Source organism: Pseudonocardia oroxyli, assembly GCF_900102195.1.
Lineage (GTDB): Bacteria > Actinomycetota > Actinomycetes > Mycobacteriales > Pseudonocardiaceae > Pseudonocardia > Pseudonocardia oroxyli.
The window spans coordinates 128,321-238,433 of the sequence record NZ_FNBE01000007.1 but is presented as its reverse complement, the minus strand read 5'-3'; the positions used below and the strand labels follow the sequence as shown (position 1 = coordinate 238,433).

Genomic DNA, 110,113 nt, shown 5'->3' with positions numbered 1-110,113 from the left:
GGCCGGCATGACGATGCCCATGTTCTGGCCGCCGTTCGCCGACGTCCCCGTCTCCAAGACGCTGGACGACCTCAAGCGGATCAAGAACGACATCATGCCGAAGGTGGAGGCCTCCTGACATGGCAGAGCTCGACGGTAAGAGGGTCTTCGTCACCGGTTCCGGGGCGGGGATCGGCAAGGCCATCGCGACGCTGTTCACCGAGCGCGGTGCGCGCGTCGTGGTCAGCGACATCAACGCGGACACGGCCAAGGCGACGGCGGACGAGATCGGCGCCGTGGGCGTCGCGAACTGCGACGTGACGGACGAGGCGCAGGTCCAGAACGCGGTGGCCGAGGCGGTGGGGCTGCTCGGCGGGCTGGACGTGCTCGTCAACAACGCGGGTATCGAGATCTCCTCGCCGCTGCTGCAGCAGTCCACGGAGAGCTTCGAGCGGATCCACGCCGTCAACGTGCGCGGGCCGTTCGTCGCGATGAAGGCCGCGATCGGTCACCTGATCGAGTCGAAGGGCAACGTCGTCAACATCGCGTCGATCGCGGGTATCGGCGGCAGCCCGCTGCTGGGCTCGTACTGCGCCTCGAAGGCCGCGCTGATCCAGATGACCCGGGTCGCGGCCGTCGAGATGCGGCCGACGGGCGTGCGGTTCAACGCCGTGTGCCCCGGCTTCGCGGACACGGCGATGGTCGAGCGGCTCGTCCCGGACTTCGAGGCGGCCACCCAGGTGCCCTTCGGCGACCTGGTCGCGCAGAAGCAGGGCCGGCTGGGCACGCCGCAGGACATCGCCGAGGTGGCGGCGTTCCTGGCCTCCGACCGCGCCTCCTGGGTCACGGGCAGCGCTTACGTGCTCGACGGCGGCCTCACCGCCTCGCTCGTCTGACCTGCGGCTCCGCCGCCCGTGCGTGGTAAGTGGTGCTCTGGCACCACTTACCACGCACGACCACGAACGGGAGTGGGATGACGCTCTGGCGCCCGACGGCGGCCCGGATCGAGGGGTCCGCACTGCGCGAGTACCTGGACTGGCTCGCGGAGCGCGAAGGGCGGCCGTTCGCGGACCACGACGCGCTGTGGGCCTGGTCGGTCGCCGACCTCGACCGCTTCTGGACGTCCATCGTGGACTACTACGGCGTCGGGTTCTCCGCTCCCTGGTCGGAGGTCCGCACCCCGGACCCGATGCCGCGCACCCGGTGGTTCACCGGGGCGCGGCTGAACTGGGCCGAGCAGGCCCTGCGCCGGGGTGCGGACACCGACGTCGCGCTGCTGTGCGTGCGGGAGGGCGGCGCGCCGCCGCGAGACGTCACCTGGGCCGCGCTGCGGCGGTCGGTCGCGGCCCTCGCGGCCTGGCTGCGCGCGGTGGGGGTGCGGCCGGGGGACCGGGTCTGCGCCTACCTGCCGAACACCGAACACGCGGTGATCGGCCTGCTCGCGACCGCGGCTGTCGGGGCGGTGTGGTCCTGCTGCCCCCCGGACTTCGGCGCCGAGGGCACCATCGGCCGGCTCGCGCAGCTGGAGCCGACCGTGCTCATCGCGGCGGACGGCTACCACTGGAACGGCCGCGTGGTCGACCGGGCGGACGTCGTCGCGACGCTGCGGGACCGGCTGCCGACGGTGCGGGCGTTCGTGCACGTCCCCTACGCGTTCGTACGGCCCGCGCCGCCCGACTCGGTGGAGTGGGCGGACGTCGTCTCCGGGAACGCGGCGCCGGAGTTCGCCCAGGTCGAGTTCTCGCACCCGCTCTGGGTGCTCTTCACCTCCGGCACCACCGGCCTCCCCAAGGGCCTCGTGCACGGCCACGGCGGGATCGCGCTGCAGGGTCACCTGTGGGCGGGTCTCTACGCCGGGCTCCGCGAGGGTGAGCGGATGTTCGCGTTCACCTCGACCGGCTGGGCGCTGTGGAACATGCAGCTCGGCGCGCTGCTGCACGGCGCGAGCATCGTGCTGTACGAGGGCAGCCCGCGCGGCAGCGCGGTCTGGGAGACGGCCGCCCGCACCGGCACGGACGTGATGCTGCTGGGCGCGGCGGTGGTGACGGCCTCCACCACCGAGCCCGGCCTGGACTTCGGCCGGTTGCGCCACGTGATGGTCAGCGGCTCGGCCCTGCCCGCGGCGGGCTACCACTGGATCAGGGACGACATCGGCGCGGACGTGCGGATCGACTCCACCAGCGGCGGCACGGACGTCTCCGGCTCGTTCGTCGGAGCGAACGAGTACGCGCCGGTGCAGGTGGGCCGGATCGGCGGACGACTGGCCGGTGTGGACTGCGCGGCCTGGTCCGAGGAGGGCGAGCCCGTCGTGGACGAGGTGGGGGACCTCGTCGTCACCCAGCCGATGCCGTCGATGCCGGTCTCGCTGTGGAACGACCCGGACTTCGCGCGGTACACCGAGACGTACTTCGACACCTGGCCGGGGGTGTGGCGCCACGGTGACTTCGTCACGCTGCACGCGGACGGCAGCCTGACCATCCACGGCCGGTCGGACTCCACGCTGAACCGGCAGGGCGTGCGGCTGGGCACCGCGGACTTCTACGACGTCCTCGAGACGCTGCCCGAGATCAGCGAGTCGCTGGTGGTCGGTGTCGACCAGCCGGACGACGGCTACTGGCTGGGTCTGTTCGTCGTCCCGGCCCCCGGGGTGGCGCTGGACTCCGCGCTGAAGGACACGATCGTCTCGACGCTGCGCGCCCGGCTCACCGCGCGCCACGTCCCGGACGAGATCGTCGAGGCCCCGGCCGTGCCGCACACGTTGAGCGGCAAGAAGATGGAGGTCCCGGTCAAGAAGCTGCTCGCCGGGCGGGCCCTGGAGAAGGCCGCCAACATCGCCTCGGTCGACGATCCGGACGCGTTGCGCTGGTACGCGGACTTCGCCGCGTCCCGCCGATGAGGGTCGGCGCCTACCTGGCCCACCTGGGCCCCGGCGCGCCCTTCCCCGTGGTCGACCGCGCACGTCTGCTGGTCGACGCCGGCTTCGAGAGCCTGTGGATCCCGCAGATCATCGGGCGGGCCGGCTTCGTGCCCGACCCCTTCGTCGCCCTGGCCGCCGCGGCGGTCGCGGTGCCGGGGGTCGAGGTCGGCACGGCGACCCTCCAGGTCCCCTTGCACCATCCCGCCGAGCTCGCCCACAAGATCCGCTCGTTGCAGGCGGTGGCGGGGGAGCGGCTGACCCTGGGGGTCAGCCCGGGTTCGACGGAGGCCGACCACGCCTTGCTGGGCAAGGACTTCGCCGCGCGGTTCCGCACCCTCGACGCGCAGGTGGACGACCTGCGGCCGCTCGGCGTGCCGCTGCTGCTCGGCTCGTGGGGCAGGAACGTGGAGAAGGCCGCGCGGCGGTACGACGGCTGGATCGCCTCCGCCCACCGCACCTCCCCGGCCCAGATCGTCGAAGCCCTGGCCCGCTTCCGCGCCGCGGGCGGCGGGCGCGCCGTCGTGACCGCCGTGTCCGATGCCGCCGATCTCGAGGTCTACGCCGACGCGGGCTTCGACGACGCGATCATGGTTTTCGAGCCGGGGCAGGCTCCCGCGACGGGGTACTAAGCCGTGTCGCCTGCGATGTAGGCGAGGACGGCGGCGACCCGGCGGTGGGTGGTGGGGGCGCCGTCGGGACTGAGCTTGCCGAAGATCGCGGACACGTGCTTCTCCACCGCGGACTCCGAGAGGTGCAGGGCCCGGGCGATGCCGATGTTCGTCAGGCCGCGGGCCATCTCGTGGAGGACGGAGCGTTCCCGCTCCGAGAGGGCGTCGACCGCGTGGGTGCGGCGGCGGGCGATCAGGGTGTCGACGATCCGGGTGTCCAGCGCGGTTCGGCCCGCGCAGACCTCGCCGAGGGCGCGCATGAGCTCGGCGACGTCTCCCACGCGCTCCTTCAGCAGGTAGGCGAGCCCGTCGGTGCCGTGGGCGAGCAGCGCGTCGGCGTAGGACCCGTCGGCGTGCTGGGACAGGACGACCACCCCGACGGACGGGTGCCGGGCCCTGATCTCGTGGGCCGCCGCGATGCCCTCGGTGCCCGCGGGCATGCGGATGTCCGTGATCACCGCGTCCGGCCCGAGCTCGTCGACCGCGGCGACCAGCTCCGGAGCGGAGGCCACGGCAGCGCAGACCTCCACCCCGCCGTCCGTCAGGAGGGCGCGCAGGCCCTCGCGCAGCAGGTAGTGGTCGTCCGCCACGATCACCCGCACGGTGTCACGCTCCCGCTGGGACGACGGCGGTCAGGCGGGTGCCGGTACCGGGTGCGGAGTCGACCTCGAGGGTCCCGCCCACGGCGGCGATGCGATCGCGCAGGCCGACCAGGCCCGTCGCGCCCCGCACGGCGGCCGGGTCGAAGCCGCGGCCGTCGTCGACCACCTCGATCCGGAGCCTGTCGCCCGCGAGCACCATGCGGATCGTCGCGCGTTGGGCACCACCGTGCTTGAGCGTGTTGGCCAGCGCCTCGCAGACGGTGAAGAACGCGGTGCTCTCGATCGCCGCCGCCAGCCTCCCGTCGCGGACACCGGGCCCACAGCTCACCTCGACCGGGATCGGCAGCTTCCCCGCCCGACTCTCGACGGCGGCCACCAACCCCTGGTCGGCCAGTGTGGTCTCGTGGATGCCGGAGACGAGGTCGCGCAGGTTGCGCATCGCCTCCGCGGCGTCGGACTGCAGGGTCTCCAGGGTGGCGTCCAGCCGCTCGACGTCCGTGCGTGCGAGCTGCCTGCGGGCCAGCGCGATCCGGGTGAGGAGGGCGGCGAGGTCCTGCTGGGCACCGTCGTGCAGGTCACGTTCGAGGCGACGGCGGGCGGTCTCCTCGGCCGCGACGATCCGCTGGCGGGAGGCCTCGATCTCGGCCAGTCGGGCGGCGAGCTCGTCGGCGAGCCGAGCGTTGGTGAGGGCCATCGTGGCCTGGCGGGCCAGCGTGTCGAGCCGGGCCCGCGTGCGGGGGCGCCCGCCGAGTGCGGGACCGCACGACATCTCGCCGACCTCCGCGATCCGGGCCGTGGCGGTGGGACGCTCGCCGGGCCGCAGTGGGCGGCCGACATGGACCTCGCCGACCCGGACCCAGTGCGCGCCGAGGCCCTCGCGGGCGGTCTCCGCGATCGACTCGGTGAGCGCGCGGCGGTCGAGGGTGTGTTCGAGGGTGTCGCCGAGCCGGAGGAGCAGCTCGTCCCGTGGGACGTCCTCGCCGAGGGTGAGCCGGCGGGCGCGGCTGAGCAGGGTGCGCCGCAGCGGCTCGAGCGCGAGCGCCGCCACGACCGCGACCACCACCGCCACCTGCAGGTTCCGGCCGCCGACCGTCATCCCCAGCGCTCCGGCCGCGGCGACGTAGGTGCCGAGGATCAGCAGCGACAGGATGGCGTACGGGAGGGTGCGGCGGACGGCGCCCAGCGCGTCGAGCAGGTTCGGCCGCGCGATCCCGATCCCCAACGCCACCGGGAGCAGGACGTGGCAGGCGATGAGCACACCGTCGCCGACGAGGTGTGGCAACGCGCCCGCCTCGGCCAAGGCGTTGACGACCAGCCCCAGCACCAGGATCAGCGCGGCGACGACCGGCCAGCCCATCCGCAACCGGGCGGCGGCGTCGAGCCGCCGATAGCGCAGCGCCATGATCGCGACGGCGAGCAGCGGCGCGATCGCGAGCGCCGAACGGTCGAGCACCTCGAGGTCCGGCCCCCCGACGTGGAGCGGACTCGGGAGAACCGGCAGCACCAGGCCGTCGGAGTCCCGGCTGAACTGCAGGATCCAGGTCGGGACGACCGTCGGCGAAGTGAGCAGCAGCCCGATCGGGAGCAATAGCGTGAGCCCGCCGAGGACGCCGACCAGCCACCGCTCGGCGGCGAGGTGCGGCACACCGTCGGGGTAGCGGACCAGGGCCGCGGCCTGCGCCGTGACCATGGCGAGCCCCAGGGTCTGGGCGACGAGGTTCCCGACCACGGACATCCCGTCCGCGATGAGCCCCACCGACACGGCGAGCCACGTCAGGGCCACGCAGCCGAACAGCAGCAGCCGCACCGCCGCACGGTTGTGCGGCTCGACGTGGCAGGCCCAGATGCCGAGCCCGACCGTGACGACGAACGACAGGGACCAGGACGGGCCGAGGGTGGCCAGCACGTCCGCCCGGACCAGCTGGATCCCGAGCGCGACCGCGGCGAGGACACCCCAGCTCGTCAGGAGCAGACGGGTCATGGCAGGAGCATCGCAGCCGGACGATCGGTTGGGGAGGGGGAGGACCTCCGGACCGTCTGCGGTTTTCCCCACGAGGGTCGGCGGCCCACCTCGTTCTGCGCCGCCTCCGAGGTTCCTAGCGTCGACGGGCATGGACACCCAGCCCGTGGACCGCACGCTGACCGCCTCGGTCGTCGCCTCCCTCGCCCTGACCCTGGTCTCCTCGATCCTCTACACGCTGCACGGGTGGAACGATCCCCTCGCCGCCCTGTTCCACATCGTGGGCGGGGCGGTGGGTGGGCTGCTCGTCGTGCGGCTCGCCTCCTGGCTCGCCGGGTCGAGGCTCGCCGCTCCGGTGCTGGTGGTCGGGATGCTCGGCTGCGCGGGTGTGGTGGGTTACGGGTTCAACACGGTCGAGGTGGGTCTCGGTGGGGTGGACCTGATCGACGCTGCGGGGGTCGCCGTCGTGCTCAAGCCGTTGGGGCTGTGCTGGCCGCTCACCCTGTTGCTCGCGGGGATCGGGCTGTTCCGCCGGGTGCCCGCCCCGCTGGCGGGCGGAGTCGTGGTGGGGGCACTGGCCTTCCCGGTGTCCCGGATCGCGAACGTCGGCTGGCTGGCGATCCTGGTCGACCTCGTGCTGCTCGGGTGCCTGGCCGCCGTGCCCGCCCTGCTCCGGCAGCCCGGTCGGGCCATGGCGAACGGGGTCACCGTCTGACCGCGAACCAGCCGATCCCGACCAGAAGTGCGGTCTGGGCGAGCTCGCCGGGCAGGCCGAGGTCCACGGGCAGGGCGAAGAAGACCACGAGGTAGAGGAGGCCGACGATCGGGAACCAGCGCGGAACGCTGCGGGCCACGAGCATCCCGACCAGGCCGATCGCGACGCCGAGGCCGATCGCGACCTGGGTGCCCACGATCGTGGGGACGAGGGCGGCGGTGGCCTGGTTGACGCGCTCGACCTCGGCGGGGTCGCCGACCGCGTAGGCGTAGGGGAGGGCTTCGGCGACGATCACCAGGCTGAACAGGATTCCCCCCGCGGCGACGAGAACGCCGGCGGCCCAGGCGAGGACTCCACGGGCGAGGACGACCAGGAACACCGCGGTGCCGAGGAAGGTGAGCAGGAAGGCCGGGCCGCCGACGTAGAGGTTGGCGGGCCAGTACGCGGCGGTCAGGTCCTCGGGGCGGAGCGGGAACCGCGGCTCCCAGGCGAGGAACCCGACACGGGCGACGAGGGCGGTGAGGACGGTCGCGAACAGCGCGGGGAGTGCGCGAGCCCGGCTGGCGGTCAGGGTCGAGGTCACGGCCGAACGATGGCTCGACAGCACCGCCGAGGCATCGGTGCCAGCACCTAACCCGACATCAGTGCTGGTCGAGCCAGGTGCGAGCGGCCTGGACGCGGCGGTTGGTCTCGGGGGTCTGGGCCAGATCGAGCTTGCCGAACACGGAGCGGATGTGCGCGTCGACGGTCCGCTCGGACACCACGAGCTGGGCGGCGATGCCCGCGTTGCTCGCCCCGGCGGCCAACAACTCGAGGACCGCGTTCTCCCGCGGGGTGAGGCCGGGAATCGCGCGGGGCGAGGCCGGGCCTGCGGGGGGTCCGAGATCGCCGACGGGGTCGGGGGCAGGGTCGTGTGCGGAGCGGGGGTCGGAGCCGGAGCCGGAGCTGGAGTCGTGGGCGGGGACCGGGGCGGGGTCGTCGGGGCTGTCGGCGGCGAGGGCGTCGGCGAAGCGGGCTGCGCCGAGCCACGCCCCGCCGACCACGACCACGGCGAGCGCCGCGACCGCCAGCGCCGCCACCGTCGGGGCCAGGCCGGCGCCGGGGGCGGTGAGCAGCGTGCCGACGCCCGTCACGACGAGCAGCGCGACGGCGAGCGCCAGCGCGCGGACCACGAGCCGGAGCGAGCCGGGGGCGACCGACCGCGCGGCCAGGCGGGCGCAGGTCGACGCGACCGCCGCACCGCCCGCGAGCGCCACGAGGAAGGCGACCGAGCCGGTCGACGGATCGACGGCGCCCGGGTTCCGCGCCACCGCGAGGAGCAGGCAGAACACCACGGTCAGCGGCGCGCACGCCGTGCCCGCGGCCGCCAGGCCGAGCTGGGCGCGGGCCGGCCCGGTCGACGTCAGGGCGGCGCGGCCGAGGCGGATCGGCAGCACCAGGAGGGTGAGTAGCCCGAGGACCGACACGGCGTCCCCGATCGGCGTCAGGGTGACGAGCCAGGCCTCCGGCGCGATCTGGGGGACACCGGCGAAGGGGTCGTCCGGAGCGACGAGGAACAGCGTCGCCAGGGCGGCCGCCCCGGTGGTGGCGAGGACCAGTCCGTGCTCCCAGGCCCGTCCGCGCCGGACCGCCGCCGACGCCGTGAGCTGCGACACCGCGAGCGGGACCAGCCACATCGCGTTCCACACCGCCACCGCCGCCGGATGCTCGGTCGCCACCGCGAGCACCGCGGAGGCCAGGTAGGCGAGCAGGGACACCGACAACGCGGGCGGGCTGAGGGCCGCTGCGGCCACGAGGGCGAGGACGCCGACGGGATGGGTCGCGAAGCCGCCGCGCCCCGTCGACCCGAGCACGACCAACGCCGCGGCCGGCACGATCCCGACGGCCAGGGCGGGCAGGGCGGCTCGACGGGCGCGGGGCCCCGCAGCGGTCACCCCGGTGAGCCTGCGGCACACGGGCCGGAGGGGCAAGACCCTGCAGGCCAGGCGTCGAAGCCATGGCGATCATGCCGTTCGTCCGAGTATCTTCCGCCGCCATGTCGGATGAGCGCGACCGCCGCTGGGTGGACACCATGCCCGCGGCCTACGCCGCCGGTCTGGAGGCGGCGGTCTTCGCCCCGTTCGCCGCGGAGCTCGCCGGCCGGACGGGTGGAGCGCGGCGCGTGCTGGAGGTGGCGGCGGGCACCGGGGTGGTCACCCGCGCGCTGCTCGACGCCGGGTGCGAGGTGGTCGCGACCGACCTCAACCCCGCCATGGTCGCGCTCGGGGCGCAGCGCGAGCCGCGGGCGCGCTGGGCGCAGGCGGACGCCACGGCGCTGCCCGACGAGGAGTTCGACCTGGTCGTCTGCAGTTTCGGGGTGATGTTCCTCCCTCGGCGTCCGGCGGCCTACGCCGCGGCGCGCCGGGCGGGCGGCCGGTTCCTGTTCACCACCTGGGACGCCGTCGACACCCACGCCTTCGCCGCCGCGCTGGTCCACGGTCTGGACGCAGCCTTCCCGGGCGACCCGCCGCGGTTCGTGAGCGCCGTCCCGCACGGCTACACCGACCCCGACCGGGTCCGCAAGGACCTGGCCGAGGCGGGCTTCGCGGACGTCTCGGTGGAACGGGTGGTGCTCACCGGCACCGCCCCGTCCGCCGCCACCGTCGCCCGCGGCTTCTGCCTCGGGACCCCGCTGCGCCAACAGATCCTCGAGCGCGGGGAGCTGGAGGAGGCGGTGGACGTCGTCGCAGGGGTGATGACCGCCGAGCTCGGCGAGGGCGAGGTCAGCGGCGCGATGGCCGCCTATGTCGTGGACGCCCGTTAGCGGACGACGTCGAACACCTGCTTCTGGATGCCGTTGCCGTAGGCCTGGCTCTCCACCAGCCGCAGCGGCTGCTTGTCCTTGTCGGTCTGGCTGAACAGGCGCTTGCCCGCGCCGAGCAGGACCGGGAAGACGAGCAGGTGGTAGCGGTCGATCAGGCCCGCGTCGGAGAGGGCGCGGTTGAGGGTGGCGCTGCCGTGCATGCTGATCGGGCCGCCGTCGGTCTCCTTCAGCGCGGCCACCTCGTCGAGGGAGCGCAGGATCGTGATCTCGCCCCAGTTGTCGACGAGGTCCTCCTCCTTGAGCGTGGTCGACACGACGTACTTCGGCATGGCGTTGTACTGCGGGAACACCTCGGTCATCCCCGGCCAGACCGGGGCGAAGGCCTCGTAGCTGAGGCGGCCGATCAGCATCGCGGACGCCTCGGCCTGCTCGGTGCCCTTGAGCTCGTAGGCGGCCGGGTCGAACTCGATGCCGTCGGCGGTCCAGCCGGAGTTGCGGTAGCCGGGCTCACCGCCCGGGGCCTCGACGACACCGTCGAGCGAGACGAACGCGGTGGAGATCAGCATGCGGGTCATCGAAGATCCTCTCGGGTCAGTGTTGCCCATACTGACCGAGGGGAGCGCGAGAACTCATCGCCCATCGCCACAACAGGAACGCGGCGGCCGCCCCGAACCACAGCCACGTCGCGAAGGCCGCGACCGGACCGGTGACGAAGAAGCCGAGCAGCAGCGCGCCCGCCCAGCTCACGGCGGCCAGGACCAGCCCGAACGCCGTCCACAGGAGCGCGATCGGGCGCCGGTACACCGACGGACGCGCGACGAGCAGCGGCGCACCCAGCACCAGCACGATGGGCACGAGGACCGGGCTCAGCAGGCTCGCGGCCACCGCCAGCACGCCGAGCACGATCACCCGCAGCAGGACGACCGGACGCCAGGGCCGGACCGCGCCGGGCTCCGGCTCCACCACCACGGGCGCGCCGCCGGGACGCTCGGGGGCGAGCACGATCCGGCCGGGCGCGGCGCCGTTGCGGTGCGGCACCGGCCCGCTCACGAGCACCGCGACGAGCCACACCGCCGCGACCAGCACCGCCCCCGACACCACGGCGGCGAGCAGGAAGTCCGTCGTCTGGCCGGGCGTGGGGTCGTCCAGGACCAACAGCGCCTGCACCGCGGCGTGCACCACGATCACCAACAGCACCCTCACGACGGCCGCCCCGCCTCGTCGATCACCGTCTGCACCGGCCCGTCGTAGAGGACGCGGTCGCCGACGCGCACCGTCATCGGCCCGTCCGGTGGAGCGGACACGGTGATCGCGGTGCCGTCCGTGGTCGTCCCGGCGCAGGTCACGGCGCCGGCGTCGGACGTGCAGACCGGCGCTGCCAGGATGCTCACGCCCTGCACGACCAGCACGTCGTTGCCCGCGAACCGGACCAGCGCCTCCCGCGTCCCGCCGACGGGCGCGACCGCGGCCACCTGCGAGCACCCGGCCGTGACCAGCGCGACCAGGACCACCAGGGGTCGTGCGTGGAAAGTGGTGCTCTGGCACCACTTTCCACGCACGGGCGGCCGCAGGCCGCTGCTCGTCGGGCTCACCGGGCCACCATCCGGGCGAGGTCGGTGTTGGCCTGGGCCTCCAGCGCCGCGTCGGTGATGGTGGCGAGGTCGAAGGGGGCGGGCAGGAGGAGCTCGGTGTTGCGGTCGAGTGGGGAGCCGCGGCGCATGAACGGGTCCTCGATCCAGTCGTTGGCGGCGAGCTCGCGGCTGGTGCCCGCGAGGTCGGCGAGGCTGCCACCGGGGCTCGCGGTGAGCGGGGAGGCGTGGTCGACGACCGTCGTGAAGATCGACATCGTGCCGTCCCGGTTGTCCACCAGCTCCACGACCTGCTGTTGCTGCGGGAAGTCGATGCAGGACGCCGTGGTGATCTCCCAGAAGCCCCGGTCGCCGCGGGTGTGGGCGAGGATCTGGTTGAGGTGGGTGTGCCCGTTCAGCCAGGCGACGACGTTCGGGAAGTCGAGCAGCAGGTCCACGAACTCCTCGGCGCCGTGCAGCACCTCGGTCGCGCCCGGCCGCAGCGCCCGGTTCTCCAGGGTCAGCGAGTTGTGGTGGCTGAGGACGAGCACCAGTCGGTCCGTCGTCTGCTCCAGCTGTGCGCGCAGCCAGCGGAACTGGGTGTCCGGGACCGCGCCGTCCGGCCCGGCGACCTGGTTGCAGGTGTCCAGCCCGAACACCCGGACCTGCGGGGTGATGTCCGCGCTCCACCACGTCTCGCCCGAGTCCAGGTTGGCGCGGGTGAACCCGTGCCCGACCGGGCCGGGGTTCGGTGCCGTGTCGAAATGGGCCGCCATGAACTCCTGCTGCTCGAAGATCCGCCGTCGGGAATCGGCCGTGACCGTGCGGAAGCCCGGGGTGAGACCGAACCGCTGGTCGAGGGCGCCGACCAGGCGTTGGAGCGGGCTCGCGGTGGCCGCGTACCCGCCCAGGACGTCCGCCGCGAGCGCCTCCCACGCCAGCGCCTTGCGGTCCCCGGTCGCCATGGTCCGGAACTGCGGACTGATCCCGAACGTGCCCAGCAGCAGGGTGTCGTGGTTGCCGTAGACCGCGTACCAGGGCGCGGGCAGCCCGACGGGCTGGACCGGGCCCGCGATCGCGCGGTCGAGCAGGCCGGGCATCCGCGGGAAGCCGTAGTCGCCGAACCCGCCGCCGGCCGGGTCCTCCGGGCGGTACGCCCACACCGCGTCCGACCAGGCCTGCAGGCCCTCGTACACCCCGGGCCTGCCGCTGTCCGGTGTGACCGGGCGACCGTCGAGCACGTCGATGTACCAGCGCAGCTCGTGGTGGGAGTGCATGTCCGCGCTGTCCCCGGTGACCATCGCGGCCCCCATCGGCGCGCCGGTCAGCGGGCTGAACCGCAGGTCGGTCAGGGCCTGGGTCATCGCGGCGAGCACGTGCACCGTCAGCGGGTCCTGGGGATGGAAGGCCGACGCCCAGGCCGAGTGGTCCTGCACGATCATCGGTTCGATCCGGCCGGGCGACTGGGCGTCGATGACGTGCATGTCGGAGAGGTGGCCGAGGTAGAGCAGCGACCGGCGGGCCCGGGCCCGGTCCGCGTCCGGCGCCCGGCGCAGGACGTCGAGCCGGGGGAGGTAGGGCTCGCCGGGGCCCGCGACGAGGGTGCGGTACCGCCCCTGCGCCACCGGGCCCTGCAGGATCGTCTGGTGCAGTGTGGACAGTGCGGTGGACGGGGTGGCCTGCTGGGCGAGGGCCTGCCCGAGCTCGAGGGGGTCGAGCTGCCAGGCCGCGGAGAGCGCGGCGACGGAGGCGAGGAAGCCCCGGCGTGAGAGTCCTGCCACCGGCGCGCTCCCTTGTGGACGTGATCGTTCGGGGAAGGACTCGCGGTCGGGCCCGTCTCGTTACCTCGGCGAGCGCCGCCCTCGCTGGTGTGACGGGCAGCACATCGCGTCACGGTCCCGGGGGCGCCGGTGTCTCGGGGGTATGAGCGCACAGCAGCAGGTCATCGTCCTCGGCGGGGGCTACGCGGGCACCCTCGCCGCCAACCGCCTGGCCCCCCACGCCGCCGTCACGGTCGTGAACCCGCGGCCCGAGTTCGTGCAGCGGATCCGACTGCACCAGCTGGTCGCCGGCACCCACGACGCGACGGTCGACCTGGGGCGGATGCTGGCCGACGGCGTCCGGCTCGTGGTCGACGAGGCGGTGCGGATCGACGCCGCCGCCCGCCGGGTCGAGCTCGTCGGGCAGACGCTCGACTACGACCACCTCGTCTACGCGGTGGGCAGCGGGGTCACGGTGCCCGAGCACGCCTACTCGGTCGCCGAGCTGGAGGACGCGCAGAAGCTGCGCGTCGCGCTCGGGGCCGGGCCGGTGACGATCGTCGGGGGTGGGCTGACCGGCGTCGAGACGGCCGCCGAGCTGGCCGAACAGGGGCACCCGGTCACCCTGGTCGGCGCGCTCGCCCCCAGCCTGTCGGAGAACGGCAGGGGGCGGGTCGCGGCCAGGCTGCGGGGCCTCGGCGTGACGCTGCTCGTGGGACACGTGGACGACGTGCGGCCCGGGGAGGTCGTCGTGGACGGGGTGCCGCGGCCGAGCGCGGTCACGATCTGGACGGCCGGGTTCGGGGTACCCCAGCTCGCCGCGCGCAGCGGCCTGCGGACCGACGAACCGGGTCGGCTGCTCACCGACGAGACCCTGACCAGCCTCGACGACGACCGGATCGTCGCCGCCGGGGACTCGGCCGCGCCGTCGGGACGGCCGCTGCGGATGAGCTGCCAGGCCGCGCTGCCCCTGGCCCAGCACGCCGCCGACACCGTGCTGGCCCGGATCGCCGGCACCGAACCCGGCGTGATCGACCCGGCGTTCGTGGGGCAGTGTGTCAGCCTCGGCAGGCACGCGGGCGCGATCCAGGTGGCACGCCGGGACGACACCCCGACCGACACCGTGATCGGCGGGCGGCCCGCCGCGTGGATCAAGGAGGCGGTGTGTCGCAGCACGGTGTGGGCGGTGCGCAGAGGGGCGAGCCCGACGCTGAAGGGCGGGTACCGGAAGACGCTCGTCCCGTGACCCACGCGGAGCGCTTCACCGCACTGCGGCCCCTGCTGTTCACCATCGCCTACGAGATCCTCGGCTCGGCCGCCGAGGCGGACGACGTCCTGCAGGAGAGCTACCTGCGCTGGGCGGACGTCGACCTGGAGGTGGTCCGGGACGACAAGTCCTACCTCGCGCGGGTCGTCACCCGGCAGGCGTTGAACGCGCTGCGGACCTCGGCGCGGCGGCGCGAGGAGTACGTGGGGCCGTGGCTGCCGGAGCCCGTCCAGACGGTCGGGGTCGACGGCGCGGACACCGACGTCGTGCTGGCCGAGTCGGTCTCCATGGCCATGCTCGTGGTCTTGGAGACCCTCGGCCCGGACGAACGCGCGGTGTTCGTGCTGCGCGAGGTGTTCGGGTTCGACCATGCCGAGATCGCGGAGGCCGTGGGCAGGCCGGTGGCGACCGTCCGCCAGATCGCCCACCGTGCCCGGGAGCACGTGCACGCGCGGCGCAAGCGGTACGAGCCGGTGGAGGCCGCGCGGGTCACCGAGCGCTTCCTGGCGGCGGCGGCCGGCGGGGACGTCGAGTCGCTGATGGCGTTGCTGGCGCCCGACGTCGTCTGGACGGCGGACGGCGGCGGCAAGCTCAGCGCCGCGCGCCGCCCGGTCGTCGGCGCGCAGCGGGTGCTGGCGCTGCTGGGCGGCATGCTCCGGATGAGCGAGACCGTGGCGGGCCTGCGGTTCGAGTCGGTGCTGAGCAACGGTGCGCCCGCGGTCGTGGTGCACTCCGCCGCGCGGCTGGAGGGGGTCTTCCTCTTCGAGGTCGCCGACGGCCTGATCACGCACGTCTACGCCGTCCGCAACCCGGACAAGCTCGCCGACTTCGGGTCGCCGCGCCGGGTGAGCCGCTGACCCGATCGGCGACGCGTTCCCGCGGGTGGGCCGAGCGGCTACGGTGCGCTCCATGCAGCTGGTCGGCCGCGCGTCCGAGCTGGCCGCGCTGCGCCGGATGGCCGCGGCGCCCGGGCCGCGGCTGGTCCTGGTCGAGGGCGAGGCGGGGATCGGCAAGACCAGCCTGGTCCGCGAGCTCGGCGCCGCTCGGTGGGCCTACGGCGTGGACGAGGGCGCGCCCCCGCTGTGGCTGTGGCGCCAGCTCGTGCCCGATGTCCGGCCGGACGCGGCGGGTGACCGGTTCGCCCTGGTCGGCGAGCTGCGGGCGGCGTTGGCCGGTGGGGGCCTCCTGGTCGTGGACGACGTCCAGTGGGCCGACGAGCCCTCGCTCCTCGTGCTGCACCGGCTGCTGCGGGCTGGCGCCCCGGTCGTCGTGTGCGCCACCCGGCGGACCGGCGAGTCGGGGGCCGGGTGGGATCGGGTGGGCCCCGACCTGCTCAGCGGTCCCGACGTCGCACGGCTCGCGGTGGGTGGGCTCCCGGACGAGGCCGCGGCCGACCTGGTCCGCGCGGTCGCGGCGACGGGCGACGCGGGCGCGGGGCCGGTGGCGGAACCGGCCGCGGAACCGGCCGCGGACACGACCGACGTGGCGTGGGCCGTGCGGGTCGGCGGGGGCAACCCGTTGTTCCTGCGTGAGCTGGCGCGGTCGTCCCCCGCGGCGGTCGGGCGCAGCATGGGCGGGGTCGGGGACGTGATCACCGCGCGGGTCCGCAGGCTCGACGCGCCGGTGCAGCGGCTGCTGCGGGCGGCGTCGTTGCTGGCCGAGGACGTCGAGCTCACGGTGGTGGCGCGGCTGCTCGACGAGCCCACCGTGGCCTGCCTGCCCGCGGTGAGCGCGGCGTTGGCGGCCGGGCTGCTGGTCGACTCCGGCGGCGGCCGGTTCCGCTTCGCCCACGGACTGGTCCGCACGGTGCTCGCCGCGCAGACCCCGCTGCAGGAGGCCGTGGTCCTGCACCTGCGCGCGGCCGAGGCCCTCGAGGACCTGCACCGGCACGGGCTGTCCGCGGTGTCCGCGGACATCGCGCGGCACCGGGCCGCCGTCGCCGTCGTGGGGGACCGGGCGCCTGCCGTCGCGTGGGCCCGCCGCGCCGCCGAGGACGCCACCCGGGCGCTGGCCCACGAGGAGGCGGCGCGCCTCTACCGCTCCGCCCTGGACTGCGGTGGAGCCGCACTCCCCCCGGCCGAGCGGGCGGAGTCGCTCCTCGGGCTGGCCGCCGCCGAGGCCGCGGCCGGGCGGCATCCGGAGACGCTCGCGGCCTGCCGGGAGGCCGTCGACCTCGCGCCGGAGCTCGTCGCCCGCGCCGCCCTGCTCCTCGAGGCCATCGGCGAGCGGGACCGCGACCGCACGGTGGAGACGTGGTGCGTGCGGGCGCTCGCGACCGCCACGGGCGCGGTGCGGGTCCGCCTCCTCGCCCGCCTCGCGGAGGCGCGGTACTACGGCGGCGACGTCGAGGGCGCCCGTGCCCCCGCCGCCGAGGCAGTGGCCGCGGCCGCGGAGGACTCGCGGCAGTCGGTGGAGGCGCGCGTCGCGGCCCTGCGGGCTCGGCAGCTCACCTGCAGCGGGCCCGAGTTCTCGGGCGAACGGGCCGGGCTCGCCGCACAGATGACCGCGTTGGGCGAGGACTGCGGGCGCCCGGACGTCGAGCTGTGGGGCAGGCTGTGGACGGTCGACGTGCTGTTCGAGCGCGGCGACCTCGGCGGCATCGAGGTCGAGCTGACTCGGCTGCGCTCCTGTGTGGAGCGGCGCCCCGGTCCGCTCCCGCGCTGGCACCTGCTCGTCGCGACCGCGGCCCTCGCCCAGGCCCGGGGTGACCTCGCGACCGCGCGCGAGCTCGGCGAGGAGGCGTTCGCCCTGCTCGATGCGTTGGGGCACCCGGCCGCGACCGGTGCGTTCCTCAGCCTGCTGGGCGGGCTGGGCCGCCACGCCGGGCACTCCCCGGACGTCGCTGCGCCGGTGATCGACGACGTCGGCGAGGTGCGGGCCCAGCTGTTCGCGCGGCTGGGGCCCGCGGTCGCACTCGTCGAGAGTGGACGGACCGCGGAGGCGGCGCGGCTGTACCGGCTGACCGGCCCGCCGCGGGAGTGGGAGATCCCGCCGTACTTCCGCGTGCAGGCCCTCGCCGTGGGGGCACAGATCGCGGTGGGCCTGGGCCTCCCGGCGGACGTCGCCTGGTTCGTCGAGGCGCTGGCGCCGTATGCGGACGGGCACGTGGTCGGCGGGGCGGGGGCCGCGAACTACCTCGGTCCGGTCGCCTTGATCCTGGGCAGCTGCGCCGCCGCCCTGGGCGATCTCGACGGCGCGGTCCAGCACCTGACGGCCGCGCTGGCCACGAGCGAGCGCATCGGCGCGCCCGGGTTCGCCGTCGAGGCGGCCTGCGAGCTCGGCGCCGTCCACCTGCGGCGTGGGGACCCGGCGGGTCGCCTGCTGCTCACCCGGGCGCGCCCCACCGCCGTCGAGCTGGGGATGGCGCCGTGGACGGCGCGGATCGACGAGCTGCTCAGCCGGGACGGCGGCCCGCTCACCGCGCGCGAGCGCGAGGTCGCCGAGCTGGTCGCGCAGGGCTGGTCGAACCGGGAGATCGCCGCTGCGCTGGTGCTCTCCGAGCGGACCGTCGGCAACCACGTCCAGCACATCCTGACCAAGCTCGGGGTGTCGAACCGGGGTCGGATCGCGGCCTGGATGAGTAGTGGGATGAGTAGTTCGCCCGACGCCCGGCGGCCCGCCCCTCCCTAGCGTCCTCCCTGGTCGAACGAGGGGGACACCATGACCTACATCCACATCGCGCGGACGCCCGGGATGGGCCTGGACGGCTACGAACGGGTCCGGCGCGAACTCGGTCCCGAGAACGGGGCGGGGAACCTGAGCCACCGGGTCGGCGTCGTCGACGGCGTCCTGGTGATCGTCGACGAGTGGGAGTCGCGCGCCCACGCGGACCGGTTCGCGGCCGAGCGACTCTTCCCCGCCTTCGAACGGGCCGGGGTCCTGCCGCAGGCGGCCACGGACGTCACCGCGTTCGAGGCGGTGGCGCGGTGACCGCGCGGATCGGCGTCGCGGTCACCGGGCTGGCGACGCTCTACACGGTCGCGTTGCTGGTGGGCATGCCCGACCCGGACTGGGCCTACCTGGCCCGTGTGCTGGTCCACCTCGGGGAGCTGGCCGTGCTGCTCGCGGTCGTCGGCTCCGGCGCGGCCGGGCGGAGGGGGCTCGGTCGCGCCGGGGCCGCGCTCGCGGGCCTCGGGCTGGTGGGGCTGGCGGTCGGCGAGGCGACCACCCTGGCCGCGCCCGCGACCGCGGACCTGTTGTTCATGATCTCCCCGAACCTCGTCGGGCTGGGGATGATCCTGCTCGGCATCGCGGTCGTGCTCGAACGGCGGTGGACGGGGTGGGCCCGTGTCGTGCCGCTGGCGCTGGGGATCGCGGTGTTCGTGGTGCTGACCCCGCTGATCATCGTGTCCGGTGGGCCGCCTGCGCCCGCCGCCGTCGTCGGGCTGCTCGTGTGGGAGGTGTTGTGGGTGGCCTGCGGGGTCGCGGCGCTCACCCGCGCGCCTACCCCAGCTGCGGCCTGATCTCGGTCTGGAACCGGCCGAACAGCTCCCGGGCCTCCGCCGCGCTACCGCGGATGCCCGGGACGAGCAGCTCGTCCATCCCGGCCTCCTGCCACCGTCCGATGGTGTCGACGATCTCCGCGACGGACCCGGCCACCACGACGGGTCCCTGGACGTCCTCGGCCTTGCCGTCGATCATGAAGACGGCCTGGGTGGAGCGGCGGATCTCCTTCGGGTCCCGGCCGATCCGGGCGCAGTGCTCGTCGAGCACGGCGGACTTGTGGGCGAAGACCTCGGGGGTGGACCAGCAGTTCCACTCGTCCGCCCAACGGGCCACCACGCCGAGCATGCGCTGCTCGCCGGAGGCGCCGATCATCACGGGGACCCGGTGCTCCACGGGCACGCGCGGGGCGTCGGAGATCGTGTAGTGGGTGCCGTCCAGTGTGGTGCGGTCGGTGCGGAGGAGGCCGTCGAGCACGGCGAGGCTCTCCTCGAAGCGGTCGATCCGGGTGCGGATCGGGCCGAGCTCGATGCCGTAGGCGGCGTGTTCGTTGAGCTGCCAGCCCGCACCGACGCCGAGGACGAGGCGCCCGCCGGACAGGTCCGACGTCGTCGCCGCGATGCCGGCGAGCACGGCCGGGTGCCGGTAGGTGATCCCGGCGACCATGCTGCCCAGCCGCACCCGGGGGACGGCCGTGGCCAGCCCGGCGAGCAGCGAGAAGCACTCCCGCATCGCACGGTCCGACCGCTCCTCGGTCCCCGTGTTCGCCATGAAGTGGTCGGCCACCCACAGCCCGTCGTAACCGAGGGCCTCGGCCTCGCGGCCGACAGCCACGACGTCCGACGCCGACCAGGTGGTCCCCAACCAGGCACTGACAGCGAGAGTCATGCCCTCAGCAGATCACGCCAGGAGCGTCGACGCGTGGTCGGGAACCTCACGGGCGAGCTCGCGCGGCGGCCGGACGTAGCCGCGGCCCTTCGGCCGCTCGGGGATGGTGAGCACCTGCTGGGGCACCGGCTGCCACGGGATGGTGTCCAGCAGGTGGGCGATCATGTTCAGCCGGGAGCGGCGCTTGTCCTCGGACTCCACGATCGTCCAGGGGGCGACCTCGGTGTCCGTGTGCACCAGCATGTCGTCCTTCGCCTGGGAGTAGTCGTCCCAGCGGGAGATCGACTCCAGGTCCATCGGGGAGAGCTTCCACTGCTTGAGCGGGTTGGTCAGCCGCTCGCGGAAGCGCTTCTCCTGCTCCTGCGGGCTCACCGAGAACCAGTACTTGCGCAGCAGGATCCCGTCCTCGACCAGCATCTCCTCGAACGCCGGGCACTGGCGCAGGAACCGCTTGTACTCCTCGGGGGTGCAGAACCCCATGACCCGCTCGACACCCGCGCGGTTGTACCAGGACCGGTCCATCAGCACGATCTCCCCGGCAGCCGGCAGGTGCTCCACGTAGCGCTGGAAGTACCACTGGGTCTTCTGTCGCTCCGTCGGCGCGGGCAGCGCCACGACGCGCGCGACGCGGGGGTTGAGGTTCTCCGTGACCCGCTTGATCGCCCCGCCCTTGCCCGCGGCGTCCCGGCCCTCGAAGATCACGACGACCCGGGTCCCGGTGGCCTTCACCCATTCCTGCAGCTGCACCAGCTCGCCCTGCAGGCGCAGCAGCTCCGCCTCGTAGATCTCCTTGGGGAACCGCTTGGGCGTCTTCTTGGCCATGGCGCACTCTCCCACCCACCCCGTGAGCGGCAATAGTCGCCATAGCGACGATCGCCGCTCACGGGTCCTAGGGTGGGTGGGTGTTCGAGGATCTGCGGGCGCGGCTGCGGGCCACGCGCTGGCCGGAGGGCGACGGGCCCGGCGTGGACGTCGGGCTGCTGCGCGAGCTGTGCGACTACTGGGCGGACGGGTTCGTGTGGCCGGTGCCCGCGCTCGAGGAGCTGCCGCGCACCCGCGTCGAGGTCGGGGGCCTGGGCATCCACCTCGTGCACGCGCGCAGCGGCCGCTTCCCGCTGCTGCTCGCGCACGGCTGGCCGGACTCGTTCTGGCGGTACGCGAAGGTCGTGCCGCTGCTCGCCGAGGAGTTCGACGTCGTCGTGCCCGACATGCCCGGGTTCGGCTACTCGGACATCCCCGCGACCCCGCTGAGCTCGGTCGACGTCGCCGCGCTGTGGGCGGAGCTGATGACCACGCTCGGCTACGAGCGCTTCGCCGTGGCGGGCGGTGACGTCGGCAGCGCCGTGGCCCGCTTCCTCGCGCTCGACTTCCCGGACCGGGTGGTCGCGGTGCACCGGATGGACGCGGGGCTCTCGCCCGCGACCGCCGACCCGGCCCCCCTGACGGAGGCGGAGCAGGCGTGGCAGCGGGAGGTCGCGGCCTGGAGCGCCGTCGAGGGCGGGTACGGGCTGATGCACCGGACCAAGCCCCAGACGGCCGCCGTCGGGCTCACCGACTCACCCGCCGGGCTGGCGGCGTGGATCGTCGAGAAGCTGGTGTCCTGGGGCGACGGGGCCATGAGCCGGGACGACATGCTCGCCGATCTCACGATCTACTGGGAGACGGGCACGATCGGCTCCTCGATGCGGATGTACGCGGCCAACGGCGCGATCCCGCCCGCGCAGCTCGCCCGGCGCGTCGAGGTGCCGTCCGGGTTCTCGCTGTTCGGCGGGGACGTCCTGCCGCCGCCCCGCTCCTGGCTGGAACGCACCACGAACCTGGTCCGCCTGACCCATCCGCCGCGCGGGGGCCACTTCGCCCCCGTCGAGCAGCCCGAGCGCTACGCCCAGGAGCTGCGCGAGTTCTTCGGGAGCATCGGTGCGTAGCGCGCGCGGTGACGCGCTGACGGCCCGGCAGCTGGAGGCGATCCTGGCGTTGCGGGTGGCGGTGTTCGTCGTCGAGCAGGACTGTCCGTACCAGGAGGTCGACGGGCGGGACACCCTGCCGACGACCTGGCACGTGTGGACCGGGGACGTCGACGCCTGCCTGCGCGTGCTCACCGAACCGGACGGCACCCGGCGGATCGGCCGGGTGTGCACGGCCGAGAAGGCCCGCGGGAGCGGCCTGGCCGCCGCGCTCATGCGCGCCGCGCTGGTCGAGATCGGAGACGCCCCCTCCGTCCTCGACGCCCAGACCTACGCCCGCGGCTTCTACGAGCGGTTCGGCTTCGCGGCGATCGGCGCGGAGTTCGACGAGGACGGCATCCCGCACATCAGGATGGTGCGCGCCGCGCGTACGAGCGGATGACCAGCCCGGTCGACAGGCCGTGCAGGACGATGCTCGCCACGACCGTCACCACGGTCACGGCGAGGACCAGCTCGGTCTCGGGGCCCTGCAAGTCCACGACGGCGAGCAGTCCGAAGACCAGCGTCGCGATGCCGCGCGGGCCCAGCCAGCCCAGGACCAGCCGGTCCCGGGGCGCGATCGTGGTGCCCGCCAGCGAGAGCGCCACCGGGGCGATCCGGGCGACCGTGAGCGCCACCAGCGCGAACACCACGACCTGCCAGGTGATCGAGCCGATCGCGAGGGTCCGGTTCACGATGGCGCCGAACACGAACCACAGGGCCAGCGACAGCAGCTCCCCGACGTCCTCGGTCAGGTGCAGGGTCCCCGCGGGCAGGGTGCGTGCCGCGGGCTCGAACAGCACCCCGGCGACGAACGCGGCCACGAAGCCGTTGCCGCCCAGCACCACCGCGGTGCCGTAGGCGAGCAGCGGCAGGGCGAGCACCCCGATCCGCAGCGCGGACGGCGACGTCCAGCCCGCGTCCAGCACCCGGCGCAACAGGCGCGCCGCCACCCACCCGATCACCACGCCGACGGCGACGGCGATGACCAGGGACGGGACCGCGTCCAGCACCGCGTGGGTCACGTCCTCCGCCTCGGCGGACGTGGCCACGGCGAGGGCGATGAGGAAGACGGGGGCGACCAGGCCGTCGTTGAGCCCGCTCTCGGTGTTGACCAGCGCGCGCAGCCGTTCCGGCACCCGCCGGTCCCGGACGAACGCCGCCGCGGGGGCGAGGTCGACGGGCATCACGACCGTCGCGAGGACGAGCAGGAGCCAGAGCCCGGTGCCGTCGAACAGCAGCACCCCCGCGACCCAGGCGAGCGCGAGGGACAGCGGCAGCGCGATCAGCAGCAGCCGCAGGGTGAGCCGCGGCTCGCGGCCCAACACCCCGCCCGGGACCTCGGTGGCGTCGAGGAAGAGCAGGATCGCCAGGACGACCTCGACGATGTGCTCGGCCTGGCCGACCACGCCGTCCGGCGCGCCGAACCCGAGATCGAAGACGAACACCGGGGCCGGGCCCGCGGTGAGCAGGACCCCCGCCACCAGCATGGCCAGCGGCATGGTGACGCTGAACCGGGCGAGCCTGCCCGCCACGAGCGCCCAGGCCAGCAGGATCACCATGATGACGACGAGGGCGAGCACGCTGAACCGCTCGGGCGCCCCGTCCGTGTCGTTACCAGGCGGCGCGTCATCGGGAGGGTGGAGCCATGATCCACACACGGCGGTCCACGATGGTCTGGCAGGTGCTGAGCGCGGTGGCGCTGCTCGCGATGGGCGGACTGCACCTGTGGCTGGTGTTCCACGGCACCGGCGGCATCCTCGGGATCCTGTTCGTGCTCAACGCGATCGGCGGGCTGGTCCTCGCCCTCGCGGTGCTCCTGACCCGGGGCAGGCTGCTGCAGGTCGCCAGCGTGCTCGGCCTGCTGTTCCTCGCCGGCACCCTGTTGGCGCTGGTCCTGGCGCTCACCGTGGGCCTGTTCGGGATCCGGTCGTCGCTGGGGTACGACCTCGCCCTGGAGACCCTGGTCGTGGAGTCCGTCGGCGTGGTGATCCTGCTGGTCACCACCGCGACGGTGCTGCGGCCTGGAAGGGCTTAGCGCCGCACTAGGGTTCGGTGGGTGGCGCAGTCGTGGGCCAGCTCGCCGGGGGTGCGGCGGAGCATGCGGTCGAACAAGGGGCGCGATACCGGGCCCGAGCTCGCCCTGCGCTCCGCGGTGCACGCGCTCGGCCTGCGGTACCGGGTCAACGCACGGCCGTTGAAGGGGGTCCGCCGCACCGCCGACCTGGTGTTCTCCCGCGCTCGGGTCGCGGTGTTCCTGGACGGGTGCTTCTGGCACGGCTGCCCCGAGCACCACACCGTCGCGAAGACGAACGGTGAGTTCTGGGCGCGGAAGGTCTCCGAGAACCGGCGCCGGGACCGCGACACCGACGCGAAGCTGGCCGAGGCGGGCTGGCGCAGCGTGCGGGTCTGGGAGCACGAGGACCCCGTGGTGGCCGCCGAGCGGGTCCGGGCCGCGGTGCGCTAACGGACCTGGCCGTTCGACCGTGGCCGAAGCGCGATCCCGCACGCAGAATGGTGGGAGGAGCCGAGTCGGGAGGTCACCGTGGGCGAGGTCCATCCGTTGCGTGTCGTGGCACAGCGTCCGGTCGTGGACGGCACCGTGCTCTCCTCCGACGAGCTCCGAGCCCAGGTCAAAGCCCTGCAGGACGGGCGGGAGGAGCAGGTCGACGAGGCCCGCTCCGAGCTGGCCGAGAGCCTGGCGAACCTGGACCGGGGCCTGCAGGCCCTGCGGGCCAGGCTGGTCGCGAAGGCCGCGCACGCCGCGAAGGTCGCGGGCGGGGTGGCGGCGGTGGGCGTCGGTGTGGTCGCCGCGGTCTGGCTCGTCGCTAGGTCAGAATCCTGAGCAGCTCGCGGTGGTCGGAGATCATGTGGTCCGGCACCGTGTCGTGGTAGGTCTGCTCGCCCTGGCCGGACACGAACATCACCGTCGGCATGCCCGCCCGACGGGCGCCGAAGACGTCTCGGTGCATGTCGTTGCCCACGTAGAGGACGTGCTCGGGGGCCAGCCCCAGCTCGGCGCACACCAGCGTGAACAGCCGCGGATCGGGCTTGCGGTACCCGTGGTCCCCCGAGACGACGACGGGTGAGAACCGCTCCAGCAGACCCACCTGGTGCAGCTCGGCGCGGGCCCACGCGTGCTGTCCGTCCGTGACGATGGCGAGCGGGAACCGGGCCGAGAGCGCCTCGAGCACCTCGTCGACGCACGGGTAGAGCTGCAGGCGGCGCCGCGAGATCCCGCGGTACTGCTCGGCGAGGAAGAGCGGCAGCTCCGCCCGCCGGGTCGCGGGCAGGGCGGCGGTGAAGGCGGTGCCGTGCTCGACGAGCATGCGCTCGAAGATCGCGACGACGTCGAACTCCGGGTACTCCTCGGCGCTGGCCGAGCGCTGCTCGTCCAGGTAGCGGAAGTACAGGTCGCGGACCTCGCCGCGGCGCAGGTCCACCCCGGCGTAGGTCAGGGTGTGGCCGAGCGCGCGGTAGATCTGCTCGTCGTGCTCGTCGGTGAGGATGTCGACGAGGGTGCCGTTGACGTCGAAGGCGACCGCCTGGACGTTCACGGAGACGGAGCCTACGGGGTCGCCCCTCAGCACGACACCGCCTGGAGGAGTTCGCGGGCCCGCCCCACCAGTCTCCCCGCGTAGGAGTGCGGGAGGTAGTCGTTGCGCGCGATCCGAAGCATGTTCTGCGCCATGTAGAAGGGCAGCCGTCGGGTGATCGACGCGAACGCCGCGTGGCGGTCCGGGAAGTGGCAGCTGTACTCCCAGAGGAAGTGCCCGATGAACGGCTCGGCGCGGTACGGGTCGCCGGTGCCGCGCAGGAAGGCGTGCTGCAGCTCGCCCGCCAACCGGCCGACGTCGAACATCCGGTCCCCGCGCTTCATCCGCTCCAGGTCGATCACGCCGACGTTCTGCCCGCCGCCGAACAGGAAGTTGGCCGGGGTCGCGTCGCCGTGCAGCCAGACCGCCTGGTCCGCCCACATGTGCCCGCGCTCGGCCCACAGCCCGCCGAGCCAGCGCAGCTCGTCGGTCTCCCAGCCGCCGATCCGGCCGCGCTCGGTGAGCACCCGCAGCTGGTCGTCCAGATAGGACACGTCCGCGGCGAAGTCCACGGGCCCGCCCGCCGTGCGGTTGTGCTGGGTGGCGAGGTACCAGGCCAGCGCGGTCAGCCGCCGTCGCAGCAGCCTGCCGTCTCCGCCCACCGCCCGGTCGATCGCCCGGATCAGCAGGTCGCCCCGGTAGTACTCCAACGCCAGGACGCAGTTGATGTCCCGCTCCCAGGCGAGCGGCCGGACGACGTGGTGCGGCGAGCCGACCAGCGAGTACCCGCGCAGCGTGCGGTAGCCCTCGTACTCGCACCCGGCCGTCCACGCCGCCTTGTCCCGGTCCCAGCCGAAGCGCGGACCGAAGAACTTGCAGACCAGCCGGGTGCCGGTGCCGGTCTCCTCGTACGCGTAGACCTCGTTGGAGCCGCTGAGCCGGTGCACGCGGAAGACCGGGTACGGCGTGCGCACACCCAGCCGCTCTCGCAGGACCCGGTCCAGGAACCCGTGCAGCGGGTCCTGCGCGGACACGAAGCCGACGAACCGTCCGTCCACCGAAGATCCTCCGAGGGGAGAGATCCCAGTGAATCACCGGTGTCGTGGGGTGGTCCATCAGCGGAACGGAGATTTAACGAGCAAGGGTGACGCGGTCGGCGGGCGAGGTGGCGCAGGCCCCCGCGCCGGGACCACTACGCTCCGCCCGGTGAGTGACGACGAACGCATCGCCCTGTTCCTCGACTACGAGAACCTGGCGATCGGGGCGCGGGACGGACTCGGGGTCTCGCCCTTCGACCTCGGCCCGGTGGCGGACGCGCTGGCCGAGCGCGGGCGGGTCGTCACCCGGCGCGCCTACGCGGACTGGTCGTTCTTCGACGAGGACCGCAGGCTGCTCGTCCGCCAGCAGGTGGAGCTCATCGAGCTGCCGCAGCGGATGGGCGTGGGCCGCAAGAACGCCGCGGACATCAAGATGGCCGTCGACGCGATCGAGCTGGCCTACGAGCGGGGCTTCATCACCACGTTCGCGATCGGCACCGGGGACTCGGACTTCACCCCGCTGGTGCACAAGCTGCGCGAGATGGACAAGCGGGTGATCGGGATCGGGGTGCAGTCCTCGACGTCCGCGCTGCTCCCGCCCGCCTGCGACGAGTTCCTGTTCTACGACCGCCTGCCGGGGGTCGACGCCGAGCCCAGACCGCGCCGGAGCCGCGCGAAGCCGCAGACCAAGCCCGCCCCGCAGCCCGAACCGGAGCCCGAGCCCGCGCAGGAGCCCGAGGAGGCGGAGGAGACCCGGGAGGTCGACGTCGCCAAGCTCGTGGCCAGCACGCTCGCCGGGCTGCAGCGCCACGCCGACGGGCCGATCCTGGGCTCCCGGCTCAAGCGGGCGATCCTGCGCAAGGACCCGACGTTCGACGAGGGCGACTACGGCTCACGCGGGTTCGGCGAGCTGCTGCGCACCCTCGAACAGCAGGGCGTGGTGGTGCTGACCCAGGGTTCGGCGGCCGGCGATCCCGCCGTCGACTTCCCCGAGCACGGGCCGGACGCCGAGGCGTTCGCGCTGCTCACCGACGTCGTGCGGGAGATGGGGCGGCCCCAGCTGTCCGGGCTGAAGGACCGGTTGCGCAAGCGGAGCCCGGACTTCAGCGAGAAGCGCTACGGGTTCGGCAGCTTCTCCGCCTTCGTCCGCGCCGCGAGCGCCCGCGGCCTGGTGCAGATGGAGTTCTCCGAGGACCTGGGCGACTGGGTCCTCTCCCTGCCCTGACCACGCATCATGGAGCCACGACCGTCGTCTGGAGCCCTGATCTCGACAGTCGTGGCTCCCTGATGCAGGGGTCGGGTGGAGTTCAGGCCGCGCTCTGGGCGAACTCCTTGCCGGTGGCCGCGGCCTGCTGGTGGGCCTTCTCGCGCACCTCGGCGGCGAGCGGGCGCAGCGCCGCCATGGCCTCGACGGTGTCGGCCAGGGTCAGCTCCGCCTCGACGACCGTGACGGCGCCGCCCCAGACGTCCGCGAAGATGCGGGAGAGCCACCCGATGCCGTGGTCCCAGCCCTCGCGCGGGGTGCCCGCGCCGTAGCCGCCGCCACGTGCGACGACGATCGCGACCGGGCGACCGGCCAGCGGGTTCTCCACGCCCGCGGCGAAGCGCGGGTCGGTGATCACGACGTCGATCCAGGTCTTGAGGTGCTGGGAGACGCCGAAGTTGTAGAGCGGGGCGCCGACCACGATCGAGTCGGCGCGGAGCAGCTCGTCGACGAGCTCCTTCGCCGTGGCGACGGCGGTCTTCTGCGCCTCCGAACGCTGGTCCTCCGGGGTGTAGCCGGCGAAGGCGGCGGTCGCCCACAGGTCGGCGGGCAGCGGCTGGGTGCCCAGGTCGCGGCGGATGACGGTGCCGCCCGGATGCTGCTCGAGGTAGGCCTTCTCGAGGGTGTCGGTGACCTCGCGGCTCACCGAGCCCTCGGTGCGGATGCTGGTGTCGAGGCGGAACAGGCTCATGAGGGGCTCCTTGTGCTGCGGAGAATATGTTCTGTGAGACAGACTATCTCCACTACAGACGGTTGTCACAACCGCGTACGCTGAGACGGTGACCACTCCGGAGCGCGTCGAGTCCGACCTGGGCTGGGCGCTGGGCCAGGTCACCCGCACGCACATCAAGCACTCCGAGCACGTCCTCGCCGGGCTCCCGGGCGGCCCGCGCGGCTATCTGGTGCTGACGGCCGCGCGCGAGGGCACACCGACCCAGCTCGCGCTCGCGCGCAAGCTCGGGGTCGACCGGACCGTGATGACCTACCTGCTCGACGAGCTGGTCGCGGCCGGGCTGGTCGAGCGCAGGCCGGACCCGGCCGACCGCCGGGCCCGCCAGATCCACCTCACCCCGGCGGGCTGGGGGCAGCTCTGCGAGTACGCGCGGCGGCTGGCCGAGGTCGAGGAGCACCTGCTCGCCCCACTGGCGCCCGCGGAGCAGGACCAGCTGCGCGAGCTGCTGGCCCGGCTCGCCACCGCCGTCCCGGCGGAGGGCAACGCGTGTCAGGTGGCGGAGGACATCAAGGCGGGCCTGGAGATCACGGAGATCACGCGGGGGTGACGGCCTTCGAGCCGTCCGGGGCCACGGCGAACCACTTGCCGTCGGTGCCCTGGCCGGCCGTGGTCGTCAGGCTGCCGTCGTCCTGGGCGTACATGTAGAGCGGCCAGCCCGCCAGGGTGATCTGGCGGGTGCCGTCCGGGCGCTGCAGCACGCCGACCTTGTCCGCGTCGACGCCGAGGAGCTCGGGCTGCTCACCCGCCTCGACCAGCAGCGGCGGCCACTGCGTGGCGCACGCGTCGGTGCAGGCGGTGGCGGACGGGGTGGCCGAGTCGCCGTCGAAACGGTGCAGGACGTGCCCGTCCGCGTTGGTGACGACGACACCGAGCGGGCCGCTCTGCACCGCCCACAGCTGTACGCCGTCCGAGCCGTGGTGCATGCCGCCCATCGACGAGTGGCCCATCCCCTGCATGCCCTGGTCGGCGGCCGGGGCGGCCTGCGGCTGCGCCGGCACGCCGGACCCGCAGGCGGACAGGGCGAGGGCGGCCAGGCCGGCGAGGACCAGCATCTTCAGTCGGCTCACGGGGCACGACGCTAGAACCCCCGCGAGATCGAGACGTCCGAGTCTGAGGGGAGGTTGCCCGGGTGCCGCCGATCCGCGCCGGACGGGAGGCGAGTGGCCCCCGGTTGCTCCGGTCGGAGCAGCCCGGGCCGCCGCTCGCTCTCAGATCGGTTCTCAGGTTCCGCGGTGGGCGGGCGAGCGGTTCACCAGCTCGTCCGCGACCCACCGGGCCACGCCGCCGGGCCACGGCGCGGGCAGCCCGAGGACGATGTGGGAGAAGCCGGCCGCCACGGCCGCGTCGATCGCCTCCCGCGTGGCCTCCGGGGCGTCGTAGGAGACGCCCAGGTGGAGGGAACGGGTGATCGCGGCGGGGTCGCGGCCGATCTCGGCGCAGTAGTCGTCGAGCATCCGGCTGCGCGCGACGCAGTCCGCGAGGTCCCCGCCGGGGATGTTCCACAGGTCCGCGTGCTTCGCGACCACCCGCAGGGTCGCCCGGGCCCGGCCACCGATCATGATCGGCGGCCTGCGCGCGGGCTTGGGGTTGCCGTAGGCCCCGTCGAGGTGCACGTACTCGCCGTGGAAGTCGAACGGTGCGTCCTCGGTCCAGAGCCGCTCGATGACGGTCAGCGCCTCGTCGAGGCTGTCGGTGGCGCGACCGGTGTCGTGGAACGGCAGGCCGTGGGCGGCGTACTCGCGCCGGGCGAGCGGGTGGCTCGGCCGCGACCCGACGCCGATCCCGAAGTCCAGCCGTCCGCCGGACACGGCGTCCACGGTGGTGGCGATCTTGGCGAGCATCGCGGGCGGGCGGAACCGGTTGCTGGTCACGAGGAGACCGAGCCGCAGCCGCCGGGTCCGTGCGGCGAGGGCGGAGAGCAGCGTCCAGCCCTCGAAGATCGGCCCGTCCGGGTCGCCGGCGATCGGCAGCAGGTGGTCGAAGAGCCAGGCGTGCTCGATCTCCGGCACCTCGTCCGCCTCGCGCCAGACCCGCAGGACGTCCGCGTACTCGACCTGCTGGGGTGCGGTCGCGATCCCGAAGCTCGTCATACCGGCGCCTCCGCGGTGTCGGGTCGGTCGGGGTCGGGTGGGCGGTCGTGCACGGTGTCTCCCGTAAGATGATGGAACGTTGTTCCGCTTACGATACGGAACATGGTTCCATTTGTCGAGGGAGGGGCATGGCCAAGCGAGCCGACGCGCGTCGGAACTCCGACGCGGTGCTCGAGGCGGCCGCGGCCGCGTTCGTCGCCGCCGGGGTCGAGGCCCCGGTCCGCGACATCGCGGCACGGGCGGGCGTCGGGGTGGGGACGGTCTACCGGCACTTCCCGACCCGGGCCGACCTCGTCGTCGCCGTGTACCTGCACCAGATCGAGGCGTGCGCGGAGGCGGGGGAGCGGCTGCTCACCGAGGGGCCGACGCCGTTCGCGGCGCTCGCCCGCTGGATCGACCTGTTCGTCGACTTCCTCGTCACCAAGCACGGGCTGGCGGCCGCCCTGCGGGGGGACGACCCGCAGTTCGAGAGCCTGCACAGCCTGTTCCTCGAACGCCTGCTCCCGGTGTGCACGCGGCTCCTGGCGGCCGCGCGGGAGTCCGGCGAGATCCGCACCGAGATCGGCCCCTTCGCCCTGATGTTCGGGGTGGGCAACCTGTGCGCCGGTGCGGGCGTACCGGACTACGACGCCCGGACGCTGGTCTCGACGCTGGTCGCCGGCCTGCGGGCGTGACACCGGCCGGGCCCGGGACGACTCCATGGGAGACCGGGCGGGGAGGCGGGCCCACCCGGCGGCCGTGCGGCCCGTGATCCGTCCGAGTGGGTGCTGACGCGATGACGCTGGTCCTCGACCTGTCGTTCTGGGACACGCTGCTGCTGGCGGGTCTTCGTGATCGTGGTCAGTCTCGGGGCGGGGCGGATCCTCGGGGTGCGCCGCGGGTTCCTGCGGGCGGCCGTCACCGGTCTGCTCGGCACCCTGGTGGGGCTCGCCGTGGCCGCGGCGCTGCTCCCGCCTGCGCCGACGGCGTCGGAGGTGCTGCCCACCGCGTTCGGGTTCGCCCTGCTGGCCGCCATGATCCTCAGCGTCTCGCTGGAGGCGGTCCTGCGCCCGCGCGGCCCGCGGCGGGGCTCGCTGCGGACCCGGGTGCGGACCTTCCTGACGGTCGGCGGGCGGCTGTGGGAGGTCGCCCGGACCGCCCGTCGACACGGGCTCGCCGGGCCGCGGCTGGCCTCCCGGGCCGCGCTGTCCAGTCCGGAGGGGGCGCAGCGGATCCGCCGCTTCCTCGAGGACTGCGGCGGCATGTTCGTGAAGTTCGGCCAGATCGCGTCCACCCGCTCCGACCTGGTGCCCGCGCCGGTCATCGCCGCGCTCGGGGACCTGCAGGCGGACGTCCGCCGGGTGCCGCCCGCGCAGATCCGGGAGCGGCTCGTCGAGGAGCTCGGGCCGGACGAGGTGTTCGCCGAGTTCTCCGCGGAGCCCCTCGCCGCCGCGTCCATCGGCCAGACCCACCTGGCCGTGCTGCCCTCCGGCGAGCCCGTCGTGGTCAAGATCCGGCGCCCGGGCATCGAGGTGTCGGTCGCCCGCGACTCCGCGGTCCTGCGCTGGGCCGCCCGCGCCGCGGCCCGGCGGTCCGCCGCGGCACGCCGGCTCGGGCTCGTCCCGCTCGCCGACGAGCTCATCCGCTCCATCGACGGCGAGCTCAGCTACCTCGCCGAGGCGGCGAGCGCCCGCGCGCTGGCGGAGGCGACCACCGAGCCGGGCATCCGGATCCCGGCCGTGCACACCGAGCTCAGCACCGACGGCGTGCTGGTCCTGGAACGGGTCGACGGGTGTCCGGTCTCCGACGCCGACGCCGTCGAGGCCACCGGCGTCCCCCGCGCCGCGCTGGCGGAGCGGCTGCTCGGCGCCTTCCTCGCCCAGGTCATGACGGCCGGGGTGTTCCACGCCGACCCGCACCCCGGCAACGTCCTGATCGACCCCGAGGGCGTCCTCTGGCTGATCGACTTCGGTGCCGTCGGGATCATCGACCCGGTCAGCATGGACGCGCTGCAGCTGATGGCCGCAGGCCTCGCGACCCGGCAGCCCGCGCTGATCAGCCGGGCGATGCGGGCGTTCGCGCCGGACGCCCCGCCCACCCAGGCGCTCGAGGCCGAGATCAGCCGGGTGCTGAGCGCGCAGCTGCACGCAGGCGGGTTCGACCCGCGCAGCATGCAGGACGTCATCGCGATCATGCAGCACCACCGGATCCCGGTCCCGCCCACGCTCACCCTACTCGGCCGCGCACTGGTCACCCTGGAGGGCACGTTGCGGGCGATCGACCCGCACGTCGACCTGGCCGCGGCCGCCGCCGGGCGGCTCGGCTCGACCGTCGACCTGTCCCCGGAGGGCACCCAGGACGTGGTGCAGCGGGAGTTGGTGCGCAACCTGCCGACCTTGCGGGCGCTGCCGGGCCTGGTCGAGGACGTCGTGCTGCAGCTGCGGGCCGGCAGCGCGCGGCTGCAGGTGGACGCCTTCTCCAACCCCGGCAGCCGGGTCGTGAGCCGCTGGCTCGACCGCGCCACGTTCGCCCTCGTCGGCGCGGTCGGCCTCGTCGCCTCGGCGGTGATGCTGGTGGGCGCGGCCCTGGCCCCGGCGGGCGCCCCCGCGAACACCCTGACCGCGGTCGGCTACATCGGCCTGGTCGTCTCGGCGGTGATGCTCCTGCGCGTGGTCGCGCAGATCTTGCGCCGCGAGGCCGACCCCGACTGACCGGACCGACCGGGTCAGGCGTTGCGGATGGTGAGACCGCCGTCGACCGGGATCACGGCGCCGGTGATGTAGGAGGCCGCGGGCAGCAGGAGCGAGACGGTGATCTGGGCGACCTCCTCCGGCTCGGCGTAGCGGCGCAGGGCGGTGCGGCGGCGGGCGAAGACCTCCGCGGCGGCTGAGCTTCGTGAGACGGGTCATACCCGTCTACTGACCAAACGATCGCTCGGTTTCCGAGGGGCGAGCCCTCAGCGGCCGAACCACAGGCTCGCAGCCAGGCCCAGCCCGGCCAGCCCGATCGCGAGGCGCAGCGGCGTCGCGGGGACCCGGCGGACGAGGGCGGGGCCGACCCGGGAGCCGATCAGCAGGCCTGCGGCCAGCGCGCCCACGGCCGCCCAGTGCACCGGCGCCACGATCGCGAACACGACGGCGGCGACGATGTTCGCCGCGCCGGACGCCACGTTCTTCGCCGCGTTCGACCGGGCCAGGCTCTGCGACCAGGACACCGACAGCAGCGCCAGCATCATCACCCCCGCCGCCGCGCCGAAGTAGCCGCCGTAGAGGGCGACGCCGAACGCCGCCACCAGGGTGAGCGGGCCGAGCCTCGTCGCTGGTGCGGTCTCGGCCGCGTGCCGGGTGGCCCACGCCCGCAGCCGCGGCGCGACCACGAGCAGCACCGAGGCCAGCGCGATGAGCCACGGGACGATCGCCTCGAACGCGTCCGACGGGGTGACCAGCAGCAACGCCCCGCCCGCCGCCCCGCCGACGGCCGTCAGGGCGCACAGCCGCAGCAGCACCGGGCCCTGACCGCGCAGCTCGGGGCGCGAGCCGGCCACCGACCCGGCCGTGGTCCCGATCATCGCGACGGTGTTCGTCACGTTCGCCACGACGGGCGGCAGCCCGACGGCGAGCAGCGCCGGATAGGACACGAGGGACGCGAGCCCCGCGATCGAGCCCGTCAGGCCGCCGCCGATCCCGGCGACGAACAGGAACGCCAGCTGCCAGCCGGTCACGGGAGCGGGGGATCGGACGGCCGGCCCGGGCCCGGGAGGAGTGCACGAGGCATGCCTCCAGCCTCGCGCACGCCGGCCGCGAGGCAGGCGTGAGATCCGTCGCGGCGGGTGCCCCGAGTGGTCGCCGGTCTCCGCGGTGGGGACCCTGTGCGCATGAGGCTCGACCTGAACTCCGATCTCGGGGAGTCCTTCGGCCGCTGGACCCTCGGCGACGACGACGCGATGCTCGGCCTGGTGACCAGCGCGAACGTCGCGTGCGGGTTCCACGCCGGGGACCCGTCGACCCTGCGCCGCACCGTGGCGGCGGCCGCCGGGAACGGCGTCGTCGTCGGGGCGCAGGTCGCCTACCGCGACCTCGCCGGGTTCGGGCGCCGGTTCATCGACGTGCCGCGCGCGGACCTCACCGCGGACGTGCTGTTCCAGCTCGGCGGGCTCGAGGCGATGTGTCGGGTGTCCGGCACCGCGGTGCGGTACGTCAAGCCGCACGGCGCGCTCTACAACGCGACCGTGCACCACGAGGAGCAGGCCGCGGCCGTGGTCGACGCGGTCGCCGAGTACGACGCCGCGCTCCCCGTCCTCGGGCTCCCGGGCTCCGCGCTGCTGCGCGTCGCCGAGGCGCGGGGGCTGCGGGCGGTGCCGGAGTTCTTCGTCGACCGCGGGTACACCCCCGAGGGCGCGCTCGTCCCGCGCGCCGAGGCCGGGGCCCTGCTCCACGACCCCGACGAGGCGACCGAGCGGCTCCTGCGGATGCTCGCCGACGGGGTGGTCCGGGCGGTCGACGGCTCCGACGTGGCCGTGCAGGCCGAGTCGGCCTGCGTGCACGGGGACTCCCCGGGCGCGGTGGCGATGGCGACCGCCGTGCGCGCCGGGCTGGAGCGGGCGGGCGTCGACCTGCGGGGGTTCGTGTGAGGGCGACGCCGTACGGCGACGCGGCGCTCCTGGTCGAGGTCGACGCGGACGAGGACGGGGACCGGGTGATCGCCCTGGCGCAGGCGTGCCGGGCGGCCGACCTGCCCGGCGTGCGGGACGTCGTGCCCGCCGCCCGGACGGTCCTGCTCGTCGCCGAACCCGGAACCGACCTCGGCGGCCTGCGGGCGGCCGTCTCCGCGCTGGACCCGCAGCCGGTCGACGCGCTCGACGTCGACGCCGTGGAGATCCCCGTCGTCTACGACGGGCCGGACCTCGCCGACGTCGCCGAGGCCACCGGGCTGACCGCCGACGAGGTGGTCGCGGCGCACACCGGCACGCCGTGGCGGGTCGCGTTCGGCGGGTTCGCCCCCGGCTTCGCGTACCTGACCGGCGGGGACGCGCGGCTGACCGTGCCGCGCCGCGAGAAGTCCCGGACCACGGTGCCCGCCGGGTCGGTGGGGCTGGCGGGGGGGTACAGCGGGGTGTACCCGCGGTCCTCCCCCGGCGGCTGGCAGCTGATCGGCCGCACGGACGCCGTGCTGTGGGACCTCGACCGGGACCCGCCCGCCCTGCTGCGGCCCGGAGCGGAGGTGCGGTTCGTGGCCGGCCGGGCCGACCGCGTCGGCGAGCCGCGCCCCCGGGCGCGCCCGGACACCCGGGACCCGGCCCTGGACATCCGCGAGACCGGCCCCCTGGCGCTGGCCCAGGACCTCGGTCGCCCCGGGTACGCCGCCCTGGGCGTCGGGCGGTCGGGGGCCGCGGACCGCGCCGCGCTGCGGCTCGGCAACCGCCTCGTGGCCAACGACGACGAGGGCGCCGCGGCGATCGAGGTGCTGCTCGGCGGGCTCGCGGTCCTCGCCCGCCGGGACCTGACGGTCGCGCTCACCGGCGCCCCGGCCCCCGCGACCGTCGACGGACGTCCGGTGGGCCACCACGCGCTGGTCGGCGTCCGAGCGGGGCAGGAGCTCCGGCTGGGTCCGCCGCCGTCGGGCCTGCGGACCTACGTGTGCGTCCGCGGCGGGATCGAAGCCGAGCCGGTGCTGGGCTCGCGGTCGACCGACACCCTGTCGGGCATCGGCCCGGCGCCGCTGGAGCCGGGCGCATCGCTGTCCGTCGGACCCGAGCCGCGGGCCTTCCCGCTGGTCGACGTCGCCCCGGTCCCGGTCCCGCCCGCCGGTCCGGTCACCCTGCGGATCCGGCCCGGTCCGCACGCCGACCTGGCCCGCGGCGACCTGGCGGACACGTGGTGGGAGGCGTCGGGGGAGACCGACCGGGTGGGGATGCGGCTGGCCGGCGGCACGCTGGAGATGGCGGACGGCGTCGGCTCGCTGCCGAGCCAGGGCCTGACCCGCGGCGCGGTGCAGCTGCCGCCGGGCGGCGAGCCGGTGATCTTCCTGGCCGACCATCCCGTGACCGGCGGCTACCCGGTGGTCGCCGTCGTGGCCGACGCCGACGTCGATCGCGCCGCCCAGATCCGGCCCGGGCAGAGCGTGCGCTTGATCCCCTGATGTATGGGTTTGACCCACAAACAAGGGCGGGTAGGTTGGGCACCAGCCGTGCTGGTGAGGCGCCGTACCGGTGGGCGTATCCGCCGGGGGGTCGGTACGACGCCATCGCACGGTCGTGCGGCCCCGGCACCCGTGCCGGGGCCGCTCCCGGAACCGAGTCGGTGGGCGTCGGTAGGCTCGGGCCGTGCCCACGTTGCGCGCGCGCATCGCGTCCTGGTTCGTCCGCCGCCAACTGGCCCGCATGAACGCCAAGGGCCTGGACCTCGGCTCCCTGCTCCCCGACTCCGCCCTCATGCCGCTGCGCCGTGAGGGCCTCGACCCGGTGCCGGAGCTCGCCGCGGCCGCCCCGGTCTCGAAGCTCGACCTCCCCCTGAAGCTGGACGTCTGGCTGGTCACCGGCCGCGACGAGGTCCGGTCGGTCCTGTCCTCGGTGGAGGACTACTCGTCGGACTTCAACCACCTCGCCCGCACCCTCGGCATGGCGGAGACCGAAAACCCCGGTGGCCTGGGCTTCTCCGATCCGCCCGTCCACAGCCGGCTGCGCAAGGTGCTCACCCCCGAGTTCACGATGCGCCGCCTCGCGCGCCTCACCCCGCGGATCGAGGAGATCGTCGCGGAGTGCCTCGACACGATGGACGCCGCGGACGGACCCGTCGACCTCGTCGAGCACTTCGCGCTGCCGATCCCCTCGCTGGTCATCTGCGAGCTGCTGGGGGTGCCGTACTCGGAGCGCGAGGCCTTCCAGGAGGTCGCGACCGCGCGGTTCGACCTGCTCGGCGGCGCCAGCGCCTCACTCGGGGCGATCTCGGACTCGCTGGTCTTCCTGCGCGAGCAGGTCCGCAGGCAGCGCGACCACCCCACCGACGGCCTGCTCGGCATGATCATCCGTGACCACGGCGACCGGGTGGACGACGAGGAGCTCGCCGGCCTCGCCGACGGCGTCCTGACCGGCGGGTTCGAGACCACCGCGTCGATGCTGGCGCTCGGGGCGATCGCGCTGATGGAGGACCCCGAGGCGGCCCGGATCGTCCGGGAGGAGGACGCGGGCCCGGTCGTCGAGGAGCTGCTGCGCTACCTGACGGTGGTGCAGGTGGCCTTCCCCCGGTTCGCGACACGGGACGTGGCTGTCGGCGACACCCTGATCAAGGCGGGCGACGGCGTGATCTGCTCGCTGCTCGCCGCGGACCGCGAAGGCGGGGAGACGTTCGACCCGCACCGCGTCCCCGGCCCGCACTACGCCTTCGGCCACGGCATCCACCGGTGCATCGGCGCCGAGCTGGCCCGCATGGAGCTGCGCGCGGCCTACCCCGCCCTGCTCAACCGCTTCCCGCGGATGCACCTCGCGGTCCCGGCGGACGAGCTGGAGTACCGGGACGCCAGCATCGTCTACGGCGTCGACCGGCTCCCGGTGCACGTCAGGTAGCAGGCTTCGCCGCGTCCAGGAAGCGGCCGAGCAGGGCCCGGCACTGGGCCGCGAGCTCGTCCTGGCGTCCGGCGATCTCCTTGCGGACGGCCTCGAGGTCCACCTCCGCCTCCACCGACGCCAGGAACTCCGGGGACCAGGACTCGGCCCAGGTCTCGAAGACGTCCGGCGTGATCTCCGGGTGGAACTGCAGACCCATGCTGCGGCCGCTGCGGAAGGCCTGCACGCCGGTCTCGTTGCGGGACACCAGCTCCGCGCCGGGCGGCAGGGTGAACGCGTCGTAGTGGAACTCCATCCACCGACGCGCCGGGAGGTCGCCGTCGAGGTCGACGAACCCCCGCTCCGGCTGCGGCGCCAGGGTCACGGTCCCGCCGAGCGCCCGGGACAGCGCCTGCCCGCCGAAGCACACCCCGAAGACCGGGGAGTCGGTGTGGTGCAGGAACTCCAGCTCCGGCGCGAGCCACGGCAGGGTGTCGTCGTAGGCGGCGTGCCGCGACCCCATCACGACGACGACGTCGGCCCCGGGAGCCACGTCGCCCCCGTCGAGGAAGGTCCCGATCCCCACGGAGAACCCGAGCTCCTCCAGCGCGGGCAGGAGCGTGCCGGGCACCCGCCGCTGCCGGACGGGGTCGGTCTCGTGGACGATGATCTGCGCGCGGGCCATGACCCAGTATGCGCGGGCCCGCGATCTCCGTTCACGCGGTCAGGCCGCGCATCAGGGTGTCGATCAGCGTGTCGTACTGGGCGGAGCGGTCCTCGTGCGGGCCGTTGTCGGTGAGCTCCAGCATCACCATGCCGTGGCCCGCGGACCACAGCGTGTAGGCCGCGGACTCGGGGTCGACGCGCAGGGGGGCGCGGGCGTTCCACCGGCGCATCACCTCGATGAACCCGCCGTAGTTGTCCCGGCCGGTGGCCCGCACGTCGGTGGTGAAGCGGTCCAGGCCGTGGCCGAACATCACCAGGAAGTAGTCCGGGTAGGCCAGGGCGATCTCGCGGTAGGCGAGGCAGGCGGCGCGGACGTCGCGCTCCGGGTCGTCGGAGAACCGCTGGGCCTCCTGCGCGGACCGCAGGCGCCGGTGGCCCTCGACGTACACGGCGTCGATCAGGCCCTGTTTGTCGCTGAAGTAGTGGTAGACGGCGATCGTGGAGCCGCCCGCCGCCGCGGCGACCCCGCGGACGGTGAATCCGCGGGGTCCCTCGGTGGCGAGGAGGTGGGCGGCGGCGTCCAAGGTGGCGGTCCGGACGTCCCCCGGGGCGCTCACGCCGAGAGCGCCAGGCGGTCGCGGGCGGCGGCGTACTCGTCCGACAGCCGCGCGACGAGATCCCGCACGGGCACGACGGCGTCGACCGCGCCGATGCCCTGGCCGCTGCCCCAGATGTCCTTCCAGGCCTTGGCGTCGCTCGTGCCGCCGGACCCGAAGTCCATCGTGGTGACGTCCCCGGCCGGGAGGTTCGCCGGGTCGAGGCCCGCCGCGCGGATGGAGGGGGCGAGGTAGTTGCCGTGCACGCCGGTGAACAGGTCGCTGTAGACGATGTCGGCCGAGGAGCCGTCCACGATGGCCTGCTTGTACTCGTCCTTGGCGGCGGCCTCGTCGGTGGCGATGAACGCCGAGCCGAGGTAGGCGAAGTCCGCGCCCATGGCCCGGGCCGCGAGCACTCCGGCGCCGGTCGCGATGGATCCGGACAGTGCGAGCGGTCCGTCGAACCACTGGCGGATCTCCTGGACCAGCGCGAAGGGGCTGCGCACGCCGGCGTGCCCGCCCGCGCCCGCGGCCACGGCGATCAGCCCGTCGGCGCCCTTGGAGACGGCCTTGCGCGCGAACCGGTCGTCGATCACGTCGTGCAGGACGACGGAACCCACGCTGTGGGCCGCCTCGTTGACGTCCTGGCGGGCGCCGAGCGAGGTGATCATGATCGGCACCCGGAACTCGACGCAGGTGGCGAGGTCCTCCTCCAGCCGGGTGTTGGACCGGTGGACGATCTGGTTGACCGCGAAGGGCGCGGACGGGCGCTCGGGGTGCTTCGCGTCGTACGCCGCGAGCTCCTCGGTGATCTCCGCGAGCCAGTCCCGCAGCAGGCTCGCCGGCCGCGCGTTCAGCGCCGGGAACGACCCGACGACGCCGGCCTTGCACTGCTCGATGACCAGGCGCGGGTTGCTGATGATGAACAGGGGCGCACCGATCACCGGCAGCCGGAGCCGGTCGAACACGGGCGGGAGGGTGTCGCTCAACGGGCTTCCCTTCGTCGGGCCTATAACAAGCGTTATAGCACGGCGCCGACGAGGCGCAGCGCGAACTCGACCTGCTGGGCGACCACCTCGTCCTCGGAGAGGGCGCCCTCCTCGCGGTACCAGGTGGCGAGGCCCATGCCCAGGTCGAGGACGGCGTAGGAGGCGAGCCGGACCGAGGCGACGTCGAAGGGGCCCTGCTCGATCAGGGTGCGGAAGCCGCGCTCGTACTCCGCGCGCTTCGCCAGCACGGTGCCGCGGTGCGGCTCCTCGAGGCTCCGCATCTCGCTCGCGCCGACGAACGCCTCCAGGCGGTGTCGGGCGTGGAAGCGGACGTGGGCGTCGACCGCGCGCCGCAGCCGTTCGACGGGGTCGCTCGTGCCGGCCAACGCCGCCGTGTGCGCCTCGATCAGGGCATCCATCGTGGACGTCAGCAGCGCCACGAGCAGCTCTTGCTTGGAGGAGACGTGCTTGTAGAGGCTGGGACCCCGGATGCCGACCGCGGTCCCGATGTCCGCCATCGTCGTGCCCTGGTACCCGTGTTCGGCGAACAGGCGCAGCGCGGCCTCCCCGATCGCCTCGCGCGTTGCCATGGGGTGAGGCTAACAACAATTAGCCACCACGGGCACCGGTGATGTGGTCGGATGGCTAGCGAGCATTAGCCGAACGAGGAGGCGCCGTGGCCGTCCAGGGACTCGACCTGCCCAAGCTCCAGGCGTACGTCGACGAGCACGTGCCGGGCACCGGCACACTCACCGCGGAGCTGCTGCACGGCGGCCGCTCCAACCTCACCTACCGGCTCACCGACGGCACCTCGACGTGGGTGCTGCGGCGCCCGCCGCTGGGCGGGCTCACGCCGTCGGCCCACGACATGAAGCGCGAGTACACCGTGGTCGCGGCGCTGCACGGGCACGGGGTGCCGGTCGCGAAGCCCGTCCTGCAGAGCGAGGACCCCGAGATCATCGGGGCGCCGTTCGCGGTCGTCGAGTTCGTGCCCGGGCGCACCATCGCCACCCGCGACCAGCTCGCCGCCCTGTCCGACACCGAGGTGCACGACTGCGCGTACGCCCTGGTCGACGCGCTGGCCGCGCTGCACGGCGTCGACCCCGCGGCCGTCGGACTGGGGGCGTTCGGCAAGCCTGCCGGGTACCTGGGCCGCCAGGTCCGCCGCTGGTACGACCAGTGGACCCGGGTCTCGACCCGCCCGCTGCCGGACGTCGAGGCGCTGCACGGGTGGCTGGCCGAGCACACGCCGGAGGAGTCCGGGGCGTCGATCGTGCACGGGGACTTCCGGATCGACAACGCGATCGTCGGCGAGACGGACGCCTCGGACGTCCGGGCGCTGGTGGACTGGGAGATGTCCACCCTGGGCGACCCGCTGTCCGACCTGGCGCTGCACGTCGTCTACTCGGACCCGGCGTTCGACCCGGTGCTGGCGGGCGGCGCGGCCGCCACCTCGCCGCGGCTGCCGGGGGCGGACGACCTCGTGGCCCGGTACACGAAGGCCGCGGGCCGCGAGATCGTGAACTGGGAGTTCTACCTCGCGCTGGCCTACTTCAAGATCGCGGTGATCGCGGAGGGCATCCACGCGCGGTTCGTCGCGGGCCAGACGGTCGGCGAGGGCTTCGAGACCGTGGGTTCAGCGGTCCCCGCCCTGGCCGCCGCAGGCGTGCGCACCGTCACCTGACCCGCATTGTGGAGCCACGACTGTCGTTTCGAGGCCTGTCAACGGCAGTGGTGGCTCCACAGTGCGATACAGGGTGAGGACGCTGCGGGCGAACGACCAGACCAGCGCGGTCAGGGCCGCGGCGACCAGGAGCGTGGTGAGCAGCAGGGACAGGAGGCCGCTGACGGCGGTCACCAGCACGACGCCCTGCGCGGCGGCGATCGCCTTCGCCGAGAACGACGGCGGGAGCGTCCCGGTCAGCCACGGCAGCAGCCAGCCCACCGCCACGAAGGCGTAGCGCAGGCCGCCGATCACCAGCACCCACGGCCCGAGCACCGCCGCCGCGGCGACGCTCAGCACCAGGATCAGGAACGCGTCCGTCTCCATGTCGAAGCGGGCGCCCAGCTCGCTGACCGTGCCGGTGTGCCGCGCGACCTTGCCGTCGACGAAGTCCAGCGCCAGGGCCACGGCGGCGAGCGGCACGAGCACCTCGACGCGCGGATCACCCGACCACCACCCGTCGGCGACCACCGCGGTCACGCCGCCGACGAGCAGCGCCCGGCCGAGGGTGACGAGGTCCGCGGGCCCCAACGTCGTCGCGTCCGCCCGGCGGACGGCGCCCGCCAGCAGGACCTGCAGCCCGAACGCGTAGACCAGACCGGCGAGCCAGCCCGCGGGGCCGGGGTCGATCGCGACCAGCACGGTGAGCTGCAGCAGCGCGGCGCCCGCCTGCTGGCGGTCGGCGAGCGTGCCGATTCGGGTCGGGGCCGGGGACGAGAGGTACACACTCCCCACACGGATCCCGACGGCTCCCGGTTCAGTCCGCTTCGCGGTCGCAGGCCTACGGTCGACGACATGGAGACCGACGCTCGCCTCAGCACCCCCGGCGACCCGGTGTGCGTGCCGGACTGGCTCGCGCTCCGGGAGCCCGCGGACGCCGCCGCCCGCTCGACCGAGCTGGTGGGGCTGCTCCCCGAGCCCGCGGTGGTGCGCGACCTCGGGTGCGGGTCGGGCTCGATGGGCCGCTGGCTGCGGCCGCTGCTGCGCACCGGCACCTGGTACCTCCACGACCGGGACCCGGTGCTGCTGGAGATCGCGGCGCGAGACGGCGGCATCCCCGTCGTCGGCGACCTGACGTCCGCGACCGCGCTCGACGCCGATCTCGTCACCTGCTCCGCGCTGCTGGACCTGCTGACCGCGCCCGAGGTGGACCGGCTGGTGGACCTGTGCGTCGAGGCGGGTGCCGCGGTCCTGTTCACCCTGTCGGTGACCGGCGGCGCGACCCTGTACCCCGCCGAGCCGCTCGACGCGCGGTTCGCCGCCGCCTTCGACGCCCACCAGCGCCGATCGGGCCTCCTCGGCCCGGACGCGGGCGCGTACGCGGCCGCCGCCCTCCGCGCCCGGGGCGCCCGGGTGCAGACCCGCGAGTCCCCGTGGCGGCTCACCCAGGGGCCGCTGCTGGAGGAGTGGTTGCGGGGGTGGATCTCCGCGGCCGTCGCGCAGGACCCGGCGCTGGCCGCCGAGGCCGGTCCCTACCTGCGCCGGCGCCTCGCCGATCCCGACCTGCGTGCGACCGTCCCGCACCTGGACCTCTGCGCCCCCGGCGCTCGTGCGTGGTAAGTGGTGCTCTGGCACCACTCACCACGCACGGGCGGCGGAGCCGCTCACCGGAAGGTGGACAGGAAACGGTCGCGGAAGGCGTCCATGCGCCACACCGGGGCGTCGGGGCCGGGACGCAGGCCCGGCTGCCACTGCCAGGCCTGCGAGACGGTGTCGAGGACCTGCTGGTCCCTCGTGACCACCGAGATCGGGACGTCCCGGCTCGGGCTGTCGTGGGTGATCATCGGCACCGGCTGGTGGTCGCCCAGCACGATCAGCACCAGATCGTCGTCCCCGCTGTGCTGCACCCAGCTGACCAGCGAGTTCAGTGAGTACTCGATGGACTCGCGGTAGTTGGTGCGGACCCGGTCCTCGTCCTGCCAGATGACGTCCGGCGGGTCGAGCCCCGCGACGTCCGTCGCGTAGGTCGAGCCGTCCCCGATCTCGTCCCACGGCCGCAGAGCCGGCACCGCGATCCACGGGGTGTGGCTGGAGGTCAGGGTGATCTCCGCCCCCAGCGGGCCGGGGAGGTCCTTCGTCTTCGCGTCGTACTGGGCGAGCGCGTACTGGTCCGGCATCGGTGACCAGCCGAAACCGGGCCCCCGGTAGCCGAGGCCGTGGGCGTCGTAGTAGCTGTCGACGCCGTAGAAGCGGCTCTCCGGCCACGGCTCGGTGGTGCCGGGCATGATCCCGACGGTCTGGCGGCCGGTCCGCTGCAGCGCCTTGCTGAGCGTCAGCCGGTCGCTGGTGGTGAGGCTGCGGTAGCGCTGCTGGTTGTCGATCCACAGCCCGGACGACAGCGTCGCGTGCGCGAGCCAGCTGCCGCCGCCCGCGATCGGCGAGGTCAGCCACCCGCTGCGGGCGCCGAACCCGTCGGCGGCCAGCGTGCTGGTCCCGGCGTCGAGCGTGGCGTCGACCCGGGTGGCGTACTGCGGGTCCTCGACGGCGCTGCGCCCGTAGCTCTCCACGTACGCGATCACCACGTCCTTGCCGCGCAGCGCGGTGAGGAGCCGGTCGGGCGGGGTGTCGCGGAAGGCGTCGTTCGCGGCGACCTTCGCGAACTCCTGCTCGTCGTGCAGGCTGACCGGGATCTGGCTGCCCACGCTCCACGCCAGTGAGGCGGCGCTCCGGCTCGCCAGGGGCACGGGCGGCGCCAGGGTGGCGCCGGTGACCGCGCAGACCAGCCAGACCACGGCCACCCCGCCGAGCACCCGGGTCCCGGGCAGCCTGCCCGCCAGGCGCCGGACCGCGAGCGCCGTGAGGACCGGGATCGCGAGGGTGAGCAGCCCCGCCCCGACCATCGCGCCCACGGCGGCGACCCGGCCCGCGGACTCGGCGACGTAGTCCGCGGCGTTGCCCAGCAGCGGCAGGTCGAGCACCGGGTCGAACGGCCGGGCGAGCGCGGAGCGGAAACCCAGGTCGGCGATCCGCAGGACGAGCAGGACGCCGATCAGCGCCCCGCCCGCGAGCGCGGCGGCGGTGCGGGCCCGGCCGCGCAGGACCAGCAGCACCGCCGCGCCCGCGAGGGCCTCGACCGGGATCCGGACGAACGCCTCGGGCGTGAGCTGGGAGACCTCCCCGGGCACGACGAGCGCCCCGAGCACCAGCAGCGCCGCGAGGGCGGTGAGCAGGCCCGACCAGACCGTCCGACTCGCGTGGCCGAACCGGGGGGCTCGCGGGGTGTTCTCCGCGAGTCCTCCACCCCGGCCGCGCGACTCTCCGGCATCGGCCACGCGAGTCGGGTCCGCGAGCCGTGCCGTCGTCCGCACGTCCGCTGCGGGCGTCGGGTCGTCCGCGCCGCCTCCGGTGTCCTGCACCCGGCCTCCTCGTGTCGCCGTCGTCGGGGGACACGGCGGGGGGCCGCGCGGGGTTCACCCGGCGCGGCGAACGGCCGCCGCCGTCAGGCGAGCGGCTCGACCGCGTCCCCGACCCGGAGCACGGCGCCCGGTTCGTCCGGGATGAGGTTCGTGCCGAACACGATGGCCTTGCCCATCCGCCGGTGCCGGGCGAGCGTGGCGAGCGGCTCCCGGCCCTTCTCCCCGGTGTCCGGGTCGACGGTCGTGAGCACGCAGCGCCCGCAGGGCTTCACCGCGCGGAACCGGGCGCCGCCGATCCGCAGGACCGACCAGTCGTCCTCCGCCCAGGCGGCCGAGCCGGAGACCACGACGTTCGGCCGGAAGCGGGTCATCGGGACCGGGCCCTCGGCGGCGTCGACGCCCTCGGCGATCCAGTCGTTCAGGGCGTCCAGGCTCGCGTCGGTGGTGAGCAGCAGCGGGTACCCGTCCGCGAACGAGACACGGTCGCCGGGCTCGCCGAACTCGGGATCGACCGGGCGCCGGGTGGGGTCGTCCAGGTGCACCAGCCGCAGCTCGGTGCCCATGACCTCGGTGAGCCAGGCCGCGGCGGCCTCCCCGGCGGACGTGGCCTTGAGGCTGCTCCGCCAGACCACGACGCCCTCGAGCCCCTCCCCCTCGGGGAACGGCACCCGGAGCGGCTCGGCGCCCGGGGCGTGCAGCGTGACCCCGCCCTCGTCGAGCACGGGGTGGATCAGCACCAGCCGGGGCAGCGTGCGCGCGGTGGCGAACACGCCCTCCGGGTCGGTGATCATCCAGCGGCGGTCGCCCGCAGGCCCCCACGGCTCCACGACGGCCTCGCGCAGCTGCTCCCCCCGGCAGGACTTCACCGGGTAGCGGGCCAGTGAGCTCACGACGAGGGACACCGCGCCATCGTAGGAGAGCAGGATGCCCCTCGTGAGTCGGTTCGTCGCCCTGGTCCCCCCGCCGGAGGTCCGCGCGGCGATCCGGGCCCTCCTGCCGTCGGCCCCGCAGGTGCGGTGGACCGCGCCCGCGCAGTGGCACGTGACCCTGCGCTTCCTCGGGCAGGCCGACCCGCCCGACCTCGCCGCGATCGCCCAGGGGACCGCGCCCTTCACCCTGGCGGTGCGCGGGGCGGGCCGGTTCGACGACCGGGTCCTCTGGGCGGCGCTCGCCGGGGAGACCGACCGCCTGCACGCGCTCGCCGCGGCCCTGGGCGCGGCCGACTACCGGCCGCACCTCACGCTGGGCTTCGGCTCCGGCCTGTCGCCGCTGGTCACGGCCCTGCGGGAGCTGCGCACCCCGCCGTGGACGGTCCGCGAGATCGTCCTGTTCCGAAGCGAGCGCGGGGTGTACTCCCCGCTCGGGTCCTGGGCGCTCAGCGGCCCGTGAGGCGCTCCACCACCGGGGCCAGGGCCTCGGCGAATCCTTCGCTCACGGCGAAGTAGCTCACGCCCAGGGTCTCGCGGCGGCGCTCCAGCTCGGCGACCATCTCGTCCGTCGAGCCGCGCAGGACGGCCAGGGTGTCCGCCGACCGCATGGCCTCCGCGGCACCCGGGCCCGCCCAGCGGACCGCCCAGTCCGGGATCTCGTCGCCGACCACGAACACGTTCATCCCCAGCTCGAGGTGCTCGATGCCGCGGGCCATCCGGGCCACCTCCTCGCGGGGTGTGGCCGGCTGGGCCGCGAGCATCACGATGTCGGCCTCCTCGGCGGCCAGCGCCAGCGCCTTCGGGCCCGCCGCCGCCATCAGGACGGGGGTCCGCACCTCGCCGTCGAGCTCGCGGAGCGCGTGGATCGCCGCGCGGACCCCGTCCAGCCGCTCGGCCGCGGTGCCCCACGGCAGACCGAGTGCCTCGGCCTCCCCGCGCGCGTCCGGACGGCCGGTGCCGATGCCCAGCTCGAAGCGGCCGCCGGTCAGCGCCGACAGGGTGTGCGCCTCGCGGGCGGTGACGCCGGCCGGACGCAGGGGCCCGGCCAGCACGAACGGGCAGATCCGCAGCGTCGGCGCGGCGACGGCGGCCGCCGCGAGGCTGAGCATCGGCTCGTGCAGGTGCAGGTTGTCCGGGGTCAACAGGGTCGAGTAGCCGAGGTCGGTGATCCGCCGGGCCCGGTCGAGCCAGGCCGGACCGGGCCCCTGCGGCGCCGCGACCACACCGAAGCGGAAGGCTGCGCTCATCGTTCCCCCTTGAAGTCGTTACAAACCAGAACGATTCCCTTGCGGATACGATTTGTCAAGGGATACGGTTCCGCGGTGACGGCAGCGTTCCTCCTGTCCCAGTTGGGTGTCCACGCGGCCGCGGCGTTCGGCGAGCGGATCGCCGCGCTGGACCTGACGCCGCCGCAGACGGGGCTGATCAGGCTGGTCGCCGCCGAGCCCGGGTTGCCGCAGCAGGCGATCGCGGCCCGGCTGGGCATGCCGGCGAGCAGGCTCGTCGCGCTGGTCGACGGGCTGGACGAGCGTGGGATCGTCGAGCGCAGGCGCAATCCGGAGGACCGCAGGCTGCACGCCCTGCACCTCACGGAGGCGGGAGGGGAGCTGCTCGCCCGGATCGCCGCCGTCGGGAGGGAGCACGACGAGGCGATCACCGCGGCGCTCGACCCGGGCGAACGGAAGGTCCTGCGCGACCTGCTGGAACGCATCGCGGAGCAGCAGGGGCTGACGCCGGGGGTACATCCCGGCTACCGGCGCCTCTGAGGGTCGTGAGCGGCGATGGTCGCCATGGCGACCATCGCCGCTCACGGGGTTCAGGACAGGGCCGAGACGTCCATGTAGGCGACCTCCCAGTGGTGTCCGTCGTTGTCGAGGAACGAGCGGCCGTACATCCAGCCCTCGTCCATCGGGTCCTTCGCCTTCGCCCCGCCGTGGGCCAGCGCGGCGTCCGCGATCCGGTCGACCTCCTCGCGGCTCTCGACGCCGAGCGCGACGATCACCTCGGTCGAGTCCGTGGTCACCGGCCGGACGGCGAAGCCGCCGAAGTGGTCCGGGGTGAGCAGCATCGCGGAGATGCCCGGGCCGAGCTCCAGGGCGACGGACTGGTCGGAGCAGAAGTCCTCGTTGAAGGTGTAGCCCAGCGCCGTCCAGAAGGCGCGGGTCGCGGCGATGTCGGAGATCTGCAGGTTCACGAAGATGTTCGTGGTGGCCATGATGCGGGTCCGTTCTGTCCGATGTGTCGGTGTCGTCCTCGGGTAGACGGCGGTCGTGCTCGGAACTCATCGGTCGGGCTGCCAGGCTGTCCCGCATGACGACCGCCGAGCAGTCCGGGGCCCGCCGGGACCGCAGGTTCTTCGGGCAGCCGCTCCTGCTCTCGACCCTGTTCGGGGTGGAGCTGTGGGAGCGGTTCTCCTTCTACGGGATGCAGGGCATCCTGCTGATCTACCTCTACTACTCCACGGCGCAGGGCGGGCTCGGGATCTCCGAGGCCACCGCGACCGGGATCGTCGGGGCCTACGGCGGGCTCGTCTACCTCTCGACGATCGTCGGCACCTGGCTGGCGGACCGCGTGCTCGGGGCCGAGCGCACGCTCTTCTACGCCGCGTTCGTGGTGATGCTCGGCCACATCGCGCTGTCCGTGCTGCCGGGTCTGCTCGGCGTCGGCGTGGGGCTGGTGCTGATCGCGCTCGGCTCCGGCGGGGTCAAGGGCAACGCGACGGCGCTCGTCGGCACCCTCTACGCCCCCGGCGACGAGCGGCGGGACGCCGGGTTCTCCCTGTTCTACCTGGGCATCAACCTCGGCGGCCTGGTCGGCCCGCTGCTCACGGCCTGGCTGGCGGACGTCGGCGGGTTCCACGTCGGCTTCGGGGTCGCGGCGGTCGGGATGGCCCTCGGGCTGATCCAGTACTCGATCTTCCGGAAGGGCCTGCCGGACGCGTCGCACGAGGTGCCGTCGCCGCTCACCGCGAGCGAGCGCACCCGCATGATCGTGCTGGTCGCCGCGGCCGTGGTGGTGATCGTGGTGCTGGCGCTGACCGGCGTGCTGAGCGCGGGGACGCTCGACCTCGCCGTCATCGTCGTGACGGTCGCGGCGACCATCGGCTACTTCGCCCTCCTGCTGACCAGCCCCAAGGTCAGCCGCGTCGAGCGGCGCCGGGTGCTCGCGTTCATCCCGCTGTGGATCGCCAGCGCGGCCTTCTGGTCGCTCTACCAGCAGCAGTTCACCGTGATCACCCTCTACTCGGACCAGCGGCTGGACCGGAACCTGTTCGGCTGGGAGTTCCCCGTCGGCTGGGTGCAGTCGATCAACCCGGTGTTCATCGTCGTGCTGTCCGGGGTGTTCGCGGCGCTGTGGACGAGGCTCGGCGACCGCCAGCCCGCCACGCCGGTGAAGTTCGGGCTCGGCGCGGCGATCATGGGCGTGGCGTTCCTGCTGTTCCTGCCGCTGTCCGGCGGCGGGCCGAACAGCGTGGCGCTGCTGCCCTTCGTCGGGATCCTGCTGGTGTTCACCGTGGCCGAGCTGATGATCTCCCCGGTGGGCCTGTCGGTGTCCACGAAGCTCGCACCGCAGGCCTACCGGGCCCAGATGGTCGGGCTGTTCTTCCTGTCCGTGGCCCTCGGCAGCGTGCTCTCCGGGACCCTGGCAGGCTTCTAAGCGAGGACTCCGAGAGCGCGTACTTCGGGGTCCTCGGAGCGGTCGCCATCGTGGTCGGGCTGCTGGTCATGGTGTCGACGCCGCTGCTCAGGCGGCTGATGGAGGGGGTCAAGTGACGGTCCGTTGGGGTGTCGTGGGGCCGGGGCGGATCGCCCGGAACGTGGCCGCGGACTTCGTGCACGTCCCGGACGCGGAGTTGACGGCGGTGGCCTCCCGCTCGAAGGAGCGGGCGCAGGCCTTCGCCGCCGAGTTCGGGATCACCTCCGTGCACGACTACCGCACGATCCTGGAGGACCCGGACGTCGACGTCCTCTACCTGGCGACGCCGCACCCCCAGCACCGGGCCATGGCGCTGGCCGCGATCCGCGCGGGCAAGCACCTGCTGGTCGAGAAGGCCTTCACGGTCACGCCCGAGGCCACGCGCGAGATCGCCGCCGCGGCCGCCGAGCACGGCGTGTTCGTGATGGAGGCGATGTGGACGCGCTTCCAGCCCGCGATCGTGCGGCTGCGCGAGCTCGTGGCCGACGGCGCCATCGGCGAGGTCAGCGCGGTGCAGGCCGATCTCGGCGCCAAGCAGAACGCCGCCCCCGAGGACCGGTTCTTCAACCCGGCGCTCGGCGGCGGCGCGTTGTTCGACCTCACCGTGTACCCGATCTCGTTCGCGCAGATGATCCTCGGCACGCCGGCGTCGGTGCACGCCCACGGGCTGGTCGAGGGCGTCGACGTGGAGGAGTCGGTGCTGCTCGGCTACCCCGGCGGCCGATCGGCGACGCTGTTCACGAGCCTGCGCTGCCAGTCCCCGGGCATGGCCCGGGTGGTGGGCACCGACGGCTGGATCGAGGTGCCGCCGCGCTTCCACCACCCGTCCCGCCTGGTCGTGACGCGCCACGGTGCCGGCACCGAGGAGCTGTCGCTGCCGCCGGTCGGCGCGGGCTACTCGCACGAGCTCGCCGAGGTCACCTCGTGCATCCTGGCCGGGCGGGTGGAGTCCCGGGTCATGCCCCTCGCCGACACGGTGGCCGTGCAGGACATCATGGCCGCGGTGGCCGACCAGCTGGGCCTGCAGGTCCAGGAGGGCCCGGCCGATCTCGAACACTAGTTCGATCCACAGCTGTGGATGACCCTGTGGACAACCCCTCGTGAGCGGCGATGGTCGCTCTGGCGACCATCGCCGCTCACGGCTCATCGGCGGCGGGTGCGGCGGGTGGCGGGCATGTCCATGCGGTCGCCGAGCATCGTGCGGCAGACGCGCACGGCGTGGTCCCGCAGGGCGTCGTCCTCCTCGGCGCGGCGGGCCAGGAGATCGAGGATGGACGCGAGGCCGAACGCGTACTCCGGGTTGGGCAGCGCGCCGGCGTAGTGGGCCTGGACGGCGTCGTGGCGCAGCCAGGCCGCCGCGCGGGTGATCAGCTGCTGGTCCGCGCGCAGGGCGGTCTGGCGGCGGCGTTCGTACGGGTGCACTTCTCCCCCGAGGGTCGTGGACGACGGGGATCCGGGGGAAGCGGACCGGCCCACCACGATGCCCGTCCGCCCGCCCCGAACCAAGCCCCTGTCCGGTCACACCACGAGGAGTGCGAACCCGACCACGAGGAGCAGCGTGCGCAGGGTGTGCGCCCGGTTCCACGGCCGCGCGAAGCCGTCCCAGCTCCCACCCCGGTCCAGCGCCGTGTTGAGCGGGATGTTCACGCCGATCGTGATCAGGTGTCCGCCGGTCACGACGAGTGCCGCACCGGCCGCGAGCCGCCAGGACCCGTCCAGGGCCGCCCAGACGGCGAGGACCGCGCCCGCGAGGCCGGTGCCCGTGAACAGCACGCCGAACAGGGGGTTCACGATCGCTCGGTTGATCGCCCGCATGGCGGCGGCCGCCTCGCCGTCGGGCCTGCGGTGCAGGCCCGGCATGACCGCCACGGAGAAGGCGAGGTAGATCCCCGCGAGCAGGCCCGCGCCGATCGCGGTCCCGATGACCAGCGCGTTCACACCGGCGCACCGAGCGCCTGCGCCCACTGCTCCACGGTCGTCGGGGTCCGGGGGTCCGTCCCGCGCCACGCGATCCGGTCCGAGTTGAAGAACGCGTTCATCTCCAGATGCAGTTCGGTGACGTCTGCGGGCAGCCCGGCCTGCAGGAATGCGGCCTGCAGGGCCGCGTCGGGAATCCGCTGGTAGGTGGCGCCGAGGGCCGCCACCGCCTGCGGGATCGTGATCTCCTGGCCGATCACCTCGCGGACGCCGGTGTCCCGTCCACCCCGCAGCGCGGCCGCCGCGACGTCCCCGATGTCCCGGGTGGCGACCATCGGCAGCCGGACCTCGGGATCGATGGTGTCGTGGTGGACGCCGGTCGCCCGGATGCCCTCGAGACCGGGCAGGAAGGACTCGAAGAACAGGCCCGGCCGCAGGAACAGCAGGTCCGCGTCGAGCGTGGCGAGCCGCTGCTCCTGGCGGTGCAGGCTCGTCAGGAACCCGGTGCCGGAGGGCAGCTCGGCGCCCAGCGAGCTCAGCGCGACGACGTACGGCACGCCCGCGGCGCGCAGGCCCTCGGTGATCGCCTCGCCCATCCGGTCCTGGTGGGCGTGGTAGCCGACCTCGAACAAGCTGAGCGGCAGCAGGACGTACGCGGCCTCGGCGCCGTCGAACGCGCGGGCCATGGCCTCGCGGTCGGTGGCGTCGGCCTGCACGGGCCCCCGCCGCGAGACCCCGCGGACCTCGACACCCGCCTCGGCGAGCCGCTGCGCGACCCGTCCGCCGGTGTTCCCCGTGGCTCCCAGAACGGTGATCATGTCGTTCCCCTTCGTCGGCGTGCGTCCAGCATCTCGGCTCGACGCTGGACGGTGAATGACCATCAGTCCGCTCTTGATGCTCGTTCGTCCAGAGCGCTAGCGTCTCGGGCATGCCTCCTCCGTCGCAGCCGCCCTGGACGCCGTCGGACGCGGTCGGTGAAGCCCTGCACGTCCTGCGGATGAGCGGGGCGTTCTACTGCCGCTCCGAGCTCACCGCGCCGTGGGGCGCCACCATGCCCGCGATGCCGGGCTGCCTCTGGTTCCACGTCGTCACCGAGGGGCGCTGCCTGCTCGAGGTGGGTGACGACCTGCTGGAGCTGGGCCCGGGGGACATCGTGCTCATCCCGCCGGGCGGCGGGCACGTGATGCGCAGCGAGCCCGACGTCTCGGCCCCGTCGGTGCTCGCGATCGCGCACGAGCTGTCCGGCGACAACTACGCGCTGCTCCGGTACGGCGGCGGCGGCGCGCAGACGGTGCTGGTCTGCGGCGCCGTCAAGTTCGCACACCCGGCCGCCCGCACGCTCGTCGGGCTGCTGCCGGAGCTGATCCACATCCCGGTCTCCCCGCTGTCCGGTCGGCTGCAGGACACCGTGCGGCTGATCGCGGCGGAGGCGGAGGAGATGCGGCCCGGCGGCGAGGCGGTGCTGACCCGGCTGGCGGACGTGCTGGTCATCCAGGCCATCCGCGCCTGGCTGGAGACGGCGCCGCGCACGGGGTGGATCGGCGCGCTCGCCGATCCGCAGATCGGCCGGGCCCTCGCCCAGCTGCACCGGGACCCGGCGAAGGACTGGACGGTCGCCTCCCTGGCCGCGGAGGCGGCGATGTCCCGCTCGGCCTTCGCGGCCCGCTTCACCGAGATCGTCGGCGAGTCCGCGATGGCGTACGTGACGCGCTGGCGGATGAACCTCGCCCTGGACCGGCTCGGCGAGGGCGCGACGGTCGCCCGGATCGCCGCCGAGCTCGGCTACCGGTCGGAGGCGGCCTTCAGTCGGGCGTTCACCCGGGTGGTGGGGGAGCCACCGTCGGCGGCACGGCGGCGGGCGGCCTGACGAGCGCCCGGGCGGCGGGCGACGCCAACCAGAGCGCGGCCACCGCCGAGACCACGGCGAGCCCGGCGAGCCCGGGTGCGAACTCGCCGCCGCCGACCGTCGCGAGCAGCAGCGGGACGAAGAAGCCCAGGTAGGAGCAGGCGTAGAAGGTCCCGGTCAGGGCGCCGCGGGCGGTCGGGTCGGCCAGCCTGGCGACGAGGGTGAGCCCGGTGGCGAGGCAGATCCCGTAGGCCAGGCCGAGCAGCGCGGACACCGGCAGGACGAGCTGCCAGCGGCCGCTGGTGTCCGCGAGCAGGCCGATCGCCGTGCCCGCCGCGCCCAGGCCGAGGGCGACCGCGCCCGCGTACCCGACCCCCAGCCGTCGGACGAGGGGTTGGACGGCCACGCCCGCGCCCATCGTGATCCCCGCGACCACCCCGGTCACGGCCACCCCGACGCCCGGCATGACCGGCTCCAGCTCCAGCGGCAGGACGTTCACGGCGGTCGCGGCGTAGGCGAACACCCCGATCGCGATCGGCGCCACGACCAGCACGAACGCCCGCCCCGCACCGGGCGGCACACCGAGGTCGACCAGGGGGCCGTGGCGCGGGTGCGCCAGGGTCTCGGGGATGCGCCAGACGAGCACCACCGCGGGCGCGAGCAGGGCGACGTGCACGAGGTACGGCAGGATCGCGGGCGCCGGTCCCCACTGCCCGAGCAGCCCGGCGACCAGCGGGCCGAACGCCCACCCGCCCCCGAGCGCGACGGCGGTGGCCTGCGCGGCGTCCGGGCGGGACTCGGCGAGCCACGCCGTGCCCACGCTGAAGACCACGCCGGACACCGCGCCCTGCAGGAAGCGGGCCGCGAAGAGCACCCACACCGCGGACGGCACGGCGAGGAACAGCAGCGAGGTCACCGCCGCGAGGACCACGAACGGCGCTACCACCCTCGCCCGGCCGACCCGGTCCGAGAGCGGGCCCGCGAGCAGCAGTGCGGGGACGAGCCCGGCGGCGTAGACACCGAAGGCACCGGTCAGCGCGGTGGGGGAGAGGCCCAGCTCGGCGCGGTAGAGCAACAGCAACGGTGTGGGCACGTTGGTGCCGAACGCGACCGCGAAGATCACGAACCAGAGCGCCCGACCACCGTGTCGCACGCCTGCGAGAGTAGACGGGGCACTAACCCCATTCGAGCCAGGAACCGCCCGGATGCGCGCGGCCGAGCAGCTGCGCCGAGGCCACGCCGCCCCGGACCGAGACCCGGCCGATCACCCCGAAGACCCCGCCGTCGCGGTTCTCGGCGAGCCAGTGCGGGGGCACGTCGAGGCCCTGGACCGTGGTGGTCGCCTCCGGGCCGAGCGGGACGAGCGGGTCGACGGAGATCCAGTCCAGGTCGCGGCCCAGCCCGGTGACCAGCTCGCGGAACCGGGCCAGCCGTTCGGGACCCAGGAAGACGTGCACATACGTGTCGACCAGGCAGATCGCGGTGTCCGCGGGGAGCCGCGAGACGACGGCGGGCAGGACCTCCAGCAGGTCCCCGCGCACGATCTCCGCGGGCTCGGCGCGGGCCAGGTCCACCGCGGCGGCGAACCGGGTGACCGCCCCCACCTCGGGCGGCACGCAGGCCGCGAGCCAGGCCGCGGTGGCCGGATCGGTCAGGTCGGAGGGCTCGACGTCCACGCCGACCCGGGCGGTGACCGACAGCCCGTCCGGAAGGGGAGGGACGGCGGTGCCGCGGACGGTGCAGCGGACCGTCAGCGGGCCCGAGCCCACGGCGCGGACGGTGCCGTCCGGCAGCGTGTACTCGTAGCCGTAGCGGTCGGGCCGCAGGCCGAAACCCGCCCCGGTCCCGAGGTCGACGAGCGCGAGCGGGCGGCCGGTCTCCGCGGCGACCGCGCCGAGCACGGGCAGCACGTCGATGCTGCGGGTGACCTCGTTCATCTGGTAGCGGTGCCGGGCGCAGAGCTCCGCGATCCGCTCCCGCCGGTCGCGGACCAGGGCCGCCAGGGCGGGCCGGAACCCGCCGTCGTCGGGCGGCTGGGTGCCGCCGGGGACGGGGAAGTAGCGGCGGACCGGGTCCGCCCCCGCCGTCGACACGGCGGTGAGCGCGGCGGACAGCAGCAGCGCGGGCCTGCGGTCGGGCGGGATCGCGGCGCCGATGTCCTGCAGCACCTCGTCCTCGGCGACCGCGGAGAGCAGTGCCGCCGTGAGCCACCAGCTCGGTGGGGACCCCGGTGCCGACCAGGCGTCCGCGATCGCGCGGGCCTCATCCGCCACGGTGCTCATGCCGACGGACTCGGGGCCGGGCCGGGCGCCGTTAGCGGTCTCGATCTGAGACACCGGCCGTGCATGTGAGCCAGCACACTGTGCCGATGGCTGCGATGCGAATGCTCCGGCTCATCGTCCACGCCCGCAGCAGACAGCCGGTGTTGGTCCTCGGCGAGGTCGACGGCGACCGCTGCCTGCCCGTCTTCCTCCGCCCCCAGCAGGCCGAGGTGATCGCGGTCGGGCCCCGTGCGGCGGCCGACGACCAGGGCCAGGTCCAGGACGTCCTGGTCCCGGTGGTCGGGGCGCTCGGGGCGCGGATCGTGGCGGCCGAGCTGACCGCGCTGGTCGACGGCGTCTACGAGGCCGAGCTGGTCCTGCGCGACGTCGAGGACGCCGAGGTCCGGGTGGGTGTCCGCCCGAGCGACGCGTTGGCCGTCGCGGTGCGCGAGGGCTTGGGCATCAGCGTCGCGGACGCGATCCTCGACGAGGTCGGGCAACCCGTCAGCGACCTGTTCCCCGACGGCGCCGACGCGCCCCCCGCCGAGCAGCTCAAGGACTTCCGCGAGTTCCTCGACGAGGTCAGCCCGGACGACTTCCGCTGACCAGCTCCGGGTACGCCGGGAGGTCGATCGTCTCGGCGCGGCTGAAGAACAGCCGCCGGGAGAGACCGCGCAGGGGGCGCGAGACCATCAGCCGCATCGTCCACATGCGGTTGCGGATCGCGGCGTCCGTGCGCGGCAGGTAGCCGGTGATCCCGCCGGGCGGCAGCGTCTGCCCGAGCGTGACGTACGGCCGCATTCGGCGCTCGTAGGCGGCGAAGGCGTCCGCCACGTCGCCGTGCGCGCCCAGCTCGCCCGCCAGCACGTACGCCCCGACCAGCGCGAGGCTCGTCCCCAGGCCGGTCAGCGGGCTGGGGCCGTAGCCGGCGTCCCCGACCAGGGCGACCCGCCCGGACGTCCAGCCGTCCATCCGGACCTGCCCCACGAGGTCGAGCAGGAAGTCCGGCGCGGTCCGCATCGACTCCACCAGCCGCGGCACGACCCAGCCCATGCCCGCCATCTTCTGTGCGACGAGCTCGCGCGCGGCCTCCTGGGTCATGCGCGGCAACGGGTCGGAGAGGAACGACAGGCCCGCCTTCGCCTGCCCGGGCGTCGAGTCCGGGCGGATCGACGCGACGCGCCCGGGCTCGTTGTACATCGCGTACCAGCCCGCGAGACCCACGGGATCGGGGGCGGTGAACCAGGCCGTGTACCCGCCGAGGGGATGGACGAACCGCTCCTCCGGCCCGAACGCCAGACGCCGGACCCCGGAGTGCGGGCCGTCCGCGCCGACGATCACGTCGACCTCCCGCTGCTGCCCGTCGGAGAGGGTGACCAGGCGGTCGTCGAGCGCGGTGACGGTGCGGCCGTAGAGGTACTCGGCCTCCGGCGTCGCCTCGAGCAGGATCCGCGCGAGGTCGCCGCGCAGGATCTCGAACTCCGAGACGATCCCGTCCCCGCCGAGGTCCTCGACGCGCATCTCGGCGCGGTGCCTGCCTGCGGCGTCGACGTAGGCGATGCCCTCCTGGTCCAGGCACGCCGCGCGGACCGCGGGCAGCAGGCCCATCCGCTCGATCACGGTCCGTCCGGCGCCGCGCAGGTCGACGGTCTGTCCGCCCGGCCGGGGCCCGGGCGCGGCCTCGACGACCGTGACGGCGAACCCCTGTCGGTGCAGCCAGTAGGCGAGCGCGGGGCCCGCGATGCCGGCCCCGGAGACGAGTGCGGTGCGCTTCATGACCGGAGGATGGCACGTCGAGTACGGTGTACGCAGGTGTTCGCCAGTTCATTCAGTCTCACGGTGCAACGCGCTCTAGTGCGGCTCGGAGGTGCGCCGCCGGTGCACTAGTACGGGAGGTGGCATGGGGTACACGGACGTCGTCGCGGTGCTCCGCGGACGGATCGCGGCGGGCGAGCTCGCGCCGGGGGACCGGATCCCGTCGACCCGCCGGATCGTCGCGGAGTTCGGCGTCGCGATGGCCACGGCGTCGAAGGTGATCGCCGAGCTGCGGCGCGAGGGCCTCGTGCGGGTGCAGCCCGGGGTGGGGACGATCGTCGTCGGACGGGAGCCGGAGCCCGAGCTCGGCCGCGGCCGGATCCTGCGCGCGGCGATCCGCGTCGCCGACGCGGAGGGCGTCGACGCGGTGACGATGCGCCGGGTCGCCTCCGAGCTCGGCACCGCGGCGATGTCGCTGTACCGCCACGTCCCCGGCAAGGACGATCTCCTGCTGCTGATGCGGGACGCGGTGTTCGGCGAGTTCCCGCTGCCCGCCGTGCCGCCCGCGGGCTGGCGGCGGCAGCTGGAGGTGTCCATGCGGACCCTCTGGGCGCTGTACCGCCGCCATCCCTGGCTGGCCCGCACGACGTCGCTGACCAGGCCGTACGCCGGGCCGAACCAGCTGGAGTACTCGGAGTGGAACCTCCGCGCGCTGACCGGGCTCGGCCTCGACGAGCCGACGGTCCTCCGCCTGCACCTGGCGTTGTTCGGCTACGTGCACGGATCGGCCGCGAGCCTGGAGAGCGAGTCGCGCGCCGAGGCGGACACCGGCGTCACCTTCTGGCAGTGGGTGGAGGCGCGGGAGTCCCAGACCCGCTCGGTCCTCGAGTCCGGCCGCTTCCCGCACAGCGTCCGGGTGTTCCTGCACGCGGACGTGGCCTTCGACCTCGACGAGATCTTCGAGACCGGCCTGGCGGCCGTGCTCGACGGGGTCCGGGCCCGGATCACCTCCGGCTGAGTCCCGCGGGATCAGGCGGCGGCGAACTGGGTGCGGTGGAGGTCGGCGTAGCGCCCGTCGCGGCCGAGGAGGGCGCCGTGGGTGCCCCGCTCGACGATCCGGCCCTGCTCCAGCACCAGGATCTGGTCGGCGTCCCGGATCGTGGACAGGCGGTGGGCGATGACCAGGGCGGTGCGACCCGCCAGGGCCTCCGCCAGCGCGGCCTGGACCGCGGCCTCCGACGTCGAGTCGAGACTCGCCGTCGCCTCGTCCAGCACGACGACCCGGGGCTTGGCCAGCAGCAGCCGGGCGATGGTCAGGCGCTGGCGCTCGCCGCCGCTGAGCCGGTACCCGCGCTCGCCGACGACCGTGTCCAGCCCGTCCGCCAGGCTCGCGACGAGGCCCGCCAGCCGGGCCCGGCGCAGCGCGTCCCAGAGCTCGGCGTCCGTGGCCGCGGGCGCGGCCAACCGGAGGTTCGCGCGGATCGTGTCGTGGAACAGGTGCCCGTCCTGCGTCACGAAGCCGACGTCACCGTGGAGGTCCGCCGCCCGCAGATCGCGGACGTCGACGCCGCCGAGGCGCACCGACCCGGAGGACACGTCGTAGAGCCGGGCGAGCAGCTGGGCGATCGTCGACTTGCCCGCGCCGGAGCTCCCGACGAGCGCGGTCATCGTCCCGGCGGGCACCGTGAAGCTCACGTCGTGGAGCACGGTGTCGCCGCCGCGGGTGTCCAGGGTGGCGACCTCCTCCAGCGAGGCGAGGGACACCGCGGAGGCGGCGGGGTAGCCGAAGTCGACCGCCTCGAACCGGACGTCCAGCGGGCCTGCGGGAAGCGTGCGCGGCGCGGTCGGCTCGTCGATCATCGGCTCCAGGTCGAGCACCTCGAACACCCGCTCGAAGCTGACGACCGCCGTCATCGCCTCCACCCGCGCCCCGGCCAAGGCGGTCAGAGGTGCGTAGAGCCTGGTCAGCAGCATGGCCAGCGACACGACGGCGCCCGGCGCGAGCGCCCCGCCCAGCGCGAGAGCACCGCCCACGCCGTACACCAGGGCGAGCGCCAGGGCCGAGACCAGCGTCAACGCCGTCACGAAGACCCACTGGACCATCGCCGACCGCACCCCGATGTCCCGCACGCGCGCGGCCCGCGCCGCGAACTCCGCGGACTCCTCGGCGGGCCGCCCGAACAGCTTGACCAGCGTGGCGCCGGGTGCGGAGAACCGCTCGGTCATCTGGCTGCTCATCGCGGCGTTGTGCGCGGCGCCCTCGCGTTGCAGCCGGGCCAGCCTGCTCCCCATCCGGCGCGCGGGGACCACGAACAGCGGCAGCAGGACCAGCGCGAGCAACGTGACCCGCCAGGAGATCGTCAGCATCACGACGAGGGTGAGCGCCAGCGTGACCAGGTTCCCGACCACCCCGGAGAGGGTGTCGGAGAAGGCCCGCTGGGCGCCCAGGACGTCGTTGTTCAGGCGGCTGACCAGCGCACCCGTCCGGGTCCGGGTGAAGAACGCGACCGGCATCCGCTGCACGTGGTCGAACACGGCCGTCCGCAGCCGCAGGATCAGGCCCTCGCCGATCGTGGCCGAGAACCACCGGGTCAGCAGGCCGAGCGCGGCCTCCGCCACCGCGACGACGGCGATCGCCCCGGCGAGCCAGGCGACGACCGACAGACCCGCGCGGGCGTCGATCGCGTCCACCACTCGGCCTGCGAGCAGCGGGGTGAGCACGGTCAGCACCGAACCCACCGTGCTGAGCAGCACGAACACCGCGATCCGCCGGCGGTGGGGCCGGGCGAACCCGATGATGCGCCGCAGCGTCTCCCGCACCGGTGCGTGCGCGGCCGATCGCTCGCGTGACGCCGTCTGCAGGGCCGACCAGGTGCTCACGTCCATGGCGGCGACGCTAGGAGCTGAACCCGACTCGAGGTCAAGCCCGCGCCTCCGGCGCTCGTGCGTGGTAAGTGGTGCTCTGGCACCACTTACCACGCACGGGCGGCGTCAGCCGCGGGCCTTCTCGGCCGCCGTGATCACGTTGCGGAAGAGCATGGCGACGGTGGTGGGGCCGACGCCGCCGACCCGCGGGGTGATCGCGCCCGCGACCTCCTCGCAGGACTCGTCGACGTCCGGGAGCAGGCGCCGACCCTCGTAGCGGACGCCGCCGCCGATCACCGTGGCGCCGGGCTTGACGTGCTCGGGCTGGATGATCCCCGGCACGCCCGCGGCGGCGATCAGGATCTCCGCGCGCCGGGTGTAGCGGTCCCAGTCCGGCACCCCGGTGTGCACCACGGTGACGGCGGCGTTGGCGGTGGGCCGCTTCTGGGCCAGCAGCATCGCCAGCGGGCGGCCGAGCGTGGCGCCGCGGCCGAGGATCACGACCTCGCGCCCCGCGACGGGGATCTCGTAGAAGGCCAGCAGCTCCTCGATGCCCGCGGGGGTGCAGGGCAGCGGCCCCGGCAGCCCGACGGCGAGGCGGCCCATGTTCATCGGGTGCATGCCGTCGACGTCCATGTCCGGGTCCAGCTCGGCCAGCGCGGCGTCGTAGTCCAGGTGGCCGGGGATGGGGTACTGGATCAGCAGGCCGTGCACCGCCGGGTCCGCGTTGTACCCGCGGATCACCTCGACCAGCTGCTCCTGCGTCGTCGTGGCGGGCAGGTGCGAGTGCGGGGACTCGATCCCCAGCTCCGCGGCCTGCTTCTGCTTGATCCGGATGTAGCCCGCCGAGGCGTCGTCGTCCCCGACCAGGACGGTGGCCAGGCTCGGGGTGATCCCCCGGGCGCGCAGCGCGTCCGCCCGTGCGGTGACGTCGGCCAGGACTCGCTCGGCGACGGGCTTGCCGGGCAGCATTCGTGCGGTCACCCGGTCAGTCTGCCACTCTCGCCAAAGTGGCCCTTTCGCAGCGGGCCACCTCGGCGCACAGTGCAGAGGTGGATCTGAGCCCGTTGCCCGTCCGACACGCCCCCCTCCGCCGGTTCCCCCAGCTCGTCGGGGGTCTGTGGCTGTACGGCACGTCGATGGCGATGCAGATCCGCGGCGGCCTCGGCCTCAACCCGTGGGACGTCCTGCACCAGGGCCTGGCGACCCGGCTGCCCCTGAGCTTCGGGCTGATCACCGCGATCACCGGGGCCGTGGTGCTGCTGCTGTGGATCCCCCTGCGCCAGCGTCCGGGGATCGGCACGGTGGCGAACGTCGTCGTGATCGCCGTGTCGGTCGACGTCGCGTTGGCGCTGATCCCCGCCGCGTCCGGCCTGCCCGCGCGGGTGGCCCTGCTGCTGGGCGGCGTCGTGCTGAACGGGCTGGCCGCCGCCCTCTACGTCGGCGCGCGCCTCGGGCCGGGGCCGCGCGACGGGTTGATGACGGGCCTCGCGGCGCGCACCGGGCGGTCGATCCGGCTGGTGCGGACCGCCATCGAGGTCGTCGTGCTGGGGACGGGCTGGCTGCTGGGCGGGACCGTCGGGATCGGCACGGTGCTCTACGCCGTGGCGATCGGCCCGCTCACTCAGCTGTTCCTTCCTGTCGTCGCCTACCCGCCCCGTCGGCTCCGTCTCCTGCCGTCCCCCGGCCGCGTGCCTGGGCCCGCCGCACGTACCACCCGTTCCACACCGCCAGGCCGACGAGCGTGACCACCAGCAGCGCCTCGGACAGGCCGACCGCCACCGAGACCGGCAGCAGGTAGACCACCGGCACCCGGATCAGCGCCTCGGCGACCAGGCCCGCGCCCCAGACGGTCGAGGAGAGTCGGTGCCCCCGTCGCACGTGCGGGTTCGTCGCGTACTCCTGCGCGATCTCCGCCGCCTTGCCGGGCGCGAAGCTCTCCGACGCGGCCAGGGTCAGCGGGCGGCGGCCGATCCACGCGGTGACCAGGAAGACGAGCCCGACCGACGCGGTGACGAAGGAGTCTCGCAGCAGCAGGGTCCGTGCATCCTCGGTGACCAGGGCCAGCACCAGCCCGACGCCGTAGACCAGCAGCATCACGGTGGCGAAGGCGTTCAGCGTGCGCCGGCGCACGGCGGTCCAGGCGACCCGCAGCGCCGCCACGGCGGAGGCGACCAGCAGGGCGGTGAAGTCGGAGGCGCCGAGCAGGTGCAGCCCGTAGTAGGCGAGCACCGGCAGCCCGACGTCCAGGACCAGGCCGCGCAGCATCAGGGACGGGCTGGGCACGCTCGCGGCGGTGCTCTCGGACACGGTGTGCTCCCTGACGGTCACGGTCGGCCTTCCCCGGTGGACTCGTCGCCGGCCGCGTCCGCGTTCCAGGAACCGTGGAATCCGGCGGGCACGCCGCGCGGCAGGGTGACCCGGGCGGTGGTGCTCAGATCGGTGGCGTCGAGTACCAGCAGCTCGGAGGCCCGCCCGTCCCGGGTGGTGGTGATCGAGAGCAGCCACCCCTCGTCCTCCCCGGTGGCGTCCGCGGCCGGGACGAACACGGCCTCGCCCGCGACGACGTCCGGGCCGAGGTCGTGGACCCGCTCGCTCCCGTCGGTGTACTTGAGGATCCCGCGGTCGTCGGACACGGCGTAGAGCACCCGGTTCGGGCGGCCGACCAGCCGGTCGTCGAGGGTGGGGAACTCCAGGTCGAAGTCGGACAGCGGGGTCTCGACGACGGTGCCGGCGCCGGTGACGGTCCAGCGGTGCAGGCGGGCGACCCCGGCGGCGGAGGCCTCGGCGGCCGGGTGCGGGCCGATCGAGTCCCAGATGCTCCGGATGTCCGCCGGGGAGTAGCGGGCGACGTCCAGGGTGACCGTGTCGCCGTCCACCGACCAGGCGTTCCCGACGTGGAAGACGTAGCAGGGGTCCACCTCGACCCACCGCACCTCGCCGGGCCGGTCCAGCGGCATGATCCCGAGCCGGGCCCCGTAGGAGTCGTCCCAGCCGTAGGGCAGCCCGGGCCGCGGGGAGAAGGTCATCGGCAGGTCGAGGAAGATCGCGTGCCGGTCGGTGACGGCGAAGTCGTGCATCATCGTGGGGCCCGGGACGGCGATCTCGGCGCTGGTCACGAGCTCGCCCGCGGCCGAGACCCGGTGGTAGGTCAGGAACGGCGGCAGTGCGCCGTAGCCGAAGCAGTGCAGGTCGCCGGTGACCGGGTCGGTCTTGGGGTGCGCGGTCATCGCGGTGGTGAGCCGCCCGTCGAAGTCCCGCGGCCCGAGCGTGCCGAGCTCGCGGTCGACCTCGTACGGGAACCCGTTCTCGACGAGTGCGAGCAGCCGCCCGGCGTGCTCGACGATGTGGGTGTTGGCGTGGACGGCCGTGCGGTCGAACCGGCCGTCCGGGGTCAGGAAGGGCTTGCCCTCCAGCGCCGCGGTGCGCACCCACCGGTTGCGGTACCACTCGGCGCGGCCCTCGCGGAGGCGCACGCCGTGCAGCATCCCGTGCCCGGCGAACCAGTGCCCCGGGTCCTGGCCGGGCAGCGGGTTCGGGCCGTTGCGCAGGTAGCGACCGGTCAGCTCGGGCGGCAGGAGGCCTTCGACGGGCAGGTCGAACGCCTCGATCTCGTCCGGCACCGGCGCCAGGTGGCCCTGCAGGTAGAGCGGCTTCTCCGTCGTCGTCATGCGGGAGAGCCTGCACCTGTCAATACTGACATGTCAACAGTTACATGTAAGGTGGGCACATGTCGTTGCCCCACGCCCTGCTCGGGCTGCTCGCCGTCCAACCGCGCAGCGGGTACGAGCTGACCAAGGTCTTCGAGCAGGACCTCGGCCGCTACGCCTGGCAGGCGGGCCACACCAGCATCTACCCCGAGCTGAACCGGCTCGCCGAGTCCGGCCTGGTGGAGGTCTCGCACGAGGGTGCCCGCGGCTCCCGGACCTACGCGGTCACCGAGGCGGGCCGCAGCGAGCTGCGGAACTGGCTGCTCTCCCCGCCGCGGCAGACCAGGGTGCGCAACGAGCCGGTCCTGCGGATGTTCCTGCTCTCCGCACTCGAACCCGCCGACGCGCTCGTCGTGCTGCGGACCATCGCCGAGAACACCGACGCCTCCGCGACCGAGCTGCGCAAGGTCAGGGAGGTCGACCCGGAGGGGCCGATGACCGGCGCCGAGGGCTTCGGGCAGCTCGCCGCGGAGTACGGGCTCCGCCAGTACGAGGCGGTGCGGGACTGGGCGCGCTGGGCCATCGAGCGGCTCGAGCGCGAGACCTCCGCACGCCCGAGCTGAACGCGCGAACGGCGCCGTGGGAGTCCCACGGCGCCGTTCGGTGCGGGTGTGTCAGGCGGCCTCGACGACCGCCTCCGCGGCGGCCTTCCCGGGAACGGGCGTCGGCTCCTCGAGATCGGCCAGCGTCCACGGCCGGACGACGACGACCAGGACGGCGAGGGCGAGCACCTGCGCCCCGGCGATCGTCAGGCCCATGGCCAGCGCGTCGTTGCCCAGCAGGCCGACGACCGGCGAGGTCAGCGCGCCGACGCCGAACTGCACCGCACCCAGCAGGGCGGCCGCCGTGCCGGCCCGCTCGCCGTGGCGCGACAGCGCGAGCGCGGGGGCGTTCGGCAGCATGAACCCGACGGCGGCGAGCACCGCCCAGAGCGGCGCGACCACTCCGACCAGCCCACCGACCCCGGTCGCGGCGAGCGCGGCCAGGACGGCGCCCGACACGGTGCCCGCGATGCTCGCGACCAGCAGGATCTGCTTGGGCTCGAAGTAGCGCAGCAGCGCCGCGTTGCCCTGGGTGGCGCCGATCAGGAAGATCGCGCCCGCCCCGAACAGCAGGCCGAACTGCTGGGCGTCCAGGCCGAACTGCTCCTGGAAGACGAAGCTGGAGCCGGAGACGTAGCCGAACATGCCGGCCATGGCGAAGCCCGCCATCAGGATCAGCCCGACGAACGTGCGGTCCTTGAACAGGGTGCCGTAGCTGACCAGGGTGGCGCCGATCCGGGCCGGGCGGCGCCGCTCGGCCGGCAGCGTCTCCGGCAGGGCGAAGGCGAGCAGGGCGAGGATCGCCGCGCCGTAGAGGGCGAGGAAGGCGAAGACGCCGCGCCAGTCGGCGAAGCGCAGCAGCTCGCCGCCCAGCGTGGGCGCGAGCACCGGCGCGGCCCCCATGACCAGCATCAGGCGGGAGAGCAGGGTGGCGGCGGGACGGCCGGTGAACAGGTCGCGGACCACGGCCATCGCGACCACGGCGCCCGCGGCGCCGCCCACGCCCTGCAGCACGCGCAGGGCGCCGAAGACGGCGATGTTCGGCGCGACCATGATCAGCAACGACGACACGATGTGCAGGGTCGTGCCGATCAGCAGGGGCGTGCGACGGCCGACGGCGTCCGCCAGCGGGCCGATGAACAGCTGGCCCGCGGCCAGGCCGACCAGCGTGCCGGTCAGCGTCAGCTGGATCGTGGAGGCCGAGGCGGCGAACTCACCCGCGATCCCCGGGAGCGCGGGCAGATACATGTCGATGGTGAGCGGGCCCAGCGCGATCAGGCCGCCCAGCAGGAGGGCGAGCCGCGTGCGGCTGGGGACTGCGGTGGTGCTCAACGACGGGACCTTCCCCTTGCAGCGTTCGGGTCCGGATCGCCCGGCATCGTCGCCCAGTCGCGGTTCGTCCCCGTCGGTGTGTTCCGGACGGTTCAAGTCGAGACGGACCGGAGGGTGTTCCGGTTCCCGAACGGATGTGGTCTGCATCACTTACTCGTCGGTAGCTACGATCGGCGACATGCGCAGCCCCGACGGCGTGGACCTGGCCCTGTACACCGACGGACCGCAGGACGCCCCCGTCGTCCTCGCGGTGCACGGCTACCCGGACGATCACACGGTGTGGTCGCAGGTCGTCCCGCTGCTCGCGGACGACTACCGGGTCGTCACCTACGACGTCCGCGGCGCAGGCCGCTCGGGCGAGCCCACCGACCCCGGGGGCTACCGGATCGACCGGCTGGTGGCGGACCTCCTCGCGGTCGCGGACGCGGTGACCGCGGACTCGGGCGGCGGCCCGGTGCACCTGCTCGCCCACGACTGGGGGTCGGTGCAGGCCTGGCAGGCCGTCTCCGAGCACCCCGACCGGTTCGCGTCGTTCACCTCGATCTCCGGCCCGCACCTGGCCCACCTCGCCCGGTTCCGCGGCAAGGGCAGGCTGCGGCAGCTCGCGAAGTCCTGGTACATCGGCTTCTTCCAGCTCCCGCGGCTGCCGGAGCTGGCCTGGCGTTCCGGGGTCGCGGGCGGCGCGATCGCCCGCCGGGAGGGCGTCCCCGTGCCCTCGACACGGGACGGCATCAACGGGCTGGAGCTCTACCGCGCCAACATCGGCGGCAGCCACGGGGACGGCCGCACCACGGTCCCGACGCAGGTCCTGGCCCCGACGCGGGACCGCTACCTCACGACGGAACTGCTGGCCAGCGCCCCGGGCGTGCGGTTGCGGGAGGTCGCGGGCGGCCACTGGCTGCCGCGCGAACGCCCCGACGTGGTGGCGCGCTGCGTCCGCGAACTGATCGCCGAGGTGGGGGACCCGCGTGTCCGGAACCAGGGACTCGCGGGGCTCGCGGATCCCACCCCCGCGAGTCCCCCACTCCCGACACGCGAGTCCCCCACCGCGGACACGCGAGTCCCCCGTTCCGGACACGCGAGTCGGACGTCGCGGTGGTCCGGGAAGATCGTCCTGGTCACCGGCGCGGCGAGCGGGATCGGCAAGGCGGTGGCGGAGGGCTTCACGGCGCGCGGGGCCACGGTGGTCGGGGTGGACCGGGCCCCCGGGTGCGACTTCCAGGTCGACGTGTCCGACGCCGCGGCCATGGAGAAGCTCGCCGACGACGTCTGCGCCCGGGTCGGCGTGCCGGACGTGGTCGTCAACAACGCGGGCATCGCCGTCTCCGGCCCGTTCCTGGCGCACTCGGCGCAGGACTGGCAGGACATCGTGGACGTCAACCTGATGGGCGTGGTGCACGGCTGCCGGCTGTTCGCCGCGCGCATGGTCGAACGGGGCGAGGGTGGGCACCTCGTGAACGTCGCCTCGGCGGCCGCGTTCACCCCGACGTCCTTCCTCCCGGCCTACTGCACCACGAAGTCCGCGGTGCTGATGCTGTCGGAGTGCCTGCGCGCCGAGCTGGCGGCACACGACATCGGGGTCACCGCGCTGTGCCCCGGCTTCCTCCCCACGAACATCGGCGCGTCCGCCCGGTTCGTCGGTGTGGACGACGCGGCCGCCGAGCAGCGCCGCGTCGACCGGCTGCTCAAGCGCAGGCCCTACCGGCTGGAGAAGGTCGCCGACGCGGTGATCACCGCCGTCGAGAGGAACCGGCCGGTGCAGCTGCTGACCGTGGAGTCCCGCATCGCCCGCGTGCTGCCGCCCGCGGTGCTCCGCCGCGTGGCCCGGCTGCCGGTGCCGAACCTGTAGCGTCCGGACGTGCACGTCGACGACCTGGTGACGCCCGCGCTGCTCGTCGAGCGCGGGGCGCTGCGCCGCAACCTGGACACCATGAGCGCCGCACTGCCGGGCACCCGGCTGCGCCCCCACGTCAAGGCGCACAAGTGCACCTCGCTCGCCCGCTGGCAGCGCGACAACGGCCATCCCGGCTTCACCTGCGCCACGATCCGCGAGTGCGAGGTCATGGTCGAGCACGGCCTCGGCGGCGATCTGCTGCTGGCCAACGAGGTCGTCGACGCGAGCAGGCTGGGCGCACTGGTCCGCAACGGCGCGCGGATCACCCTCGCCGTCGACTCCCGGGAGACGATCGCGGCGGCCCTGCGCGGCAACGTCCTCGAGGTGGTGATCGACGTCAACGTCGGGCTCCCGCGGTGCGGCTGCCCACCGGAGAAGGCGGGCGAGCTGGCCGAGCTCGCCCGCCGCAACGGGCTCGAGGTCCGCGGCGTGATGGGCTACGAGGGCCACCTCATGATGGTGCGCCCCGAGGAGGACCAGCGCCGGATGGTCCGGGAGTCGATGGAGAAGCTGGTCGCCGCGGCGCGGGAGGTCGGCGGCGAGCTCGTCTCCGCGGGCGGCACCGGCACCTACCGGCTCAACGAGTGGGCAACGGAGATTCAGGCGGGTTCGTACGCGCTGATGGACTCCGCCTACGCCGAGCTCGGGCACCCCTTCGAGCAGGCCCTGTTCGTGCTCGGCACGGTCATCTCGGTCTCGGCGGACCACGCCGTCGTCGACGTCGGGCTGAAGGCGCTGGGCATGGACCACGGCAACCCGACGATCCCCGGTGCCCAGGTCTGGTTCTGCTCCGACGAGCACACGACCTTCGCCCCCGGCGCGCTCAAGCTGCGGGTGGGGGACCGGATCCGGGTCGTGCCCGCACACGTCGACCCGACCGTCGCCTACCACGAGGCGATGTGGCTGGTCGACGGCGAGCAGGTGGCCGAGCGGTGGGCCGTCGACATGCGGGGGTGGTGATGACCCCGCTGGTCCCGCGGCTGCGCCCCTTCACCTCCACGATCTTCGCCGAGATCACCCAGCTCGCGGTCCGCACCGGCGCGATCAACCTCGGCCAGGGCTTCCCGGACGAGGACGGCCCCGCTGCTCTGCTGGCGGATGCGCAGCAGGCGATCGCGACGGGCGCCAACCAGTACCCGCCCGCGCCCGGGCTGCCCGCCCTGCGCGAGGCCGTGGCCGCGCACCAGCGACGCTTCTACGACCTGGACGCGCAGGACGTGCTCGTCACGACCGGGGCCACCGAGGCGATCGCCGCCGCGGTGCTCGCGCTGTGCGGGCCGGGGGACGAGGTCGTCGTCTTCGAGCCGTACTACGACTCCTACCCGGCCGTGATCGCGATGGCGGGCGCGACCCGGCGGACGGTGCCGCTGCGCGCGCCGGACTTCCAGCCCGATCCCGCCGAGCTGCGGGCCGCGTTCGGGCCGCGCACGAAGGCCGTCCTGGTCAACACCCCGCACAACCCGACCGGCGCGGTCTTCGGCCCGGACACCCTGCGGGCCGTCGCCGACCTCGCGATCGCCCACGACGCCGTCGTCCTCACCGACGAGGTCTACGAACACATGACCTTCGACGCCGAGCACGTCCCGATGGCCACGCTGCCCGGCATGGCGGAGCGCACGCTGACGATCTCCAGCGCGGGCAAGACCTTCTCGGTCACCGGCTGGAAGATCGGCTGGGTGCACGGCCCGGCCGGGCTGGTCGCGGCGGTCCGGGCGGTCAAGCAGTTCCTGACGTTCGCCAGCGGCGCCCCGTTCCAGCCCGCCGTCGCCGCGGCGCTGGCCACCGCCGACTACGCCGCGATCTCCGCGGGCCTGCGCCCCAAGCGCGACCTGATGGTGAGCGGGCTGCGCGCGGCGGGGATGCGGGTCTTCGAGCCGCGCGGCACCTACTTCGTCGTCGCCGACCTGGCGCCGCTGGGTGTGACGGACGCGGCCGAGTACGCCCGGGCCATGCCGGAGAAGGTCGGCGTCGCGGCCGTCCCGGTCAGCGTCTTCTGCGACGACCCGGATCTCGCCCCGACCCTGCTCCGCTTCGCCTTCTGCAAACGCACCGAGGTCCTGGAACAGGCACTCTCCCGCCTCTGACCACGCAGTGTGGAGCCACGATGCCGCCTGGTCAGGTGTGGTCTCGGCGGTGTTGGTAGACGGAGAGGGCCGCCACCACGACCGCGCCCGCCAGGGCGACCGGGACCATGGCCCCCCACGCCGCGTCGGGGACCAGCAGCCCGCGGTCCTCGGTCTGCCACGGCCACAGCGCGCGCAGCGCGCCGAGCAGGAACCCCGCCATCGCGGCCATGACCAGCCTGCGGTGGTGCTCCAGCAGGTGCTGGAGCAGCTTCACGAAAGCACCCAGCCCCAGCAGTGCGCCCAGCAGGAACGCGCCGAGGTACGCGGCGTCCCGGTCCGCCACCGCCCGCAGGGTCGGCTCGTAGAGGCCCAGGGCGAGCAGCAGGAACGAGCCGGACAGTCCCGGCAGCACGAGCGCGCACACCGCCGCGGCCGCCGCCGGCACGACGATCCACAGCGGTGGATCGGACAGGTCGGCGGGCGGGAGCCCGGTGAGCACCGCGGTCAGCACGGTGATGCCCCCGAACAGCGCCCACTCGACCGGACGGAGCCGCCCGCCGAGGGCGAGGAACGGCACGGTCAGGGTGGCCGCGACCATGCCGAAGAACAGGGCGCGGGTGCCGACCGGGTGCCCGTCGATGATCGGCGGGAGCAGCTGGGCGGCCACGAGGACCGCCGCCACCATCCCGACGCCGACGGCCAGGACCAGCCTCCAGTCCACCTCCGCCAGGGCGGCGCGGGTGCGGGCGAAACCCTGCCGCCGCAGTCCCTCTGGCAGGCCGCGCAGGGCCGAGACCAGGTGCCCGGCCGCCGCGATCAGCTTCTCGTACACCCCGACGACCAGCGCGATCGTGCCCCCGCTGACGCCGGGGACGACCTCGACCGCGCCGATGGCCATGCCGCGCGCAACGTTTGAAACGGACATATCGCCACCCTAGGCGGCGCCCCGCACCGGGTCACGCGGGGGAGGCGGGGTCGCCCGACCAACGCCTACGCCGCTCGATCACCCGCGCGGCACGAGCCGCACCACGACCCACTTCGACGTCGGCGTGCCCGACTCCAGGGCTTGGGAGTCCAGCGGGATCAGCGGGTTGGTCTCCGGGTAGTAGGCCGCGATGCAGCCCTTGGGGGTGTCGTAGGAGACGAGGCGGAAGTCGTCCGCGCGACGCTCGACCCCGTCCTCCCACTCGGAGACCAGGTCGACGCGGTCGCCGTCGGCGAGGCCGAGCTCGGCGAGGTCGGCCGCGGAGACGAACGCGACCCGGCGGCCGGAGCGGATGCCGCGGTAGCGGTCGTCGAGCCCGTAGATCGTGGTGTTGAACTGGTCGTGGCTGCGCAGGGTCTGCAGCACGAGCCTGCCCTCGGGCACGGTCAGCACCTCGAGCGGGCTCACGGTGAAGACCGCCTTGCCCGCCGCGGTGGGGAAGGTGCGGGTGTCGCGGGGCGGGTGCGGCAGGGTGAAGCCGCCGCGGCGGCTGATCTTCTCGTCGTAGGCCTCGCAGCCGGGCACGACCCGCCCGATGGACTCCCGGATCCGGGAGTAGTCGGCGGCGAAGTCGGTCCACGGGATCTCGTGGCGGTCGCCGAGGGTGGCGTGCGCGATCCCGCAGAGGATGTCCACTTCGGAGCGCAGCAGCGGACCCGCGGGCTCGGAGCGCCCCCGGGAGGCGTGCACGGCGGACATCGAGTCCTCGACGGTGACCCGCTGGACGAGCCCGCCGGTGAGGTCCTTCTCGGTGCGGCCCAGCGTGGGCAGGATCAGCGCGTCCCGGCCCGCGGCGAGGTGGCTGCGGTTGAGCTTGGTGGAGATCTGCACGGTCAGCGCGGCCGAGCGCAGGGCGGCCTCGGTGACGTGGGTGTCGCTCATCGCGGAGGCGAAGTTGCCGCCGAGGCCGACGAAGACCTTCGCCCGCCCGTCGCGCAGGGCCCGGACCGCGGCGGCGGCGTCGTGGCCGTGCTCGCGCGGGGGCTCGAAGCCGAACTCGGCGCCGAGGGCGTCGAGGAAGGAGTCCGGGGACTTCTCCCAGATGCCCATGGTGCGGTCGCCCTGGACGTTGGAGTGGCCGCGGACCGGGCAGAGGCCCGCGCCGGGCTTGCCGATCATGCCCTGCAGCAGTGCGACGTTCACGAACTCCGAGATGGTCGCGACGGCGTTGCGGTGCTGGGTGATCCCCATGGCCCAGCAGTGCACGATCCGCTGCGAGCTCGCGAACATGTCCGCGACCGCCTCGATCTCCGCGCGCGCCAGGCCGGTCGCGGCGAGCACCGCGTCCCAGTCCAGGTCCGCGACGTGCGCGGCCCAGTCCTCGAACCCGACGGTGTGCCGCTCGATGAAGGACGTGTCCGCGACGCCGCGCGCCAGCAGCAGGTGCCCGATCGCCTGCCACAGCGCGAGGTCGCCGTTCGAGCGGATCTGCAGGTAGCGGTCCGCCAGGCTGGTGCCCAGGCCGGCCAGCCCCTTGGGCTTCTGCGGGTTGTCGAAGGCCAGCAGCCCGGCCTCGCGCAGCGGGTTGATCGCGATGATCCGCGCGCCGTTCTGCTTCGCGATCTCCAGTGCGGAGAGCATGCGCGGGTGGTTGGTGCCCGGGTTCTGCCCGGAGATGACGATCAGGTCGGCCTCGTGCAGGTCCTGCAGCGACACCGAGCCCTTGCCGATCCCGATCGTGCGGGCCAGCCCGACGGACGTCGACTCGTGGCACATGTTCGAGCAGTCCGGCAGGTTGTTGGTCCCGAAGGCGCGGGCGAAGAGCTGGTAGACGAACGCGGCCTCGTTCGAGGCGCGGCCGGAGGTGTAGAACAGCGCCTCCTCCGGGCTGTCCAACCGCTGCAGGTGGGAGGCGACCAGCGCGAACGCGTCCTCCCACGAGATCGGCTCGTAGCGGTCGGAGCCGCCCCGGCGCACCATCGGCTCGGTCAGCCTGCCCTGGCGCTCCAGCCAGTACTCGGTCTGCCGCTCCAGGACGGAGATCGGGTGCGTGGCGAAGAACTCCGCCCCGACGGTCTCGCGCTGCCCCTCCCACGAGACGGCCTTGGCGCCGTTCTCGCAGAACTCGGCGGTGTGCCGGTGGTCCTGCGGGTCCGGCCAGGCGCAGGACATGCAGTCGAACCCGTCGACCTGGTTGAGCGTGAGCAGGTTCCGGGCCGACTTGACCACGCCCATCTGCTTGACCGCCCGGGTCAACGACACCTGCACCGCCTTCAGCCCGGCGGCGTGCGTCGCGGGCCTGCCGACGGCGAGCCGGGCCTCCTCGGTGTCCACGGGCGGCGGGGTGCGGTCGGGCGTGGTGGTCACGGATCAAGTCTAGGCGCCGCCCGCGCGCCCGCATCGTGGATCCACAATGCGGCGTCAGAGGATGAGCAGCAGCGCCACGACGAGGACGGCGGCGAGGACCGCGGCGGTGATCCCGGCCACCAGGGCGGGGCTGATCGGCTTCCGGGCGGGCGTCCAGCCCAGCTCGGCGGCGGCGCTCGCCAGCATCCGGTGCGCCTCGACGCCGGGGTCGACCGGGACCTTCCTGTCCAGGCGCAGGAGCGAGCCCGCGGACTCGGCCTCGCCGAGCCGCTCGCGGCGGTCGGTGACCGCGTAGGTCCCGGCGGCCGGATCGAGCACGACGACGTGGGTGAGGCGCTCGCGGTCCCGCCGCCCGCGGGCCTGTGGCGGGCCGGTGACCTCGGCGGTCATCGTGAACCCGCCCTCGGTCCGTTCGACGACGTACGGGCCCGCCTTCGCCGCCCTGCGCACCGAGGCGGCGAAGGCGGCGGGATCGGCGGCGCTCACGCCGCGCCCGCGGGTTCCGTCCCGGCCGTGCGCCCGCACCCGGCCAGGGCCTCCAGCTCGATGCCCAGCTCCGCCGCCAGCGCGGCCACGGTGAAGAACGCGGGGGTCGGGATCCGGCCGGTCTCGATCTTCCGCAGCGTCTCGGGGGAGATCTGGGCGGCCGCCGCGACGGCCCCGATGCTCCGGTCACCGCGGGCCGCACGCAGCAGCGCACCCAGCCGCTCGCCGCGCTCGCGGTCCTCGGGGGTCAAGGGGACGCGCACCATGGTCGTCATACTAATACCGGTATTCTTATCCCCGTGATCGAGTTGAAGACGCCCGGCGAGGTCGACGCGATCGCCGCCGCCGGGTCCGTGGTGGCCCGCATCCTCGCCGCCGTGCGCGAACGGGCCGCCCCCGGTGTCCGGCCGACCGAGCTGGACGCGCTCGCCGCCGAGCTGATCGCCGAGGCGGGCGCGGTCTCGAGCTTCAAGGGCTACCACCCGCGCTGGGCGCCGGGCCCGTACCCGGGCGTGCTCTGCGTCAGCGTGAACGACGCCGTCGTCCACGGCATCCCGGCCCGCACGAAGCTCCGCCCGGGGGACCTCCTCTCGGTGGACTTCGCCGTGCATTTGGACGGCTGGTGCGCCGACGCGGCGTTCAGCACGGTGGTCGGCGAGGGCGGTGTCGCGGACAAGGAGCTGATCGCCACCACGGAGGCGTCCCTGGCCGCGGGCATCGCCGCCGCGCAGCCGGGCGCGCAGATGGGGGACGTCGGGCACGCGATCGCACAGGTCGCCCGCGCCGCGGGCTACGGCATGCTGGCCGACCACGGGGGCCACGGCGTCGGGCGGTCGATGCACGAGGAGCCGCACGTCCCGAACGAGGCCAAGCCCCGCCGCGGCCTGCGCCTGCGGCCCGGCCTGGTCATCGCCATCGAGCCGATGCTGATCGCGGGCGGCACGGACGCCTACCGCCACGACAAGGACGGCTGGACCCTGCGCACCGCGGACGGCAGCCGCGCCGCCCACGCCGAGCACACCATCGCGATCACCGAGCAGGGCCCGCGGATCCTCACCGTTCCCTGAGGTCGAGGACTGTCGAACGGCCGGCCGCTCGGGCAGGATCCAGGCGTGTCCGACGTCGCAGCCTTCACGCCCGAGACCACCGCCGCCATCGCGCGGGCCCGCCGGCACGCGCTCGGTGACCTGCTGCACCGCACGGCGAAGCGGTACCCGACCAAGCTCGCCGTGGTGGCGGGCGAGCGCCGGGCCACCTTCGCCGAGTTCGACGACGCGGTGAACCGCTGCGCGAACTCCCTGGCCGCGCGGGGCCTCGCCAAGGGGGACCGGCTCGCCCTGCTGAGCCACAACTCGTGGGAGTTCGCGGTGCTGGCCTTCGCCACCGCGCGGCTCGGCGTGGTGCTCGTGCCGGTGAACTTCATGCTCAACGCGGACGAGATCGCCTACATCCTGTCCCACTCCGGCGCCTCGGGCCTGGTCGCCGAGGACGCCCTCGCCCCGACCGCGGAGAAGGCGATCGCCACGGCCGGGCTGACCGGCGGGGTGCGCGGCTGGGTCGCCCTCTCCGGCGCGGCACCCACCGGGGACTGGGAGGACGTGGGCTCCTGGATCGCCGAGGGCTCACCCGAACCCGTCGACGTCCCGGTCGGCGACGACGACCCGCTGCGCCTGATGTACACCTCCGGCACCGAGTCCCGCCCCAAGGGCGTGATGCTCTCGTCCAAGTCGTTGATCAGCCAGTACGTGTCCTGCATCGTCGACGGCGGCATGACGAGCGAGGACGTCGAGGTCCACTCGCTGCCGATGTACCACTGCGCGCAGCTGGACTGCTTCTTCTCCGTCGACGTCTACCTCGGCGCGACGAGTGTGATCCTCCCGGGCGCGGACGCGGGCACCATCCTCGCCACGATCGAGCGGGAGCGGGCCACGAAGCTGTTCTGCCCGCCCACGGTGTGGATCTCGCTGCTGCGGCACCCGGACTTCGACAGCCGGGACCTGTCCAGTCTGCGCAAGGGCTACTACGGCGCCGCGGCGATGCCGGTCGAGGTGCTCCGCGAGATCCAGCGCCGGTTGCCGGACGTGCGGCTGTGGAACTTCTACGGCCAGACCGAGATGTCCCCGCTGGCCACGATCCTGAGCCCCGACGAGCAGCTGCCCATGGCGGGCAGCGCGGGCCGCGCCTCGCTCAACGTCGAGACCCGCGTGGTCGACGACGACGACAACCCGGTCCCCACGGGCGAGGTGGGGGAGATCGTGCACCGCTCCCCGCACGCCGCGCTGGGCTACTACAACGACGAGGAGAAGACCGCCGCCTCGTTCCGGAACGGCTGGTTCCACTCCGGGGACCTGGGGGTCATCGACGAGAACGGCTACCTGGCCGTCGTCGACCGCAAGAAGGACATGATCAAGACCGGCGGGGAGAACGTCGCCTCCCGGGAGGTCGAGGAGGCCCTCTACCTGCTCGACGGGGTGGCCGAGGTCGCCGTGTTCGGGATCAGCCACCCGCACTGGATCGAGGCCGTGACCGCGGTCGTCGTGCCCAAGCAGGGCGTGGAGCTGACCCGCGAGCAGATCGACGCCCACGCGCGGGAGCGGCTCGCCGGCTACAAGCGGCCCAAGTACGTGGTGCTGGCCGACTCCCTGCCGAAGAACCCCAGCGGCAAGATCCTGAAGAAGGACCTGCGGGTGCAACACGCGGAGCTAGCGAACGATCGTTCAGCGCGCTAGAACAGAGGCATGCGCAGCGCGGCGGGAATCTGACGTGTATCCGGGAACCTGGGCGAGGACGCGGCCGGACCATCCGGCGACGATCATGAGCGGCGGTCCGTTGGACGGCCGGGTCCAGACCTACGGCGAGCTGGACGAGCGGTCCATCCGGCTCGCCCGGGTCTTCGCGGAGACCGGGTTGGGGCCGGGCGACCACGTGGCCGTCGTGCTGGAGAACCGTCCGGAGGTCTTCGAGGCCTACTGGGCGGCGGTGCGGTCGGGACTGGTCGTCACGGCGGTGAACAGCCACCTCACCCCGGCCGAGGTCGCCTACATCGTCGACGACTGCGCGGCGCGGGTGCTCGTGGTCTCGGCGAACCTGCCCGGGATCGGCGAGGGCATCGTCGCGGACACCCCCGGGGTGCGGCGCAGGCTCGCCGTGGGCGGGGAGATCCCCGGACACGAGGACTACGAGGCGGCGCTGGCCGCGGTGTCGGCCGATCCGCTGCCGGACGAGCCCGCCGGCATGGACATGCTCTACTCGTCCGGCACCACCGGGCGTCCGAAGGGGATCACCCGCGACCTGCCCCAGCGGAAGGTCCACGAGCCCGGCGACGCGATGCTGGAGGTCTTCGCGCCCGTCTACGGCTGGGACTCCGACACGGTCTACTACTCGCCCGCCCCGCAGTACCACTCGGCTCCGCTGCGGTTCGGGGCGATGACCCACGCCACGGGCGGCACGCTGGTCGTCGCGGAGCGGTTCCGACCGGAGCAGGCGCTGGCGGATATCGAGCGCCACCGGGTCACGCACAGCCAGTGGGTGCCGACGATGTTCGTCCGGCTGCTGAAGCTGGATCCGGAGGTGCGGTCGCGGTACGACCTCTCCTCGCTGAAGGTCGCCGTGCACGCCGCCGCGCCGTGCCCCGTCGAGGTCAAGCGTCGGATGATCGACTGGTGGGGTCCGGTGCTGCAGGAGTACTACAGCTCCACCGAGTCCCCGGGGCAGACCCGGATCACCTCCGAGGAGTGGCTCGCCCACCCCGGTTCGGTGGGGCGGGCGACCGTCGGGATCCTGCACGTCTGCGGCGAGGACGGCACGGAGCTCGGCCCGAACGAGGTCGGCACGGTGTACTTCGAGAGCCCGAACCCGTTGTTCATCTACCACAACGACGTGGCCAAGACGGCCGACTCGCGCCATCCGGGCCATCCGGACTGGGCCACCACGGGCGACCTCGGCTACGTCGACGAGGACGGCTGGCTCCATCTCACCGACCGCCAGGCCTTCATGATCATCTCTGGCGGGGTGAACATCTACCCGCAGGAGATCGAGGACGCGTTGGCCCTGCACCCCGCCGTGCAGGACGTCGGGGTGATCGGTGTCCCGGACGAGGAGATGGGGGAACAGGTCAAGGCCGTCGTCGAGACCGCCGAGGGGGCGACGCCCGGGCCGGAGCTCGAGCAGGAGATCCTCGAGTTCGTCCGGGGCCGGATCGCGCACTACAAGTGCCCGCGCACGGTCGACTTCGTCGCCGAGCTGCCGCGCACGCCCACCGGGAAGCTGGTCAAGAGGCGGATCCTCGAGCGGTATCGATGACCTCGCGGATCCCGGTGGCGGGGCGGCCGAGCAGGGTCGCCAGGTCGTCGCCGGGCTCGGCGAAGAAGCCGCTGCTGACGAGGGCGCCGATGAAGTCCTCGTCGGTGAGAGGGATCTCCTCGTGGACGACGGTGGTGCCGGTCGCCTCGGTGATGGCCGCGGCCAGCTCGTCGTAGGTCCACAGCGGACCGCGCAGCTCGTAGACCCGGTTCGCGTGGCCGTCGCCGACCAGGGCCTGCGCCGCGGCGGCGCCGAAGTCCGCGATCGTCGCGGTGTTGAGCGGCTTGCCGCCGGTCGCCGCGGCGATCCGGCCGGTGGAGGTGGCGGCCTCGATCACCGCGGGGTTGACGAAGATGTCGGTGTAGAAGCTGTTGCGCAGCACGGTGAACGGCACGCCGGACTCGCGCAGCAGCCCCTCGGTGGTGGCATGGTCGGCGAGGAAGCCGGGCCCGGTGTCCGCGGAGATCGCGCTGGTGTAGACGATGCGGCCGACGCCCGCGGCCTTCGCGGCGGAGATCGCGTTGCCGTGCTGGCGCGGCCGCACGCCGGGCGTCACGTCCGGGCTCGACACGATCAGCACCGTGTCCGCGCCCGCGAACGCCTTCTCCAGGCTCGCCGGGTCCTCGTAGTCGCCCTGGCGGACGTCGACGTCGACCCCGCTCAGCTTCTCGGGCGTGCGGGCGACCCCGACGACGTCCGCACCGCGGGCGAGCAGGTCGTCGAGGACCACGCGGCCCAACTTCCCGGTCACTCCGGTCACTGCGATCATGGTCGTGCTCCTTCGTTCGGTGGTGCTGCCAACCTACGGTGATGTACTTTCTCTCCGTAAGTACGTACCCCGGGGTAAGGACAGGAGTGACGTGTGAGCACGCAGGTCTCGGAGTTGTCGTGGCCCGGTCCGGGTGACGCGTTCGACAGTGACTGCCCCGCCCGGGTCGTTCTCGACCACATCACCTCGAAGTGGGCGGTACTCGTCCTCGTCGCGCTCCGCGAGGACGGGGAGACCCGGTTCAGCGCGTTGCGGCGCCGGGTGGGCGGGGTCAGCGAGAAGATGCTGGCCCAGACGCTGCGGACCCTGGAGGCGGACGGGTTCGTGGTCCGCACCGTGCTGCCGACCACGCCCCCGCAGGTCTCCTACTCCCTCACCGAGCTGGGGCTCGACCTCACCGTGCACCTGTCCGGGCTGATCGGCTGGATCAACGCCCGGGTGCCGGAGGTGGTGGCGTCCACTCGCTGAGCAGGTCGGCGAGATCGCGCAGGCCGGAGAGGGTCAGGTCGCCGCGCAGGCCCTTGAGCGCCGCGGTCTGCATGCCCGCTCCGTAGCCCGCCGCGAGCCCGGGCGCGCTGTCCTCCACGACCAGGCAGGTGGCCGGGTCGACGCCCAGCGCCGCGGCGGCCTTGAGACAGCCCTCGGGGCTCGGCTTGCCCTCCGTGATGTCCTCGCTGGTCACCAGCGTGTCGGGGGTGGGGAGTCCGGCCGCCGCCAGGCGGACCGTCGTCAGGCGACGGTCGGCGCTGGTCACGATCGCCCAGGGCAGACCCAGGACGTCGAGGAGGCGGAGCAGGTCGCGGGCGCCGGGGACCTCGCGGACGTCGTCGAGGTCGGTGTACTGGAGCTCGAGCTGGCGGGCGGCCGCGACGGCGACCTGGCGCTCGTCGAGATCGGGGCGGGCCTCGCGCACCGTGGGGTCCGACGGGCGCCCGTGGGCGGTCGCGAGCACCGCGGCGGCGTCCACGCCGTACTCCCGCGCCCAGGTGTGCCACGCCCGCTCGACCGCGGCGTCCGAGTCGACGAGCGTGCCGTCCATGTCGAACAGCACGGCGCGGAGGTCGTCGAGGTCCATGGGGTCACCGTAGGACCCGGAATACGGGCGGGGGGTATCAGGTTGGGCGAGGCATGGACGACATGACCTACCGCATGGCCGAGGGTTGGCTCGACGGCGGGCGTCCCTTGGAGGCCCTGTCGATGCTGGAGCACCGCCGCACCGAGCTCCTGGAGAGCGCGGCGGGCGCGATGCTGCTGGGCCGGGCCTACTTCAAGACCGCCCAGCTGGGCAAGGCCGAGGAGGTGCTGCGCCGGGCCGTCGAGCTCGGGCCGACGGACTCCTACGCCCGCTACCTGCTGGGTCGCACGCTGCAGCGGCAGAGCAGGCACGCCGAGGCCCTGCCGCACCTGAAGCTGGCCGCCGCTCAGAACCCGGAGTACGCGGGCGACCGCGACAGCTGCGCGGCCCGCATCGCCTGACCGTTCCCGTCCGACTCGCGAGTCCCCCACCTCGGACACGCGAGTCGGACGTCAGCCGACCATGGCGGGGGCGGGGTTCGCGACCGTGGTCTCCGCGGCCGGGTCCTCGAGCAGCGGGCAGGCGAGCCAGGGCTCCGGGATGCCGAAGGCGTCGACCAGCAGGCGGGCGTGGGGGCGCAGCTCGGCGCAGAGGTCGTTGACCGCCGCGGTGACCGCCCGGCTCTCGCCCGCGTTCAGCCTGCCGTGCTCGAGGTACCAGGCGCGGCTGCGCTCGATCACGGACAACGCGTGCAGGTCGAGGACCTTCTCCAGCAGCGGCCGGACCTCGGGCGCCGAGCGCTTGATCCCGGCGGCGAAGGCGTCGAACACCAGGGTGTCGACGTGGGCGCGGGCCGCCTCGAGCAGGTGGTCCTGCGCCGCGTTGAAGATCCCGAACTGGTCGGCGCCCTTCTTCAACGCAGGCCGCAGCCGCCGCGCGACGCCACCCAGCAGGTGTTCGGAACGCTCGGCGATCAGTGCGCGCTGCGCCGCGCGGGAGCGGGGGTCGAGCCTGCGGACCCGGAGGCGGTTGAGGCCCGTGCGCTCGGTGACGTCTCCCAGCGCCTGCTCCCCGACGAACCGCGCGAGGCCCACCGTCGACAGCCCCGCGACGGACTTGCCGTAGTCGCCCAGCAGGTTCTTGGCCAGCAGCTGCAGCAGGACGGTGTTGTCGCCCTCGAACGTGGTGAAGACGTCCGTGTCCGCCTTCAGGGTCGGCAGATGGTTCTCCGACAGGTACCCGGCCCCGCCGCAGGCCTCGCGGCAGGTCTGGATGGTGTGCGTGGCGTGCCAGGTCCCGATGGCCTTGAGTCCGGCGGCGCGGCTCTCCAGCTCGCGCTGCGCCTTCTCGTCGTGGTCGGCGCCGGGCTTCTGCAGCCGGTGCATCTCGGCGACGAGGTCGTCCTGGGCGTAGGCCAGCGCGTAGGAGGTCGCCAGCAGCGGGAGCAGCTTCCGCTGGTGGGCGCGGTAGTCGAGGATCGCCGTCTCCCGGCCGGTGCCCGGGTCGGCGAACTGGCGGCGGCGCTCGCCGTAGCGGACGGCCAGGGTCAGTGCCTTCTGCGCCGCGCTCCCCGCGCCGCCCGCCACCGAGATCCGGCCCCGCACCAGCGTGCCGAGCATGGTGAAGAAGCGGCGGCCCTCGTTCTCGATCGAGCTGGAGTAGGTGCCGTCCTCGGCCACGTCCGCGAACCGGTTCAGCAGCGCCTCCCGCGGCACGCGCACTCCGGAGAAGACCAGCCTGCCGTTGTCGACGCCGTTGAGCCCGGCCTTGTGCCCGCAGTCGGAGATCTCGACGCCGGGGGCGGGCTGCCCGTCCACCCGGATCGGGACGAGGAAGGCGTGCACGCCGTGCGTCTGCCCGCCCGTCACGAGCTGGGCGAAGACGACGGCCATCTCCCCGTCCCGGGCGGCGTTGCCGATGTAGTCCTTCCGTGCCCCGGGCTCCGGGGTGTCGATCACGAACTCCTGCGTGGCCGGATCGTAGGTCGCGGTCGTCCGCAGGTGCTGGACGTCTGACCCGTGGCCCGTCTCGGTCATCGCGAAGCAGCCGAGCAGCTCCCCGTCCATGATCCTGCGCAGGTACTTGTCATGGTGACGAGAAGTGCCGAGGACCTGCACCGCCCCGCCGAACAGACCCCACTGCACACCCGCCTTGACCAGCAGGGACAGGTCGCCGTACCCGAGCACCTGGAAGGCGGTGACGACCCCGCCGACGTCTCCCTTGCCGCCGTGGTCCGGCGAGAAGCCGGTGTGCGGCTGCCCGGTCCGCGCGAGCTCGTGGGTCAGCTCGAGGACGCGGGCGCGGTAGTCCTCGCGGCTCAGGTCCGGGTCCGCCGGGCTGAACCGGGACATCTGCTCCCGGACGTTCGTCCGGACGTCCGCCCAGCGGCCGTCGAGGCTCTTCTGCAACAGGTCGACATTCATCAGGCGCTCCCTAGTCCGGAGAGTCCGGTCCACGCGAGGTCGGTCAGGCGGGCGGCGAGCTCCGCCCGGGTGGTGCCGTCGGGGCGGGCCAGCCAGTCGTCCGCGGCGCCGCGGACCATCCCGACGACGGCGTGCCCCCAGATCCGCGGGGCCGCGGCGGCGGGCAGGTAGGCGGTGATCACGGACGCGACGTGGTCGCCGATCACGGTGACGAGGTCCGCGACGGGGTCCGCGCCGTCGAGCAGCGGGCGGTGTACCACGAACCGGTACACCTCGACGTCCGACTCGATCAGCCGCAGATATGCGTCTATACCTGCGATGACGGCGGCGCGCGGTCCGGCGCCGTCGGCCAGGGCCCGGTCCGTCGCGCGGCGGATCTGGTCGGTCAGTACCCGTGCGACGGACTCGCAGACGGCGACGTAGAGGCCGGTCCGGTCGCGGAAGTGCCGGTAGACCGCGGTCTTGCTGGTGCCCGCCGCGACCGCGACCTCCTCCATGCCGACGCCCGCGCCGTGCGTGCGGATGGCCTCCACGGTGGTGGCCACCAGCTCCGTGCGGCGTTGCTCGCGATGGGCGTCCCACCGCGAGTCACGACGATCCCGCGTCACACTCACGGCACCGACGGTACCGTGTACCGTGGGTACTGGCTACCTGCAGGTAACCCCATCGAGGAGGACTCCATGCGCAAGGCTGCGGTGATCGGGGGCAACCGGATCCCCTTCGCACGCGCGAACGGCAAGTACGCGCGGGCGTCCAACCTGGACATGCTGACGACCACGCTGGACGGTCTGGTGGCCCGCTTCGGGCTGGCGGACGAGCGGCTGGGCGAGGTGGTCGCCGGGGCGGTGCTCAAGCACTCCCGGGACTTCAACCTCACCCGCGAGGCGGTGCTGGGGTCGCGGCTCGCCCCGTCGACGCCCGCCTATGACATCCAGCAGGCGTGCGGCACCGGCCTCGAGGCGACCATCGCGGTGGCCAACAAGATCGCGCTCGGGCAGATCGAGAGCGGCGTCGCGGGCGGCGTGGACACGGCGTCCGACGCGCCCATCGCCGTCAACGAGGACCTGCGCAAGGTCCTCGTGGCACTCAACGGCGCACGCACGCTCCAGCAGCGGCTGAAGCTGCTGGGCAAGCTGCGCCCCGGCCAGATCGTGCCGGAGATCCCGCAGAACTCCGAGCCCCGCACCGGCCTGTCCATGGGGGAGCACGCGGCGATCACGGCCCGCGAGTGGGGGGTGTCCCGCGAGGCGCAGGACGAGCTCGCCGCCCTGTCCCACCAGCACCTCGCCGCCGCCTACGACCGCGGCTTCTTCGACGATCTCGTCACCCCGTACCTGGGTCTGACCCGGGACGACAACCTGCGGCCCGACTCCACCGTCGAGAAGCTGGCGCGGTTGACGCCGGTGTTCGGCAAGGGCGACGGCGCGACGATGACGGCGGGCAACTCGACGCCGCTGACGGACGGCGCGGCCCTGACGCTGCTGGGCTCCGACGAGTGGGCGGCCGCGCACAACCTCCCGGTGCTCGCGCGGTTCGTCGACGCCGAGACCGCGGCCGTCGACTACGTGCACGGCCGCGACGGGCTGCTCACCGCGCCGGTCTACGCCGTGCCGCGGCTGCTGGAGCGCAACGGGCTCACCTTGCAGGACTTCGACTTCTACGAGATCCACGAGGCCTTCGCCTCCACGGTGCTCGCCACCCTCGCCGCGTGGGAGGACCCGGGCTTCGCCAAGGAGCGGCTGGGCCTCGACGCGCCGCTGGGCTCGATCGACCGCTCCCGGCTCAACGTCGCGGGGTCCTCGCTGGCGGCGGGCCACCCGTTCGCCGCCACCGGCGGTCGGATCGTGTCCACGCTGGCGAAGCTGTTGCACGAGAAGGGTTCCGGGCGCGGCCTGATCTCGATCTGCGCCGCGGGCGGGCAGGGTGTCGTGGCGATCCTGGAGGCGGCCGCATGAGCAACGACAGGTTCCGGGACTTCTCCAACGGCGGGATCGCCAAGCGCCTCGGGGTGCCGCGGATCCCGGTGCTGCGCCGGTACGCGCCGGGGCAGCCGCTGCTCGACGGGCCCGCGCTCGTCGCGGGCTCGGGACGGTTCGCGAAGTCCGTCGCCGCGCTCGTCACCGAGGAGGGGGGCACGGTCGTCGACGAGGTGGGGGAGGGCCGGGTCGCCGCCGTCGTCGTCGACCTGACCGACGCGACCACGCTGGACGACCTCGCCGCCGCCCGTGCGGTCCTGCAGCCCGCGGTCCGGGCGCTCGCCCCGTCGGGGCGGGTGCTGCTGCTCGGCCCGTCGCCGTCCGAGGCGTCGGGCGTCGAGGCGGCGGCGGTCGCGCAGGCCCTCGACGGGCTGGTCCGCACGATCGCCAAGGAGGCCCGGGCCGGGGCGACCGCGAACCTGCTGGTCGTCGACGCCGAGGCCACCCCCGCCGCCGTCGACAGCTCCGTGCGGTTCTTCCTCTCCGCGCGGTCGGCCTATGTGGACGGCCAGGTCGTCCATGTCGGCGTCCCGGTCGGATCGCCGCAGGACCCGCCCGCGCTGGACTCGCCCACCGAGAAGCGGCTCGACGGCCGCGTCGCCGTGGTCACCGGCGCCGCGCGGGGCATCGGCGCGGCCATCGCGGACACCCTCGCCCGCGACGGGGCGCGCGTGGTCGCCGTCGACATCCCGGCGGCCGGGGAGAGCCTGGTGGCGGTCGCGAACCGCACCGGGGGCACGGCGCTGCAGCTGGACATCACCGCCGAGGACGCGCCCGCCCGGCTGGTCGCCTTCCTCACCGAACGGTTCGGCAGGCTGGACCTGCTGGTGCACAACGCCGGCATCACCCGCGACAAGCTGCTGGCCAACATGGACGCCGAGCGCTGGGACTCCGTGCTGAACGTGAACCTGCGCGCCCAGCTGCGGATCACCGAGGCGCTGCTGGACTCCGCCCTGCTCGGCGACGGCGCGCGCATCGTGAGCGTGTCCTCGCAGAGCGGGATCGCGGGCAACCGCGGCCAGGCCAACTACGTCGCGTCCAAGGCCGGGATCATCGGCATGGTGCGCGCGTTGGCGCCGGTCGTGGCCCCGCGGGGGATCACGGTGAACGCCGTGGCGCCCGGGTTCATCGAGACCGCGATGACCGCGACGATGCCCGTCGCCACGCGCGAGGGCGGCCGCCGGATCAACTCGCTGCGCCAGGGCGGCCTGCCGGTCGACGTCGCGGAGACGATCGGCTGGCTCGGCCAGGCCGCGTCCGGCGGGGTGAACGGTCAGGTCGTCCGCGTGTGCGGCCAGTCGATGATCGGGGCCTGATGATCGGCTTGTACGCCAAGGCGGCCGCCGGGGCGGTCCTGCCCCGGCCCTCGTCGCTGCCGGACACCGTGCGCACGCGGACGGTGCGGCCCACGGTGGGGCGGGTCGCGGACTACGCGGCGGTCTGCGGGTTCCCGCTGTCCGACGTCCTGCCCGCCACGTTCCCGCACGTCCTGGCGTTCGGGTTGCAGATGGAGCTGATGGCGGCGCGGTCCTTCCCGCTCGCCCTGCCCGGCCTGGTGCACGTCGCGAACGCGATCACCCTGCACCGCGCGATCGGTCTCGGCGAGGAGCTCGACGTGCGGGTGCACGCCGAGCGGTTCGCCGCCCACGCGCGGGGCGCGCAGGTCGATCTCGTCTCGGCGGTCTCCGCGGGCGACACCGTGGTGTGGGAGGGCCGCTCGACCTACCTCGCCCGCGGCGCCCACGCACCGACCGGTGTGGCCGGCGAGCTGCCGGAGGTGGCGACCCCGGAGGGCCCCGCCGCGGCGTCCTGGGCGCTCGGCGCGGACCTCGGCAGGCGGTACGCGGCGGTCAGCGGGGACGTCAATCCCATCCACCTGAACCCGTTGACCGCCAAGGCTTTCGGGTTCCCGCGCACCATCGCCCACGGCATGTGGACCGCCGCCCACGCCCTGGCCGCGCTGCAGGGCAGGCTGCCGGAGGCCCTCACCTACACGGTCCTGTTCCGCAAGCCGCTGCTCCTGCCCTCGCGCCCGGAGCTGGTGACCGAGCGGGTGGACGGGGGCTGGGACCTCGCCGTCCGCAGCCGCGCCGGCGTGCACCTGGCGGGTTCGGTGCGCTGACCGCCACCCCACCGAACCCGTGAGTGGCGATAGTCGCCATAGCGACTATCGCCACTCACGGGTCGTGGGCGCTGACCGGTCAGCCGAGCAGGGCCGCCACGGCTGCGGGCTGCTCGACGTGGGCGTTGTGGCCCAGGCCGTCCAGGACCGTCGGGTGCGCGGTGGTGACCATCGGGTCGTGCTCGCCCCGGGCGAGGCGGACCGGGCCCCGCGCCGCGGCGAGCAGGGCGGACACCTCCGGGTCGCCGACGCCGAAGGCGCGCGGGTCGAGGGCGGTGCGCCAGCCGCTCTCCCTCTCGCGGACCGCGGCCGCGGCGTAATGGCGTTCGAGATCGGCTCGACGTACGCAGCATGACGATGCAGAACGGCCCGCGGCCGCAGCACGGCTCCCCGCAGTCCTCGGCGCCGTTCGGCTTCCAGGGTGGGCCGCAGGGTCAGCAGACCCCGCAGCAGACCCCGCAGCAGCCGCAGTGGGCTCCGCCGCCCCAGCCCGGGTGGAACCAGGCGCCGCAGGGATACCAGCAGATCCCGCCGCAGTACGCGCCGCCGCAGTTCGCCCAGCCACGGTACGCGCCGCAGGCTCCGGCGCCCGTCGTGCGCAACGGGCTCGCGCTCGCGGCCCTGATCTGCGGGATCGTCGGGATCCTGTTCGGGTTCATCCCGCTCACGTTCTGGGTCGCGGGGGTGCTCGCCGTGGTGGCCGTCCCGCTCGCGCTGGCCTCGCTGGGCCGGGCGAAGCGGGGTGCGGCGTCCAAGGGGCTGACCTGGTCCGGGCTGGCGGCGGGCGTCCTGGCGCTGGCGCTGGCGGTCTGGGGCGCGATCGTGTTCTTCACGGCGGTGAGCGAGCTGTCGGACCACCTCCAGCAGACCTCGGACCAGCTGACCTCCTACAGCGAGTGCCTCCAGCGCGCGGGCTCCGACCTGGACAAGATGAACGCCTGCACCCCCTCCTCCTGATCCACCCGGGCCCGCGCCGACCGTCGGCGCGGGCCTGTCGCCCGTTCGGCCTACACTCCGCGCATGACGGACCCAGCGTTGCGGCCCGGCGGGTACGTGCTGGGGCTGTCGGTGCGGCTGCTGCTCGCCGTGTCCGTCGTCGTGGCGAACTTCGGCGGGGCGGCGATCGTGTTCGCGCTGTCGGCGTGGGTCGTCCCGCAGGGGCAGGTCGCGGACGTCACCGCCGTCCGACTGCTGAACACCGCGCTGGTCATCGGGTACCTGCTGCTCGCCACCCCGGTCGGGATCCTGCTGGGGCGCCGGATCTTCCGGCTCCGGGGGCGGGCCGCACGCCGGGACCCCGGGCGGCGGGCGCGGCGCATCGTCCTCTACGGCCCGCTGCGGCTCGTCGTGATGCTCGCCGTCCTGTGGGGCGGAGCGGTCGTCCTGTTCGGACTGGTCAACCTGCGGTTCTCCTGGCGGCTCGCGCTCTCGGTCGCGGAGACGATCACCGTCGGTGGGATCGCCACGGTCGCGTTGTCCTACTTGCTCAGTGAGCGGATCCTGCGCGGCCCCGCGTCGGTGATCCTCGCCGGGCAGCCGCCGCGCAGCCGCGCGCTGCCCGGCGTGCTGCTGCGGCCGGTCCTGTTCTGGGCGCTCGGCACCGCGGTCCCCGTGATCGGGCTGCTGCTCGGCGGGGTGTCCGCCCTCGTGTTCCAGGACGTCACCGTCGACCGGCTGGCGGTGATGATCCTCGCGATCGGCACCGCCGCGCTCTTCGCCGGCATCCTGACGACGATCGGCGCCGCCCGCGCCGCCGCCGACCCCGTGATCGCGGTGCGGCGGGCGATGCAGCGCGTGGAGCAGGGTGACCTGGAGGTCTCGGTCCCGGTCTACGACCACACGGAGCTGGGGCGGCTGCAGGCCGGGTTCAACACGATGGTCGAGGGGCTGCGCGAGCGGGAGCGGATCCGCGACCTGTTCGGCCGCCACGTCGGGGAGGACGTCGCGCGGGCGGCCGCGGCCGCGGACGGGAGCGAGCTGGGTGGCGAGGTGCGCCGGGTCGCGGTGCTCTTCGTCGACCTCGTCGGGTCCACGGCGATGGCCGCCGAGCGCCCGCCCGCCGAGGTGGTGGACGTCCTCAACCGGTTCTTCGCGATCGTCGTCGAGTCCGTGGAGCGGCACGGCGGCTGGATCAACAAGTTCGAGGGGGACGCCGCGTTGGCGGTGTTCGGCGCGCCCACGCCCGTCCGGGACCCCGCGGGGTGCGCCCTGGCCGCGGCCCGTGAGCTGGCCGACCAGCTCGCGGCCCGGATGCCGGAGACGGCCGCGGGGATCGGCGTGTCCGCGGGGGACGCCGTCGCGGGAAACGTCGGCGACCCGCGGCGCTACGAGTACACGGTGATCGGCGACCCGGTGAACGAGGCGGCGCGGCTCACCGACCTGGCCAAGTCGCGCGGCGGCGTGGTCGCCTCCGGCGCGGCACTGGATCTCGCCGACGAGGCCGAGTCGCAGCGCTGGGTCCGCGGCGAGCCGGTCGTGCTCCGCGGCCGCAACGCACCCACCGAGATCGCCACCCCCCGCGCCGAGCTGAACCTCAGGCACGTCCCGGGCATGATCGAACAGCCCTGAGGTTCAACTCGGCCGTCAGCCCGCCAGGACGCGGAGGGGTTGGCGGGTGCGGGAGGCGCCGGCGACCTGGTGGGCGAGCTGCGGGATCGGGAGGGGACGGCGGCGGGTGACGGTCGCCGCCGCCACGCCGGGCAGCTCGACGAACGGGTAGTGGTGGGCGAGCTCGCCCATCCGGGCGCAGGCCTCCTCGCCGAAGCGCGCGACGTCGTCCCGGGTCCAGGAGGGCAGGACGGCGAGGAAGTCGTCCCGGCCCATCCGCACCACGGTGTCGACGTCCCCGAGCATGCTCCCGACCGAGCTCGCCACCCCCTGCAGCGCGGCCAGCTCGGCGCGCAGCCCGTGCTGGGCGCGGACCTGGGACACACCGAGGACGCGCAGCAGCACCAGGCCGATCGGCAGCGTGCCCTCGCCCAGCCCGCGGGTCCAGCGCTCGAGGAACCGGACGGTGTGCAGGCCCGTCCGCGGGTCGCGGTCGCTCTCCCGGAGGGCGGTGAGCTGTGCCTCGGCGGCGATGCGGCGGCGGTCGGCACGGTCGGCGCGGTCGGTGAGGAACCGCAGCGGCGCGTCCCAGCGGCCCTGCGCCTGGGGCTCCGGGACGGCGACGACCTCAGCGAGCACGTCGTCGATCGCCGCGACCGTGTCGGCGCTCATCGGCAGCGCCGAGCGCAGCCGCAGGATCTCGCGGTAGGCGTCGTCGCGGCGGTAGGACCAGCGACCGCGGAACTGGCGGCCGGACTCCAACGACACCGACCCGGCCGCGACCTGCTCGAGGTCGGTGGCCACCAGCGTCGCGCCGCCGTGGGGGCCCAGCACGGTGATGCTCCACTCGCGGGCGAGCGGGTCGTCGGCGCCGACGAGGGCGTGCCGGACCCCGGGCGGGAGCCGGGGCGGGAGGTCCTCGGCGAGCCCGACCACGACGACCGCGCCGGTCGCCGCGATCGCGCGGTACATCTCGACCTCGCGCTCGAAGTACGAGTACTTCTGGAACATCGCGATCACGACCGACGGTGGCGGCGCGGCGAGGGCGAAGCGCTCCATGGCGTGCGAGACGTCGACGAGCAGGCGCTTGCCGTAGATCCCGTCGTCACCGCTGGTAGGCATCACTCGACGGAGCGTAGCCGCCCTGCGGTCGTGAGTGGTAAGTGGTGCTCTGGCACCACTTACCACGCACAGGGCGTCAGCCGGTGTTCTTCATGCCGGCCGCGATGCCGTTGATGGTCAGGAGGAGGGCGCGTTCGAGGTCCTCGTCCCCCGCGCCCGACTTGCGGCGCTGGGCCAGGAGCTCGACCTGGAGGTGGTGCAGCGGCTCGAGGTAGCCGTTGCGGACCGACAGGGTGTTGCGCAGCACCGGGTGGCGCTCCAGGAGGACCGAGTCCCCGGTGAGGGACAGGACCTCCCGCAGGGTCCGGGCGTGCTCGGTGCGGATCCGCTCGAAGAGCTCCTGCTGCCCAGGCTCGACGAGGGTGGACACGTAGTACTGGGCGATCCGCAGGTCCGTCTTGGCCAGGGTCATCTCGACGTTGCCGAGCAGGTTGGCGAAGAAGGCCCACGCGCGCATCTCGTCGAGCACGTCCCCGTAGCCCGCCTCGCGGGCGGCCCGCAGGCCGCTGCCCAGGCCGAACCACCCCGGGACGACCATGCGGGTCTGCGTCCAGCCGAAGACCCAGGGGATGGCGCGCAGGTCGTCCAGCGACGGGTCCGCCCCGGGCCGCTTCGACGGCCGCGACCCGACGTTCAGCCTGCCCAGCTCGTCGACCGGGGTGGCTGCGGTGAAGAACTCGGGCAGCCGCGGGTCCCCGACGAGCTCCCGGTAGGCCTTCTTGCCTGCCTCGGACACACACGTCATGGCCTCGTCCCAGCGGGCGAGGGTGTCGTCGGGCCAGCGGGACTCGGTGTGCAGCACGCTCGCGTCGAGCATGGCGGCGAGCAGGATCTCCAGGTTGTCGTGCGCCAGGGTGGGCAGCGAGTACTTGTCGGAGATGACCTCGCCCTGCTCGGTGAGCTTCATCGTGGCGTCCACGGACCCGAACGGCGCCGAGGCGATGGCCTCGCCCGCGGGCCCGCCGCCGCGCCCGACCGAGCCGCCGCGGCCGTGGAACAGCCGCAGCCGCACGCCGAACCGGGCCGCGGTGTCCCGCAGCTGGCGTTGGGCGCGGTGGATCTCCCACTGCGAGCTGGTGATCCCGGCGCCCTTGTTGGAGTCCGAGTAGCCCAGCATGATCTCCTGCAGGTCGCCGCGGTTGCGGACGTGCTGCCGGTAGCCGGGGTCGCTGAGCAGCCCCTCGAGCAGGTGGCCCGCCTGCGAGAGCTCCTCCACGGTCTCGAACAGCGGCACCAGGTCCACCGAGGACCGGGGGTCGGACTTCAGCTCGACCATGTAGGACTCGCGGGCCAGCACGGCCACGGCGAGGATGTCGTCGACGTCCTGGCACATCGACACGATGTAGGTCCGGGCCACCTCGGGCCCGAACTCGTGCTGGACCTCGTGGAGCATGTCGAACGTGGCGATCACGGTCCGGGCGGCCTCGGGCACCCCGTAGTGCCGCCGGATGAGCGGGCGGTTGCCCTGCAGCTCCTTCGACAGCAGCTCGCGGCGCTCGTCCCGGCTCAGCTCGGCGTACGGCCGGTCGAGCTCGCCGAGCGCGTCGTAGATCGCGCCGAGGGCATCGTGGTGTTTCTGGCCGTGCTCGCGGATGTCCAGCTCGGCGAGGTGCAGGCCCAGCGCCCGCGCCGACCGCAGCGCGCGGGCCAGCGTGCCGCCCGCGATGCGCGCGCCGAGGTGCCCCCGCAGCGAGCGGTCCACGACGCCCAGGTCGGCCAGGTAGTCCGCCACGCCCAGATAGTCGACGCCGGGGACGTGCCTGCCCTTCTCGGCGATCCGGGTGCGGGTGTTCTCCAGCTTGGCCGCGATGTAGGAGAGCTTGAGCCGGTAGGGCTCGAACTGGTTGAGCCGGATGAACCGGTCGTGCACCGCGGGCAGCGCCCGGCGGTCCCGCGCGAGCGCGCCGCGCAGCTCCTCGGAGACCCCCATGACCTTGGTGGAGATCGACAGCTCGCCGATGAGCTGGTCGACCAGCCCGCCGTGGATCCGCAGCGCCCGGTCGGAGTAGAGCTCCAGCACCTCGCGCGTGACGTCCGGGGTGACGTTCGGGTTCCCGTCCCGGTCCCCGCCCACCCAGACGCCGAGGGTCAGCGGCCGCGAGTCCGCGGGCACCTCGAAGCCGTGCGCGATCGCCTCCGCCTCGAACTCCCCCACCAGGTCCGGGACCGTCATCGTGCCGAGGCGCTCCATGAACCAGGCGACGTTGCGGGCCTCGTCGAGCACGGTCGGGCGGCCGGGGCGGATCTCGTCGGTCTGCCAGAGCAGGTCGACGAGCGCGCCCAGCTCGGCGTCCGACGCCTGCTGGTCCAGCCCGTCGGCCACCCGTCGCAGGATCGCCAGCACCGACTGCCGGGAGGCCTCGGTCGGGTGCGCGGTGAACACCGGGCGCAGCTGGGCGCGGGCGAGGACCTCCTGCACGGCCTCGTGGTCGGCGTCTCCCGCCAGGCGCTCCATGACGGTGTGCAGCGGGCGGCGGTCGGCCGGGCGCAGCTCCCGCAGCTCGCGGGAGCGGTGCAGCTGCTCGGCGACGTTCGCGAGCTGGAAGTACTGCGAGAAGGCCCGGGCCAGGGTGACCGCGGTGCCGGTGTCCAGCCCGGCGAGCCGCTCGGTGACCGCGTCGGGGTTCTCGCGGGCGAGCTTGCGCACCTCCTCGACCAGCTGCAGCAGCTCGTCTCCCGCCTGGTGCGCGAGCGACTGGCCGAGCATGGTCGACAGCCGCCGGATGTCTGCCCGCAGGGCGCTGTGCTCGGACTCGGAGACGACGCCGGAGTGGGCGGCCAGCGAGTCCGGGGCGAGGAGTTCGGGGCGGTGGGCGCTCGCGGTCACCGTGGGGCTCCGTCCGTCGGTCGGGTCCGCTCGCGTCGCTGGGAACGGCTTCGGCACTTCCGGAGCGGATCCTCCCCCGTCCGCACGGGCGGGGCCATTGCTGGGTCCGCCCCGTTACGGGCACGAAACAAGGCGGCCCGGAGGGCACCCCACGCGGGGTGCCCTCCGGGCAGGTCGATCGGGTCGCTCAGGAGGCGTCCAGGTCCTGGGCGAGCAGGTCGGCCAGGGCGTCGAGCGACTCCTCGGCGCCGGGGCCGTCCTCGGCCTCGAGCACGACCTCCTCACCGGAGGCCACGCCCAGCCCCAGCACCGAGAGGATGCTGCGGGCGTCGACCGGGCCGCGGTCGCCCGCGGCGATGGTGACCTTGGCGGGCTGCTGCCCGGCGGCCTTGCAGAACAGGTTGGCGGGGCGGGCGTGCAGCCCCACGGACGATCCGACCTTCACGTGGCGCTCGGCCATGGCGTCTCTGCCTCTCAGACGGTGGCCGCACTGCGCGGCGCGGGGACGGTCTCGGCGGCGGCCTTCTGCTTCTGGCCGACGGACTTCAGGGCGATCACCAGCGCGGCGGAGACGAGCGTCCCGGCGACGATGGCGACGAGGTAGCCGAACGGGTTCCCGATCAGCGGGATCACGAAGATACCGCCGTGCGGAGCCCGCAGGGTGGACCCGAAGGCCATGGACAGCGCGCCGGTGACCGCGGACCCGGCCATGATCGACGGGATGACGCGCAGCGGGTCGCCCGCGGCGAACGGGATCGCGCCCTCGGTGATGAACGAGGCGCCCAGCAGCCAGGCGGCGCGGCCGTTCTCCCGCTCGACCTCGCTGAACAGCTTCTTGCGGACCGTGGTGGCCAGCGCCAGGGCCAGCGGCGGCGTCATGCCGGCCGCCATGACCGCGGCCATGATGAGGAGCGCGGTCTGCGACTGCGTGGACAGCCCGGCGACGGCGAAGGCGTACGCGGCCTTGTTGACCGGGCCGCCCATGTCGAAGGCCATCATCAGGCCCAGCAGGGCGCCGAGCAGGATCGCGTTGGAGCCGGAGAGACCGTTGAGCCAGTTGGTCAGGCCCGCGGTGGCGGCGGCCAGCGGCTGCCCGACGACCACGAACATGATCCCGCCGACGATCGCGGTGCCGATCAGCGGCAGCACCAGCACCGGCATGATCCCGGCGATCGCCCTGGGCGCCTTCCACTTCTTCATCCAGAAGATCAGCCCACCGGCCAACAGGCCCGAGACCAGACCGCCGAGGAACCCGGCGCTCGTCTGGACCGCGACCAGTCCGCCGACGAAGCCGGGGACGAGGGCGGGCCGGTCGGCGATCGCGTAGGCGATGAACCCGGAGAGCACCGGGACCAGCAGGCCGAACGCCAGCGCGCCGAGCTGGAACAGCAGCGCCGCCCAGGACAGGTGCGAGGTCCAGTCGAAGCCCTCGGTGACCTTCGGGGCCTCGGTGATCTGGTAGCCGCCGAGGGCGAACCCGAGGGCGATCAGCAGGCCGCCCGCGGCGACGAACGGGATGACGTACGAGACGCCCGTCATCAGCCAGCCGCGGACCTTCGACGCCGCGCCGGGGCCGGACTGCTTGACCGCGAGCACCGGCTCGGCGGACCGGTCGGCGGGCGCGGCCGTCGCGGCGGCGACGGCCTGCTCGACCAGCTGGTCGGCCCCGGAGATCGCCTTCTTGACCCCGCTCGTGACGGTCGGGAGGTGGGCGAAGCGGTCCTTGTCGCGGACCTCGACGTCTGCCGCCAGGATGATGGCGTCCGCCTCGGCGAGCTGCTCCGGGGTGAACGGCGTGGAGCCCGCGGACCCCTGGGTCTCGACGACGATCTCGTGGCCCGCCTCCTCGGCGGCGACCTCGAGGGCCTCGGCGGCCATGTAGGTGTGCGCGATCCCCGTCGGGCACGCGGTGACGGCCAGAAGCTTCATGCTCCGACCTCCTTCTGGATGTAGTCGGCGACGGCTGCGGCGTCGGTCGCGTCGTGCAGTTCCTGCTTGAAGGCCTTGCGGACCAGGCGGCGGGCCAGGGCGGCCAGGACCGTCATGTGGTCGGTGTTCCCGCCCTCGGGGGCGGCGATCATGAAGACGAGCGTGGCCGGCCCGTCCTCGGCGCCGAAGTCGACGCCGGTGGCGCTGCGGCCGAACGCCAGGCTCGGCACGGTGACGGCCGCGGAGCGGCAGTGCGGGATCCCGATCCCGCCCTCGAGCCCGGTCGCCATCTGCTGCTCGCGGGCCTCGATGTCGGCGAGGAACTGCGCGAGGTCGGTGACCCGGCCCGCCTTCGCCAGGCGCTCGGCCAGCGCGGTGACCGCGGCCTGACGGCTGGTCGACGGCAGGTCGAGGTCGACGAGATCGGCGGTGATCAGCTGGTCGGTCATGCGGCGTCTCCGGTGAGTGCGAGCTCGGTCTGGGGGGTGCCGACGCGGACGTCGGCGAGGGGGATCTCGTGCGGTGCGGGCATCTCACTGCCCGGCAGGCGGCAGGCGGCAGCGCCGTAGGCGACGGCGCGGGCCAGGGCGTCCGGTCCGGTGCCCCCGGCGGCGAGGAAGCCCGCCAGGGTCGCGTCGCCTGCGCCGACCGTGCTGCGGACGGCGACGGGTGGGGTGGCGGCGTGCCACTCCCCGGTCTCCTCGACCAGCAGGGCGCCACCGGCACCCAGGCTGACGAGGACCGCGCCGACGCCTCCGGCGCGGAGCTCACGGGCCGCGGCGAGCACGTCGCCGAGGCTGTCGAGGGAACGGCCGACGAGCTCGGCCAGCTCCTCGTGGTTGGGTTTGATCAGCCTGGGGCCCGCCTTGACGGCGGCGGCGAGCGGCTCGCCGCTGGTGTCGACCGCGGTCCGGGTGGCGGACCGCGCGACGAGCGTCGCGTGGAAGTCCACCGGCATGCCCTCGGGCAACGAACCGCAGCTGACCAGCCAGGACGCCTCCCGCGACCGGGCGACGGCCTGTTCGGCGATCTCGGCGATCTCGTCCTCGGTGAGGACCGGACCGGCCTCGTTGAGCTTGGTCGTGGTCCCGTCCGGCTCGACGATGGTGATGTTGGAGCGGGTCGCCCCGTGGATGGGGACGGTGACCGCGGGGACGCCGAGCACGTCGAGCAGGCCCTGCAGGCGCCCGCCCGGCGCCCGGCCCGAGGGCAGCACGGCGAGGGTGGGCACGCCCGCGCGGGTGAGCGCGCGGGAGACGTTGACGCCCTTGCCGCCCGGGTCGAGCCGCCCGGACTGCGCGCGGTGCACCTCGCCCCGGCGGAGCTGGAGGACCTCGACCGTGCGGTCCAGGCTCGGGTTCGGTGTGACGGTGACGATCATGCGCGTACCACTCTCGGTCCGGCGGCCTCGATGGCCGCGGCGGCGTCGTCGTCCAGGTCGGTGTCGGTGACCAGCGCGTCCACCTGGTCGAGGCGGGCGAACCGGGTGAACTGGTCGGTGCCGTACTTCGCGGCGTCGGCCAGCACCACGGTCCGGCGGGCGGCGGCGATCATCGCCCGCTTGGCGGCGGCCTCGGCCGGGTCCGGCGTGGTCAGCCCGCGCTCCGGGGAGAACCCGTTGGTCCCGACGAACGCGACGTCCACGGTGAGGGTGGCCAGGGTGTCGGTCATCCAGTCGTCGACGGTCGCCATCGTGGTGCCGCGCACGCGCCCGCCGAGCAGCCGGACGATGACGTTCGGCCGGGTCGCGAGGATCGACGCGATGGACAGTGAGTTGGTGACCACGGTGATCTCGCGGTCCGTCGGCAGCGTCTGGGCGAGCCGGGCGGTGGTGGTGCCCGCGTCGAGCAGCACGGTGAGGCAGCCCTCCAGCTCGGCGAGCGCCGCCTTCGCGATGCGCTCCTTCTCCTGGCTGGCCAGGGTGTCCCGCTGGCCCAGGGCGGGCTCGAAGTCCAGCCGGTCGGCGGGGATCGCGCCGCCGTGGACCCGGCGGACGAGGCCCTGTCGCTCCAGGGTGCCGAGATCGCGCCGGATCGTCTCCGGTGTGACGTCCAGCTCCTGGGCCACCGACGCCACGTCGACCCGCCCGTCCTCACGGGTACGGGTCAGGAGCCAGTGCTGCCGCTCCGCTGCGTACATCTTCGTATGCTCCCGGATTGTTGCCCGATTGCGCTTGCTTGAGTCCGAGTATGTGGGTTCTACTGGTGTTCGTCAACGGGTCACGGCGAAGTCATCCGAGGAGATCTCATGCAGCTACAGGGCATTCCCGCCAGCCCCGGCCGGGCCGGGGGCCGCGTCGTTCGGGTGGCCGACGCCCCGGGTGAGCCGCCGCTCGGGCCCGTTCCCACCGATCCGGACACCGAAGCGGACCGAATCGGACCCGCCATGTCGCTCGTCGCCGCGCGACTGCAGGCCCGGGCCGACGCGGCGTCCGGGGACGCGCGGGAGGTCCTGGAGGCGACCATCACGATGGTCGGCGACCCGGCCCTGCTGGACAACGCCCGCGGCCTGGTCGCCCAGGGCCTCCCCGCCCCACGCGCGGTGTGGGAGGCCGGGTCGCGGTTCGCGGACATGCTCGCCGGGATGGGCGGGTACATGGGCGAGCGTGCGACGGACGTGCGGGACGTGCGGGACCGCATCGTCGCCGAACTGCTGGGCCTGCCCGCGCCGGGCGTCGCGGACCTGTCCGAGCCGTGCGTGCTGGTGGCCGCCGACCTCGCGCCCGCGGACACGGCCGGGCTCCAGCCGGGCATCGCCCTCGCCCTGGTGACCGAGCAGGGTGGGCCGACCAGCCACACCGCGATCCTGGCGCGTTCGCTGGGGATCCCCGCGGTGGTGGGCTGCGCGGGGGCACGGTCGCTGGGCGACTACGTGATCGTCGACGGGTCGGCCGGGACCGTCGAGGAGGTGGCCTCGGCCGCTGAGGCCCGGGTCGAGGGCGCCGCCGCCCAGCAGGCGACGTGGGACGGGACGGGCCGCACCGCCGACGGGCACCGGGTCCCCCTGCTGGCCAACGTCGGGGATGCGGCCGGGGCGGCCCAGGCGGCGGACCGGGCGGCCGAGGGCGTCGGGCTGTTCCGCACCGAGCTGGCCTTCCTCTCCGCCGCCGAGGAACCCTCCGAACAGCGCCAGCGCGAGGTCTACGACGGCGTGCTGAGCGCCTTCGCCGGCAGGCCGGTGACCGCCCGGACCCTCGACGCGGGCGCGGACAAGCCCCTGCCGTTCCTCACCCTCGAGGGCGAGCCGAACCCCGCGCTCGGCGTCCGCGGCCTGCGGATCGCGCGCGTCCCGGGCAACGGCGCGGACGTCCTGGAGCGCCAGCTCGCCGGGCTCGCCGCGGCCGCCAAGGAGACCGGCGCGGAGCTGAAGGTCATGGCGCCCATGGTCGCGACGGCCGAGGAGGCCCGGTTCTTCGTGCAGCGCTGCCGCGCGCACGGGATCACCTCCGCGGGCGTGATGATCGAGATCCCGGCCGCGGTGCTCACCGCCCGGGAGATCATGGCCGAGGTGGACTTCGTGTCCGTCGGCACGAACGACCTGGCCCAGTACCTGTTCGCGGCCGACCGCCAGTCCGGGCCGGTCGCCGCGCTCAACGACCCCTGGCAGCCCGCCCTGCTGCGGCTGGTGCGGCTGCTGGGTGAGGCGTCGGCGGAGACCGGGGTCCCGGTGGGCGTGTGCGGGGAGGCCGCGGCCGACCCGCTGCTGGCCACGGTGCTGGTCGGCCTGGGTGTGGCGAGCCTGTCGATGGGCTCGGGGTCGCTCGCGGCGGTCGGCGCGGCCCTGGCCGGGGTCACCCTCGAGCAGTGTCGGGACTGTGCCGCGGCCGCCTGCGCCGCCCCCGATCCCGCCGCCGCCCGAGCCGCTGCCCGGGGCTGATCCGACACGTACCCTCGGGGTCATGAGCACCGCGGTCGGCATCGCCCTGGAGAACGGCTACGCCCGCGCGCTGCCCGAGCTGGGGGTGCCGTGGACGGCCGATCCCGCGCCGGACGCGCAGCTGGTGCTGGTCAACACCGGGCTCGGGATCGACCCCGCCGCCGTCACCCCGGAGAACCTGCTGGGCGAGGGCGTCGCGATGGCCTACGCCGGGCACCAGTTCGGCAACTACAGCCCGCGCCTCGGTGACGGCCGCGCCCTGCTGCTCGGCGAGCTGCCGGACGGTCGTGACCTGCACCTCAAGGGATCCGGGCGGACCCCGTTCGCCCGCGGCGGGGACGGCAAGGCGCCGCTGGGGCCGATGCTGCGCGAGTACGTGGTCAGCGAGGCCATGCACGCCCTCGGCATCCCGACGACCCGGTCGCTGGCCGTCCTCGCGACGGGGGAGCCGGTGCTCCGCGAGCGCGGCCCCGAGCCGGGCGCGGTGCTCGCCCGGGTCGCCGCGAGCCATCTGCGGGTCGGCACGTTCCAGTACGCGGCGGCGACCGGGGACGTCGCGCTGCTGCGCAGGCTCGCCGACCACGCGATCGCCCGCCACCACCCCGGGTCGACCGACTACCTGGACTTCTACCGGCGCGTGGTCGAGGCGCAGGCCGCGCTCGTCGCGCGCTGGATGCAGGTCGGGTTCGTCCACGGCGTGATGAACACCGACAACACCACGATCTCGGGCGAGACGATCGACTACGGCCCCTGCGCCTTCCTGGACGTCTACGACCCGGCGACCGTGTTCAGCTCCATCGACCGCGGCGGCCGCTACGCCTTCGGCAACCAGCCCGCCGTGCTGCAGTGGAACCTGGCCCGGCTGGGCGAAGCGCTGCTCCCGCTGATCGACGAGAGCCAGGACGCGGCCGTCGAGCGGGCCACGGAGGTCGTGCGCGGCTTCACCGCCGCCTACGACACCGCACTGCGGGCGGGCTGGCAGGCCAAGCTCGGCCTGGCCGAGGCCCCCGGTGCCCTGCTCGACGACCTGTTCGCCGTGCTCACGGAGCAGCGCCTCGACCTGACCGCGACGATGCGCGGGCTGGCGGAGCACCTGCGTGGCGGCCCCGCCCCCGTCGAGGGCCCGTGGCTCGCGCGGTGGCGGGCCGAGCACCCCGACCCGGCGGCGATGGACCGGGCCAACCCGGTCTACGTCCCCCGCAACCACCTCGTGGACGAGGCGCTGACCGCCGCGGTGGCGGGCGACCTCGAACCCCTCCAGTGGCTGCTCGAGGTCCTGACTCGGCCCTTCGAGGTCCGCCCCGGCTTCGAGCGCTATGCCGTCCCGGGGGACGGCACGCCCTTCGTGACCTTCTGCGGCACCTGACCGCTCAGCGGGTGCGGTTCGCCGCCTGGCCCAGCGCCTCGCTCAGCAGCGCGCGCACGTGCGCGCTCTCCGCGGTGTAGTAGACGTAGGTGCCCTCGCGGCGCCCCTCGACCAGCCCGGCGAGCCGGAGCTTGGCCAGGTGCTGGCTCACCGCGGTGGGTGCCGCGCCGACGAGGTCGGCGAGGCAGGCCACGGACGTCTCACCCTGCAGCAGCGCCCACAGGATCTTGATCCGGGTGGGGTCGGCGAGCAGACGCATGGAGTCGGCCGCCCGGCGTACGTCCTGCTCGGGCGGCATCGCGAAGTCCGGGATGCCCTCGTGCACGGTGCGGAGTCTACCGAACATCTGAGCGGTCTCACAGGTGTCTCTACACGCAGGTTCCTGTATGCGTGAATGCGAAGGTATGTTGGCACGCATGTTCTCGATCCCCGAGGTGCGGCACGCGGTGCTCGCGCTCGTCGCGTTCGCCGCGGCCGTCCCCGCCGACCTGCTGGGCGCGCCGTGGCCGCTGGTCGCCCTGCTCTACGCCGCCTGCTACGTCGCGGGCGGCTGGGAGCCGGCGTGGTCGGGGCTGCAGGCGCTGCGGGAGCGGACCCTCGACGTCGACATCCTCATGATCGTCGCCGCGCTCGGGGCCGCGGCGATCGGCCAGTGGCTGGACGGCGCGCTGCTCATCGTGATCTTCGCGAGCTCCGGCGCGCTGGAGGCGGTCATGACCGCGCGCACCCGGGCGAGCATCACCGGTCTGCTCGACCTCGCCCCCGAGACCGCCCACCGGATCGACGGCACCGTCGAGACCCGGGTGCGGGCCGCCGACCTCCGGATCGGGGACGAGGTCCTGGTGCGGCCGGGGGAGAAGGTCCCCGCGGACGGCGTCGTGCTGTCCGGGACGAGCGAGGTGGACGCGTCGAGCCTCACGGGCGAGCCGCTGCCGGTCCGCCGCGAGCTGGGGGACCCGGTGTTCGCGGGCACGGTCAACGGCACCGGGGCGCTGACCGTGCGGGTGCGCACCGACCCGGGCGAGACGGTCGTGGCCGGCATCGCCGCGCAGGTCGAGCGGGCGGCCGAGACCAAGTCGAATCGCCAGCTGTGGGTCGAGCGGGTGGAGCAGCGGTACTCGGTCGTCGTGGTCGCGGCCGCGATCGCCGTGTTCGTGGTGCCGCTGCTGCTCGGCGAGGACCTGCGGGCGGCGCTGCTCCGGGCGATGACCTTCATGATCGTGGCGTCGCCGTGCGCGATCGTGCTCGCGACCATGCCGCCGCTGCTCGCCGCGATCGCCGTCGCGGGTCGGCGCGGCGTGCTGCTCAAGGAGGCGGGGGTCGTCGAGGCGCTCGCCGAGGTCGACGCGGTGGTGCTCGACAAGACCGGCACGGTCACCTCGGGCCGCCCGCAGGTGCGCTCGGTCGTCCCGGGAGACGGCTGGTCCGAGTCGGAGGTCCTCGCCCTCGCCGCCGCGGCGGAACAGGGGTCGGAACACGTGCTCGCCCGCGCGGTCGTGGGGGAGGCCGAACGCCGGGCGCTGCGCCTCCCGACCGCGCGCGACACGGTGGCCCTGCCCGGCGAGGGGGTGACCGCGCTCGTCTCGTACGAGGGGTCGCGGGTGCAGGTCACGGTCGGTCGTCCGAGGAGCGGCGACCAGGACGGCACGTGTCGTGCTCCCGCTGTTGCGGGCACCGCGCTGAGCGCACAGGACTCGCGATCGCGCAGCAGCGAGAGCACGAAACGTGCGGTCGAGCGGGCCGAGCGGGACGGGCACACCGCGGTCGTGGTGTGGGCGGACCAGGAGCCGGTCGGGGTGCTCGTGCTCGCCGACGAGCCCCGGGCCGGGGCGCGGGAGGCGATCGCGGCGCTGCGCACCACCGTCGGCGCCCCCACCCTGCTCACGGGCGACGCCGAGGGGCCGGCGCGGGCGGTCGCGGCGCGGACCGGGATCACCGCCGTGCGTGCCGGGCTGACCCCCGCGGAGAAGAGCGCGCACCTGCCCCCGCGGGCCCTCGCCGTCGGGGACGGGCTGAACGACGCGCCGTTGCTGGCGGGCGCCCACGTCGGGCTGGCCGTGGGCGACGGGGCGGCCACGCTCAGCGTCGAGGCGGCGGACGGGGTGCTGGTCCGGGACCCGCTCGGTGCGCTCGCGCCGCTCGTCGTCCTGGCCCGGCGGGCCCGCCGGATCGCCCGGGCGAACCTGGCGTTCGCCGCGGCGGTGATCGTCGCGCTGGTCACCTGGGACCTGGTGGGGACCCTGCCGCTGGCGCTCGGCGTCGCGGGGCACGAGCTCTCGACCGTGCTGGTGTGTCTCAACGGCCTCCGGATCCTCGTCCGGCCGGGATGGTCAGCCGGGCAGGAGCGCGGCGAGCGCCATGCGACGCAGGACGTCCGCGACGTCGTGGGGAGCCGGGCGTGAGTGCGGGGTGGAGTTGAGCAGCCCGAACGCCCCGTGCGCGGCGACCCGGGCCTCCTCGGCGCCCCACGTGGGATGCAGCCCGCGCAGCGCGTCGACCCAGATCTCCACGTAGGTGCGCTGGACCCGGCGGACCCGGCGCCGGTCGTCCTCGGACAGGTTGTCCAGGTCGCGGTCCTGCACCACGATCAGCTCGGGCTCGCGCAACGCGAAGGCCAGCTGGAAGTCGACGAGGGCGGCCACCACCTCGCGGGGTGAGCCGTCGGTGAGCGCCCGGGCCCCGGCGAGCAGCCGCTCGCTGATGTCCACGAGCAGCTCCGCGAGCAGCGCCTCCTTGCCCGGGAAGTGCCGGTAGAGCCCCGGGCCGCTGATCCCGACGGCCGCGCCGAGCTCCGCGATGCTGACCCCGTGGTAGCCGTGCCGGGCGAACAGGACCGCGGCCGTGCGGAGGATCTGGTCCCGGCGGGAGACCGCGGGATGATCACTGCGGGGCGCGGCCATGGCCGTTCAGCCTATACACAGCGGTCGGCGTTTACCCTGGTCGGCATGGCTCGCGCACCGGGATCAGGCGTGCGGGACCGGCTGCGCGCGCGTCTGGGTGTGCGGACGACGACCGCGCTCGCCGCGGCCGTCACCGTCGCCGTGGTGCTGGTGGTGGCCGGTGCCGCGCTCGTCCTCGGGCTGAACGCGCTCCTCCGCATGCAGATCATGGCGGCGGCGGACCAGCAGGCCACCCAGCTCGGCGAGCGGGTGGCGGCGAACTTCGCGGGCTCGGACGACATCAAGCGCAACGCCATCCTGGCCACCGGCAAGCGCTCGGACTACGTCGAGGTCGTCACCGACTACAACGCCGACCCGAACCACGAGCCGGACGTCCAGAACATCGGCTCCTCGGACCCGCTGCCCGAGTACCCGCTGATGTCCGACCTGCTCCTGCAGCCGGGCGAGACGGACACGGTCGACACCTGGGTCACGCTGAACGAGGGCAAGGACGTCGAGGTCCTCGTGCTCGCGAAGGGCTTCGAGTTCCCGCCGACCGGCCAGCACTTCACGGTGCTCGCCGCGCAGCCGGTGGACTTCCTGCACCGGGCGGTCGACACGGTGATGGCGATGGTGCTGGTCGGCATCCCGGTGCTGGTGGTGCTGGTCGGCGGGTTCACCTACGTGTTCGCGGGCCGCGCGCTGCGTCCGGTCGAGGCGATCCGCGCCCGGGTGGCCGGGCTGACCGACCGCGACCTGGGCCAACGCGTCCCGGTGCCCGCCGCGCGGGACGAGGTGGGCATGCTCGCCGAGACGATGAACCAGATGCTCGGCAGGCTGGAGGGCAGCCAGGTCATCCAGCGCCGCTTCGTCGCGGACGCCAGCCACGAGCTGCGCAGCCCGCTGACGACCATCGCGTCGGGGCTCGAGCTGCTCGACGGCACGGTCGACGAGGCGGACCGCTCCACCGTCCACACCCTGCGCGGCGAGGCCGCCCGCCTGGACCGCCTGGTCGACGGGCTGCTGCTGCTCGCCCGCTCGGACGAGCGCGGCCTGCAGCCCCACCGCGAGGACGTCGACCTCGACGAGATCGTCGAGGCCGAGCGCGGGCGCCCGTCGGACGTCGGCGGGGTGGATCCGGAGGTCCGCGCCGATCCCGTGCGGGTCTCCGGCGACCGCGCCCAGCTGGTGCGGGCGGTGCGGAACCTGGTGGACAACGCGCGCAGGCACGCCCGGTCCCGGGTGGTCGTCACGCTCGTCGCGGACGGCGCGTCCGCGGTGGTGGACGTGGCGGACGACGGTGCGGGCGTGCCCCCCGCGGACCGCGGGCGGGTGTTCGAGCGGTTCGTCCGCCTCGACGACGCCCGGGCCCGCGCCGACGGCGGCGCCGGGCTCGGCCTGGCGATCGTCACGGAGATCGTCACGGCGCACGACGGCACCGTCGAGGTCCTCGACTCGCCCCTCGGCGGCGCCCTGTTCCGGATCCGGCTCCCGCTGGTCGACGCCGGCGTGCCCGACCCGGACCCGGAGCCGTCGCCCGTGCTGTACGACGACCGCCCGCCCGTCCCGCGCCCGGCGCCGGAACCCGGCTACGGCGCGTGGACCGGGGAGGAGCAGCCCACCCGGCCGACGCCCACCGGCGGCGGACCCGACCAGCCCACCCGCCCGGTGCCGCGCCCCACCCGCCGCCCGAGACCGCACCCGGCGGACGCGGGACCCACCCGCCCCACCCCGATCCGCCTCGGCGACGCGACCAGCCCGGCGGACGTCAACCCGACGGGCCCGCTCCCGGTCGTCCCGCCCCTCCAGCGGTGACGGACCCCGGGACTCACTCGGCCATGCGGTAGCCGACGCCCCTGAGGGTCTCGATGGTGTGGGTGTCGAAGGGGGCGTCGATCTTCTTGCGCAGGTAGCCCACGTAGACCTCGACGACGTTGACCTCGCCGTCGTAGTGGGCGTCCCAGACCGCGCGCAGGATGTCGGTCTTGGTCACCACCTCGCCGGCGCGGCGCATCAGGTGCTCGAGCACCCCGAACTCCCGCGGGGTCAGCGTGATCTCGGTGTCGCCGCGGTGCACGCGGTGGCGCGCCGGGTCCAGGGACAGGTCGCCGACGGTGAGCACCGCGGGCCGCGCGTCTCCCGCGCGGCGCTGCAGCGCCCGCAGCCGGGCCAGCAGGACGACGAAGGAGAAGGGCTTGGTGAGGTAGTCGTCGGCGCCGAGGTCGAAGGCGTCCGCCTCGTCGTACTCGCCGTCCTTCGCGGTGAGCATGAGGACCGGGGTCCAGACGCCGGCCGCGCGCAGCCGCTCGAGGATCCGGTACCCGGACAGCCCCGGCAGCATGATGTCGAGGATCAGCACGTCGTAGCCGCCCCGGAGGGCGGTGTCGAACCCCGACGGCCCGTCGTGTCGGACGTCCACGCTGTGGCCCTCGCGCACGAGGCCGCGCCGGACCATCTCGGCCAGCGGGCGTTCGTCCTCGACCAGCAGCAGGCGCACCCGGACACCGTAGGGCAGCCCCCTGTGACGCACCTGAGTGGCGATCGACGTTAACGTTCATTAACATCGCCCCCATGGACCTGGAGCTGAGCGAGGAACACGCGGCACTGCGGGCGACCGTGGAGCACTTCGCGCAGAAGGAGGTCGCCCCGGTCATCGGGGAGTTCTACGAGCGCGGCGAGTTCCCCTACGAGATCGTGGCCAAGATGGGCGCGATGGGCCTGTTCGGCCTCCCGTTCCCCGAGGAGCACGGCGGTATGGGCGGGGACTACTTCGCGCTCTGCCTGGCCCTCGAGGAGCTCGCCCGGGTCGACTCGTCGGTCGCGATCACGGTGGAGGCGGGCGTCGGGCTGGGGGCGATGCCGATCCACCGCTTCGGCACGGACGAGCAGAAGGCCCGCTGGCTGCCCGCGCTCGCGGCGGGCGAGCGGCTGGGCGCGTTCGGGCTCACGGAGGCCGGCGGCGGGTCCGATGCGGGCGCCACCCGCACCACCGCCCGGCTCGACGGCGACGAGTGGGTGATCAACGGGTCCAAGTGCTTCATCACGAACTCCGGCACCGACATCACGTCGCTGGTCACGGTCACCGCCCGGACCTCGCCGACCGAGATCTCCGCGATCATCGTGCCCGCCGGGACCCCGGGTTTCACGGTGAGTGAGAAGTACTCCAAGGTCGGCTGGTCGGCCAGCGACACCCGCGAGCTGTTCTTCGACGACGTCCGGGTGCCGCGGGAGAACCTGCTCGGCGAGCAGGGCCGCGGCTACGCCCAGTTCCTGTCCATCCTCGACGAGGGACGGGTCGCCATCGCGGCCCTCTCGGTCGGTCTGGCGCAGGGTTGTGTCGACGAGTCGGTGCGCTACGCCCACGAGCGCGAGGCCTTCGGCCACCCGATCGGCAAGTACCAGGCCATCCAGTTCAAGATCGCCGAGATGGAGGCGCGGGCGCACACCGCGCGGCTGGCGTACTACGCCGCGGCGGCGAAGATGCTGCGCGGCGAGCCGTTCAAGAAGGAGGCCGCGATCGCCAAGCTGGTCTCCTCGAACGCCGCGATGGACAACGCCCGGGACGCCACCCAGGTCTTCGGCGGCTACGGCTTCATGAACGAGTACCCGGTCGGGCGGTTCTACCGGGACGCCAAGATCCTCGAGATCGGCGAGGGCACCAGCGAGGTGCAGAAGATGTTGATCGCGCGCGAGCTCGGTCTGCGGTAGGTCTCGACGCGGGTCGGTCGCTCACCGGTAGGGTCGCCCTCGGGTTTTCAGCCAGGGCCGGACTGTCCGGCCCGACGGGGAGGTCAGACGTGGCGAGCTGGGACGATCTGGTGTCCTACGTCCGGGTGCGGTACGAGATCATGCGCTCGACCGACACCGAGCTGTGGTTCAACCTGCCGACGACGGGGGAGCGCACGCAGCTCGTCGTCGTCCGCAGCATCACCGGTGCGGACGGTGAGCCGGGTGCGCAGATCGCCTCGCCGGTGGGCAAGCTGACCGACCTCGACCTGCCGCACCTGCTCGCCGCGGCGGGCGAGCAGGCCGTCGGCGGGGTCGTGGCGCAGGACGGGGTGGTCGTCTTCCGGCACGCCATCCCGCTGCACGAGGGGGAGCTGGCGGCCTTCGACGGCCCCTTCCAGCACGTCGTGCACGTCGCGGACGAGTTGGAGGAGCTGCTCACCGGCGGCGACGAGCACTAGGCCGCGCGCGGTCGTCAGACCGGGCTCGGCTCCAGGGCCTGTTCCACCACGATCCGCAGCCGGGCGAGCAGGAGATCGGCCTCCGCCCAGCTCAGGACGCCGGTGGCCACGCCACCGCGGATCTCTTCGGCCACCGAACGCGCGAAGCGGGTGGACCACTCGTGTCGTGCCTGCCCGTCACCCATCGTCACAGTGTGGGCTATGCCACTGGTCACGCCCGATCCGGGAGTGCGTCGTGGCGCACCGTCTCCTCGAGGGCGCCGCGGCGGCCGCTCAGGTGAACATCCCGTGTACTGACGGTCACCGGGGGGCGACCTCTCGGTGACTCAGTGTCACAGGAGGCCGGGGACGGCCGACACCGTGCGGAGCTCGCTGATCGTCGGGTGCCCGGCCGCCAGGAGGGCGACGTCGGTGCCCGGCTCGTGCGGCTCGTCCGGGCTCGTCACGGTGGCCTGCCAGGTGGCGGGGGCGCCGTCGACACCCGCGGTGTGGGCGATCCGGACCTGCACCGCGCCGACCGAGGCGAGCGTGGCCTCCCGCAGCGGGCCGAGCTCGGCGCTCGGGAGGTCCGGGGCGTTGAGCGACAGCACGGTGCCCGCGGGCCGGGCCGTCAGCAGCTCCAGCGCGCGCGGGAGGAGGTCGACGACCGCCTCCCAGTGTGCGTCGGCGGCGCCGTCGAGCCCGCAGTCCAGCGAGGTGGCGAGCGCGGAGCAGCCGTGCATCGACGCGGTCAGCGCGGCGCCGACGGTGCCGGAGTGGATCACCGACAGGCCGACGTTCGCGCCGATGTTGATGCCGGACAACACGATGTCCGGGGCCTGCTCCAACCAGCCCTCGAACGCCGAGTGCACGATGAACGCCGGATGCCCCTCGACGGACCAGGCGGGTGCGTCGACCCCCGGCAGCGCGGCCTCGTGCACCCGCACCCGCCGGTCCTCGACCACGGCGAACACCGACGCGCCCACGCCGGTGGAGTCCACGTGCGGGGCCGCGACTATCACCTCGAACCCGGCCGCGAGCGCTCCGCGCGCGAGTGCCACGAGCCCGGGGGAGTCGATGCCGTCGTCGTTGGTGATCAGTGCACGCACGCCGATCACGCTACCCACCCCGGCGAACGGGGACCCGGACGAGGAGCAGCAGGGCGATGAGCGGGGCCAGCGCGGTGGCGGCGAACCCCCAGGCCCCGTAGGCGCTGTGCAGGGGCACCCAGAGCAGCGGGGCCAGTGCGCCGCCGAAGAACTGGAAGGACAGGGCCAGCGAGGCCGCGCCCGCCCGGTTGTCCGGCGCGCTGGTGGCGGCCACCGAGTTGACCGTGGTGCGCAGGCCGGTCACCGCGACGCCGACGGCCGCGATCCCGACCCCCAGCACGAGAACCGTCGGGCCGAGCGCCGCGACCAGCAGACCCGCGGCGAGCAGCACGTTCATCGCGACGCCCGTGCGCCGCGGGCCGAGCGCGTCGAGCCGCCGACCCAGCAGCGGGGCCGCGAGCAGACCCGCCACGCCGAACGCGGCGGCGAGCAGCCCCCGCTGCCACGGCCCGAGCCCGAACTCCTCCTCCGCCCGCAGGATCGACAGCACCGTCAACCCGACCGCGCCGAGGTAGCACAGGAACGACAACGCACAGGCCAGCGCCAGGTCCCGGTTGGCCAACGCCCGCACGGACGGCCGCCCGCGGGGCGCCCCCGTCGTCATCGTCGGCGAGCAGACGGCCAGGACCAGGGCCACCACGGCGGGGAAGACGAACGCCAGCCGCCAGTCCACCGCGGCGGACGGCCCCGAGACCAGCGGGCTCGCCGCCTGCCCGGCCGCCTGCAGCCCCGCGAAGAGCGCCAGCGCTCGCCCGAGCCGGTCCCGCGGGACCAGGTCGGTGATCGCCGCGACCAACAGCGGGGTGGTGAAGGCGTTCGTCGCGCCCTGCGCCGCCCGGGCGGCGAGGAACCACTCCATCGTCGGTGCCAGCACACACGCCGCGCACGCCACCACGAACAGCAGCAGCGAGACCCGCATGGTCCGCGCGCGCCCCCACCGCTCGGCGAGGGTGCCGCTGACCAGCATCAACGCCGCGAACGGCAGCATGTAGGCCGTGACCGCGCCCGCCGCGAGCTCCGGGGTGGAGTCCAGACCGGCCGCGACCTCGTGCACCATCGGCGTGACCATGGTGCTGGCGTAGGGCCCGAGGAACCCGCCGACGTAGAGCGGCCAGACGCGGGTCAGACCTCGACGAGGTTCTTCACGAGCCCGTCGTAGCTGTTCGTGTCCTCGATCAGACCCCACGAGACCATCCAGTCGTAGGTGCGCTGGAACTGGTCCTGCGGGTACGGGGCCGGGTCGACGTAGCGCAGCCGACCGAGCGGGATCTCGTGCGGCTCCACGGTGCCGAGCTCGGCGGGGATCTCCGCGGTGAGGTGGTGCAGGTACGGGCGCGGGTCCTCGTTGATCTTCGCCACGGCCCGGACGACGGCGCGGTTGATGCGCTCGTAGGTGTCCGCGTCGACCTCGGGGCTGGCGATCTCGGCGCCGACGTAGAACGCCTCGGCCAGCACCTTGTAGCCCTGCTTCTCGGCCAGGGTGATCCACGGCTCCATCAGCGCGGCGGCCTCGACGGTGCCGTCGCGCAGCGCCTCGAACCGGACCTGCGGGCCGCCGTAGTGCGCGATCTTGATCTCCTCGCGGGGCAGGAAGCCCTCGAGGGTCTGCAGCGCGACGTAGTGCGAGCCGTGGTGGAAGTTCACCGCGACGGTCTTGCCCGCGAGGTCCTGCGGGTGCGTGGCCGGGTGGTCGCCGCGGACCATGATCGCCTGGCCGTTGACCGCGGCGCGCTTGGAGACGATCCGGCCGCCGACGGTGGTGTCCTGGGTGCGGCGGACCTGGCCCCATTCGCAGGCGCGGTAGAGGGACGCCTCGCCGGACTCGAAGTGGGACTTGGTCGAGCCGAACGAGCTCAGCAGCTGGTGGTCCTCGACCGGGGAGATGCCTGCCCGGGCGTAGTCCTTGGTCACGAACTCGACGTCGACGCCCTCGTCGTCGAAGTAGCCCTCGTCCTTCGCGACGAGCTGGGGCAGCGAGAAGACCAGGGAGAGCAGCTCCATGGTCACCTTGGGGCGGGTCATGGTGGTTCCTTCCTAGAGTGCGGCGACGATCTGGGAGTGGAGTTCGAACA

112 protein-coding genes and 4 pseudogenes (2 of these 116 cut by a window edge) are annotated in these 110,113 nt (G+C 73.9%); 54 read left to right on the top strand and 62 right to left on the bottom strand.

All coding sequences use genetic code 11. From position 1 onward, the window contains the following. The 4 genes from BLS43_RS13210 to BLS43_RS13195 all read left to right on the top strand — a co-directional run. Positions 1-118 carry the 3' end of an LLM class flavin-dependent oxidoreductase gene (locus BLS43_RS13210; protein ID WP_093083453.1) on the top strand. Its footprint begins 872 nt before the window's first position, so only the last 118 of its 990 coding nucleotides appear in the window; its start codon lies off the left edge, out of view; its stop codon occupies positions 116-118. Between the two features lies 1 nt (position 119). Next, positions 120-875: an SDR family NAD(P)-dependent oxidoreductase gene (locus tag BLS43_RS13205; protein ID WP_093083450.1), complete on the top strand. Its 756-nt coding sequence runs from the start codon at positions 120-122 to the stop codon at positions 873-875. Positions 876-952: 77 nt separating this feature from the next. Next, positions 953-2,875, top strand: coding sequence for an acetoacetate--CoA ligase (locus BLS43_RS13200; RefSeq protein ID WP_093083447.1), 1,923 nt, complete (start codon positions 953-955; stop codon positions 2,873-2,875). Beyond that, positions 2,872-3,525: an LLM class flavin-dependent oxidoreductase gene (locus BLS43_RS13195; RefSeq protein WP_093083444.1), complete on the top strand. Its 654-nt coding sequence runs from the start codon at positions 2,872-2,874 to the stop codon at positions 3,523-3,525. The genes BLS43_RS13200 and BLS43_RS13195 overlap by 4 nt, the downstream gene beginning before the upstream one ends. Here the strand turns inward: BLS43_RS13195 and BLS43_RS13190 are convergent. Both BLS43_RS13190 and BLS43_RS13185 read right to left on the bottom strand, forming a co-directional pair. Further along, positions 3,522-4,166 carry a response regulator transcription factor gene (locus BLS43_RS13190; RefSeq protein ID WP_093083442.1) on the bottom strand — a complete coding sequence of 215 codons (645 nt, stop codon included), beginning with the start codon at positions 4,164-4,166 and terminating at the stop codon, positions 3,522-3,524. The genes BLS43_RS13195 and BLS43_RS13190 overlap by 4 nt on opposite strands. 4 nt (positions 4,167-4,170) lie before the next feature. Further along, complete coding sequence (locus BLS43_RS13185; RefSeq protein WP_143030032.1) at positions 4,171-6,147, bottom strand: sensor histidine kinase; 1,977 nt, start codon at positions 6,145-6,147, stop codon at positions 4,171-4,173. A 130-nt stretch (positions 6,148-6,277) separates the two neighbouring features. On the opposite strand from BLS43_RS13185, the gene BLS43_RS13180 reads away from it, so the two are divergent. Beyond that, positions 6,278-6,841 carry a hypothetical protein gene (locus tag BLS43_RS13180; protein ID WP_093083437.1) on the top strand — a complete coding sequence of 188 codons (564 nt, stop codon included), beginning with the start codon at positions 6,278-6,280 and terminating at the stop codon, positions 6,839-6,841. Here the strand turns inward: BLS43_RS13180 and BLS43_RS13175 are convergent. Both BLS43_RS13175 and BLS43_RS13170 read right to left on the bottom strand, forming a co-directional pair. Continuing rightward, positions 6,831-7,424, bottom strand: a complete 594-nt coding sequence (locus BLS43_RS13175; RefSeq protein WP_093083435.1) for a hypothetical protein — start codon at positions 7,422-7,424, stop codon at positions 6,831-6,833. The genes BLS43_RS13180 and BLS43_RS13175 overlap by 11 nt on opposite strands. Before the next feature lie 58 nt (positions 7,425-7,482). Further along, entirely contained in the window at positions 7,483-8,775 is a 1,293-nt protein-coding gene (locus BLS43_RS13170) for a helix-turn-helix domain-containing protein (RefSeq protein ID WP_218129807.1), read from the bottom strand. Positions 8,776-8,876: 101 nt separating this feature from the next. Between BLS43_RS13170 and BLS43_RS13165 the strand changes: the two genes are divergently transcribed. After that, positions 8,877-9,644 (top strand): class I SAM-dependent methyltransferase, encoded by a 768-nt coding sequence (locus BLS43_RS13165; RefSeq protein WP_093083432.1) that lies wholly within the window; start codon positions 8,877-8,879, stop codon positions 9,642-9,644. Here BLS43_RS13165 and BLS43_RS13160 read toward each other — a convergent pair. Genes BLS43_RS13160 through BLS43_RS13145 form a run of 4 tightly spaced genes read right to left on the bottom strand, consistent with a single transcriptional unit; the run spans position 9,641 to position 12,993 of the window. Continuing rightward, entirely contained in the window at positions 9,641-10,219 is a 579-nt protein-coding gene (locus tag BLS43_RS13160; protein ID WP_093083430.1) for a dihydrofolate reductase family protein, read from the bottom strand. The genes BLS43_RS13165 and BLS43_RS13160 overlap by 4 nt on opposite strands. A 16-nt stretch (positions 10,220-10,235) precedes the next feature. After that, positions 10,236-10,847: a hypothetical protein gene (locus tag BLS43_RS13155; protein WP_143030031.1), complete on the bottom strand. Its 612-nt coding sequence runs from the start codon at positions 10,845-10,847 to the stop codon at positions 10,236-10,238. Next, positions 10,844-11,236, bottom strand: coding sequence for a hypothetical protein (locus BLS43_RS13150; RefSeq protein ID WP_143030030.1), 393 nt, complete (start codon positions 11,234-11,236; stop codon positions 10,844-10,846). The genes BLS43_RS13155 and BLS43_RS13150 overlap by 4 nt, the downstream gene beginning before the upstream one ends. Then, positions 11,233-12,993, bottom strand: a complete 1,761-nt coding sequence (locus BLS43_RS13145) for a TIGR03767 family metallophosphoesterase (protein WP_093083421.1) — start codon at positions 12,991-12,993, stop codon at positions 11,233-11,235. The genes BLS43_RS13150 and BLS43_RS13145 overlap by 4 nt, the downstream gene beginning before the upstream one ends. A gap of 142 nt (positions 12,994-13,135) precedes the next feature. Between BLS43_RS13145 and BLS43_RS13140 the strand changes: the two genes are divergently transcribed. The 5 genes from BLS43_RS13140 to BLS43_RS13120 are packed head-to-tail and all read left to right on the top strand — an operon-like array spanning position 13,136 to position 18,702. Further along, complete coding sequence (locus tag BLS43_RS13140; RefSeq protein WP_093083418.1) at positions 13,136-14,218, top strand: NAD(P)/FAD-dependent oxidoreductase; 1,083 nt, start codon at positions 13,136-13,138, stop codon at positions 14,216-14,218. Continuing rightward, entirely contained in the window at positions 14,215-15,096 is an 882-nt protein-coding gene (locus tag BLS43_RS13135; RefSeq protein WP_093083415.1) for an RNA polymerase sigma-70 factor, read from the top strand. The genes BLS43_RS13140 and BLS43_RS13135 overlap by 4 nt, the downstream gene beginning before the upstream one ends. Positions 15,097-15,148: 52 nt before the next feature. Next, a complete protein-coding gene (locus BLS43_RS13130) occupies positions 15,149-17,869 on the top strand; it encodes an ATP-binding protein (protein WP_093083412.1) in 2,721 nt (906 codons plus the stop codon). Positions 17,870-17,899: 30 nt separating this feature from the next. Beyond that, the gene (locus BLS43_RS13125) at positions 17,900-18,169 is read left to right on the top strand and encodes a hypothetical protein (RefSeq protein WP_093083409.1); all 270 of its coding nucleotides are present in this window, start codon (positions 17,900-17,902) and stop codon (positions 18,167-18,169) included. Next, on the top strand, positions 18,166-18,702 hold the full coding sequence (locus BLS43_RS13120) for a hypothetical protein (RefSeq protein ID WP_093083406.1): 537 nt from the start codon (positions 18,166-18,168) through the stop codon (positions 18,700-18,702). The genes BLS43_RS13125 and BLS43_RS13120 overlap by 4 nt, the downstream gene beginning before the upstream one ends. Here BLS43_RS13120 and BLS43_RS13115 read toward each other — a convergent pair. After that, entirely contained in the window at positions 18,683-19,570 is an 888-nt protein-coding gene (locus tag BLS43_RS13115; protein ID WP_093083403.1) for an LLM class flavin-dependent oxidoreductase, read from the bottom strand. The genes BLS43_RS13120 and BLS43_RS13115 overlap by 20 nt on opposite strands. Positions 19,571-19,582: 12 nt before the next feature. Further along, the gene (ppk2, locus tag BLS43_RS13110) at positions 19,583-20,392 is read right to left on the bottom strand and encodes a polyphosphate kinase 2 (protein WP_093083400.1); all 810 of its coding nucleotides are present in this window, start codon (positions 20,390-20,392) and stop codon (positions 19,583-19,585) included. A gap of 80 nt (positions 20,393-20,472) precedes the next feature. Between ppk2 and BLS43_RS13105 the strand changes: the two genes are divergently transcribed. Both BLS43_RS13105 and BLS43_RS13100 read left to right on the top strand, forming a co-directional pair. Beyond that, entirely contained in the window at positions 20,473-21,495 is a 1,023-nt protein-coding gene (locus tag BLS43_RS13105) for an epoxide hydrolase family protein (protein WP_093083396.1), read from the top strand. Next, positions 21,488-21,916, top strand: coding sequence for a GNAT family N-acetyltransferase (locus tag BLS43_RS13100; RefSeq protein ID WP_093083393.1), 429 nt, complete (start codon positions 21,488-21,490; stop codon positions 21,914-21,916). The genes BLS43_RS13105 and BLS43_RS13100 overlap by 8 nt, the downstream gene beginning before the upstream one ends. On the opposite strand, the gene BLS43_RS13095 is transcribed toward BLS43_RS13100, so the two are convergent. Next, complete coding sequence (locus BLS43_RS13095; protein WP_093083390.1) at positions 21,882-23,096, bottom strand: cation:proton antiporter domain-containing protein; 1,215 nt, start codon at positions 23,094-23,096, stop codon at positions 21,882-21,884. The genes BLS43_RS13100 and BLS43_RS13095 overlap by 35 nt on opposite strands. A 65-nt stretch (positions 23,097-23,161) precedes the next feature. Between BLS43_RS13095 and BLS43_RS13090 the strand changes: the two genes are divergently transcribed. The 3 genes from BLS43_RS13090 (at position 23,162) to BLS43_RS13080 (ending at position 24,358) form a co-directional block, all read left to right on the top strand. Next, positions 23,162-23,551, top strand: coding sequence for a hypothetical protein (locus BLS43_RS13090; protein WP_093083386.1), 390 nt, complete (start codon positions 23,162-23,164; stop codon positions 23,549-23,551). 21 nt (positions 23,552-23,572) lie between these two features. Then, the gene (locus tag BLS43_RS13085; protein ID WP_425438540.1) at positions 23,573-23,980 is read left to right on the top strand and encodes a very short patch repair endonuclease; all 408 of its coding nucleotides are present in this window, start codon (positions 23,573-23,575) and stop codon (positions 23,978-23,980) included. Positions 23,981-24,103: 123 nt separating this feature from the next. Further along, on the top strand, positions 24,104-24,358 hold the full coding sequence (locus BLS43_RS13080) for a hypothetical protein (protein ID WP_143030029.1): 255 nt from the start codon (positions 24,104-24,106) through the stop codon (positions 24,356-24,358). Here the strand turns inward: BLS43_RS13080 and BLS43_RS13075 are convergent. Together BLS43_RS13075 and BLS43_RS13070 are read right to left on the bottom strand one after the other, a co-directional pair. Next, the gene (locus BLS43_RS13075) at positions 24,342-25,070 is read right to left on the bottom strand and encodes an HAD family hydrolase (protein WP_093083377.1); all 729 of its coding nucleotides are present in this window, start codon (positions 25,068-25,070) and stop codon (positions 24,342-24,344) included. The two genes, BLS43_RS13080 and BLS43_RS13075, sit on opposite strands and share 17 nt — an antisense overlap. Positions 25,071-25,096: 26 nt before the next feature. Beyond that, positions 25,097-26,107 carry a phosphotransferase gene (locus BLS43_RS13070; protein WP_218129806.1) on the bottom strand — a complete coding sequence of 337 codons (1,011 nt, stop codon included), beginning with the start codon at positions 26,105-26,107 and terminating at the stop codon, positions 25,097-25,099. Positions 26,108-26,255: 148 nt separating this feature from the next. Between BLS43_RS13070 and BLS43_RS13065 the strand changes: the two genes are divergently transcribed. Beyond that, a complete protein-coding gene (locus BLS43_RS13065) occupies positions 26,256-27,311 on the top strand; it encodes a PIN domain-containing protein (protein ID WP_093083375.1) in 1,056 nt (351 codons plus the stop codon). A gap of 82 nt (positions 27,312-27,393) precedes the next feature. Here BLS43_RS13065 and BLS43_RS13060 read toward each other — a convergent pair whose 3' ends face one another. Continuing rightward, entirely contained in the window at positions 27,394-28,041 is a 648-nt protein-coding gene (locus tag BLS43_RS13060) for an FMN-dependent NADH-azoreductase (RefSeq protein WP_093083372.1), read from the bottom strand. A gap of 88 nt (positions 28,042-28,129) precedes the next feature. Here BLS43_RS13060 and BLS43_RS13055 point away from each other — a divergent pair, with 88 nt between their 5' ends. After that, positions 28,130-28,630, top strand: coding sequence for a MarR family winged helix-turn-helix transcriptional regulator (locus tag BLS43_RS13055; protein WP_093083369.1), 501 nt, complete (start codon positions 28,130-28,132; stop codon positions 28,628-28,630). On the opposite strand, the gene BLS43_RS13050 is transcribed toward BLS43_RS13055, so the two are convergent. Beyond that, positions 28,617-29,150: a COG4315 family predicted lipoprotein gene (locus BLS43_RS13050; protein ID WP_093083367.1), complete on the bottom strand. Its 534-nt coding sequence runs from the start codon at positions 29,148-29,150 to the stop codon at positions 28,617-28,619. The genes BLS43_RS13055 and BLS43_RS13050 overlap by 14 nt on opposite strands. Before the next feature lie 153 nt (positions 29,151-29,303). Continuing rightward, positions 29,304-30,173: an LLM class flavin-dependent oxidoreductase gene (locus BLS43_RS13045; protein WP_093083364.1), complete on the bottom strand. Its 870-nt coding sequence runs from the start codon at positions 30,171-30,173 to the stop codon at positions 29,304-29,306. Positions 30,174-30,301: 128 nt separating this feature from the next. Here BLS43_RS13045 and BLS43_RS13040 point away from each other — a divergent pair, with 128 nt between their 5' ends. After that, positions 30,302-30,847 (top strand): TetR/AcrR family transcriptional regulator, encoded by a 546-nt coding sequence (locus BLS43_RS13040; protein ID WP_093083361.1) that lies wholly within the window; start codon positions 30,302-30,304, stop codon positions 30,845-30,847. A gap of 156 nt (positions 30,848-31,003) precedes the next feature. Continuing rightward, entirely contained in the window at positions 31,004-32,863 is a 1,860-nt protein-coding gene (locus BLS43_RS13035) for an ABC1 kinase family protein (protein WP_218129805.1), read from the top strand. A gap of 14 nt (positions 32,864-32,877) precedes the next feature. Here the strand turns inward: BLS43_RS13035 and BLS43_RS13030 are convergent. Both BLS43_RS13030 and BLS43_RS13025 read right to left on the bottom strand, forming a co-directional pair. After that, positions 32,878-33,018 (bottom strand): annotated as a pseudogene (locus tag BLS43_RS13030) (SDR family oxidoreductase); the annotation flags it as partial. Positions 33,019-33,108: 90 nt separating this feature from the next. Further along, on the bottom strand, positions 33,109-33,873 hold the full coding sequence (locus BLS43_RS13025; RefSeq protein WP_093083358.1) for a sulfite exporter TauE/SafE family protein: 765 nt from the start codon (positions 33,871-33,873) through the stop codon (positions 33,109-33,111). A gap of 153 nt (positions 33,874-34,026) precedes the next feature. On the opposite strand from BLS43_RS13025, the gene BLS43_RS13020 reads away from it, so the two are divergent. The 3 genes from BLS43_RS13020 to BLS43_RS13010 all read left to right on the top strand — a co-directional run bounded on the left by BLS43_RS13020 (position 34,027) and on the right by BLS43_RS13010 (position 37,713). Beyond that, a complete protein-coding gene (locus BLS43_RS13020; protein WP_093083355.1) occupies positions 34,027-34,782 on the top strand; it encodes a LamB/YcsF family protein in 756 nt (251 codons plus the stop codon). Further along, on the top strand, positions 34,779-36,290 hold the full coding sequence (locus BLS43_RS31875; protein WP_093083352.1) for a 5-oxoprolinase subunit B/C family protein: 1,512 nt from the start codon (positions 34,779-34,781) through the stop codon (positions 36,288-36,290). Before BLS43_RS13020 ends, BLS43_RS31875 begins: the two co-directional genes overlap by 4 nt. Positions 36,291-36,474: 184 nt before the next feature. Then, the gene (locus tag BLS43_RS13010; protein WP_425438539.1) at positions 36,475-37,713 is read left to right on the top strand and encodes a cytochrome P450; all 1,239 of its coding nucleotides are present in this window, start codon (positions 36,475-36,477) and stop codon (positions 37,711-37,713) included. On the opposite strand, the gene BLS43_RS13005 is transcribed toward BLS43_RS13010, so the two are convergent. The 4 genes from BLS43_RS13005 to BLS43_RS12990 are packed head-to-tail and all read right to left on the bottom strand — an operon-like array spanning position 37,706 to position 40,533. Further along, positions 37,706-38,377, bottom strand: a complete 672-nt coding sequence (locus BLS43_RS13005) for a type 1 glutamine amidotransferase (RefSeq protein WP_093083350.1) — start codon at positions 38,375-38,377, stop codon at positions 37,706-37,708. The genes BLS43_RS13010 and BLS43_RS13005 overlap by 8 nt on opposite strands. 31 nt (positions 38,378-38,408) lie before the next feature. Further along, on the bottom strand, positions 38,409-38,975 hold the full coding sequence (locus BLS43_RS29970; protein ID WP_176921307.1) for a TetR/AcrR family transcriptional regulator: 567 nt from the start codon (positions 38,973-38,975) through the stop codon (positions 38,409-38,411). Further along, the gene (locus tag BLS43_RS12995; protein ID WP_093083347.1) at positions 38,972-39,943 is read right to left on the bottom strand and encodes an NAD(P)H-dependent flavin oxidoreductase; all 972 of its coding nucleotides are present in this window, start codon (positions 39,941-39,943) and stop codon (positions 38,972-38,974) included. Before BLS43_RS12995 ends, BLS43_RS29970 begins: the two co-directional genes overlap by 4 nt. A 32-nt stretch (positions 39,944-39,975) precedes the next feature. Beyond that, entirely contained in the window at positions 39,976-40,533 is a 558-nt protein-coding gene (locus tag BLS43_RS12990) for a TetR/AcrR family transcriptional regulator (protein ID WP_093083344.1), read from the bottom strand. Between the two features lie 86 nt (positions 40,534-40,619). Here BLS43_RS12990 and BLS43_RS12985 point away from each other — a divergent pair, with 86 nt between their 5' ends. After that, entirely contained in the window at positions 40,620-41,627 is a 1,008-nt protein-coding gene (locus BLS43_RS12985) for a phosphotransferase family protein (RefSeq protein WP_093083341.1), read from the top strand. Here the strand turns inward: BLS43_RS12985 and BLS43_RS12980 are convergent. Then, the gene (locus BLS43_RS12980; protein WP_093083338.1) at positions 41,580-42,392 is read right to left on the bottom strand and encodes a CDP-alcohol phosphatidyltransferase family protein; all 813 of its coding nucleotides are present in this window, start codon (positions 42,390-42,392) and stop codon (positions 41,580-41,582) included. The genes BLS43_RS12985 and BLS43_RS12980 overlap by 48 nt on opposite strands. Positions 42,393-42,461: 69 nt before the next feature. Between BLS43_RS12980 and BLS43_RS12975 the strand changes: the two genes are divergently transcribed. Beyond that, on the top strand, positions 42,462-43,226 hold the full coding sequence (locus BLS43_RS12975; protein WP_093083335.1) for a class I SAM-dependent methyltransferase: 765 nt from the start codon (positions 42,462-42,464) through the stop codon (positions 43,224-43,226). 44 nt (positions 43,227-43,270) lie between these two features. On the opposite strand, the gene BLS43_RS12970 is transcribed toward BLS43_RS12975, so the two are convergent. Both BLS43_RS12970 and BLS43_RS12965 read right to left on the bottom strand, forming a co-directional pair. Beyond that, complete coding sequence (locus BLS43_RS12970; RefSeq protein ID WP_245707466.1) at positions 43,271-45,022, bottom strand: LTA synthase family protein; 1,752 nt, start codon at positions 45,020-45,022, stop codon at positions 43,271-43,273. Positions 45,023-45,105: 83 nt separating this feature from the next. Next, positions 45,106-45,924, bottom strand: a complete 819-nt coding sequence (locus BLS43_RS12965; protein ID WP_093083333.1) for an MOSC domain-containing protein — start codon at positions 45,922-45,924, stop codon at positions 45,106-45,108. 22 nt (positions 45,925-45,946) lie between these two features. On the opposite strand from BLS43_RS12965, the gene thpR reads away from it, so the two are divergent. Continuing rightward, the gene (thpR, locus tag BLS43_RS12960; RefSeq protein WP_093083330.1) at positions 45,947-46,411 is read left to right on the top strand and encodes an RNA 2',3'-cyclic phosphodiesterase; all 465 of its coding nucleotides are present in this window, start codon (positions 45,947-45,949) and stop codon (positions 46,409-46,411) included. Here thpR and BLS43_RS12955 read toward each other — a convergent pair. Next, positions 46,398-47,198, bottom strand: coding sequence for an LLM class flavin-dependent oxidoreductase (locus tag BLS43_RS12955; protein WP_093083327.1), 801 nt, complete (start codon positions 47,196-47,198; stop codon positions 46,398-46,400). The genes thpR and BLS43_RS12955 overlap by 14 nt on opposite strands. Positions 47,199-47,273: 75 nt before the next feature. Between BLS43_RS12955 and BLS43_RS12950 the strand changes: the two genes are divergently transcribed. Next, positions 47,274-47,717, top strand: a complete 444-nt coding sequence (locus tag BLS43_RS12950; protein ID WP_093083324.1) for a MarR family winged helix-turn-helix transcriptional regulator — start codon at positions 47,274-47,276, stop codon at positions 47,715-47,717. A 50-nt stretch (positions 47,718-47,767) separates the two neighbouring features. Here BLS43_RS12950 and BLS43_RS12945 read toward each other — a convergent pair whose 3' ends face one another. Continuing rightward, entirely contained in the window at positions 47,768-48,166 is a 399-nt protein-coding gene (locus tag BLS43_RS12945; RefSeq protein WP_093083321.1) for a VOC family protein, read from the bottom strand. Positions 48,167-48,261: 95 nt separating this feature from the next. Here BLS43_RS12945 and BLS43_RS12940 point away from each other — a divergent pair. Both BLS43_RS12940 and BLS43_RS12935 read left to right on the top strand, forming a co-directional pair. Next, a pseudogene (locus tag BLS43_RS12940) lies at positions 48,262-49,724 on the top strand (peptide MFS transporter). Continuing rightward, positions 49,721-50,707 carry a Gfo/Idh/MocA family protein gene (locus BLS43_RS12935; protein WP_093083318.1) on the top strand — a complete coding sequence of 329 codons (987 nt, stop codon included), beginning with the start codon at positions 49,721-49,723 and terminating at the stop codon, positions 50,705-50,707. The pseudogene BLS43_RS12940 and the gene BLS43_RS12935 overlap by 4 nt, the downstream one beginning before the upstream one ends. A gap of 83 nt (positions 50,708-50,790) precedes the next feature. Here BLS43_RS12935 and BLS43_RS12930 read toward each other — a convergent pair whose 3' ends face one another. The 3 genes from BLS43_RS12930 to BLS43_RS12920 form a co-directional block, all read right to left on the bottom strand. After that, complete coding sequence (locus tag BLS43_RS12930) at positions 50,791-51,069, bottom strand: hypothetical protein (RefSeq protein ID WP_093083315.1); 279 nt, start codon at positions 51,067-51,069, stop codon at positions 50,791-50,793. Between the two features lie 96 nt (positions 51,070-51,165). Next, entirely contained in the window at positions 51,166-51,585 is a 420-nt protein-coding gene (locus tag BLS43_RS12925) for an anthrone oxygenase family protein (protein ID WP_245707465.1), read from the bottom strand. Continuing rightward, complete coding sequence (locus BLS43_RS12920) at positions 51,582-52,382, bottom strand: NAD(P)H-binding protein (protein ID WP_176921305.1); 801 nt, start codon at positions 52,380-52,382, stop codon at positions 51,582-51,584. The genes BLS43_RS12925 and BLS43_RS12920 overlap by 4 nt, the downstream gene beginning before the upstream one ends. Positions 52,383-52,492: 110 nt before the next feature. On the opposite strand from BLS43_RS12920, the gene BLS43_RS12915 reads away from it, so the two are divergent. Continuing rightward, positions 52,493-53,431, top strand: coding sequence for an AraC family transcriptional regulator (locus tag BLS43_RS12915; RefSeq protein ID WP_093083310.1), 939 nt, complete (start codon positions 52,493-52,495; stop codon positions 53,429-53,431). Here BLS43_RS12915 and BLS43_RS12910 read toward each other — a convergent pair. Continuing rightward, positions 53,379-54,563: an MFS transporter gene (locus tag BLS43_RS12910; RefSeq protein ID WP_176921304.1), complete on the bottom strand. Its 1,185-nt coding sequence runs from the start codon at positions 54,561-54,563 to the stop codon at positions 53,379-53,381. The genes BLS43_RS12915 and BLS43_RS12910 overlap by 53 nt on opposite strands. A 22-nt stretch (positions 54,564-54,585) precedes the next feature. Further along, positions 54,586-55,746, bottom strand: coding sequence for a DUF2332 domain-containing protein (locus BLS43_RS12905; RefSeq protein WP_143030027.1), 1,161 nt, complete (start codon positions 55,744-55,746; stop codon positions 54,586-54,588). Positions 55,747-55,778: 32 nt separating this feature from the next. Between BLS43_RS12905 and BLS43_RS12900 the strand changes: the two genes are divergently transcribed. Next, positions 55,779-56,276 (top strand): bifunctional nuclease family protein, encoded by a 498-nt coding sequence (locus tag BLS43_RS12900; protein WP_093083301.1) that lies wholly within the window; start codon positions 55,779-55,781, stop codon positions 56,274-56,276. On the opposite strand, the gene BLS43_RS12895 is transcribed toward BLS43_RS12900, so the two are convergent. Then, a complete protein-coding gene (locus tag BLS43_RS12895) occupies positions 56,254-57,447 on the bottom strand; it encodes an FAD-dependent monooxygenase (protein ID WP_093083298.1) in 1,194 nt (397 codons plus the stop codon). The genes BLS43_RS12900 and BLS43_RS12895 overlap by 23 nt on opposite strands. Positions 57,448-57,571: 124 nt before the next feature. On the opposite strand from BLS43_RS12895, the gene BLS43_RS12890 reads away from it, so the two are divergent. Then, entirely contained in the window at positions 57,572-58,444 is an 873-nt protein-coding gene (locus BLS43_RS12890; RefSeq protein WP_093083296.1) for a TetR/AcrR family transcriptional regulator C-terminal domain-containing protein, read from the top strand. A gap of 11 nt (positions 58,445-58,455) precedes the next feature. On the opposite strand, the gene BLS43_RS12885 is transcribed toward BLS43_RS12890, so the two are convergent. Next, positions 58,456-60,312 carry an ABC transporter ATP-binding protein gene (locus BLS43_RS12885; protein ID WP_093083293.1) on the bottom strand — a complete coding sequence of 619 codons (1,857 nt, stop codon included), beginning with the start codon at positions 60,310-60,312 and terminating at the stop codon, positions 58,456-58,458. Positions 60,313-60,417: 105 nt separating this feature from the next. Next, a complete protein-coding gene (locus BLS43_RS12880) occupies positions 60,418-61,275 on the bottom strand; it encodes a bifunctional 5,10-methylenetetrahydrofolate dehydrogenase/5,10-methenyltetrahydrofolate cyclohydrolase (protein WP_245707464.1) in 858 nt (285 codons plus the stop codon). Positions 61,276-61,301: 26 nt separating this feature from the next. Between BLS43_RS12880 and yczE the strand changes: the two genes are divergently transcribed. Beyond that, a complete protein-coding gene (gene yczE / locus BLS43_RS12875; protein WP_245707463.1) occupies positions 61,302-62,039 on the top strand; it encodes a membrane protein YczE in 738 nt (245 codons plus the stop codon). 25 nt (positions 62,040-62,064) lie between these two features. On the opposite strand, the pseudogene BLS43_RS31665 reads toward yczE, so the two are convergent. Together BLS43_RS31665 and BLS43_RS12865 are read right to left on the bottom strand one after the other, a co-directional pair. Next, positions 62,065-62,559: pseudogene (locus BLS43_RS31665) on the bottom strand (VC0807 family protein); the annotation flags it as partial. 59 nt (positions 62,560-62,618) lie between these two features. Next, positions 62,619-63,962 (bottom strand): carotenoid oxygenase family protein, encoded by a 1,344-nt coding sequence (locus tag BLS43_RS12865; protein WP_093083285.1) that lies wholly within the window; start codon positions 63,960-63,962, stop codon positions 62,619-62,621. Between the two features lie 59 nt (positions 63,963-64,021). Between BLS43_RS12865 and BLS43_RS12860 the strand changes: the two genes are divergently transcribed. After that, positions 64,022-64,564, top strand: a complete 543-nt coding sequence (locus tag BLS43_RS12860; RefSeq protein ID WP_093083283.1) for a PadR family transcriptional regulator — start codon at positions 64,022-64,024, stop codon at positions 64,562-64,564. Between the two features lie 51 nt (positions 64,565-64,615). Here the strand turns inward: BLS43_RS12860 and BLS43_RS12855 are convergent, their stop codons facing one another. Further along, a complete protein-coding gene (locus BLS43_RS12855) occupies positions 64,616-65,875 on the bottom strand; it encodes a multidrug effflux MFS transporter (RefSeq protein ID WP_245707462.1) in 1,260 nt (419 codons plus the stop codon). A gap of 178 nt (positions 65,876-66,053) precedes the next feature. Between BLS43_RS12855 and BLS43_RS12850 the strand changes: the two genes are divergently transcribed. Genes BLS43_RS12850 through BLS43_RS12840 form a run of 3 tightly spaced genes read left to right on the top strand, consistent with a single transcriptional unit; the run spans position 66,054 to position 69,853 of the window. Next, positions 66,054-67,724, top strand: coding sequence for an SDR family oxidoreductase (locus BLS43_RS12850; RefSeq protein WP_093083278.1), 1,671 nt, complete (start codon positions 66,054-66,056; stop codon positions 67,722-67,724). A 9-nt stretch (positions 67,725-67,733) separates the two neighbouring features. Then, positions 67,734-68,729, top strand: a complete 996-nt coding sequence (locus tag BLS43_RS12845; protein WP_093083277.1) for an alanine racemase — start codon at positions 67,734-67,736, stop codon at positions 68,727-68,729. Beyond that, a complete protein-coding gene (locus tag BLS43_RS12840; protein ID WP_093083598.1) occupies positions 68,729-69,853 on the top strand; it encodes a pyridoxal phosphate-dependent aminotransferase in 1,125 nt (374 codons plus the stop codon). Before BLS43_RS12845 ends, BLS43_RS12840 begins: the two co-directional genes overlap by 1 nt. A gap of 31 nt (positions 69,854-69,884) precedes the next feature. Here BLS43_RS12840 and BLS43_RS12835 read toward each other — a convergent pair whose 3' ends face one another. The 4 genes from BLS43_RS12835 to BLS43_RS12820 form a co-directional block, all read right to left on the bottom strand. Then, entirely contained in the window at positions 69,885-70,760 is an 876-nt protein-coding gene (locus BLS43_RS12835; RefSeq protein ID WP_093083275.1) for a DUF368 domain-containing protein, read from the bottom strand. Between the two features lie 78 nt (positions 70,761-70,838). Further along, positions 70,839-73,127 (bottom strand): FdhF/YdeP family oxidoreductase, encoded by a 2,289-nt coding sequence (locus tag BLS43_RS12830; RefSeq protein WP_093083273.1) that lies wholly within the window; start codon positions 73,125-73,127, stop codon positions 70,839-70,841. 54 nt (positions 73,128-73,181) lie between these two features. Beyond that, positions 73,182-73,613 (bottom strand): hypothetical protein, encoded by a 432-nt coding sequence (locus BLS43_RS12825; protein ID WP_143030025.1) that lies wholly within the window; start codon positions 73,611-73,613, stop codon positions 73,182-73,184. Continuing rightward, entirely contained in the window at positions 73,610-73,879 is a 270-nt protein-coding gene (locus BLS43_RS12820) for a helix-turn-helix domain-containing protein (RefSeq protein ID WP_093083595.1), read from the bottom strand. Before BLS43_RS12820 ends, BLS43_RS12825 begins: the two co-directional genes overlap by 4 nt. A gap of 33 nt (positions 73,880-73,912) precedes the next feature. Here BLS43_RS12820 and map point away from each other — a divergent pair, with 33 nt between their 5' ends. The 3 genes from map to BLS43_RS12805 are packed head-to-tail and all read left to right on the top strand — an operon-like array spanning position 73,913 to position 77,915. Next, on the top strand, positions 73,913-74,680 hold the full coding sequence (map, locus tag BLS43_RS12815; RefSeq protein ID WP_093083267.1) for a type I methionyl aminopeptidase: 768 nt from the start codon (positions 73,913-73,915) through the stop codon (positions 74,678-74,680). 45 nt (positions 74,681-74,725) lie between these two features. Next, the gene (locus BLS43_RS12810) at positions 74,726-76,342 is read left to right on the top strand and encodes an acyl-CoA synthetase (RefSeq protein ID WP_093083264.1); all 1,617 of its coding nucleotides are present in this window, start codon (positions 74,726-74,728) and stop codon (positions 76,340-76,342) included. Positions 76,343-76,376: 34 nt separating this feature from the next. Continuing rightward, positions 76,377-77,915, top strand: a complete 1,539-nt coding sequence (locus BLS43_RS12805; RefSeq protein ID WP_093083261.1) for an acyl-CoA synthetase — start codon at positions 76,377-76,379, stop codon at positions 77,913-77,915. Here BLS43_RS12805 and BLS43_RS12800 read toward each other — a convergent pair. Beyond that, entirely contained in the window at positions 77,884-78,684 is an 801-nt protein-coding gene (locus BLS43_RS12800) for an NAD(P)H-binding protein (RefSeq protein WP_093083258.1), read from the bottom strand. The two genes, BLS43_RS12805 and BLS43_RS12800, sit on opposite strands and share 32 nt — an antisense overlap. Positions 78,685-78,777: 93 nt before the next feature. Here BLS43_RS12800 and BLS43_RS12795 point away from each other — a divergent pair, with 93 nt between their 5' ends. Then, positions 78,778-79,152 (top strand): winged helix-turn-helix transcriptional regulator, encoded by a 375-nt coding sequence (locus BLS43_RS12795; protein WP_093083255.1) that lies wholly within the window; start codon positions 78,778-78,780, stop codon positions 79,150-79,152. On the opposite strand, the gene BLS43_RS12790 is transcribed toward BLS43_RS12795, so the two are convergent. Continuing rightward, on the bottom strand, positions 79,112-79,759 hold the full coding sequence (locus BLS43_RS12790; protein WP_093083252.1) for an HAD-IA family hydrolase: 648 nt from the start codon (positions 79,757-79,759) through the stop codon (positions 79,112-79,114). The genes BLS43_RS12795 and BLS43_RS12790 overlap by 41 nt on opposite strands. A 53-nt stretch (positions 79,760-79,812) precedes the next feature. Here BLS43_RS12790 and BLS43_RS12785 point away from each other — a divergent pair, with 53 nt between their 5' ends. After that, on the top strand, positions 79,813-80,160 hold the full coding sequence (locus BLS43_RS12785) for a tetratricopeptide repeat protein (protein WP_093083250.1): 348 nt from the start codon (positions 79,813-79,815) through the stop codon (positions 80,158-80,160). A gap of 51 nt (positions 80,161-80,211) precedes the next feature. Here BLS43_RS12785 and BLS43_RS12780 read toward each other — a convergent pair whose 3' ends face one another. Both BLS43_RS12780 and BLS43_RS12775 read right to left on the bottom strand, forming a co-directional pair. Beyond that, on the bottom strand, positions 80,212-82,122 hold the full coding sequence (locus BLS43_RS12780) for an acyl-CoA dehydrogenase family protein (protein WP_093083248.1): 1,911 nt from the start codon (positions 82,120-82,122) through the stop codon (positions 80,212-80,214). After that, positions 82,122-82,736, bottom strand: a complete 615-nt coding sequence (locus tag BLS43_RS12775) for a TetR family transcriptional regulator (RefSeq protein ID WP_093083245.1) — start codon at positions 82,734-82,736, stop codon at positions 82,122-82,124. Before BLS43_RS12775 ends, BLS43_RS12780 begins: the two co-directional genes overlap by 1 nt. Positions 82,737-82,802: 66 nt before the next feature. Between BLS43_RS12775 and BLS43_RS12770 the strand changes: the two genes are divergently transcribed. Genes BLS43_RS12770 through BLS43_RS12760 form a run of 3 tightly spaced genes read left to right on the top strand, consistent with a single transcriptional unit; the run spans position 82,803 to position 86,220 of the window. After that, positions 82,803-84,077 (top strand): acetyl-CoA C-acetyltransferase, encoded by a 1,275-nt coding sequence (locus BLS43_RS12770; protein WP_093083243.1) that lies wholly within the window; start codon positions 82,803-82,805, stop codon positions 84,075-84,077. Further along, on the top strand, positions 84,074-85,414 hold the full coding sequence (locus BLS43_RS12765) for a 3-oxoacyl-ACP reductase (protein WP_093083240.1): 1,341 nt from the start codon (positions 84,074-84,076) through the stop codon (positions 85,412-85,414). Before BLS43_RS12770 ends, BLS43_RS12765 begins: the two co-directional genes overlap by 4 nt. Then, positions 85,414-86,220, top strand: coding sequence for a MaoC/PaaZ C-terminal domain-containing protein (locus BLS43_RS12760; RefSeq protein ID WP_093083237.1), 807 nt, complete (start codon positions 85,414-85,416; stop codon positions 86,218-86,220). The genes BLS43_RS12765 and BLS43_RS12760 overlap by 1 nt, the downstream gene beginning before the upstream one ends. A 79-nt stretch (positions 86,221-86,299) precedes the next feature. On the opposite strand, the gene BLS43_RS29965 is transcribed toward BLS43_RS12760, so the two are convergent. Beyond that, positions 86,300-86,455, bottom strand: a complete 156-nt coding sequence (locus tag BLS43_RS29965) for an alpha/beta fold hydrolase family protein (RefSeq protein ID WP_176921303.1) — start codon at positions 86,453-86,455, stop codon at positions 86,300-86,302. A gap of 116 nt (positions 86,456-86,571) precedes the next feature. Here BLS43_RS29965 and BLS43_RS12755 point away from each other — a divergent pair, with 116 nt between their 5' ends. Then, complete coding sequence (locus tag BLS43_RS12755; protein ID WP_093083234.1) at positions 86,572-87,177, top strand: hypothetical protein; 606 nt, start codon at positions 86,572-86,574, stop codon at positions 87,175-87,177. 63 nt (positions 87,178-87,240) lie between these two features. Continuing rightward, positions 87,241-88,788, top strand: a complete 1,548-nt coding sequence (locus BLS43_RS12750) for an adenylate/guanylate cyclase domain-containing protein (protein ID WP_093083231.1) — start codon at positions 87,241-87,243, stop codon at positions 88,786-88,788. A gap of 15 nt (positions 88,789-88,803) precedes the next feature. Here BLS43_RS12750 and BLS43_RS29370 read toward each other — a convergent pair whose 3' ends face one another. From BLS43_RS29370 to BLS43_RS12715, 7 genes are all read right to left on the bottom strand, one after another. Continuing rightward, positions 88,804-89,889 (bottom strand): DICT sensory domain-containing protein, encoded by a 1,086-nt coding sequence (locus BLS43_RS29370; protein WP_143030024.1) that lies wholly within the window; start codon positions 89,887-89,889, stop codon positions 88,804-88,806. 76 nt (positions 89,890-89,965) lie between these two features. Then, entirely contained in the window at positions 89,966-92,716 is a 2,751-nt protein-coding gene (gene ppc / locus BLS43_RS12740) for a phosphoenolpyruvate carboxylase (protein ID WP_093083228.1), read from the bottom strand. 187 nt (positions 92,717-92,903) lie between these two features. Next, entirely contained in the window at positions 92,904-93,176 is a 273-nt protein-coding gene (locus tag BLS43_RS12735) for an HPr family phosphocarrier protein (RefSeq protein ID WP_093083225.1), read from the bottom strand. 14 nt (positions 93,177-93,190) lie between these two features. Then, positions 93,191-94,645: a PTS fructose transporter subunit IIC gene (locus BLS43_RS12730; RefSeq protein WP_093083222.1), complete on the bottom strand. Its 1,455-nt coding sequence runs from the start codon at positions 94,643-94,645 to the stop codon at positions 93,191-93,193. Beyond that, entirely contained in the window at positions 94,642-95,094 is a 453-nt protein-coding gene (locus BLS43_RS12725) for a PTS sugar transporter subunit IIA (protein WP_093083220.1), read from the bottom strand. The genes BLS43_RS12730 and BLS43_RS12725 overlap by 4 nt, the downstream gene beginning before the upstream one ends. Next, the gene (gene pfkB / locus BLS43_RS12720; RefSeq protein WP_093083218.1) at positions 95,091-96,026 is read right to left on the bottom strand and encodes a 1-phosphofructokinase; all 936 of its coding nucleotides are present in this window, start codon (positions 96,024-96,026) and stop codon (positions 95,091-95,093) included. Before pfkB ends, BLS43_RS12725 begins: the two co-directional genes overlap by 4 nt. Further along, positions 96,023-96,784 (bottom strand): DeoR/GlpR family DNA-binding transcription regulator, encoded by a 762-nt coding sequence (locus BLS43_RS12715; protein WP_093083215.1) that lies wholly within the window; start codon positions 96,782-96,784, stop codon positions 96,023-96,025. The genes pfkB and BLS43_RS12715 overlap by 4 nt, the downstream gene beginning before the upstream one ends. A 108-nt stretch (positions 96,785-96,892) precedes the next feature. Between BLS43_RS12715 and BLS43_RS12710 the strand changes: the two genes are divergently transcribed. Together BLS43_RS12710 and BLS43_RS12705 are read left to right on the top strand one after the other, a co-directional pair. Continuing rightward, the gene (locus BLS43_RS12710; RefSeq protein ID WP_093083212.1) at positions 96,893-98,521 is read left to right on the top strand and encodes a phosphoenolpyruvate--protein phosphotransferase; all 1,629 of its coding nucleotides are present in this window, start codon (positions 96,893-96,895) and stop codon (positions 98,519-98,521) included. Between the two features lie 22 nt (positions 98,522-98,543). Further along, positions 98,544-99,887 (top strand): protein adenylyltransferase SelO, encoded by a 1,344-nt coding sequence (locus BLS43_RS12705; protein WP_093083592.1) that lies wholly within the window; start codon positions 98,544-98,546, stop codon positions 99,885-99,887. A gap of 4 nt (positions 99,888-99,891) precedes the next feature. Here the strand turns inward: BLS43_RS12705 and BLS43_RS12700 are convergent, their stop codons facing one another. Next, positions 99,892-100,212, bottom strand: coding sequence for an ArsR/SmtB family transcription factor (locus tag BLS43_RS12700; RefSeq protein ID WP_176921301.1), 321 nt, complete (start codon positions 100,210-100,212; stop codon positions 99,892-99,894). A gap of 91 nt (positions 100,213-100,303) precedes the next feature. On the opposite strand from BLS43_RS12700, the gene BLS43_RS12695 reads away from it, so the two are divergent. After that, positions 100,304-102,289: a heavy metal translocating P-type ATPase gene (locus BLS43_RS12695; RefSeq protein WP_093083206.1), complete on the top strand. Its 1,986-nt coding sequence runs from the start codon at positions 100,304-100,306 to the stop codon at positions 102,287-102,289. Here BLS43_RS12695 and BLS43_RS12690 read toward each other — a convergent pair. Then, the gene (locus BLS43_RS12690; protein WP_093083203.1) at positions 102,218-102,787 is read right to left on the bottom strand and encodes an SACE_7040 family transcriptional regulator; all 570 of its coding nucleotides are present in this window, start codon (positions 102,785-102,787) and stop codon (positions 102,218-102,220) included. The two genes, BLS43_RS12695 and BLS43_RS12690, sit on opposite strands and share 72 nt — an antisense overlap. Here BLS43_RS12690 and BLS43_RS32010 point away from each other — a divergent pair. Then, positions 102,764-103,801, top strand: a pseudogene (locus tag BLS43_RS32010) (histidine kinase dimerization/phospho-acceptor domain-containing protein); the annotation flags it as partial. The gene BLS43_RS12690 and the pseudogene BLS43_RS32010 overlap by 24 nt on opposite strands. A 96-nt stretch (positions 103,802-103,897) precedes the next feature. Further along, entirely contained in the window at positions 103,898-104,581 is a 684-nt protein-coding gene (locus BLS43_RS32005; RefSeq protein WP_425438543.1) for a sensor histidine kinase, read from the top strand. Positions 104,582-104,594: 13 nt separating this feature from the next. Here BLS43_RS32005 and BLS43_RS12680 read toward each other — a convergent pair whose 3' ends face one another. Continuing rightward, positions 104,595-105,263 carry a winged helix-turn-helix domain-containing protein gene (locus BLS43_RS12680; protein WP_093083197.1) on the bottom strand — a complete coding sequence of 223 codons (669 nt, stop codon included), beginning with the start codon at positions 105,261-105,263 and terminating at the stop codon, positions 104,595-104,597. Positions 105,264-105,337: 74 nt separating this feature from the next. On the opposite strand from BLS43_RS12680, the gene BLS43_RS12675 reads away from it, so the two are divergent. Both BLS43_RS12675 and BLS43_RS12670 read left to right on the top strand, forming a co-directional pair. Continuing rightward, positions 105,338-106,474, top strand: a complete 1,137-nt coding sequence (locus tag BLS43_RS12675; protein WP_093083195.1) for an acyl-CoA dehydrogenase family protein — start codon at positions 105,338-105,340, stop codon at positions 106,472-106,474. A gap of 89 nt (positions 106,475-106,563) precedes the next feature. Then, positions 106,564-106,953 (top strand): hypothetical protein, encoded by a 390-nt coding sequence (locus BLS43_RS12670; RefSeq protein WP_093083192.1) that lies wholly within the window; start codon positions 106,564-106,566, stop codon positions 106,951-106,953. A 14-nt stretch (positions 106,954-106,967) separates the two neighbouring features. On the opposite strand, the gene BLS43_RS29960 is transcribed toward BLS43_RS12670, so the two are convergent. From BLS43_RS29960 to BLS43_RS12650, 5 genes are all read right to left on the bottom strand, one after another. Further along, entirely contained in the window at positions 106,968-107,138 is a 171-nt protein-coding gene (locus BLS43_RS29960) for a hypothetical protein (RefSeq protein ID WP_176921299.1), read from the bottom strand. Between the two features lie 147 nt (positions 107,139-107,285). After that, positions 107,286-108,041 carry a 5'/3'-nucleotidase SurE gene (gene surE, locus BLS43_RS12665; protein ID WP_093083589.1) on the bottom strand — a complete coding sequence of 252 codons (756 nt, stop codon included), beginning with the start codon at positions 108,039-108,041 and terminating at the stop codon, positions 107,286-107,288. Between the two features lie 10 nt (positions 108,042-108,051). After that, positions 108,052-109,227, bottom strand: a complete 1,176-nt coding sequence (locus BLS43_RS12660) for an MFS transporter (RefSeq protein WP_093083189.1) — start codon at positions 109,225-109,227, stop codon at positions 108,052-108,054. Then, positions 109,164-110,063: an ABC transporter substrate-binding protein gene (locus tag BLS43_RS12655; protein ID WP_093083187.1), complete on the bottom strand. Its 900-nt coding sequence runs from the start codon at positions 110,061-110,063 to the stop codon at positions 109,164-109,166. Before BLS43_RS12655 ends, BLS43_RS12660 begins: the two co-directional genes overlap by 64 nt. 12 nt (positions 110,064-110,075) lie before the next feature. Then, positions 110,076-110,113, bottom strand: partial view of an ABC transporter ATP-binding protein gene (locus tag BLS43_RS12650; protein ID WP_237195675.1) — the end only. The gene runs 652 nt beyond the window's last position; only the last 38 of its 690 coding nucleotides appear in the window; its start codon lies off the right edge, out of view; the stop codon is at positions 110,076-110,078.

Bases quoted from the DNA above. Each gene is read 5' to 3' on its own strand.
- BLS43_RS13205 (WP_093083450.1), top strand. From the start codon at position 120: ATGGCAGAGCTCGACGGTAAGAGGGTCTTCGTCACCGGTTCCGGGGCG.
- BLS43_RS13200 (WP_093083447.1), top strand. From the start codon at position 953: ATGACGCTCTGGCGCCCGACGGCGGCCCGGATCGAGGGGTCCGCACTG.
- BLS43_RS13195 (WP_093083444.1), top strand. From the start codon at position 2,872: ATGAGGGTCGGCGCCTACCTGGCCCACCTGGGCCCCGGCGCGCCCTTC.
- BLS43_RS13185 (WP_143030032.1), bottom strand. From the start codon at position 6,147: ATGACCCGTCTGCTCCTGACGAGCTGGGGTGTCCTCGCCGCGGTCGCG.
- BLS43_RS13180 (WP_093083437.1), top strand. From the start codon at position 6,278: ATGGACACCCAGCCCGTGGACCGCACGCTGACCGCCTCGGTCGTCGCC.
- BLS43_RS13165 (WP_093083432.1), top strand. From the start codon at position 8,877: ATGTCGGATGAGCGCGACCGCCGCTGGGTGGACACCATGCCCGCGGCC.
- BLS43_RS13160 (WP_093083430.1), bottom strand. From the start codon at position 10,219: ATGACCCGCATGCTGATCTCCACCGCGTTCGTCTCGCTCGACGGTGTC.
- BLS43_RS13140 (WP_093083418.1), top strand. From the start codon at position 13,136: ATGAGCGCACAGCAGCAGGTCATCGTCCTCGGCGGGGGCTACGCGGGC.
- BLS43_RS13130 (WP_093083412.1), top strand. From the start codon at position 15,149: ATGCAGCTGGTCGGCCGCGCGTCCGAGCTGGCCGCGCTGCGCCGGATG.
- BLS43_RS13125 (WP_093083409.1), top strand. From the start codon at position 17,900: ATGACCTACATCCACATCGCGCGGACGCCCGGGATGGGCCTGGACGGC.
- BLS43_RS13115 (WP_093083403.1), bottom strand. From the start codon at position 19,570: ATGACTCTCGCTGTCAGTGCCTGGTTGGGGACCACCTGGTCGGCGTCG.
- ppk2 (WP_093083400.1), bottom strand. From the start codon at position 20,392: ATGGCCAAGAAGACGCCCAAGCGGTTCCCCAAGGAGATCTACGAGGCG.
- BLS43_RS13090 (WP_093083386.1), top strand. From the start codon at position 23,162: ATGATCCACACACGGCGGTCCACGATGGTCTGGCAGGTGCTGAGCGCG.
- BLS43_RS13060 (WP_093083372.1), bottom strand. From the start codon at position 28,041: ATGAGCCTGTTCCGCCTCGACACCAGCATCCGCACCGAGGGCTCGGTG.
- BLS43_RS13045 (WP_093083364.1), bottom strand. From the start codon at position 30,173: ATGACGAGCTTCGGGATCGCGACCGCACCCCAGCAGGTCGAGTACGCG.
- BLS43_RS13040 (WP_093083361.1), top strand. From the start codon at position 30,302: ATGGCCAAGCGAGCCGACGCGCGTCGGAACTCCGACGCGGTGCTCGAG.
- BLS43_RS13020 (WP_093083355.1), top strand. From the start codon at position 34,027: ATGAGGCTCGACCTGAACTCCGATCTCGGGGAGTCCTTCGGCCGCTGG.
- BLS43_RS13005 (WP_093083350.1), bottom strand. From the start codon at position 38,377: ATGGCCCGCGCGCAGATCATCGTCCACGAGACCGACCCCGTCCGGCAG.
- BLS43_RS12990 (WP_093083344.1), bottom strand. From the start codon at position 40,533: ATGGCAACGCGCGAGGCGATCGGGGAGGCCGCGCTGCGCCTGTTCGCC.
- BLS43_RS12975 (WP_093083335.1), top strand. From the start codon at position 42,462: ATGGAGACCGACGCTCGCCTCAGCACCCCCGGCGACCCGGTGTGCGTG.
- thpR (WP_093083330.1), top strand. From the start codon at position 45,947: ATGCCCCTCGTGAGTCGGTTCGTCGCCCTGGTCCCCCCGCCGGAGGTC.
- BLS43_RS12955 (WP_093083327.1), bottom strand. From the start codon at position 47,198: ATGAGCGCAGCCTTCCGCTTCGGTGTGGTCGCGGCGCCGCAGGGGCCC.
- BLS43_RS12945 (WP_093083321.1), bottom strand. From the start codon at position 48,166: ATGGCCACCACGAACATCTTCGTGAACCTGCAGATCTCCGACATCGCC.
- BLS43_RS12920 (WP_176921305.1), bottom strand. From the start codon at position 52,382: ATGATCACCGTTCTGGGAGCCACGGGGAACACCGGCGGACGGGTCGCG.
- BLS43_RS12915 (WP_093083310.1), top strand. From the start codon at position 52,493: ATGCCTCCTCCGTCGCAGCCGCCCTGGACGCCGTCGGACGCGGTCGGT.
- BLS43_RS12900 (WP_093083301.1), top strand. From the start codon at position 55,779: ATGGCTGCGATGCGAATGCTCCGGCTCATCGTCCACGCCCGCAGCAGA.
- BLS43_RS12895 (WP_093083298.1), bottom strand. From the start codon at position 57,447: ATGAAGCGCACCGCACTCGTCTCCGGGGCCGGCATCGCGGGCCCCGCG.
- BLS43_RS12890 (WP_093083296.1), top strand. From the start codon at position 57,572: ATGGGGTACACGGACGTCGTCGCGGTGCTCCGCGGACGGATCGCGGCG.
- BLS43_RS12885 (WP_093083293.1), bottom strand. From the start codon at position 60,312: ATGGACGTGAGCACCTGGTCGGCCCTGCAGACGGCGTCACGCGAGCGA.
- BLS43_RS12865 (WP_093083285.1), bottom strand. From the start codon at position 63,962: ATGACGACGACGGAGAAGCCGCTCTACCTGCAGGGCCACCTGGCGCCG.
- BLS43_RS12860 (WP_093083283.1), top strand. From the start codon at position 64,022: ATGTCGTTGCCCCACGCCCTGCTCGGGCTGCTCGCCGTCCAACCGCGC.
- BLS43_RS12850 (WP_093083278.1), top strand. From the start codon at position 66,054: ATGCGCAGCCCCGACGGCGTGGACCTGGCCCTGTACACCGACGGACCG.
- BLS43_RS12840 (WP_093083598.1), top strand. From the start codon at position 68,729: ATGACCCCGCTGGTCCCGCGGCTGCGCCCCTTCACCTCCACGATCTTC.
- BLS43_RS12835 (WP_093083275.1), bottom strand. From the start codon at position 70,760: ATGTCCGTTTCAAACGTTGCGCGCGGCATGGCCATCGGCGCGGTCGAG.
- BLS43_RS12820 (WP_093083595.1), bottom strand. From the start codon at position 73,879: ATGGTGCGCGTCCCCTTGACCCCCGAGGACCGCGAGCGCGGCGAGCGG.
- BLS43_RS12800 (WP_093083258.1), bottom strand. From the start codon at position 78,684: ATGATCGCAGTGACCGGAGTGACCGGGAAGTTGGGCCGCGTGGTCCTC.
- BLS43_RS12790 (WP_093083252.1), bottom strand. From the start codon at position 79,759: ATGGACCTCGACGACCTCCGCGCCGTGCTGTTCGACATGGACGGCACG.
- BLS43_RS12785 (WP_093083250.1), top strand. From the start codon at position 79,813: ATGGACGACATGACCTACCGCATGGCCGAGGGTTGGCTCGACGGCGGG.
- BLS43_RS12780 (WP_093083248.1), bottom strand. From the start codon at position 82,122: ATGAATGTCGACCTGTTGCAGAAGAGCCTCGACGGCCGCTGGGCGGAC.
- BLS43_RS12770 (WP_093083243.1), top strand. From the start codon at position 82,803: ATGCGCAAGGCTGCGGTGATCGGGGGCAACCGGATCCCCTTCGCACGC.
- BLS43_RS12765 (WP_093083240.1), top strand. From the start codon at position 84,074: ATGAGCAACGACAGGTTCCGGGACTTCTCCAACGGCGGGATCGCCAAG.
- BLS43_RS12760 (WP_093083237.1), top strand. From the start codon at position 85,414: ATGATCGGCTTGTACGCCAAGGCGGCCGCCGGGGCGGTCCTGCCCCGG.
- BLS43_RS12755 (WP_093083234.1), top strand. From the start codon at position 86,572: ATGACGATGCAGAACGGCCCGCGGCCGCAGCACGGCTCCCCGCAGTCC.
- BLS43_RS12750 (WP_093083231.1), top strand. From the start codon at position 87,241: ATGACGGACCCAGCGTTGCGGCCCGGCGGGTACGTGCTGGGGCTGTCG.
- BLS43_RS29370 (WP_143030024.1), bottom strand. From the start codon at position 89,889: ATGCCTACCAGCGGTGACGACGGGATCTACGGCAAGCGCCTGCTCGTC.
- BLS43_RS12735 (WP_093083225.1), bottom strand. From the start codon at position 93,176: ATGGCCGAGCGCCACGTGAAGGTCGGATCGTCCGTGGGGCTGCACGCC.
- BLS43_RS12730 (WP_093083222.1), bottom strand. From the start codon at position 94,645: ATGAAGCTTCTGGCCGTCACCGCGTGCCCGACGGGGATCGCGCACACC.
- BLS43_RS12725 (WP_093083220.1), bottom strand. From the start codon at position 95,094: ATGACCGACCAGCTGATCACCGCCGATCTCGTCGACCTCGACCTGCCG.
- pfkB (WP_093083218.1), bottom strand. From the start codon at position 96,026: ATGATCGTCACCGTCACACCGAACCCGAGCCTGGACCGCACGGTCGAG.
- BLS43_RS12715 (WP_093083215.1), bottom strand. From the start codon at position 96,784: ATGTACGCAGCGGAGCGGCAGCACTGGCTCCTGACCCGTACCCGTGAG.
- BLS43_RS12710 (WP_093083212.1), top strand. From the start codon at position 96,893: ATGCAGCTACAGGGCATTCCCGCCAGCCCCGGCCGGGCCGGGGGCCGC.
- BLS43_RS12705 (WP_093083592.1), top strand. From the start codon at position 98,544: ATGAGCACCGCGGTCGGCATCGCCCTGGAGAACGGCTACGCCCGCGCG.
- BLS43_RS12695 (WP_093083206.1), top strand. From the start codon at position 100,304: ATGTTCTCGATCCCCGAGGTGCGGCACGCGGTGCTCGCGCTCGTCGCG.
- BLS43_RS12690 (WP_093083203.1), bottom strand. From the start codon at position 102,787: ATGGCCGCGCCCCGCAGTGATCATCCCGCGGTCTCCCGCCGGGACCAG.
- BLS43_RS12675 (WP_093083195.1), top strand. From the start codon at position 105,338: ATGGACCTGGAGCTGAGCGAGGAACACGCGGCACTGCGGGCGACCGTG.
- BLS43_RS29960 (WP_176921299.1), bottom strand. From the start codon at position 107,138: ATGGGTGACGGGCAGGCACGACACGAGTGGTCCACCCGCTTCGCGCGT.
- BLS43_RS12655 (WP_093083187.1), bottom strand. From the start codon at position 110,063: ATGACCCGCCCCAAGGTGACCATGGAGCTGCTCTCCCTGGTCTTCTCG.